Origin of the sequence: Paenibacillus sp. FSL P4-0113 (assembly GCF_038009305.1) — a bacterium.
Lineage (GTDB): Bacteria > Bacillota > Bacilli > Paenibacillales > Paenibacillaceae > Paenibacillus > Paenibacillus polymyxa_D.
This window is the reverse complement of record NZ_JBBPAZ010000001.1, coordinates 2,405,686-2,521,028: the sequence shown is the minus strand read 5'-3', so window position 1 is coordinate 2,521,028 and position 115,343 is coordinate 2,405,686. Positions and strand designations below refer to the sequence as shown.

Annotated in this window: 109 protein-coding genes, 5 pseudogenes and 2 riboswitches (2 of these 116 only partly in view); of the genes and pseudogenes, 83 read left to right on the top strand and 31 right to left on the bottom strand. The window is 45.4% G+C overall.

Annotation, left to right across the window (positions count from 1 at the left end; all coding sequences use genetic code 11):
- A protein-coding gene (locus tag MKX46_RS10660) for a sensor histidine kinase (RefSeq protein ID WP_165148441.1) crosses the window boundary here: on the top strand, positions 1-341 show its final stretch. The gene continues 739 nt to the left of window position 1, outside the view; the window shows 341 of its 1,080 coding nt (coding positions 740-1,080); its start codon lies off the left edge, out of view; the stop codon is at positions 339-341.
- Positions 319-969 (top strand): response regulator, encoded by a 651-nt coding sequence (locus MKX46_RS10655; RefSeq protein WP_013372995.1) that lies wholly within the window; start codon positions 319-321, stop codon positions 967-969. The genes MKX46_RS10660 and MKX46_RS10655 overlap by 23 nt, the downstream gene beginning before the upstream one ends.
- A 75-nt stretch (positions 970-1,044) precedes the next feature.
- Here the strand turns inward: MKX46_RS10655 and MKX46_RS10650 are convergent, their stop codons facing one another.
- The gene (locus MKX46_RS10650; protein ID WP_029518171.1) at positions 1,045-1,509 is read right to left on the bottom strand and encodes a hypothetical protein; all 465 of its coding nucleotides are present in this window, start codon (positions 1,507-1,509) and stop codon (positions 1,045-1,047) included.
- A 249-nt stretch (positions 1,510-1,758) separates the two neighbouring features.
- Between MKX46_RS10650 and MKX46_RS10645 the strand changes: the two genes are divergently transcribed.
- The 3 genes from MKX46_RS10645 to MKX46_RS10635 all read left to right on the top strand — a co-directional run bounded on the left by MKX46_RS10645 (position 1,759) and on the right by MKX46_RS10635 (position 6,146).
- Positions 1,759-2,523: a YwmB family TATA-box binding protein gene (locus MKX46_RS10645; RefSeq protein WP_029518172.1), complete on the top strand. Its 765-nt coding sequence runs from the start codon at positions 1,759-1,761 to the stop codon at positions 2,521-2,523.
- A gap of 187 nt (positions 2,524-2,710) precedes the next feature.
- Positions 2,711-4,267: a glucose-6-phosphate dehydrogenase gene (zwf, locus tag MKX46_RS10640; RefSeq protein ID WP_029518173.1), complete on the top strand. Its 1,557-nt coding sequence runs from the start codon at positions 2,711-2,713 to the stop codon at positions 4,265-4,267.
- A 298-nt stretch (positions 4,268-4,565) separates the two neighbouring features.
- A complete protein-coding gene (locus MKX46_RS10635) occupies positions 4,566-6,146 on the top strand; it encodes a peptide chain release factor 3 (RefSeq protein ID WP_029518174.1) in 1,581 nt (526 codons plus the stop codon).
- Between the two features lie 151 nt (positions 6,147-6,297).
- On the opposite strand, the gene MKX46_RS10630 is transcribed toward MKX46_RS10635, so the two are convergent.
- Positions 6,298-6,531 carry a small acid-soluble spore protein SspI gene (locus MKX46_RS10630; RefSeq protein ID WP_016819939.1) on the bottom strand — a complete coding sequence of 78 codons (234 nt, stop codon included), beginning with the start codon at positions 6,529-6,531 and terminating at the stop codon, positions 6,298-6,300.
- 160 nt (positions 6,532-6,691) lie between these two features.
- Between MKX46_RS10630 and MKX46_RS10625 the strand changes: the two are divergent.
- Positions 6,692-7,357, top strand: a pseudogene (locus MKX46_RS10625) (potassium channel family protein); the annotation flags it as partial.
- A 77-nt stretch (positions 7,358-7,434) separates the two neighbouring features.
- Positions 7,435-8,223, top strand: coding sequence for a TrmH family RNA methyltransferase (locus tag MKX46_RS10620; protein ID WP_029518175.1), 789 nt, complete (start codon positions 7,435-7,437; stop codon positions 8,221-8,223).
- 903 nt (positions 8,224-9,126) lie between these two features.
- On the opposite strand, the gene MKX46_RS10615 is transcribed toward MKX46_RS10620, so the two are convergent.
- Positions 9,127-10,068 (bottom strand): zinc-binding dehydrogenase, encoded by a 942-nt coding sequence (locus MKX46_RS10615; protein ID WP_029518176.1) that lies wholly within the window; start codon positions 10,066-10,068, stop codon positions 9,127-9,129.
- Between the two features lie 121 nt (positions 10,069-10,189).
- Between MKX46_RS10615 and MKX46_RS10610 the strand changes: the two genes are divergently transcribed.
- The 8 genes and pseudogenes from MKX46_RS10610 to MKX46_RS10580 all read left to right on the top strand — a co-directional run bounded on the left by MKX46_RS10610 (position 10,190) and on the right by MKX46_RS10580 (position 15,220).
- Positions 10,190-11,068 (top strand): hypothetical protein, encoded by an 879-nt coding sequence (locus MKX46_RS10610; protein WP_029518177.1) that lies wholly within the window; start codon positions 10,190-10,192, stop codon positions 11,066-11,068.
- A gap of 1,284 nt (positions 11,069-12,352) precedes the next feature.
- Positions 12,353-13,436 (top strand): annotated as a pseudogene (locus MKX46_RS10605) (IS3 family transposase).
- Complete coding sequence (locus MKX46_RS10600; protein ID WP_029518179.1) at positions 13,426-13,806, top strand: hypothetical protein; 381 nt, start codon at positions 13,426-13,428, stop codon at positions 13,804-13,806. The pseudogene MKX46_RS10605 and the gene MKX46_RS10600 overlap by 11 nt, the downstream one beginning before the upstream one ends.
- A gap of 209 nt (positions 13,807-14,015) precedes the next feature.
- Positions 14,016-14,189, top strand: coding sequence for a DUF2281 domain-containing protein (locus MKX46_RS10595; protein WP_080658656.1), 174 nt, complete (start codon positions 14,016-14,018; stop codon positions 14,187-14,189).
- Positions 14,186-14,374, top strand: a complete 189-nt coding sequence (locus MKX46_RS10590; protein ID WP_204366477.1) for a hypothetical protein — start codon at positions 14,186-14,188, stop codon at positions 14,372-14,374. The genes MKX46_RS10595 and MKX46_RS10590 overlap by 4 nt, the downstream gene beginning before the upstream one ends.
- Positions 14,353-14,403, top strand: a pseudogene (locus tag MKX46_RS25575) (hypothetical protein); the annotation flags it as partial. The gene MKX46_RS10590 and the pseudogene MKX46_RS25575, both read left to right, overlap by 22 nt.
- A 21-nt stretch (positions 14,404-14,424) precedes the next feature.
- Entirely contained in the window at positions 14,425-14,562 is a 138-nt protein-coding gene (locus MKX46_RS10585; RefSeq protein ID WP_239645226.1) for a hypothetical protein, read from the top strand.
- Positions 14,563-14,740: 178 nt separating this feature from the next.
- Positions 14,741-15,220: a DinB family protein gene (locus tag MKX46_RS10580; protein ID WP_029518180.1), complete on the top strand. Its 480-nt coding sequence runs from the start codon at positions 14,741-14,743 to the stop codon at positions 15,218-15,220.
- 172 nt (positions 15,221-15,392) lie between these two features.
- Here the strand turns inward: MKX46_RS10580 and MKX46_RS10575 are convergent, their stop codons facing one another.
- Complete coding sequence (locus MKX46_RS10575; protein ID WP_029518181.1) at positions 15,393-16,706, bottom strand: hypothetical protein; 1,314 nt, start codon at positions 16,704-16,706, stop codon at positions 15,393-15,395.
- A 224-nt stretch (positions 16,707-16,930) separates the two neighbouring features.
- Here MKX46_RS10575 and MKX46_RS10570 point away from each other — a divergent pair, with 224 nt between their 5' ends.
- The 19 genes and pseudogenes from MKX46_RS10570 (at position 16,931) to yunB (ending at position 39,619) form a co-directional block, all read left to right on the top strand.
- A complete protein-coding gene (locus MKX46_RS10570; RefSeq protein ID WP_069012662.1) occupies positions 16,931-18,157 on the top strand; it encodes a M20 metallopeptidase family protein in 1,227 nt (408 codons plus the stop codon).
- A gap of 28 nt (positions 18,158-18,185) precedes the next feature.
- The gene (locus MKX46_RS10565) at positions 18,186-19,025 is read left to right on the top strand and encodes an enoyl-CoA hydratase/isomerase family protein (RefSeq protein ID WP_029518183.1); all 840 of its coding nucleotides are present in this window, start codon (positions 18,186-18,188) and stop codon (positions 19,023-19,025) included.
- A 1,010-nt stretch (positions 19,026-20,035) separates the two neighbouring features.
- A pseudogene (locus MKX46_RS10560) lies at positions 20,036-20,134 on the top strand (transposase); the annotation flags it as partial.
- A gap of 843 nt (positions 20,135-20,977) precedes the next feature.
- Complete coding sequence (locus tag MKX46_RS10555; protein ID WP_029518184.1) at positions 20,978-22,417, top strand: 6-phospho-beta-glucosidase; 1,440 nt, start codon at positions 20,978-20,980, stop codon at positions 22,415-22,417.
- Positions 22,418-22,693: 276 nt separating this feature from the next.
- Positions 22,694-23,524, top strand: a complete 831-nt coding sequence (licT, locus tag MKX46_RS10550) for a BglG family transcription antiterminator LicT (protein WP_029518185.1) — start codon at positions 22,694-22,696, stop codon at positions 23,522-23,524.
- A 250-nt stretch (positions 23,525-23,774) separates the two neighbouring features.
- Positions 23,775-25,664 carry a beta-glucoside-specific PTS transporter subunit IIABC gene (locus tag MKX46_RS10545; RefSeq protein WP_341071234.1) on the top strand — a complete coding sequence of 630 codons (1,890 nt, stop codon included), beginning with the start codon at positions 23,775-23,777 and terminating at the stop codon, positions 25,662-25,664.
- A 220-nt stretch (positions 25,665-25,884) separates the two neighbouring features.
- Positions 25,885-27,375, top strand: a complete 1,491-nt coding sequence (locus MKX46_RS10540) for an alanine/glycine:cation symporter family protein (RefSeq protein ID WP_029518187.1) — start codon at positions 25,885-25,887, stop codon at positions 27,373-27,375.
- 184 nt (positions 27,376-27,559) lie between these two features.
- On the top strand, positions 27,560-28,129 hold the full coding sequence (locus tag MKX46_RS10535) for a bifunctional transcriptional activator/DNA repair enzyme AdaA (RefSeq protein ID WP_318628420.1): 570 nt from the start codon (positions 27,560-27,562) through the stop codon (positions 28,127-28,129).
- Positions 28,130-28,145: 16 nt separating this feature from the next.
- A complete protein-coding gene (locus MKX46_RS10530; RefSeq protein ID WP_029518188.1) occupies positions 28,146-28,688 on the top strand; it encodes a methylated-DNA--[protein]-cysteine S-methyltransferase in 543 nt (180 codons plus the stop codon).
- Positions 28,678-29,493, top strand: a complete 816-nt coding sequence (locus MKX46_RS10525; RefSeq protein ID WP_029518189.1) for an SPL family radical SAM protein — start codon at positions 28,678-28,680, stop codon at positions 29,491-29,493. Before MKX46_RS10530 ends, MKX46_RS10525 begins: the two co-directional genes overlap by 11 nt.
- Positions 29,494-29,556: 63 nt before the next feature.
- Positions 29,557-30,174 (top strand): DNA-3-methyladenine glycosylase family protein, encoded by a 618-nt coding sequence (locus tag MKX46_RS10520; RefSeq protein ID WP_341071233.1) that lies wholly within the window; start codon positions 29,557-29,559, stop codon positions 30,172-30,174.
- A 19-nt stretch (positions 30,175-30,193) separates the two neighbouring features.
- Entirely contained in the window at positions 30,194-30,883 is a 690-nt protein-coding gene (locus MKX46_RS10515) for a DNA alkylation repair protein (protein ID WP_318628419.1), read from the top strand.
- A gap of 70 nt (positions 30,884-30,953) precedes the next feature.
- A complete protein-coding gene (locus MKX46_RS10510) occupies positions 30,954-32,549 on the top strand; it encodes a response regulator transcription factor (RefSeq protein ID WP_341071232.1) in 1,596 nt (531 codons plus the stop codon).
- Between the two features lie 23 nt (positions 32,550-32,572).
- The gene (locus MKX46_RS10505; protein WP_341071231.1) at positions 32,573-34,429 is read left to right on the top strand and encodes a cache domain-containing sensor histidine kinase; all 1,857 of its coding nucleotides are present in this window, start codon (positions 32,573-32,575) and stop codon (positions 34,427-34,429) included.
- Positions 34,430-34,528: 99 nt separating this feature from the next.
- Positions 34,529-35,893, top strand: coding sequence for an ABC transporter substrate-binding protein (locus MKX46_RS10500; protein ID WP_340933135.1), 1,365 nt, complete (start codon positions 34,529-34,531; stop codon positions 35,891-35,893).
- 32 nt (positions 35,894-35,925) lie between these two features.
- A complete protein-coding gene (locus MKX46_RS10495; protein ID WP_250240304.1) occupies positions 35,926-36,828 on the top strand; it encodes a carbohydrate ABC transporter permease in 903 nt (300 codons plus the stop codon).
- A 2-nt stretch (positions 36,829-36,830) separates the two neighbouring features.
- Positions 36,831-37,667: a carbohydrate ABC transporter permease gene (locus tag MKX46_RS10490; RefSeq protein WP_340933131.1), complete on the top strand. Its 837-nt coding sequence runs from the start codon at positions 36,831-36,833 to the stop codon at positions 37,665-37,667.
- Positions 37,668-37,750: 83 nt separating this feature from the next.
- A complete protein-coding gene (locus MKX46_RS10485) occupies positions 37,751-38,683 on the top strand; it encodes an aldo/keto reductase (protein ID WP_029518192.1) in 933 nt (310 codons plus the stop codon).
- 126 nt (positions 38,684-38,809) lie between these two features.
- On the top strand, positions 38,810-39,619 hold the full coding sequence (gene yunB, locus MKX46_RS10480) for a sporulation protein YunB (RefSeq protein WP_165148474.1): 810 nt from the start codon (positions 38,810-38,812) through the stop codon (positions 39,617-39,619).
- 46 nt (positions 39,620-39,665) lie between these two features.
- On the opposite strand, the gene MKX46_RS10475 is transcribed toward yunB, so the two are convergent.
- Complete coding sequence (locus tag MKX46_RS10475; RefSeq protein ID WP_340933127.1) at positions 39,666-40,772, bottom strand: M23 family metallopeptidase; 1,107 nt, start codon at positions 40,770-40,772, stop codon at positions 39,666-39,668.
- A gap of 246 nt (positions 40,773-41,018) precedes the next feature.
- On the opposite strand from MKX46_RS10475, the gene lipA reads away from it, so the two are divergent.
- Positions 41,019-41,921: a lipoyl synthase gene (lipA, locus tag MKX46_RS10470; protein ID WP_029518195.1), complete on the top strand. Its 903-nt coding sequence runs from the start codon at positions 41,019-41,021 to the stop codon at positions 41,919-41,921.
- 24 nt (positions 41,922-41,945) lie between these two features.
- Complete coding sequence (locus MKX46_RS10465) at positions 41,946-42,860, top strand: YutD-like domain-containing protein (RefSeq protein WP_341071230.1); 915 nt, start codon at positions 41,946-41,948, stop codon at positions 42,858-42,860.
- A 58-nt stretch (positions 42,861-42,918) separates the two neighbouring features.
- Here MKX46_RS10465 and MKX46_RS10460 read toward each other — a convergent pair whose 3' ends face one another.
- Together MKX46_RS10460 and ylbJ are read right to left on the bottom strand one after the other, a co-directional pair.
- Positions 42,919-43,722: an NAD kinase gene (locus MKX46_RS10460; protein ID WP_013372943.1), complete on the bottom strand. Its 804-nt coding sequence runs from the start codon at positions 43,720-43,722 to the stop codon at positions 42,919-42,921.
- 66 nt (positions 43,723-43,788) lie between these two features.
- Complete coding sequence (ylbJ, locus tag MKX46_RS10455) at positions 43,789-45,084, bottom strand: sporulation integral membrane protein YlbJ (protein ID WP_341071229.1); 1,296 nt, start codon at positions 45,082-45,084, stop codon at positions 43,789-43,791.
- Between the two features lie 411 nt (positions 45,085-45,495).
- Here ylbJ and MKX46_RS10450 point away from each other — a divergent pair, with 411 nt between their 5' ends.
- Positions 45,496-45,873, top strand: coding sequence for a globin domain-containing protein (locus MKX46_RS10450; RefSeq protein ID WP_029518198.1), 378 nt, complete (start codon positions 45,496-45,498; stop codon positions 45,871-45,873).
- 21 nt (positions 45,874-45,894) lie between these two features.
- A complete protein-coding gene (locus tag MKX46_RS10445; protein ID WP_049817024.1) occupies positions 45,895-46,626 on the top strand; it encodes a DUF2225 domain-containing protein in 732 nt (243 codons plus the stop codon).
- Between the two features lie 88 nt (positions 46,627-46,714).
- On the opposite strand, the gene MKX46_RS10440 is transcribed toward MKX46_RS10445, so the two are convergent.
- Complete coding sequence (locus MKX46_RS10440; RefSeq protein ID WP_029518200.1) at positions 46,715-46,951, bottom strand: hypothetical protein; 237 nt, start codon at positions 46,949-46,951, stop codon at positions 46,715-46,717.
- Positions 46,948-47,118, bottom strand: coding sequence for a YycC family protein (locus MKX46_RS10435; protein ID WP_014277894.1), 171 nt, complete (start codon positions 47,116-47,118; stop codon positions 46,948-46,950). The genes MKX46_RS10440 and MKX46_RS10435 overlap by 4 nt, the downstream gene beginning before the upstream one ends.
- 97 nt (positions 47,119-47,215) lie before the next feature.
- Between MKX46_RS10435 and MKX46_RS10430 the strand changes: the two genes are divergently transcribed.
- Together MKX46_RS10430 and MKX46_RS10425 are read left to right on the top strand one after the other, a co-directional pair.
- Positions 47,216-49,003, top strand: coding sequence for a M3 family oligoendopeptidase (locus tag MKX46_RS10430; RefSeq protein WP_029518201.1), 1,788 nt, complete (start codon positions 47,216-47,218; stop codon positions 49,001-49,003).
- Between the two features lie 260 nt (positions 49,004-49,263).
- A complete protein-coding gene (locus tag MKX46_RS10425; protein WP_013311862.1) occupies positions 49,264-49,665 on the top strand; it encodes a hypothetical protein in 402 nt (133 codons plus the stop codon).
- Between the two features lie 143 nt (positions 49,666-49,808).
- Here the strand turns inward: MKX46_RS10425 and MKX46_RS10420 are convergent, their stop codons facing one another.
- A complete protein-coding gene (locus MKX46_RS10420; protein ID WP_013311861.1) occupies positions 49,809-50,045 on the bottom strand; it encodes an alpha/beta-type small acid-soluble spore protein in 237 nt (78 codons plus the stop codon).
- A 90-nt stretch (positions 50,046-50,135) separates the two neighbouring features.
- Positions 50,136-51,101, bottom strand: coding sequence for an aldose 1-epimerase (locus MKX46_RS10415; protein WP_029518203.1), 966 nt, complete (start codon positions 51,099-51,101; stop codon positions 50,136-50,138).
- Between the two features lie 454 nt (positions 51,102-51,555).
- Between MKX46_RS10415 and trpS the strand changes: the two genes are divergently transcribed.
- Positions 51,556-52,545: a tryptophan--tRNA ligase gene (gene trpS / locus MKX46_RS10410; RefSeq protein ID WP_029518204.1), complete on the top strand. Its 990-nt coding sequence runs from the start codon at positions 51,556-51,558 to the stop codon at positions 52,543-52,545.
- A 43-nt stretch (positions 52,546-52,588) separates the two neighbouring features.
- On the opposite strand, the gene MKX46_RS10405 is transcribed toward trpS, so the two are convergent.
- Complete coding sequence (locus MKX46_RS10405) at positions 52,589-52,756, bottom strand: hypothetical protein (protein ID WP_165179068.1); 168 nt, start codon at positions 52,754-52,756, stop codon at positions 52,589-52,591.
- A gap of 121 nt (positions 52,757-52,877) precedes the next feature.
- On the opposite strand from MKX46_RS10405, the gene MKX46_RS10400 reads away from it, so the two are divergent.
- Positions 52,878-53,099, top strand: a complete 222-nt coding sequence (locus tag MKX46_RS10400) for an alpha/beta-type small acid-soluble spore protein (RefSeq protein ID WP_013311857.1) — start codon at positions 52,878-52,880, stop codon at positions 53,097-53,099.
- A 255-nt stretch (positions 53,100-53,354) separates the two neighbouring features.
- On the opposite strand, the gene MKX46_RS10395 is transcribed toward MKX46_RS10400, so the two are convergent.
- Complete coding sequence (locus tag MKX46_RS10395) at positions 53,355-54,338, bottom strand: metal-dependent hydrolase (RefSeq protein ID WP_039272715.1); 984 nt, start codon at positions 54,336-54,338, stop codon at positions 53,355-53,357.
- A 203-nt stretch (positions 54,339-54,541) separates the two neighbouring features.
- Here MKX46_RS10395 and cyoE point away from each other — a divergent pair, with 203 nt between their 5' ends.
- Positions 54,542-55,486 carry a heme o synthase gene (gene cyoE, locus MKX46_RS10390; RefSeq protein WP_013311855.1) on the top strand — a complete coding sequence of 315 codons (945 nt, stop codon included), beginning with the start codon at positions 54,542-54,544 and terminating at the stop codon, positions 55,484-55,486.
- Between the two features lie 89 nt (positions 55,487-55,575).
- Here cyoE and MKX46_RS10385 read toward each other — a convergent pair whose 3' ends face one another.
- The 3 genes and pseudogenes from MKX46_RS10385 to MKX46_RS10375 all read right to left on the bottom strand — a co-directional run bounded on the left by MKX46_RS10385 (position 55,576) and on the right by MKX46_RS10375 (position 57,509).
- Positions 55,576-55,920 (bottom strand): toprim domain-containing protein, encoded by a 345-nt coding sequence (locus MKX46_RS10385; RefSeq protein ID WP_029518206.1) that lies wholly within the window; start codon positions 55,918-55,920, stop codon positions 55,576-55,578.
- Positions 55,921-56,086: 166 nt separating this feature from the next.
- Positions 56,087-56,155, bottom strand: a pseudogene (locus tag MKX46_RS10380) (YjcZ family sporulation protein); the annotation flags it as partial.
- A 184-nt stretch (positions 56,156-56,339) separates the two neighbouring features.
- Positions 56,340-57,509, bottom strand: coding sequence for an MFS transporter (locus MKX46_RS10375; protein WP_029518208.1), 1,170 nt, complete (start codon positions 57,507-57,509; stop codon positions 56,340-56,342).
- A gap of 223 nt (positions 57,510-57,732) precedes the next feature.
- On the opposite strand from MKX46_RS10375, the gene MKX46_RS10370 reads away from it, so the two are divergent.
- The 7 genes from MKX46_RS10370 (at position 57,733) to MKX46_RS10340 (ending at position 66,877) form a co-directional block, all read left to right on the top strand.
- Positions 57,733-58,215 carry a hypothetical protein gene (locus MKX46_RS10370; RefSeq protein WP_029518209.1) on the top strand — a complete coding sequence of 161 codons (483 nt, stop codon included), beginning with the start codon at positions 57,733-57,735 and terminating at the stop codon, positions 58,213-58,215.
- 16 nt (positions 58,216-58,231) lie between these two features.
- Positions 58,232-59,383 carry a transglutaminase domain-containing protein gene (locus MKX46_RS10365; RefSeq protein WP_318627989.1) on the top strand — a complete coding sequence of 384 codons (1,152 nt, stop codon included), beginning with the start codon at positions 58,232-58,234 and terminating at the stop codon, positions 59,381-59,383.
- Between the two features lie 20 nt (positions 59,384-59,403).
- Positions 59,404-61,485, top strand: a complete 2,082-nt coding sequence (locus tag MKX46_RS10360) for a peptidoglycan D,D-transpeptidase FtsI family protein (RefSeq protein ID WP_341071228.1) — start codon at positions 59,404-59,406, stop codon at positions 61,483-61,485.
- A gap of 177 nt (positions 61,486-61,662) precedes the next feature.
- Positions 61,663-63,741, top strand: a complete 2,079-nt coding sequence (locus MKX46_RS10355) for a peptidoglycan D,D-transpeptidase FtsI family protein (RefSeq protein ID WP_341071227.1) — start codon at positions 61,663-61,665, stop codon at positions 63,739-63,741.
- An 82-nt stretch (positions 63,742-63,823) separates the two neighbouring features.
- Positions 63,824-64,573 (top strand): Cof-type HAD-IIB family hydrolase, encoded by a 750-nt coding sequence (locus tag MKX46_RS10350; protein WP_061829851.1) that lies wholly within the window; start codon positions 63,824-63,826, stop codon positions 64,571-64,573.
- Between the two features lie 51 nt (positions 64,574-64,624).
- Positions 64,625-65,104, top strand: coding sequence for a DUF456 domain-containing protein (locus MKX46_RS10345; protein WP_061829850.1), 480 nt, complete (start codon positions 64,625-64,627; stop codon positions 65,102-65,104).
- Positions 65,105-65,242: 138 nt separating this feature from the next.
- On the top strand, positions 65,243-66,877 hold the full coding sequence (locus MKX46_RS10340) for a putative polysaccharide biosynthesis protein (RefSeq protein WP_341071226.1): 1,635 nt from the start codon (positions 65,243-65,245) through the stop codon (positions 66,875-66,877).
- A 17-nt stretch (positions 66,878-66,894) separates the two neighbouring features.
- Here the strand turns inward: MKX46_RS10340 and MKX46_RS10335 are convergent, their stop codons facing one another.
- On the bottom strand, positions 66,895-68,184 hold the full coding sequence (locus MKX46_RS10335; protein ID WP_341071225.1) for a DUF2515 family protein: 1,290 nt from the start codon (positions 68,182-68,184) through the stop codon (positions 66,895-66,897).
- Between the two features lie 239 nt (positions 68,185-68,423).
- Here MKX46_RS10335 and MKX46_RS10330 point away from each other — a divergent pair, with 239 nt between their 5' ends.
- The 8 genes from MKX46_RS10330 (at position 68,424) to MKX46_RS10295 (ending at position 76,503) form a co-directional block, all read left to right on the top strand.
- Positions 68,424-68,768 carry a thioredoxin family protein gene (locus MKX46_RS10330; protein ID WP_029518216.1) on the top strand — a complete coding sequence of 115 codons (345 nt, stop codon included), beginning with the start codon at positions 68,424-68,426 and terminating at the stop codon, positions 68,766-68,768.
- Between the two features lie 219 nt (positions 68,769-68,987).
- Positions 68,988-69,917: a COX15/CtaA family protein gene (locus MKX46_RS10325; protein WP_341071224.1), complete on the top strand. Its 930-nt coding sequence runs from the start codon at positions 68,988-68,990 to the stop codon at positions 69,915-69,917.
- Positions 69,918-70,046: 129 nt separating this feature from the next.
- Positions 70,047-71,813, top strand: a complete 1,767-nt coding sequence (locus tag MKX46_RS10320; RefSeq protein ID WP_208332629.1) for a UbiD family decarboxylase — start codon at positions 70,047-70,049, stop codon at positions 71,811-71,813.
- A gap of 51 nt (positions 71,814-71,864) precedes the next feature.
- Positions 71,865-72,590 (top strand): Cthe_2314 family HEPN domain-containing protein, encoded by a 726-nt coding sequence (locus MKX46_RS10315; RefSeq protein ID WP_029518219.1) that lies wholly within the window; start codon positions 71,865-71,867, stop codon positions 72,588-72,590.
- A 125-nt stretch (positions 72,591-72,715) separates the two neighbouring features.
- Positions 72,716-72,855, top strand: a riboswitch (SAM riboswitch).
- 136 nt (positions 72,856-72,991) lie between these two features.
- Positions 72,992-74,014: a methionine ABC transporter ATP-binding protein gene (locus tag MKX46_RS10310; protein WP_341071223.1), complete on the top strand. Its 1,023-nt coding sequence runs from the start codon at positions 72,992-72,994 to the stop codon at positions 74,012-74,014.
- A complete protein-coding gene (locus MKX46_RS10305; RefSeq protein WP_069012611.1) occupies positions 74,011-74,679 on the top strand; it encodes a methionine ABC transporter permease in 669 nt (222 codons plus the stop codon). Before MKX46_RS10310 ends, MKX46_RS10305 begins: the two co-directional genes overlap by 4 nt.
- Positions 74,680-74,753: 74 nt before the next feature.
- On the top strand, positions 74,754-75,596 hold the full coding sequence (locus tag MKX46_RS10300) for a MetQ/NlpA family ABC transporter substrate-binding protein (RefSeq protein WP_029518221.1): 843 nt from the start codon (positions 74,754-74,756) through the stop codon (positions 75,594-75,596).
- Between the two features lie 142 nt (positions 75,597-75,738).
- Positions 75,739-76,503, top strand: a complete 765-nt coding sequence (locus tag MKX46_RS10295) for an SDR family oxidoreductase (protein ID WP_029518222.1) — start codon at positions 75,739-75,741, stop codon at positions 76,501-76,503.
- Between the two features lie 91 nt (positions 76,504-76,594).
- Here MKX46_RS10295 and MKX46_RS10290 read toward each other — a convergent pair whose 3' ends face one another.
- Positions 76,595-76,840 (bottom strand): NifU family protein, encoded by a 246-nt coding sequence (locus MKX46_RS10290; RefSeq protein ID WP_013311836.1) that lies wholly within the window; start codon positions 76,838-76,840, stop codon positions 76,595-76,597.
- A gap of 87 nt (positions 76,841-76,927) precedes the next feature.
- Here MKX46_RS10290 and MKX46_RS10285 point away from each other — a divergent pair, with 87 nt between their 5' ends.
- Complete coding sequence (locus tag MKX46_RS10285; RefSeq protein ID WP_023990179.1) at positions 76,928-77,185, top strand: YuzB family protein; 258 nt, start codon at positions 76,928-76,930, stop codon at positions 77,183-77,185.
- An 83-nt stretch (positions 77,186-77,268) separates the two neighbouring features.
- Here the strand turns inward: MKX46_RS10285 and MKX46_RS10280 are convergent, their stop codons facing one another.
- Together MKX46_RS10280 and mqnE are read right to left on the bottom strand one after the other, a co-directional pair.
- The gene (locus tag MKX46_RS10280; RefSeq protein ID WP_029518224.1) at positions 77,269-78,336 is read right to left on the bottom strand and encodes an NAD(P)/FAD-dependent oxidoreductase; all 1,068 of its coding nucleotides are present in this window, start codon (positions 78,334-78,336) and stop codon (positions 77,269-77,271) included.
- 204 nt (positions 78,337-78,540) lie between these two features.
- The gene (gene mqnE / locus MKX46_RS10275; protein WP_029518225.1) at positions 78,541-79,647 is read right to left on the bottom strand and encodes an aminofutalosine synthase MqnE; all 1,107 of its coding nucleotides are present in this window, start codon (positions 79,645-79,647) and stop codon (positions 78,541-78,543) included.
- A gap of 371 nt (positions 79,648-80,018) precedes the next feature.
- On the opposite strand from mqnE, the gene MKX46_RS10270 reads away from it, so the two are divergent.
- On the top strand, positions 80,019-80,378 hold the full coding sequence (locus MKX46_RS10270) for a HesB/IscA family protein (RefSeq protein WP_013311832.1): 360 nt from the start codon (positions 80,019-80,021) through the stop codon (positions 80,376-80,378).
- Positions 80,379-80,527: 149 nt separating this feature from the next.
- Here MKX46_RS10270 and MKX46_RS10265 read toward each other — a convergent pair whose 3' ends face one another.
- Positions 80,528-80,728 (bottom strand): hypothetical protein, encoded by a 201-nt coding sequence (locus tag MKX46_RS10265; RefSeq protein WP_029518226.1) that lies wholly within the window; start codon positions 80,726-80,728, stop codon positions 80,528-80,530.
- Positions 80,729-80,989: 261 nt separating this feature from the next.
- Here MKX46_RS10265 and MKX46_RS10260 point away from each other — a divergent pair, with 261 nt between their 5' ends.
- The 3 genes from MKX46_RS10260 to MKX46_RS10250 all read left to right on the top strand — a co-directional run bounded on the left by MKX46_RS10260 (position 80,990) and on the right by MKX46_RS10250 (position 83,601).
- Entirely contained in the window at positions 80,990-81,355 is a 366-nt protein-coding gene (locus MKX46_RS10260; RefSeq protein WP_340886337.1) for a hypothetical protein, read from the top strand.
- Positions 81,356-81,448: 93 nt separating this feature from the next.
- On the top strand, positions 81,449-83,023 hold the full coding sequence (locus MKX46_RS10255) for a sigma-70 family RNA polymerase sigma factor (RefSeq protein WP_341071222.1): 1,575 nt from the start codon (positions 81,449-81,451) through the stop codon (positions 83,021-83,023).
- A gap of 134 nt (positions 83,024-83,157) precedes the next feature.
- Positions 83,158-83,601, top strand: a complete 444-nt coding sequence (locus tag MKX46_RS10250) for a ferritin-like domain-containing protein (protein WP_069012664.1) — start codon at positions 83,158-83,160, stop codon at positions 83,599-83,601.
- A 20-nt stretch (positions 83,602-83,621) separates the two neighbouring features.
- Here MKX46_RS10250 and MKX46_RS10245 read toward each other — a convergent pair whose 3' ends face one another.
- Positions 83,622-84,329: a DUF421 domain-containing protein gene (locus tag MKX46_RS10245; protein ID WP_069012613.1), complete on the bottom strand. Its 708-nt coding sequence runs from the start codon at positions 84,327-84,329 to the stop codon at positions 83,622-83,624.
- A 193-nt stretch (positions 84,330-84,522) separates the two neighbouring features.
- Positions 84,523-85,401: a LysR family transcriptional regulator gene (locus MKX46_RS10240; RefSeq protein ID WP_029518230.1), complete on the bottom strand. Its 879-nt coding sequence runs from the start codon at positions 85,399-85,401 to the stop codon at positions 84,523-84,525.
- A 149-nt stretch (positions 85,402-85,550) separates the two neighbouring features.
- Between MKX46_RS10240 and MKX46_RS10235 the strand changes: the two genes are divergently transcribed.
- From MKX46_RS10235 to MKX46_RS10215, 5 genes are all read left to right on the top strand, one after another.
- On the top strand, positions 85,551-86,480 hold the full coding sequence (locus MKX46_RS10235; protein WP_069012614.1) for a DMT family transporter: 930 nt from the start codon (positions 85,551-85,553) through the stop codon (positions 86,478-86,480).
- Between the two features lie 84 nt (positions 86,481-86,564).
- Entirely contained in the window at positions 86,565-87,179 is a 615-nt protein-coding gene (locus MKX46_RS10230) for a hypothetical protein (protein WP_341071221.1), read from the top strand.
- Between the two features lie 57 nt (positions 87,180-87,236).
- Entirely contained in the window at positions 87,237-87,563 is a 327-nt protein-coding gene (locus tag MKX46_RS10225; protein WP_039272696.1) for a hypothetical protein, read from the top strand.
- Positions 87,564-87,581: 18 nt separating this feature from the next.
- Positions 87,582-87,872: a hypothetical protein gene (locus tag MKX46_RS10220; protein WP_069012616.1), complete on the top strand. Its 291-nt coding sequence runs from the start codon at positions 87,582-87,584 to the stop codon at positions 87,870-87,872.
- Between the two features lie 313 nt (positions 87,873-88,185).
- On the top strand, positions 88,186-88,506 hold the full coding sequence (locus MKX46_RS10215) for a hypothetical protein (RefSeq protein ID WP_023990165.1): 321 nt from the start codon (positions 88,186-88,188) through the stop codon (positions 88,504-88,506).
- A 157-nt stretch (positions 88,507-88,663) separates the two neighbouring features.
- On the opposite strand, the gene MKX46_RS10210 is transcribed toward MKX46_RS10215, so the two are convergent.
- The 3 genes from MKX46_RS10210 to MKX46_RS10200 all read right to left on the bottom strand — a co-directional run bounded on the left by MKX46_RS10210 (position 88,664) and on the right by MKX46_RS10200 (position 90,631).
- A complete protein-coding gene (locus MKX46_RS10210; RefSeq protein ID WP_341071220.1) occupies positions 88,664-89,521 on the bottom strand; it encodes a 1,4-dihydroxy-6-naphthoate synthase in 858 nt (285 codons plus the stop codon).
- Positions 89,522-90,184: a futalosine hydrolase gene (locus tag MKX46_RS10205; RefSeq protein ID WP_341071219.1), complete on the bottom strand. Its 663-nt coding sequence runs from the start codon at positions 90,182-90,184 to the stop codon at positions 89,522-89,524.
- A 201-nt stretch (positions 90,185-90,385) separates the two neighbouring features.
- Positions 90,386-90,631, bottom strand: coding sequence for a hypothetical protein (locus MKX46_RS10200; RefSeq protein ID WP_029518236.1), 246 nt, complete (start codon positions 90,629-90,631; stop codon positions 90,386-90,388).
- A 305-nt stretch (positions 90,632-90,936) separates the two neighbouring features.
- Here MKX46_RS10200 and ppk1 point away from each other — a divergent pair, with 305 nt between their 5' ends.
- Positions 90,937-93,045, top strand: coding sequence for a polyphosphate kinase 1 (ppk1, locus tag MKX46_RS10195; protein WP_029518237.1), 2,109 nt, complete (start codon positions 90,937-90,939; stop codon positions 93,043-93,045).
- Here the strand turns inward: ppk1 and MKX46_RS10190 are convergent.
- Positions 93,005-94,540: a Ppx/GppA phosphatase family protein gene (locus tag MKX46_RS10190; RefSeq protein WP_029518238.1), complete on the bottom strand. Its 1,536-nt coding sequence runs from the start codon at positions 94,538-94,540 to the stop codon at positions 93,005-93,007. The two genes, ppk1 and MKX46_RS10190, sit on opposite strands and share 41 nt — an antisense overlap.
- Before the next feature lie 216 nt (positions 94,541-94,756).
- On the opposite strand from MKX46_RS10190, the gene MKX46_RS10185 reads away from it, so the two are divergent.
- Positions 94,757-95,413 carry a YheC/YheD family protein gene (locus MKX46_RS10185; RefSeq protein WP_165148519.1) on the top strand — a complete coding sequence of 219 codons (657 nt, stop codon included), beginning with the start codon at positions 94,757-94,759 and terminating at the stop codon, positions 95,411-95,413.
- 282 nt (positions 95,414-95,695) lie between these two features.
- Positions 95,696-95,839 carry a sporulation histidine kinase inhibitor Sda gene (locus MKX46_RS10180; protein ID WP_007431918.1) on the top strand — a complete coding sequence of 48 codons (144 nt, stop codon included), beginning with the start codon at positions 95,696-95,698 and terminating at the stop codon, positions 95,837-95,839.
- Positions 95,840-95,999: 160 nt separating this feature from the next.
- On the opposite strand, the gene MKX46_RS10175 is transcribed toward MKX46_RS10180, so the two are convergent.
- The gene (locus MKX46_RS10175; RefSeq protein WP_340933088.1) at positions 96,000-97,004 is read right to left on the bottom strand and encodes an NAD(P)/FAD-dependent oxidoreductase; all 1,005 of its coding nucleotides are present in this window, start codon (positions 97,002-97,004) and stop codon (positions 96,000-96,002) included.
- Positions 97,005-97,235: 231 nt separating this feature from the next.
- Between MKX46_RS10175 and MKX46_RS10170 the strand changes: the two genes are divergently transcribed.
- The 4 genes from MKX46_RS10170 to MKX46_RS10155 all read left to right on the top strand — a co-directional run bounded on the left by MKX46_RS10170 (position 97,236) and on the right by MKX46_RS10155 (position 101,673).
- Entirely contained in the window at positions 97,236-98,426 is a 1,191-nt protein-coding gene (locus MKX46_RS10170; RefSeq protein WP_318628001.1) for an NAD(P)/FAD-dependent oxidoreductase, read from the top strand.
- A 134-nt stretch (positions 98,427-98,560) separates the two neighbouring features.
- Complete coding sequence (locus MKX46_RS10165) at positions 98,561-99,067, top strand: MarR family winged helix-turn-helix transcriptional regulator (RefSeq protein ID WP_318628002.1); 507 nt, start codon at positions 98,561-98,563, stop codon at positions 99,065-99,067.
- A gap of 114 nt (positions 99,068-99,181) precedes the next feature.
- Positions 99,182-100,519 (top strand): HlyD family secretion protein, encoded by a 1,338-nt coding sequence (locus MKX46_RS10160; RefSeq protein WP_039272689.1) that lies wholly within the window; start codon positions 99,182-99,184, stop codon positions 100,517-100,519.
- On the top strand, positions 100,516-101,673 hold the full coding sequence (locus MKX46_RS10155) for an ABC transporter permease (RefSeq protein WP_341071218.1): 1,158 nt from the start codon (positions 100,516-100,518) through the stop codon (positions 101,671-101,673). Before MKX46_RS10160 ends, MKX46_RS10155 begins: the two co-directional genes overlap by 4 nt.
- A gap of 89 nt (positions 101,674-101,762) precedes the next feature.
- Here the strand turns inward: MKX46_RS10155 and hemQ are convergent, their stop codons facing one another.
- The gene (gene hemQ / locus MKX46_RS10150; protein ID WP_023990152.1) at positions 101,763-102,542 is read right to left on the bottom strand and encodes a hydrogen peroxide-dependent heme synthase; all 780 of its coding nucleotides are present in this window, start codon (positions 102,540-102,542) and stop codon (positions 101,763-101,765) included.
- Positions 102,543-102,887: 345 nt separating this feature from the next.
- Here hemQ and MKX46_RS10145 point away from each other — a divergent pair, with 345 nt between their 5' ends.
- The 4 genes from MKX46_RS10145 to uvrC all read left to right on the top strand — a co-directional run bounded on the left by MKX46_RS10145 (position 102,888) and on the right by uvrC (position 108,094).
- Complete coding sequence (locus tag MKX46_RS10145) at positions 102,888-104,405, top strand: DnaD domain protein (protein WP_069012623.1); 1,518 nt, start codon at positions 102,888-102,890, stop codon at positions 104,403-104,405.
- Positions 104,406-104,458: 53 nt separating this feature from the next.
- The gene (gene dnaI / locus MKX46_RS10140) at positions 104,459-105,406 is read left to right on the top strand and encodes a primosomal protein DnaI (protein ID WP_029518246.1); all 948 of its coding nucleotides are present in this window, start codon (positions 104,459-104,461) and stop codon (positions 105,404-105,406) included.
- Positions 105,407-105,531: 125 nt separating this feature from the next.
- The gene (trxA, locus tag MKX46_RS10135; protein WP_010347861.1) at positions 105,532-105,849 is read left to right on the top strand and encodes a thioredoxin; all 318 of its coding nucleotides are present in this window, start codon (positions 105,532-105,534) and stop codon (positions 105,847-105,849) included.
- Positions 105,850-106,009: 160 nt separating this feature from the next.
- Positions 106,010-108,094, top strand: coding sequence for an excinuclease ABC subunit UvrC (uvrC, locus tag MKX46_RS10130; RefSeq protein WP_069012624.1), 2,085 nt, complete (start codon positions 106,010-106,012; stop codon positions 108,092-108,094).
- Here the strand turns inward: uvrC and MKX46_RS10125 are convergent.
- On the bottom strand, positions 108,063-109,793 hold the full coding sequence (locus MKX46_RS10125) for a CPBP family intramembrane glutamic endopeptidase (protein WP_069012625.1): 1,731 nt from the start codon (positions 109,791-109,793) through the stop codon (positions 108,063-108,065). The two genes, uvrC and MKX46_RS10125, sit on opposite strands and share 32 nt — an antisense overlap.
- Positions 109,794-110,054: 261 nt before the next feature.
- Positions 110,055-110,208: riboswitch (cyclic di-AMP (ydaO/yuaA leader) on the top strand.
- Positions 110,209-110,621: 413 nt separating this feature from the next.
- On the opposite strand from MKX46_RS10125, the gene MKX46_RS10120 reads away from it, so the two are divergent.
- Together MKX46_RS10120 and MKX46_RS10115 are read left to right on the top strand one after the other, a co-directional pair.
- The gene (locus MKX46_RS10120; RefSeq protein WP_029518249.1) at positions 110,622-111,962 is read left to right on the top strand and encodes a TrkH family potassium uptake protein; all 1,341 of its coding nucleotides are present in this window, start codon (positions 110,622-110,624) and stop codon (positions 111,960-111,962) included.
- An 18-nt stretch (positions 111,963-111,980) separates the two neighbouring features.
- Positions 111,981-112,658, top strand: coding sequence for a potassium channel family protein (locus tag MKX46_RS10115; protein WP_023990146.1), 678 nt, complete (start codon positions 111,981-111,983; stop codon positions 112,656-112,658).
- A 5-nt stretch (positions 112,659-112,663) separates the two neighbouring features.
- Here MKX46_RS10115 and MKX46_RS10110 read toward each other — a convergent pair whose 3' ends face one another.
- A complete protein-coding gene (locus tag MKX46_RS10110; protein ID WP_069012626.1) occupies positions 112,664-113,569 on the bottom strand; it encodes a LysR family transcriptional regulator in 906 nt (301 codons plus the stop codon).
- A 226-nt stretch (positions 113,570-113,795) separates the two neighbouring features.
- On the opposite strand from MKX46_RS10110, the gene MKX46_RS10105 reads away from it, so the two are divergent.
- Both MKX46_RS10105 and sdhA read left to right on the top strand, forming a co-directional pair.
- Positions 113,796-114,470, top strand: a complete 675-nt coding sequence (locus MKX46_RS10105; protein ID WP_069012627.1) for a succinate dehydrogenase cytochrome b558 subunit — start codon at positions 113,796-113,798, stop codon at positions 114,468-114,470.
- A gap of 94 nt (positions 114,471-114,564) precedes the next feature.
- Positions 114,565-115,343 carry the 5' end (the start) of a succinate dehydrogenase flavoprotein subunit gene (gene sdhA, locus MKX46_RS10100; protein WP_039272682.1) on the top strand. 967 nt of this gene lie beyond the right edge of the window, so only the first 779 of its 1,746 coding nucleotides appear in the window; the start codon lies at positions 114,565-114,567; its stop codon lies off the right edge, out of view.

Here is a 115,343-nt window from a genome sequence, read left to right as displayed (position 1 = left end):
AGTTGGTTAAAGGCATTGAGAACCACTTGTTTCGTATTGTGCAGGAAGCGATGTCTAATACGTTGCGCCATGCCAAAGCAACCCGCATGGAAATTCGTATCGTGCAACGCCCAGATTCCATCAGGCTGACGATTCGGGATAACGGTATTGGTTTTGAGCTGGATGAGAAAAAGCAGACTTCATATGGATTATCCACGATGCAGGAGCGGGTCAGTGAAATTGGGGGAGCGATTCAGTATATAACGGCTCCAGGAAAAGGGACACGGATTGAGGTGTCCGTGCCAGTTATTAATGATGAAAGCGGAAGGAACGATGATCATGGAAACGGAATTACCGATTAGCGTACTGCTGGTAGACGACCATGAAATGGTACGAATTGGTCTTGCGGCGGTGCTGGGGACGGAAGAAGGTATTGAAGTGGTCGGCGAGGCCGGAAGCGGAGAAGAAGGCATACGGTTGGCTTCCGAATACAAGCCAAATGTGATTTTGATGGATCTGGTCATGGATGGCATGGATGGCATCGAAACGACACGCCAAGTAACTCGTCTGCTTCCAGAGACAAAGGTGATTGTGCTGACGAGTTATTTGGACGATGAGAAAATGTATCCGGTCATTGAGGCAGGGGCATTCAGCTATTTGCTTAAAACGTCTCGCGCTTCCGAAATAGCGGATGCGATCCGTGCAGCTGCACGTGGACAGTCCGTACTAGAGTCACAGGTGGCCTCCAAGATGATGAATCGATTCCGCCAGCCACAGGCTGAAGCGCCCGCCCATACGGAGCTGACTGATCGTGAGATGGAGGTACTTCGCCTGTTGGCACAAGGGAAGTCTAATCAGGATATCGCAGACGAGCTGATTATCGGGATTAAGACGGTAAAATTCCATGTCACGAACCTTCTCGCTAAATTAGGAGTGGAAGACCGTACACAGGCGGCGATCTATGCCTATAAGAACGGATTAGCAGAGTAGAATGTAGAATAAACGAATACAAAGAACCGGAGACGATAATAGTTCTCCGGTTTTTTGTGTTCTATAACAAGGTGTTTAGATCAGGAGGAATAAAAAGGCGATTAAAGCCAGATCTAGTGCAAGCCCTGCACCGTATCCATATCCGCCGTACCCACCGCGATAGCCTGCTCTGCCATTTCCATAACTACTATAGCCATTTCCAGCAAATCCGCCTGCGTCATAAGGAAAGGATGGACTCAGAGGTGCATTGGGCGGCTTAATTAAGGCATTTAGTTTGGCAGAGGTACGAACTTTGTTTTTAGGATTCCTTTTTTTCTTTTTAGAGGAAATCTTTTTAGGGGTTTGTTTTCCTTTGTTACTGTAGCTCCCGGCATAGAGACTGCCAGGAAAGGAGGGTGGATATCCGTTCAACATCAGCTTGCCTTTGCTACACCCACTTAAGATGCCGATGTGTCGTGTACCATCACGCATAACGGCACAGACCAGACGTCCACCATGAGGTGCCACACTGGCTTCATTTACAGGATAAATCGGAAACATGATTTCACCTCTTTTGGTGTAAGATGCATTGTGATCATAGTCTATTCTTATGGTGCCTACGATGTATGGTCGAACACCCAGTAGGCAGATGAATATTTTAGAAGGGCTTTGCCGTATTGCTGTGTGTATAAAACCTCTGACAACGGGAATGCTATTGATAGATTCATAGATTTCAAACCAGCCGAAAAAGAAAGTATCCAGAGCGTAGGTGTGGGAATCGGATGGTTGTGTGGAGCGGGAGGAACGATAATGCTAAAAGCAGAGTTGATTAGAAAAGGGATTATTACGATTTTGGTATTAGGAACGGTGCTGGTACTGGCTGGCTGGCGTTACGGAACCCTTCAGACAAACCGATATGATTCCCGCGAGGCAGAAACGGCTTTACGCTCATTGTTAACCATCTCGGACCAGGCCCCGGGTACGCTGGATAAGCTGGTTGTGAAGTGGCAAGGCGATTGGATTTCTAACCATGAAGAGCCGGCAGATGTAGCGGCACAGATAGCTGATCAGCTGAATATACCCACAGTAAACAAACTCGTGGAAAATGGACACACGGTTTATCGTTCTGTTCGTAATAGTGAGGATCTAAAAATCCGCTTAAATGTAATGGAACGTCAAACTGGGCAATGGTATGTAGTCGTTCAACTGGAGAGCAACGATGCAGGACGTGAGCAGTTGATTCAGCTTCATAAACTCTGTGCTGAGCAATTAAAGTCTATGGGGATTCAAGCGCAGTGGAACACGGCCCTTCAGCGTTCGCTGCATACAAAGGAATCCAAAGATCAACTGTTGAAACTGACAGAAGCGAGCTTAACAGGGAACATCTCCATGCAGGCCAAAGAAAGATATACGGATGCGACTACTGTGGCTATATCCTATGAAGCTCCAGAGCTGCCGCTAATGATTCAAAGCGGTGAGCATCAGGTCCAGATGCAGATGGCTGTACATGAAGATAAGGAGCAACAGGATACACGTATAACGCTCGGTTTTCCGCTCATCACGATTGAATACTGACTTATAAGGTAAATTGATGATTCATCGGATAGCTTATCCATGTAGGATATGCTAAAATATCATCAAATCTTTAGTTCCATGTTTTTCGAAAATCAAGTATGATCTTGTATAAATATACACAATACTACATGCGGATTTCGGGGATTGTGGATTGCGGAATCTTGACATGGGAAGAATGAGGTACTACATGGCTGACATACCTGCTAAAGAATCTGTTGTGACGCAAGGCGCAGTTCTGTTTATTTTTGGCGCTACGGGCGATTTGGCTCGTCGCAAGCTTTTTCCTGCTATTTACAGCTTGTACCGCGAAGGCAAGCTTGCTGAGGATTTTGCCGTTATTGGTGTAGCAAGGCGTCCTCGCACAGAGGAAGAATTCCGTAATGACCTGTACGCTTCCATACAGGAGTTTAGTCGCTACAAAGCAGAAAATGATCAAGATTGGCAGGCATTTGCCGAGCATTTTGAATATAAATCGCTTGATATCAACAATGTCGAAGGGTTCCATGAGTTGAGACAGCAGACGGAGTCTATAGAAAGCAAGTTTAACATACCGGGAAATCGGTTGTTTTATTTGGCCTTGGCTCCTGAATTATTCGGAAGCGTGTCTAAGAGTTTGAAAGATGGCGGCATGATGGATGGCAAAGGGTGGAATCGTCTTGTCATTGAGAAGCCATTCGGTTATAACCTCGAATCTGCACAAGAATTGAACGTTGAAATACGAGAAGTATTTGCCGAAGAAGAAATTTATCGGATTGATCACTATCTTGGCAAGGAAATGGTACAAAATATTGAGGTGATCCGCTTCGCGAACGCCTTCTTTGAACCACTGTGGAATAATAAGCATATTGCCAATGTGCAAATTACGCTTAGTGAAACGGTAGGGGTGGAGGAACGCGGAGGTTACTACGATCATTCCGGCGCCTTGCGGGATATGGGACAGAACCATATGCTGCAAATGCTAACGATGATTGCGATGGAGCCACCTAGTCGTTTGTTGCCTGAGGATATCCGTGATGAAAAGGTGAAAGTGCTGCGTTCGCTGCGCCCTTTTGAAACGTCTGACGATGTGAAAACCAATGTGGTGCGTGGTCAATACATCGAAGGCAGTTATCGCGGTCAGCAGTTGCCAGGATATCGCCAAGAAGACAAGGTTGATCCACAGTCAAACACAGAGACTTATTTTGCTTCACGCGTGTTTGTTGATAATTTCCGTTGGGCTGGCGTACCGTTCTATATTCGTACGGGCAAACGTCTCCCTGTAAAAACAACGGAGATTGTTGTGGAATTTAAGAGCATGCCAACGAACGTGTACCTCGGTCAAAAGCATAAGCTGGAACCGAACTTGCTCGTCATTCGGGTCAATCCAATGGAGGGCATTTACATTAAAATTAATGCCAAGAAACCTGGCTCGGAATCAGATATTGAGCCATTGGCTATGGATTTTTGCCAAAGCTGTATGGTGGGTATCAACTCACCGGAGGCTTATGAACGGTTGCTGATGGATGCCATTGAGGGTGATTCGACGTACTTCACGCGTTGGGATGAGGTTGCCACGGCATGGGGATTCGTCGATCGAATCGCCAAAGCATGGCAGCAGACCCCGGATACGCTGGAAACCTATGCTGCAGGCTCATGGGGACCGGAAGGTGCACACAAGCTATTGGAGCAGGATGGCTTCAAGTGGTGGCCGGTTAGCGGTCAGGATGAAGATAATGTCATCTGGCGAGTAGGCGGCGTTCAGTAATCCCGTTTTGTCCTGCATCCCCCTATGTCCTGTTTAGGACGTAAGGGGATGCTTTGCGTTCGGAGTGTGCTATAATAGCTTAGTCTCAGGTTTTCAGTTTGCAACTGATTATAGGTTAAAGGCAGGCTAAAACATGTAAATAGATCGTATTTATAATGAATATGGTAACGGGGTACGCCGAATAATGGGGCTAACGGCAATGAGCCGATGATTTTATGAAAACAGGCGTGCATCATGGCCTTTTTATGAATAGCTTGAGCAGGAATGCAATGGATTTGATCATGAAGGGATATGTGAAATGAGTAAAACAACAGATATACTTCAACAGGAAGTCGACAAACGGCGTACGTTTGCGATTATTTCTCACCCGGATGCGGGTAAAACGACACTGACGGAAAAGCTGCTGCTGTTCGGGGGCGCGATTCGTCTTGCTGGTTCAGTTAAAGCGCGTAAAGCAAGCAAACACGCCACGAGTGACTGGATGGAGATTGAAAAACAGCGGGGGATCTCTGTAACATCCTCAGTGATGCAATTTGATTATAATGGTCACCGCATCAACATTCTGGACACGCCAGGTCACCAGGATTTCAGTGAAGACACGTATCGTACATTAACAGCAGCAGATAGTGCAGTCATGCTGATTGACGTAGCGAAAGGTGTGGAAGCGCAAACGATTAAGCTGTTTCAAGTTTGTGCGAAGCGTGGAATTCCGATTTTCACCTTCATTAACAAACTGGATCGTGAGGGACGCAGTCCTTTTGATTTGATGGAGGAGTTGGAGCAGGTACTTGGCATCCGTTCGGTGCCTATGAATTGGCCGATTGGTACAGGACGCGAGCTGTGCGGTGTCTATGACCGTGTCAAAAATCAGGTCGAGCTGTTTCAGGGAGATGACCATTCCACGATTAAAGTACAAAAAGTGGAAGATTACAATGATCCGATCATTCGTGAGATGGCGGGCGAATATTTGCATGACCAATTATGCCAAGACTTGGAGTTGCTTGATGTCGCGGGTGACCCTTTTGACATGGAGAAAGTACAGCGCGGAGAATTAACACCGGTATTCTTCGGCAGTGCGATTAATAATTTTGGTGTACAAACATTTTTGGAAAACTTCCTTCAGCTTGCTCCTAAACCGGAGCCACGCCGTAGTACAGCTGGGGAAATTGAACCAACAAACGAAAAGTTTACTGGCTATGTATTTAAAATTCAAGCGAACATGAACCCGGCTCACCGTGACCGTATTGCATTTTTGCGTATTGTGTCTGGTAAGTTTCAACGCGGGATGAGTGTTAAGCATGTACGGATGGGCAAGGAGATAAAGCTGTCTCAGCCACAGCAGTTCCTGGCACAGGACCGTGATATTGTTGAGGAGGCTTTTCCTGGCGATATTATTGGATTGTTTGACCCGGGTATTTTCCGTATTGGTGATTCACTCAGCCAAGGTAGCGAGGTTGTGTTTGATGAATTGCCGACCTTCTCGCCTGAGATTTTTGCCAAGGTAACGGTGAAAAATGCCTTGAAGCACAAACAGTATCTGAAGGGTATTGACCAGTTGACCGAGGAAGGTATGATTCAGGTTTTCCGTACGGTAAGCTTTGACGATACGCTATTAGGTGTTGTCGGCCAACTGCAATTTGAAGTATTTGAGTACCGCATGAAGGGTGAGTATGGAGTTGATGTACAGCTTCAGCGTATGCCATTCCAATTTGCACGTTGGATTGTGGATGAGCAGATTGACCCGAGCAAGTTCCGTATTAACTCTACGCTGGTAAAGGATAAGAAGGGCAATTATGTCGCCTTGTTCGAAAACGAGTATGCCATGCGTACGGCTATGGAGAAAAACCCGACAGCTAAGTTTCTAGAAATGGCTCCGTAAGATTGAATAAGCAGAACAGTTTGATCTCAGTCATTTAGTGTATACAACGAATAGTCCACTCGATGTGAATGCGAGTGGACTATTTTCATTTTCGAATACGGGTAAAATAATGAGCACAATTAAATTGGAACAAAAAGTTAAATAGCTAGAGCTAGGTTAAAGGCACGGGTTTGATTTTATCGATTTGTTCATGTGCCAAATGGACGAAATCGTGCTGTTGATTTGGGCTCATATGCTTCCAAGCGATTTCAAGAATGACACCCAATCCAGGCAGAGCGGCTTCAGGTCCGTCCACTGACCCAATAATCATATCCGTAAGATCAGCTTCTGATTTGCCGTGTACTTTGTGAACAATTGCTTGTCGTAAATCCATTGTAATGGGCATGTGTACCTCCCGTATGTTGTAGTAGTGATCGAATGTATTATGGCTTGGGCTGTTGTCCAGTATACATGGAGAAGCATTTGGCATAAGTATGTCAAAATTTATGTTTGTAGCATGATATGCTATACTATGACGGACAGTATGGTGATCGGGAGGTAAAGAAGGAATGGCAAAAAAACAGTATGCGGTTATTGGCATGGGACGTTTTGGTTCCAGTGTTGCCAGTGCGCTGAGTGAGATGGGTTTTGATGTGCTGGCTATTGACTCGGACGAGCAGCGTACACAGGAAATGTCGAATATTGTGACGCATGCGGTGTCTGCCGACTCGACGGATGAGGAAGCGCTGCGAGCGCTGGGTATCCGTAATTTTGACGTAATCGTAGTTGCGATTGGCGAAGATATACAGGCCAGTATTCTGACGACATTGATTCTCAAGGACATGGGCGTACCAGCTCTTGTGGTCAAGGCACAAAATGAGCTGCATGGAAAAGTGTTGCAAAAGATAGGTGCAGATAAAGTCGTTTATCCTGAACGGGATATGGGGTTACGGGTAGCCCATCATTTGACATCCCCCAACATTTTGGATTATATCGAGCTGTCCAAGGACTACAGTATTTTGGAGATGAGAGCCGCCGATTCCATGATTGGAAAAAACCTGAAAGAGTTAGACATACGTGCACGCTTCGGCTGCAATGTGATGGCGATTCGCAGAAATCAGGAAATGAACATTTCACCTTATGCCGAGGATCGTCTGGAGCCGGGTGATGTACTGGTCATTGTGGGCCACAAGGATGACCTGACCAAGCTGGAGCTGGCATTTGCAGCCTAATGAGGGCTTGTGTTCAAGTGCAAGTGATACATCATTTATTTTTATTGAAACGGACAAAGAAACGGAAGGTTAAACGAATGGAAATCATTTCACCGAATAATGCGCGTGTAAAAGAGTGGGCGCAACTGCTGGAGAAAAAGCATCGCACACGGCAGCATAAATATATTGTCGAGGGTATTCATCTGGTGCAGGAAGCGCTGCGTTCGGACGCGGCTGTCGAAACCGTCGCCTATGATTTGGACAAGGGCATTCCCGCCGAGCTGAATGGCCTGGATCCAGCCGACCAGCCGGTGGAATGGGTTCCCGTGTCAGCGGCGGTCATTGCAAAATGCACCGATACGAAGACGCCGCAGTCGGTTTTTGCCATCGTGCGTAAGGAGGAGCGCAGCGCATTCCCGGCATTGCTGGAGCAGCCGGATGCACTGGTAATGGTGCTGGACGGGGTGCAGGACCCCGGCAATGTAGGCACCATCATCCGCAGCGCGGACGCTGCTGGAGCCGCAGGCGTAATATTGGGTCATGGCTGCGCCGACCTGTACAATCCCAAAACGATTCGCTCCACGATGGGATCGTTGTTTCATCTGCCGGTGATTGAAGGCAGTCTGGAGGAGCTTTTGCCGCAGGCCAAAAGTAAAGGTGCCCGCTTGCTCAGCACCTCGTTGGATGCGAGCTTATCATGCTATGCCATAGATTTACGTGTTTCCACTTGGCTTGTGATTGGGAATGAAGGCCAAGGTATTTCTGATGCTACTGCGCGCATGGTGGATGAGTCGATATTCATTCCGATGCAGGGGCAAGCGGAATCACTGAACGCGGCGATGGCTTCTACGGTGCTGTTATTTGAGGCCATGAGACAACGAAACTAAGAGAGTGAACATGGGGCTGTGGTTTATAACATCAATTGAGACTGTTTATACCATCTAAATGAGACAGTCAATGTCCCCGAAAACCCAATAAAACCGGTAATTAAGGCTAACCAAATACAAAATTATCTGTTAATGATTAATCTAAGTTTTCTTATTTTATGGTGAAAAAGGACAGAAAATTTTTTATAACAAGAAGTAAGACAAACATTATCTAAAGGGAAAATAACCTCTTCTCGGCTACAATAAAATTTTGTTATATATATTCTTACCTACAGGACCTTTTAATATCTAACCTAAACAGTCCCGATGAAAAGCTTTCTATTTCGGGGCTGTTCTTACGTTATAGATGGTAGGTGAAATGATAACCCGTTTTTGGGAAATTGCTATTCCCATTCAAATCTCTTTCTGCTTTTTGGAGGATTACATCCGTCGATACTCAGGCAAAGTTTGTCTTTAGCTTTCGAGGATATTTAGATAATTAGCAAACCTGTTTTTAGATTGTATTGTTAAGCTGAGGCGAAACGGTACCCATCATTTATCTCATTTGTTGATTAATTCTGAGAAATATTAAATTGATATTGTCCGAAGAAAATAAAGTGTTAGACTGAAAAATAAAGTACTAGACTTAGAAAATAAAGTATTAGACTGGTGAGCATTTCATTAAGCCAACTGGCAGAATAGTGAGAGAAAATGAACATTCTTAAAGCGGTGCCACTGAGGGCAGAGGAATAACTGTGTTGATATTAAAGCTGGATGGATTACTATACGAAATATAAAGGTCAAATAGCCGGGTTCATTGAAAGGCAGCGGTACTCCCACTCAAACGAGTAAGGGTGTACTACTGCCGTTTCTTTTTCAGATTCGTTTTTAGATTCCTGGGATTATAGTTGCAAACTTATATAATCAATCTAAGTGAAGCACGGCTTTGCCCGAGAATTTCCGTTCCATAAGATTACGGGCAACGGTGTCAATTTCGGTCCAAGGCGCCTCCACTTGGATTCGTGGGATTAACCGCTCATCTGTGACCAGCCGGGCCAGCAAACTCAGATCGTCCGCGGCTGATTGACGAGTGAGTTCCTCACCTAAAAAGAAGCTGTACAAGGTTCTTCCTCCGCTGGTCACCATATTCTTCATATCGATCATTACGGTATTTGAAGAGGAAAATCCTACCGCAACGCAAATCCCTTGGGGCGCTAGCTGCGGCAGCAACGCCGCCAGTGCATTGCCGCCTACTGAATCGATGATCAGATCGTACGGCCCAAATTTGCTGGCTGATGAAATTGCGGAATATCCAATGATCACTTCGTCGGATCCGACCTCCCGAACAAGCTCAGCCTTCTCTTCCGTGCTTGCCGTACCTACAACGTATGCGCCGGATTGGACTGCAAGCTGATGGGCGAATAACCCAACTCCGCCGCTAGAGCCTGTAATGAAAATCCGTTTGCCAAGCAGCATGCCGCCTTTTCGAAGTGCATAAAGAGCCGTGAGCCCTGCTACGGGGAGGGTAGCCGCCTCCGTAAAAGTGAGTTTGTCTGGGATTTCGGCCAACAACGATACGGGAGCAGCCACTTGCTCGCTCCAGGCTCCCATCGGGAGCAAACCAACAACCCTGGCCCCTTTTTGCGGTCCTGCGCCGTTCTCTGCCGGCTCGATGACAATCCCGGCGAAATCCCAGCCAGGACGGCTAGAAATTTCCTGATTTTTAGCGTCACTCACTTCACCGCGGTTGAGTGAGACGGCCTTCACTTGCACAAGCGCTTCCCATGGCTTAGGCTGCGGGGCGTCAACTTCCTTGAAGGCCAAAAGAGACGGGGCATGCGGATCAATAACAATAGTACGAATCATATCGGTTTTCCTCCATGTTGGTTATGGTCATTAGATGACCTTCATTTCAATGAGGAGTATACTTTAAATAAAGGTTCGGCCCAAGTGCAGAACTACACTTCATAAGAGAAGGGAAGAGAAGATGGATATAGATACGGAGAATTCCAGACATAGAATCGTAATGGGAGAAATTGAAGCCCTGCGGATAAAACGCCAGCAAAAGCTTGTCGATCAACCTCAACCGTCCTTGAAACGATTTACTCAACAAGAGCTAAACGACGAGGCTTTTCCTTCGTATAAAAATTTGCTGGTTGGACGTACCCGCCGCATACCGACCCGCCAGACGATAATAAATATTGCAGAATATCTTGAGTGTACATCCAACGAGCGTAACGATTTGCTTTTGGCAGCCGGTTTTCTTCCAATTCAGACCGAATTGTATGGACGGTCGTTGGAGCGTGCATTAGAGTGGGCTCAGCAAACGATGAGGAGTATTCCTTTTCCCGCCATGGTCGTAACACATACTCAGGACATCAAGGGATTAAATGAGCCGTTTCATCAATTGTTCGAAATCCCTCTCGACCGTTCATATGACGGTTTAATGAATAGGGTCGATTTACATTTTAATTCTGGTTTTCCTATCCGGTCCCGCTCCACGTTTGACAAGGCGTCGTTTAAGCAGTGGGAGGAGCACATCATAAACGGAATACAAGCCTTTAAGAGTGAGCACATGCTCTCGCGTTATGATGCGTGGTATCAAAAATTGCTGGATAGAGTTCAGAAATATAACGCGTGCGAATATCTGAGTGTGCCGGATGTAGGGGGAAATGTTGATCAAATACAAACAATTCTAGCCAGAATGGAAAGCTCCGGAGACCTTATTCCCGTACGCTACAGACAGGTTTCGATTTCCGCAGGCGGCCGCTTATATCCGCAAATTGAGGTTTTCCTGCCAGTAGATTCTGCTGCGCGCACAGTTTTCGAGAACCTGGGATGTCCAGCTGATTGTGCATTTGTCTAATCCGACACTTACAAGAGGATGGAATCGAAAAGTTATTGGTAGCTGATAATTCAGAATAGGTGGTTGTTAGTTGAATGACAACAGCGGCAGTCTAAGGCTTTATTTATCAAGTCTTGGTCTGCCGCTGCTTTATATTAATTGTTCAGTCGAAAACCTATTTTTCAAAAGCTGACGATTCTTCAGTTCAAAAACCTCGCTAAATCAACAACTCTAGTCTAATACTTTATTTTCACCGAACAGATATCATATGTCTATTTCGTTTGCTATATGGCTATGCTGGTTATAAAATAAAAAGGGAGGAGATTAAGATTAATTATAAAGATATATATAATTTACATATTCAGCTTCTTAATGTATATGAGAGGAACCAAAAGGATCGCCATCCTTATATGGATTCATACTTTGATTTATCTCTTGTTTCACGAGTAAACCCTAACTAAAATAATGAATTAACAGCTTCATTATCTAGAATAATGTTCGAATATGGGGACTGTTATAGAAATTCACAACAAAAATTACCGCTAGCAGCAGGCAAAATTGCTGCCTAAGAGCCTGTTTCAGTAAGCACTCACCATAGTTTAGACCTGCGGGAGAAGTTTCTCGTATGCAAAAAGATTGGATCGGATCCACAACTATCTAGAAGGGTGATAGATCAATTCATCGCTTATAAATGGGCGAAAGATTTGGCTCTTCAACAACACACTGCGAGTGCGAAAAAAAGTACTCTAATTTAGAGTGGGATTTGACAGCCAAGGAAACAGTTTGTTTCTGTTCCACTATTTGATGTACCTGTTTGTGCTGTTTCCCCAATTCCTGGATATTGAAGATCGAAAAGCATTTGATTTCCTTGTTGCCACTTTTTCAAACTTGGATATATTCTAGCTCTTCTCCCATCTGATTTATAGATAGGGGCTATTTGGCGTTTTTACGTATCCCGAAACTCAAGGAAAACTCGTTTATTAGTGCAATTCTTAGGAGAAGAAATGTTTAAAAAGAAATTGATACTGAAAAGAATGAATAAATGTTTAATTTCCTGGTAAGGATGATAATAAATCTATCATTTTTATGAGTTTTTTTACTCTGTTTTATCCTTAGGTAGTTATAAACATGGAGATTTAATATTCGGCATTGGCGTGCTTTTTTAGGGGGGCTAATGAAGAAGGAAGAAATAATCAGCTATCTATTAGATGATTTTTCCCAAGGGTGGATCGGCTACACTTAGTTGGGCAATAAAAATGAGGGCTTGTAGAATAAACCTATTATCCTAAGGAGCGGATTTCTACAATGCCAAAACAACAACGACGTACCTTTACAGCAGAGTTCAAGAAGCAAATGGTGCTATTATATGAGAACGGAAAGTCCAGAGCGGATCTGGTGGAGGAATATGACCTCACCGCCTCGGCTTTGGATCGCTGGATTAAACAAGGCCAAACGACAGGCTCTTTCTCAGAGAAGGACAATCGCTCGCCAGAAGAGAATGAGCTAATCACTTTACGCAAAGAAGTTCAACGCCTCAAAATGGAAAATGATATTTTAAAGCAAGCCGCGCTGATCATGGGACGAAAGTAGCTATCATTCAGAATAATCGGGATAAATACTCGGTATCAGCATTGTGTGACGTCCTGCAAATCGCAAGAAGTACGTTTTACTATGAAGCCAACGAAGAGTCGCCAGAAGACGAAGTGACCACAGCCATTGTGGACATTTTTCACAAAAATCGAAAAGCGTATGGCACTCGAAAGATTAAAGTTAAGCTTCACGAGCGAGGGCTCGTGGTTTCCAGACGTCGAATCGGTCGGATCATGAAAGAACAGGGACTGGTTTCGACATACACTGTGGCACAATATAAGCCCATAAAGCCGCTTGTAATGAAGCGGCTATAGCCAATACACTGAACTGCAAGTTCAACCAAACGGAAAGCAAACGTGTGGTGGTCAGTGATCTAACCTATGTGAAAGTCCAGAACGAGTGGCACTATATTTGTGTGCTTATCGATCTGTTCAATCGAGAAATGATCGGTCATAGTGCTGGCCCTAATAAGGATGCAGCACTGATTTCTCGCGCCTTTGCGACCGTGAAAGGCGATCTGCATCAGATTCAGTGGTTTCATACCGACCGTGGCAGCGAGTTCAAAAATCAAAAGATGAATGAGCTTTTAGAGACGTTTGAAATCGGTCGATCGCTGAGTGCGAAAGGGTGTCCGTATGACAACGCCGTGGCCGAAGCCACCTATAAGATCATGAAAACGGAGTTCGTGAACCAGATGAACTTTCAAAATCTTCGTCATTTGAAGTTGGAATTATACGATTATGTTCATTGGTTCAACCAGCATCGAACTGATAGAAGATCCATTTTCATTGAGCGATAAATTTACATTTAACAATCTGATTACCTATTTAGAAAAACAAAAAGTTTATAATAAAGATGTAATTGATAATTTGAAGAAAGTTAAAAATCTTAGGAATAAAGTTACGCATGGAACTCTCCCATTAATAACAGAATGGGATCCAGATGATCCAAGAAGTAGAGAGGAGAAATTGAATCTGCTAAGAGGAGTAAGTGAAATCCCAGAAGCAAACAAGATTAGTTTGAGAAGTGGTTCTGTGTATTTTGATTGTAGGGAATACGATCTGTCATTAAGATCACTCGATCCTGCAAGCAAGATTGCAGTTATTCAATTAGTATATATTCGAGAAATTTTGATGAGTATATTCAGTGATGAAATGCCCATCGTATAACATAATATTCACGCGGCGGGCATGCCCCTGGGCCCGGCAGAGGGGTTTTATGGGAGTGGGAGCTGCCAGACACCCAGCATACGCTGGGTCGTAAATACAGAAATGTTATCTGAAATACCAGCAACACCAAACAACATAGGAAGCAGATGTTAGTTCCCTTCAGACTTTAGTGTATAATAAAGAACAAAGAAGTGCAGGAGGTATGCATAGTGAGCATTGAAGAGAAACTTATTCAAGACTTTTTGGCATTGCCTGATGACAAGAAAATTGAAGTGATTGATTTCGTTGAATTCCTAAAGAATCGTAGCAATAAGCAAATGGAGTCGATCATGGACGATATTGTGAATGAAAATATTGAGGCACTTAGGGAGTTAGCTAAATGAAGAGTCTTAGTCTGGGACAAATTCTTGAATTCCATACTAAGATTATTAAGGCAACTAGTGGCTCCGATGGAGTTAGAGATCTTGGACTAATTGAAAGTGCTCTAAAGAAAGCAGAAGCAGCTTTCGATGGACAGGAACTTTACGAAGGAAGTATAAAGGAAATATCTGTCATTACATTTGCTTAATAAAGAATCATGGATTTATTGATGGGAATAAACGAATAGGGGTAGCAACAATGCTGCTTTTACTACGTTTAAATGAGATTTCTGTAAAGTACGAGCAAGAAGAATTAGTTGAATTGGGATTGAAGACTGCAGAAGGTGAATTCACAGAAGAGAACATACAAAAATGGATAGAAGAGCATCAAGTGTAGAAGTGGCTTGGTGTTCTTTTTTTGTAAGAACGACTGAAGGTAATTCAAAGTAGGCCGTTACATCTAACATAATATTCATGCTGCGGACTTTCGTCCTGGGTCCGGCATTCGCTGAGTCGTGAATATAGGAACGTTATCCGAAAGAACCCTAAATCGATTAAGAGATGAGGAGCATTTGATGACCTATAAATCAATTTTAATAGATCAATTAACTGCATGTTATAACGATAAGAGTTGGTTCATTCCTCTTGCGGATATACTGGATGATCTAACAGCAACGGAAGCAGTTACTGAGAATGACAATAAACAAACCATATGGTCTATAGTGAATCATCTTATTTATTGGAATGAAACATGGCTTGAGCGTTTTAAGGCAGGAGAATTTATATTAAATAATGCTATTAACAATGATGAGACATTTTCTTTGACTCAAGATCAATTGAATGATTTAGGCTGGAAGGAAACATTAAATAGACTTGAGAATGTATTTAGCAATTGGAGAGTTATTTTAGAAGAAACAGATGAATCAAAGCTCACAAAACAACTTTCAGAATATTTTAATGCTCCTTGGTGGGGAGTTGTTTCTAATTTAAGTATTCATAATGCATATCATATCGGACAAATCATGTTGTTAAAGAAACAAATTCGAGTTAAATAATGTTTTTAGGCTGTTCGCAGATGAGGGGGCAGCATATGCAGAGCTGGTCGTCCGGCCAGGAAGTGATTTGGCTTGGTAAATCAAGCTCAAAAAAAAGGCACGTTTTCAGTTTTGAAAATGTGCCTTTTTTTCCATTAATTTAAAGTCGAAATGGCAAGCGTAACAATGAGTGTCATCTGCTTAATTTGCGCCCTTCTTTGTCAAGAAACAACAGTTCGTAGTATTTTTTGGGTCGCCCTTTACTGTTGTCTCGTTTTTCAAATACCGTTTGTACGTATTTACTTTCTTCAATTTTGTTAAGGATACGGTTTGCACCTCTGACGGTCATGGACAGGCAGCCAGCAACATCCTCAGAGGATAATTTATTTGTTCTCATGATTTCTGCATAGGACATGATTTTTTGCAAGTTGATGTTGTTTATTCCGATAGTTTTGGCTAACGCGATGATTTCCGGGTCCCCCTGTTCAGAGAACTGTATGACATTCATGCTCCGCATTGGGCCGATAACCTTCTGATCCTCGTTTATAAAAAAGCTGCAGCTGCCCGTAAAGGCTTCCGCCTGTCTGTGAGCTTTGGTGGCGTTAATGTTAGCTTGAAAATATTCATGTCCCGAGCCCCACCCGATCTTCACCTTGTCGCTTATGCGCTCTTCCAGATACTCCAGTAGGGTGCAGTTATGCGCGTTAGTGGTGATTTTCATGAAATTTCCGTAGGTGGTGTATAGTCTGACAAAGCCTTCCGAAATTTGGGCCGTGTCTGCCAGATTCACGCTGCGCAGAAACCTGCCGACAAGGACCTTTAGCTCATGAAGCTGCTCTTCAGATAGCGGATCCGCCGTTCTGGTCGATAAGCATGCGACAACTGCCCTCTGACTCTTAAGCTTGAGGATAGTAATCTCGTTGATGATCTCTCTTATGGTCTCTTTAACGTTTTCCAAAGTGGGCCGGATTAAGATATATCTGACTCCGTGCTTTTTGAGTTCTGGAACAAAGTGGCCGAACGCGGTGATGGACAAGTCTATTTTCTTGTCTTCCCATAGAGTGATATGGTTCTCCAGCATTGTCTCCACCCGTTCGAGCAGATCACCGCTGTCAATGGGCTTTCCCTCATGAGTCAGGTATTGCTGGAATTCGCTGAAAGACTTGATTATATACGCATAATCCACATAGATCCGGGATATATCAAGCCCAGGTTCTGTAACCAGCAGCCGGAAAAGTTCCCTGTAAAGCAGGTTTTCATCATCCTGCAAAATGTGAACAGGTACTTTTTCATCCAGGCATTCCTTATCGATTGACTCGTAAAGCATCCTGCCACTGATCACAAATCCATCCACCGAATCTAAGTTTTTGAGATAGATGTCTGTTGTTTCCCGGAAGTTACTGATTGTAAGAAACCTGAACTGACATAAGGGCCGCATTTCTTCTTCAATGGCGCGGAAATAGTCCATATGGGTCTCAGGCGTGATAATACCCAGCTTGATTTTCATGATAGATTCCTTTCATAAACAGTTCAATCAAAAGAGTTATATCATAATAAATGTGATATTTCAATGTTCCGGCAGCCTCTAAAATAATGTTCTTAAAATGTCTTATTTTCTCTTGACAGCGAATGGATTTAAAAGTACGATAAAAGTGTTCTTAAAAAGTCTTAAAATATGAAGGGGGGAATGTTTACCCTGTTCTTACGTTCATTCAATTTGTGCTTTGGGAGATGTTTATTGTGATTGAAGAAGCTGGAGATTTTTTGAGTATGGCCCATCAGCTGCAGGACAAATTGGTCAAGCACAGGCATCATCTTCATGCGGTTCCGGAACTTGATTTAAGTTTGCCGAGGACAACTGCCTACGTAAAAGAGGTGTTGGAGTCGATGGGGCTTGAGCCTACTCCCGTAGGAGAGTCAGGTCTAATGGTTACGATCGGCGGACAACATGCCGGGAAGGTGATTCTTATCCGTGCGGATATGGATGGGCTGCCCATTCAAGAAGAAACGGAGCTTTCTTTTGCGTCGTTGAACGGAAACATGCATGCATGCGGTCATGACTTGCATACTTCCATGCTGCTCGGAGCTGCGGAGATCCTGAAGGCCAACGAAGAGCAGCTTCGCGGGACGGTTAAGCTTATGTTTCAGCCGGGTGAAGAGACTCTGCACGGGGCAAAGATGATGCTTAAGAATGGGATTCTTGACAATCCTAAGGTGGATGCATCCATGATGCTTCATGTGTTGACCGGAATGCCAATTCCTATCGGGCAATTTGTAGTGCCTGAGGCCGGTGGAGCTATCTCAGCTTCCTCTGATTGGTTCGAAATCATCATCCGCGGAAGGGGTGCACATGGAGCAATGCCGAGTGCCGCGGTCGATCCGTTAAATGTGGCTGCTCATCTTCATTTGGCGCTGCAGGGTATTCTCAGCCGTGAAATTCCGCCAGTTGAGAGTGCCGTCCTTACCATTGGCGTGATGGAAGGCGGAAGTACAAACAACGTGATTCCCGATACGGCCAGAATGAAAGGAAGCGTACGCACATTTAACGCCGCATTGCGGGACAAAATGGAAACCCGTATCCACGACATTTCTGCAGGTATCGGAGAAACTTTTCAGGCAAAGGTGGATGTGATCTATACCAGGGGATGTCCTGAGGTGAAAACGGACAGCGGGCTTAACCGTCAAATGAGAACTACGATTGCAAACACTTTTGGCGCCAGTTCCTTAATCGGTATAACCCAATTGATACCCGGCGGGAAATTAATGGGATCGGAAGACTTCGCATTTGTCTCACAAGCGGTGCCAAGTACCTCAGTATTTCTTAACGCAGGCAATACCGAGGAAGGCTATGGTTACCCTGTGCACCATCCAAAGACGATGTTCTCGGATGAGGTGCTGTACAAAGGGGCTGCGGCTTACGCTGCTTTCGCCAGAGATTGGCTTGAAAGTAATAGATAATATCTCAACAAAACCAGGAGGAATTGAAATGACAGAGAGACGTATGATTGGACCAACCAAATTTGAAGAGTACTCGGAGAAATACAAGGAATTTCTATTAATGACCCGCCGTGACGGAATCATCGAAGTACGGTTGCATACCGACGGAGGGCCGTACAAGCATTCTTGGGAAGCCCATACGGCATGGTCCCATGCATGGTCAGATATTGGCCGCGACCCTGAGAACGAGGTAATGATTATTTCAGGAACAGGGGATAAATGGGTAATAGGGGACCCTGAGGTCTGGAATACAAAATTTATGGACTGGCCGAAGCAAAAGAAGCTCGAACAGTATCATGAATCGCTGAGACTGCTTGAAAATTTGATATTCTGCATTGACATCCCCACCATCGGGGCGATCAACGGGCCGGGAACGCACTGTGAACTCGCAACTCTCTGCGATATTACCATTTGTACTGAAGACGCGGACTTTTTTGATCCTCATTATCTGGGAGGCACACCTCCCGGAGATGGAATGCTGCTCACACTGCAGAACATGATCGGTTTCAAGAAAGCAGCATATTACGCATACACCGGCAAGAATATCAATGGTCAAACCGCCTTGGACCTGGGCATCGTTAGTGAAGTCCTGCCCCGGGAAAAGCTTCTTCCTCGCGCATGGGAGCTTGCGGAGATGATCATGCAGGCACCGCGTTCAACGAGACATCTGTCCCACTCCATTATATCCCGTCCATGGAAACAAGCCCTGGTCAGTGATCAAGGGTTCCAGCTTGCCCACCAAATGTACGACATGGCCATTGATGAAGAAGGAGCTCTGGAGCGGCTGAAAAAAATGCAAGGACGTCTAATGGGCAAAGAAGTTCATTAGAGCTATGGCGGGACCTACACGATTCGAAGAATACTCGGAGAAGTACAAGGACTTGTTCTTCATGACAGAAATTGATAATACCGCGAAGCTAAAAATATATCTACCGGATACATTTACACTGTGCTCTATAAGAAAATAAAAGGCATGAATTATTAAAAGATAAGAAAGATTATTGTCTGAATTGAATCCGTATCGTTAAATTACTTTAGATATTCTGAGGACGTGTTTAATTCAAGCTATATGTGGTTAATAACTGCCATAAGACACTTTGAAACAACAATTAAAAATAACACTAACGAGACGACGCTGCAGAAAATATGTAGTGTCGTTTTTTTAGAGGTTACATGTGAAAATCTCTATTCATAATTTTATTTATGAAAAGATAAAAACTAGATCAGCTAATTAATTTGTTACCCGAAAGGAGAAGGGGATATATTCCTAAAGAGGAAAACCGCATTTTCAGCACGGTGTTTCTTGTCGAGCAACCATATCTGATAACGGACTGTGGGCCAGAAGTCAAACTTAGCATTGCATTATAGCCGAGTTATTTACACTTTGGAGGTTGGTAATATTGATTACCAGGAAGGGAGGTTTTCTACATGGAATCTTTAATGTAGAATAATAAAAACTGGCTACAAGAAGACCAAGAATTCTCACCAAAACGGAGAGTAGATAATAAAATCAGCTGGCAAAGGCCTCACATCATCGGAAGTTTTCACAGTAGAAAGATGAAGCGTACTGTCGAGTACCACTCATTGAATGAGTGTTTATTTTATTATTTTCTAGAGATGGATGTTTCAACATTATATTACTATGTTCAACCCGTTGAAGTCCCCATCCCATATAAAACAAAAAAATTAGAGAAAAAATTTTGGTTACATGTGCCTGATGTTCTGGTATTTCGAAATGGTTATCCTCCTTTGTTATATCAGATAAAAGAGGCACCAGATGTGGTTCATAACATTAAATGAGACTAATTATATTGTCAAATGAGATAGGAACATCTACACCTGCACCTGGTCTTTCTTCCGCCCTATAGTCCCAACCTAAATCCAGTAGAGGGGCTATGGCTGTGGCTTAAATCCAATGTGGCGAATAACGTGTTTTTTTAGAGGTTTTATAAGACTAAGCTTCATGTCGGCCAGTTTATGAAACGGATTAACAACTGGAAACAATTCGAGTTTTGAATATTTCGGAAGATACTCTTTAAAATGTTATTTCATTTGAACATCCAAATAGAAGGGTATTTGATTTATGATATTCATTAACAAAAAAACTATTAATAAGCTAACTGAATCGCATAGAGAACCTAACATGCTTATCTGCTATTCAACTCCTCAAAGCCTTTCGGCTTGGACAAGTCGAGCTATATTACTCCTAAATAATGATAAAATTATTATCCTTTTCCTCAATCTATTTCCCACTAAAGTAGTATAGAAAGTTGAATTTGAAGTAGCTGATTTACAAGAACAAAAATATCATTCCATATATCTGTCTTCTGCAATATGGTCATTTAACAGTAAAGGACAGCATTGGAGGTTCAAGATAATCAAAAAAATTATTCCTCTTGGCTCTATGCAAAGGGATTTCCTAAATTTCTTGCAACAAAATATTTTAAATTAGCGACTGAGTAGATCACCGATTTCTTCGTTCTTCCTGTCGATCGCCACCTTGGGTTTGGTCCTTCTATTCACTCACTACCCAATAGGCGATTGAAGTAATGCTGTTGGTTTGTTAATTGCGTGTTATTATATCAAATGAATTTGACAGGTTCCCAAATCTTTGTTAGAGTTTCAAACAAATACGTATAACCTTTTCATGGGATGTTACCGATAGGGCATAACCTGAATTGGCTTGTTTACACGGTAAGTGTATACAGGCTGGTTTGGGTTTTTTTATTGTCTGTCACCCTTCGCTACCCCTTTTATTACACATTTGGAAGGAGAATGTTTATGTCCAGTTATATTTTTCCTAAAGACTTTTTATGGGGCGGTGCTCTTGCTGCCAATCAGGCTGAGGGCGCTTATTTGGAAGATGGTAAAGGATTGAGTCTGGTGGATCTGCTGCCTACCGGAGAGAAGAGAAGAAGCATAATGAAAGGGAATGTTCCTTCACTGACTCCACTTGAAAGCGAATTCTATCCTTCCCACCAAGCCATTGATTTCTATCATCACTATCGTGAGGATATCGCGCTATTTGCAGAAATGGGATTTAAGGCGCTGCGTGTTTCCATTGCCTGGGCTCGTATTTTTCCAACAGGAGAAGACGCTACTCCCAATGAAGCAGGTTTGCAATTCTACGATGATTTGTTCGACGAGTTGCATAAACATGGCATTCAGCCAGTCGTTACTCTCGCTCATTTTGACGTGCCAGTGGATCTGGTCGAGAAGTATGGAAGCTGGCGGAGCCGGAAGCTGGTAGGTCTGTTTGAAACCTATGCCAAAACAGTATTCACCCGCTATAAGGATAAAGTGAAGTACTGGATGACATTTAACGAGATTAACATGCTTCTCCATTTGCCGTTTCTCGGCGCCGGTCTTGTTTTTCAAGAAGGTGAAAACGTTAAACAAATTCAGTACCAGGCTGCACATCATCAGCTTGTTGCAAGTGCGCTGGCTGTAAAAGCGTGTCACGAGATTATCCCAGATGCGAAGATTGGCTGTATGCTTGCTGCCGGCAGCTTCTATCCGTATACGTGTAATCCCGAAGATGTATATCAGGGCATGGAAAAAGACCGCGAGTCCTACTTCTTCATTGATGTTCAGTCACGCGGCGAATATCCTGGTTATGCGAAGCGCTTCTTTAAGGATCATGGATTAAACATTGAGATGGAATCAGGCGACGCAGCCATTCTGAAAGATCACACCGTTGACTATATCGGATTCAGCTATTATTCAAGCCGGACGACCAGCACAGACCCGGAAATCGTCAAGAATATGACCAGTGGTAATGTATTCGGCTCCGTAGCCAATCCATATTTGGATAAGTCCGAATGGGGCTGGACGATCGATCCCAAAGGATTCCGCATCACAGCCAACCAATTGCATGATCGTTACCAAAAGCCTCTGTTCGTAGTGGAAAACGGTTTTGGTGCCAATGATGTGGTTTCGCCTGAAGGAGAAGTTAACGACGATTACCGGATCGACTATCTCAAGCGGCATATTGCCGAAATGGGTGAGGCTCTTCAAGACGGAGTCGAAATTATCGGTTACACAAGTTGGGGACCTATTGACATTGTCAGCGCTTCCTCAGGAGAGATGAAAAAACGTTACGGTTATATTTATGTGGACCGCGACAACGAAGGCGAAGGTTCGTTGAAACGGATTAAAAAGAAAAGCTTCCACTGGTACAAAAACGTAATTCATTCCGACGGAGAAAATCTGGGCGAATAATCGTACCACAAGTAAATAGGATCGGACATCCCGGGCCCACGGGGATTTCCGATCTTCGTTTCTTCATTGAAAGCGTTGACAATCGTTCCTCTTCGGGCTATACTTGACGCAATTCCATCATTTTTAGGATTGTTACTGCGTAGCAGGCAAAACCTAAGCCACAAATAAGAAGATGTTACAGTCTTGTTTATTTGGCGTGCTTCGGTTTTTTTCTGTTTACAATAAATAGGATGGAGCAAGTGTGGCTCTTGCTGGCATATGGAACGGGGGATCAAGATGAATATAGCAAAGGTCATCAACAACAATGTAATCAGCGTCTACCAGACGGACGGTACCGAACTCGTGGTGATGGGGCGGGGGATTGCTTTTAAGAAAAAGCCTGGAGACAAAGTAGACGAAACCAGAATTCAGAAGGTATTTGCTCTGAAAAACAAACAGACGTCCGATAACTTTAAAATGCTGTTACGTGAGGTACCGCTTGATTTGATCATGATTGTAGAGGAAGTCATAAATGACGCCAAGCATAATCTGAATAGAAAGCTGAACGAAAATATTTATGTTTCGCTGACCGATCATATCAATTTCGCTGTTGAAAGATACCGGGAAGGATTGGAAATCAAAAACGCGTTGTTGTGGGAAATCAAACAGCTATACAAAGAAGAATTTGCGATAGGTCTGAAAACGCTGGAACAAATCAAACAAAAGCTCGATATTGAACTGCCTGTAGATGAAGCAGCTTATATTGCCCTTCACATCGTAAATGCTGAAATGAACGAGGAAGTCATTACAACCATGAGTATCACGAAGTTTATCCAGCAAATTATCAATATCGCAAAGTACCATTTTAAGGTTGATTTTGACGAGGATTCTTTGAGTTATTTCCGCTTTATTACGCATCTGAAATTTTTTGCCCAGCGCGTATTTAAGGGAAATCACTATGAAAATAACTATGACCATTTGTATGACATGATTAAGGAAAAGCACAAGGAAGCAGCTGCTTGTACTGAGAAAATCGGAACCTTTGTAAAAAAAGAATACAATCACGAATTGACGAACGAAGAAAAGCTGTATTTGACTGTGCATATTGAACGAGTGGTGAACAGATAAGTTGAACTTTTTTAGTAAAAAAGAATCAAAAATATATTTAAAATGTTTCTGTTGACAAATATGGTATATTAAATGTATTATGTGAGTAACAGGAATTTAATAATTTTTAACTGGGATTGTTACTGGTTATGCAGGCAAAACCTAAGTCATGAAAAATTGCGGGACTCAAGTGCCCACCATTTTTCAAGGCTTAGGTTTTTTGTGTGCCTAAATATGGTAAAAAGCCCCTTAGAACATGGAGGTGTCCATCATGAGTTATGAACAACTGGCTAAAGAAATTGTGCACCTGGTAGGCGGCGAAAAAAATGTAGTATCGCTCGTACACTGCGCCACGCGCCTGCGTTTTGTACTAAAAGATGAGGCAAAAGCAGACAAGGCAAAGCTGGAGAAAACTGATGGAATTATTACGGTCAAGCAGAGCGGTGGCCAGTTCCAGGTTGTGGTCGGCAACAAAGTACCAGAAGTGTATAATGCCATCGGCCAAGTATCCAACATTTTAAATGAAACTGGAAAAGAAGATCATTCAGCTAAAGGCAAGAAAGGGTTTGGCGCTGTAATCGACGTAATTTCCAGTATTTTTGCACCGTTGCTCGGAGTTATGGCGGGGTCCGGTATTTTGAAAGGTCTACTGCTGATTGCGAGTAACCTCGGCTGGTTGGTTTCGAAAGACACTACTTATATGATTTTGTATGCTGCGGCTGACAGCTTGTTTTATTTCCTGCCGCTCTTGTTAGCGGTTACAACGGCACGGAAATTTGGAGGTAATATCTTCGTTGCTCTGACCATCGCCGGAGGGCTGCTTTACCCGACCATTGTCACGTTGAAAACAGAAGGTACACCTACAGACTTTTTCGGTATTCCTATTGTGATGATGAGTTATTCATCTACCGTTATTCCGATAATTTTAGCCGTTATCGTCATGAGTAAGCTGGAAAAATGGTGCAATCGCGTGATCCATGAGAGTGTCAAAAACTTTATTACACCTTTGATTCTACTTGTAATTATGCTTCCTCTGACCCTGATGGTTTTTGGTCCAGTCGGGGTGTATGTGGGCAACGCAATCGCTACCGCGCTCGTTGCTGCGTTCAGCTTTAGTCCGCTGCTGGCTGGAGCAATTCTTGGTGCTTGCTGGCAGTTGCTCGTTATTTTCGGTGTTCACTGGGGTCTTGTACCTGTATTCATTAATAATATTGCTGTTAATGGCAGAGACGGGATCAAACCTTCCGCTGCGGCATCCATCTTTGCTCAAACCGGCGCTTCGTTCGGTGTTATGCTGAAAACGAAAAATAAAAAGCTGAAAACACTAGCGGGTTCCGCTACACTTACCGCTTTATTCGGCATCACGGAGCCAGCAGTTTATGGGGTTACGCTGCCGTTGAAACGTCCGTTTATTGCAGGTATTATCGGTGGTGCTGTCGGTGGTGCCATTATCGGTCAAGCGGGAACGCAAGCATTTGCCTCCGGCGCACCTGGATTGCTGACCTTGCCGATCTTTTACGGTCCTGGCGGACAAGGCTTCCCAGGATTGATTTTAGGGATTACCGTTTCATTCCTGGTGTCGGCCATTTTGACTTATATTTTAGGTTTTGAAGATCCAGTTGAAGAAGAGGAAACTACTAACAATTCGGCTAAAGAATCGACATCTACAGTTGCAGTTTCTAATGAAGAGGTACTAAGCCCGATTGAAGGAACGGTGGTCGCTCTGTCGGAGGTTCCCGATCCAGCATTTGCTTCGGAAGCTATGGGTAAAGGTATCGCCATCCAACCGACAACGGGCAGAGTCGTAGCCCCGTTCGATGGAACCATCACCGTGGCGTTCAAGAAAAAACATGCGCTTGCAGTTGTTTCGCATCATGGCGCAGAAGTTCTGATTCACGTCGGAGTAGATACGGTCAAGCTGGACGGTAAACATTTTACGTCCCATATCAAAGAAGGCGATCAGGTGAAAGCTGGGGACCTACTGCTTGAGTTTGATGTTGAGCAAATCAGGGCAGAGGGTTATCCTACGATTACGCCAGTTATCATTACGAATTCTTCCGAATATACTGAAGTCCTTCCAATCGCTCAAGGAGAGGTAACGGAGCAGGCCCCGCTGTTGAAACTGTCTAGCGCTCTGAATGAGAAAGAAAGCATTGCCTAAATGTCTTAAGGACAAGGCTCTGATGATCCATATTCCCGGATCATCAGAGCTTTTTTGTCGTCCTTTCAGGTAGCAGATAAGTCGATTTGTAATTGACAATATGTCAATTAAATTAGCTTGTACGGTTGTAAAAACTATTCTATAATTTCTTGTAAATATGAAAAATTTTCTGAAAACATTAACTGAATATGAATTGATGGATCAGGGGGAAATGCAAGGAATGTTAGAGAAGTGGGCAGAGGCAGTAAATGGCGTCATTTGGAGCAATCCTGTGGTATATGTCTGTTTGAGCGTGGGGCTATTATTTTCAATTATGACCCGATTTCTGCAAATCAGACATTTCAAAGAGATGATTCGCCTTGTCTTTAAAGGGAAAAGTTCTGAGGCAGGTGTATCCTCATTTCAGGCCTTTACGATGGCGTTATCAGGACGTGTAGGAACGGGGAATATTGCGGGGATTGCACTGGCAGTCGGTATGGGAGGACCCGGGGCAATATTTTGGATGTGGGTCATGGCTTTTATCGGATCGGCCACTGCGTTTGTTGAATCTACACTGGCTCAGATCTATAAGGTAAAGCGTGATGGTCAGTATCGAGGCGGCCCGGCCTTTTATATTGAAAAAGGGACAGGCTTAAAATGGTTTGCGGTTATTTTCGCAGTTGTAGCGTTGGTCGCTATGTGTTTACTGTTGCCGGGAACTCAATCGAATTCGATTGCGGTAGCTTTTCATAGTTCGTTTGGTATGGATATGAAGGTTTCCGGGATAGTAGTTGTGGTGTTGCTGGCGCTTATCATATTTGGTGGTGTAAAAAGAATTGCCAATGTGGCACAGGTAGTCATACCCTTTATGGCACTTGGCTACATCCTTGTCTCTTTCTATATTATGATGACGAACATTACTGCGCTTCCCGATGTATTTGCCCTTATTTTTCGCAGTGCCTTCGGTATCGATTCAGTGTTCGGTGGTATAGCAGGGACAGCCATTGCCTGGGGGGTAAAACGAGGCATTTATTCGAATGAAGCAGGACAAGGCTCTGGTGCCCATCCAGCCGCCGCCGCAGAAGTGTCTCATCCGGCAAAGCAAGGACTGGTTCAAGCATTTTCTGTATATGTAGATACCTTTTTAGTCTGTACGTCTACGGCTTTCATGGTCTTGTTTACAGGGATGTACAATGTGAAGGGACCAGGTGGGGGCTATATTGTGCAGCATCTTCCGGGTGTTGAAGAAGGAACTCAATATACACAATCTGCCATCGAATCGGTATTTCCGGGTTTTGGGTCGAGTCTTTTGTCCATTACATTGTTCTTTTTCGCCTTTACCACCATTATCGCCTATTATTATATCGCTGAAACGAATATGGCCTACCTGATTGCCGATCGTAAAGCCAAATGGCCTATGTTCCTGTTAAAGCTGGTTATTCTGGGTTCGACATTCTATGGAACGGTTGTCAAGGAATCTGCGTTGGCGTGGACACTGGGGGATGTGGGGGTCGGTATTATGATGTGGGTGAATCTGATTGCTATGATCCTCCTGGCCAAGCCTGCGCTTCTGGTGCTTAAGGATTACGAACGGCAACGGAGGCAAGGGATAGACCCGGTATTTGATCCGAAGAAGGCAGGGATTTCAAATGCCGATTACTGGTCAAAGGAATATCAGCCTCCTTCAGATGAGTTGACGATCACCGCTAAACCAAGCAAGCTTCAAGCCTAATAAGATAGAGAAGTAAGATCAAAGGTGGCTCCGCGGGGAGTCATCTTTTTTTCGTTATCTTGCCTTTACATTCCAAGAAGGGTACATATGTTCACTATTTAGTTTATAATTTAGACAGAGGGATTTTGAATAATCCTGCCATAGATATGTGGGAGGTCACATTTGCATCAGAGAGGTGATTTGAATGAGTACATCCGATTTATCCATAACTGACGACAAGTGGAGAGCTATCGTAGAAAACGACAAGTCTTATGACGGGATATTTTTGTACGCCGTGAAGACAACGGGAATATTTTGTCGCCCCTCCTGCAAATCCCGACCTCCCAAAAGAGAGAACATCCGTATATTTAAAACAGCGGAACAGGCATTGGCTGAGCATTTCCGTCCATGCAAAAGGTGTAAACCGACAGGACAACGATTGCCTGATCATGAATGGATCGCACGGGTTACAGAATACGTGAATTCTAACTATATGAAGGACTTAACATTGCACATCCTAGCTGAGATAAGTCATGGAAGTCCGTATCATTTACATCGTACCTTCAAGCGGGTCATGCATCTAACCCCGATGGAATATATACAGCAGACCAGGTTGGAACAAGCGAAGGAGCTGCTCATCTGCTCAGATATATCTGTTGCGGAAGTGGGGAAGAACGTAGGTCTGTCCAATGCACCTTACTTTATTACGTTATTTAAAAAGAATACAGGCTACACCCCATTGCAATATCGCCAACTCAAATCGAAAGCAACATAAAATGGAGGTACACAGCATGGCACATCAAATAAATAAAACGATCTATTGGTCATTGTTGACACATGAGGATTGGAATTTATATATTGCAGCTACATCGGAAGGATTATGTTATGTGGGCTCGCCCAATCATCCTGTAGAGGAATTGTTTTCATGGGCAGGAAGTCGATTTCCCGGTAGCCCTTTAGTTGAAGAGGATGCCGCTTTACAGCCCTATGCCAAGGAGCTGATTGAATATTTCCAAGGGGAGCGCACCCAATTTACATTGCCCTTTGACTTTCAGGGGACTGCATTCCAGCTGGCGGTTTGGAATGCGTTGTGTGATATTCCGTATGGGGAAACACTATCCTATTCAGATATTGCCAACGCTATTCAAAAACCAGCCTCTGTTCGTGCGGTGGGGGCCGCCATCGGTGCTAATCCGATTTTGGTTACGGTCCCTTGTCATCGGGTCATTGGTAAAAATGGAGCTATGACCGGATATCGTGGTGGTTTGGACATGAAGGTTAAGCTTTTGCAGCTCGAAAAGGAAAGAGTGGCGTTGGTTCAGTATGAAAAATGAGTATTACAAATCCCCAAAGACACTTCTGAATAAAGGGACCGGCTTCTTGTCAGGGTATACACACTCGTTGAACCCGTATACAGGTTGTACCTTTGGTTGCTCGTATTGCTATGTACGCCAATTGCCAGTCTCCACATTTCGGAAGGAAGCGTGGGGGACATGGGTTGATATTAAAAATCAGGCGGCAGATATTCTTCGCAAGGAACTTCGTAGAGCCAAATCCAAAGGTAAAGTCACGATTTTCATGTCGTCAAGCACAGATCCTTATCAGCCTGCTGAGTACAAGGAAGAGGTGACCCGGTCTCTGCTGGAGGTGATGGTGGATGAGCCACCAGATTTTCTCTTTTTACAGACGCGCAGTCCACTGGTACGGCGGGATACCGATTTACTGCTCCGATTGGGGGATCGTGTTCGTGTAAGTATGACTGTAGAAACAGATCGAGAAGATATACGCAAACATTTTACCCCGGAAGCTCCTCCCATCCAGGCTCGTCTCCAAACGCTGCATCTCTTAAAGGAGGCAGGTGTACCAACGCAAGCTACGATTGCTCCGATGCTTCCAAGCAGTGAACATTTTGCAGACAAGCTTTTGCCTCTGGTCAACCGTGTCTGTATTGATGATTATTTTATGGGAGATGGCAGTGGGGGGAGACGAACGCGTAGCTTAAAAATAGGTGCGCTGTACGAGTCATTGGGGCTGGAAGAATGGTATCATCCTGCTGCCTATAAGACGGTTTATGAACGTTTTCTCCATGTTTTCCCGAAAGAACAGCTCTACGTGAGCAAAGAAGGATTCGAACCTTGATGCAACAGCAGTCTATGCCATTGAATCAAGAGTGAAACATATAAGGGGGCAACGGGAGAACGAATGCAAACTGTAATGACCAAAAACTTTGACTATGGGGAAAAGGAAATCAATTATCTAAAAAACGTAGATACCGTACTTGGTGCAGCGATGACGCAAATGGGCAAGGTAGAGCGGGTGATCATTCCCGACCTGTTTGCTGCGCTCGTTCATGCGATTGTGGGACAGCTTATATCGGCCAAGGCGGTTCAAACCATATGGGCAAGGATGCAGGAGAAGTTAGGCGTGATCACTCCACAAAATATAGCTGTTCAGACGGCTTTAGATATTCAAAGCTGTGGCATCACCATGAAAAAGGCCACATGTATCCTTAATATAGCCCAGTCGATCGAGCAGGGCCTGTTGGATTTACAGAAATTATATGAGCTTTCCGATGCACAGGTGATCGAGAAATTGTCCTCGCTGCAAGGGATAGGACCTTGGACGGCTGAAATGATGCTGATGAATTGCATGGAGCGTCCAGATGTCGTCAGTTGGGGTGATATGGCTATTCGACGGGGAATGATGAAGTTGTACCATCTGGATACATTGACCAAGCAGCAATTCGAGGAGTACCGCCGAGTCTATTCGCCTTATGGTTCGGTGGCCTCCATTTATTTGTGGAGTATTTCATTTCGTTAAAAATCAGGGAGTGGAAACGATGGAGAAAACAATCAGAGAACAAATACTGTCATATGTGGATGCGGATTTTCAGAAATTCACGGCTGCATTGCTTCCGACGATTAATAATGTGCTGGGTGTACGTCTGCCAATGCTGCGTAAGCTAGCTCAAAATATCGCCAAAGGGGATTGGCGTCTCTATCTGGAGACTGCTGAAAGTGATCACTTCGAAGAAGTCATGCTGCAAGGCATGGTGATTGGTTCTGTAAAAACGGATATAGAGGAAGTTTTGAGTTATACCGCCAAGTTTGTTCCTAAAATTGATAATTGGTCCGTATGTGATAGTTTCTGTGCCGGATTGAAAATCACCAAACATCATAAAGAACGGGTGTGGGAGTTTATTCAACCCTACTTGCTCTCCAAGAAAGAATATGAAATTCGGTTTGGTGTAGTTATGCTTCTGAATTTTTATATTGAGGAACAGTATATGAACCGGGTGTTTGCTCTGCTAGATCAGACCCATCGTGAGGATTATTATGTACAAATGGCGGTAGCATGGGCGATATCGATCTGTTATATCAAGCTGCCTGAGGCAACGATGGCGTATTTAAGTCATAATACATTGGATGATTTTACTTTCAATAAAGCTCTGCAGAAAATTACAGAATCATACCGGGTGGATCAGGCAACGAAAACGACCATTCGTAGTATGAAGCGAAAAAGAAAATAGGATCGGCTCCCACCTGTAAGTGTTATACTGAAAAAAACATACGTGTATAAGATCGACAGGAGGGGAGTCAGTGAATTCGATCCCGCTGGGAGTGCTTGTTGTAGATGATGAAACTAGACAGCGTCGAGGGTTGGCTGCCATGGTCAGGGATTTACGTCCAGAATACGAGGTATGGGAAGCCAAGAACGGGAAAGATGCTCTGACCATTTCTTTATCCAAACCGATCCAGATCGTTTTTATAGATATTCAAATGCCGATCATGAATGGACTTGAATATCTTCAACAATTGAGAACATCCGGTCAGCATGAGACCAAAGTTATTTTAGTGACAGTCTACCAGGAATTTAGCTATGCACAGCAGGCGGTGCGGTATGGGGCGAATGATTATTTGGTGAAACCGGTGCAATCACAGCAGCTTATTGAAGTGATTGAACATATAGAGAAGGTAATTGTAGAGGAACAAGAAGCATTCAGTGGGAATCAAACAGCGTTGAATCAAATTGAGCAGAGTATGCCTGCATTTGTGGAGCATTTGTTTAGCAGATGCGTGACAGACAAGTTACGGCCTAACGAGAAAAGTCTATTAAAAAGTCACTTTGGATGGCATGGGGTAGGAGAAGTTCTCGCGTTGGGAGTATCCGCAGCCCACCCGGAGGATATACATATGTGGGATTCCCGTCTGCGTGATACGGTTGTTGAAATATTGCAGCCTTGGGTGTCTTCAGTCGTATTTCCACTCGAATTTCATAAAGACCATATGGTCGCAGTGGTGAACTGGAAGGATAGATCTGAAGGCAAGGAGGCCAAAAGCGCACTTCAAGCTGGGCTGAAAAAGATGGAGCAACAGCAAGCGATTTCAATCTGGTTTGCTTGGGGTCAGCCTTTTGATTTTAATGAAATGCAAATAAGCCAATCTCACGAAAAGGCCGTCGGCCTAATCTCCATGCGCTTTTATACACCTCACATCAGATGTTTGAACCTTGTCGTTTCAGATGATGAGCAGCCAGTACAGGAAATGAGCGCACACGAACAGATGGCCTTTTTTAAATTTATTGAAAGCGCTATCTCTAATGGAGAGCCCGATCAGCTATTGGATCGGGTGCAGAATTTCATTGGACAAATGACGCAAGGGTATCCTGCACCTGAAGCGCTTAAAGCAAAAGTGGTACACCTTCTGTTGGTTAGTTTACAACGGTTAAATATAGGGTGGAGTGAGGAAGTCTACTCACGTTTTTCGGAACGGTTGAACAAACCTGTCGAAGAGGCCACCTGTCTTCAGAACCTTGAGGATGGTGTTGCAACATGGTTAAAAGAGCTGATTCTTGAGCTTCATAGCGCCTCCAAAGGCGAACCCATTATGAAAAAGTGCAAGGAATTTCTAGATGCACATCTACATGAAGACCTTAGTCTGGAGATTGTGGCCCGGCGCTTCCACTATAATGCGTCCTATTTTAGCATTCTGTTCAAAAATTATTTTGGGCTCTCGTTCACGGAATATATGGTGAAGCTCAGAATGCAAAAAGCTCAGCACTTACTGCTGCATACAGACGCCAAGGTCGCAGAAATTAGTAGACAGGTTGGTTATAAAGATATCAAATACTTTTTTAAAGTGTTCAAAAAAAACGTAATGCACACACCGGAAGAATTTCGCAGGAAATTCAACTGATTGTTAGGTGAAAGGAAGATACGATGCGCCAAGTTAAATATATGTGTCAAAAATTTTTGGACAGTAGCTTTCGTACGAAATTGATGCTGTCCTATTTTTTGTTGTCTGGTTTTATCGTTTTGATCCTAGGTTTCGTTTACTTTGAAACGAGCGCACGAAATATTACTACAAATGTAACAGATAGCGTTACAAGCGTTCTGCGTAGTAATAACCAGCTGCTGGATAACAAGCTGACAGCTATTCAAAAAACCGTAGATATGATTCCGATCGACCATGACCTTCTTCAAACTATTACGGACGTGGACACTACGGATTCTTCATCGCTGTTACGAGCTGATCGCAGCATTACAAAAATTTTGTACAGATACTTTGGCAATATGGAGGAAGTATACGCTTCCCAAATTATGACGCAAAATTATGCATATGGAAGCACTGAGCGGATGTATATTCCTGTTCAGCCGTTCTATTCTTCTCCGTTGGCAACAACGGCGGTGGAAGCAGAGGGGGCTACCCAATGGATTCCCGCTTATTCGTATGCCGATACATTCCATCAGCAGGATTTAAAACGAGGCTCTTATGAGTTTAGTTCTTTATTTGCTGTAGTAAAGCAGCTCCATTTGACTGCATTAGATGATGCAGGAACCTTCCATACGCTTCCGGAGGGAAAGGAAAAACCTATACTTATATTGAATTTTCGTCCTGACTTGTTAAACGAGGGTTTTGAAGATTACGCAGCCCGTAGCGGATTTGCACATCTATCCTATGGCATGATTCAAGATAAAAACGGGATGGTCATGAGTTCAGATAGACAGCAACAAGTAGGGGAACCCGTGGCGGATTGGCTTAAGGATGCCATTACTTCGGAACAAGGGATGAAAATGGTAAACGTTAAAGGTCAAAGCATATTACTGGTTTACGAAGCCATGAAAACGACGGGCTGGGTATCCTATATAGCCATTCCTATGGAAGATGTATTGGGACATCTGTCAACGATTCGTACCTACACGGTGTTTTTTTTAGGCTTTATGATGCTCGTTGCTGTTATTCTTGCTTATTTACTGTCTGTTTATATCAGTAAGCCCATCACGGATATGAAACAGGCGATGAAAGTAATGGAGAAGGGACATTTTGATATTCGAATTCCTGTACGTGGCTATGATGAATTGGGAGATCTGGTGATTCGATTTAATCAAATGAATGAAAAAATTAAAGATTTAATCGAGGAAAATTACAAGTCGCGTCTGCGAGCCAAAGAGTCGGAGTTAATGGCACTTAATCTGCAGTTAAATCCTCATTTTTTGTATAATACCTTAACGACAATGTATTGGATTGCGTTAGAACATAAACAGCAGGAGCTGGGTCAATTGATCATTAATCTGGCGGAAATGCTGCAAATTACTACCCGAAACAAAAACGATACATGGAGCTTGGAAACCGATCTGAATTGGCTGGAAAAATACATTTACATTATGCAGAATCGCTTTCAGGACAAGTTTACGGTGGAATATGATATTGATCCTATTTTGCTTCAGATGGAGGTTCCCAAACTTTTCTTGCAGCCTTTTGTGGAAAATTCAATTATTCACGGCTTCGCGGAAATGGAATCAGGAGGTCTGATAAGGATCACAGCCTGGATTGAGAAGCAATTGGTGTGTTTTAAAGTGGAGGATAACGGATTAGGAATTCAAGAAGATCATATACGCCGAATTCAAGCTGGAGAAATCAGATCAACGGGTATTAAAAATGTAGACAGAAGAGTACGGCTATTATATGGAATGGATTATGGCGTTACGCTCCACTCGCCAGCAGGTAAAGGGACATTCGTCCTGATTCGCATCGGAGAAATTCATAGATCTAATCAAATGACACCAATCCAATGAGAGTACGACTTTTAAAAATGTAAGCGTTTGCTAAAATAAATTTAGTGACGAAGCAACAAACGAAAAGATAAAAAAATAACCGGTTTGGGGGCGTTACTCATGTTAAAACGAAAATTATGGATCGTCTGCATGTGCTTGATCGTTGGGCTTATGTCAGCCTGTAGTTCAAATGAGAGCAGCAGCAAACCAGTTGATTTGCAGGGTCACGAGCAAGTGACACTGACCTATGCCAGTTGGGGTAGCACCAATGAAAAGAAGGTTCAGCAGGAAATCGCTAAAAAATTTACAGAGAAATATCCGTGGATCAAAATCAACTATATGCATATCCCCGGGGATTACGTTACCAAATTAACGACGATGTTTGCTGCCAATCAGGCACCCGATGTATTTCCCATTTATAAAGCACAGGCTCTGCAATGGGCTGAACAAGGCAAACTATATAATTTAAATGAATTTTTGAAGGAGGATAAGGAGCTAACGAAGGAAAGTCTTATTCCTAATTCAGTCATCTATTGGGATAAGGACAAAGTGGCAGGGGTCAAGGTAACTGAGGAAGCTTTTGCCCTCTATTACAATAAAGATTTGTTTGATGAAGCTGGTGTTGCTTTGCCACCGGTAAAAGCTGAGGACGCTTGGACATGGGAGCAGTTTTTAGAGACAGCACATAAGCTCACCATTGATAAAGCGGGAAATAATGCGCTCAGCCCCAATTTCGATGCAAGTAACATTAAACAGTATGGAGTTCGGTTTGATACATGGATGTGGCATTTGCTTGTGCCTTCCAATAACGCAAGTGTCATTTCAGACAAAGGGGATTCGCTTAATCTTGAGAGCCCTGATGTGATTGAAGCTGTTCAGAAAATGGCTGATCTGATCAACGTTTATCATGTGGCACCGTCGCCGACGCAGTCCAAAAATATACCTTCCCCGGCCGTAGCACTGCAAAGTAAGCGAGTAGCGATGGATCTGGATGGACAGTGGGTTCAATTGGATCTTGGAGAATCGAAAGTGAATTTTGGTGTAGGCGTGTTACCCAAGCTGAAGAGCAGCAAAACGATCCTGTTTGGCGAACCGGAAGTGATTTCTGCCAAAACCAAACATCCTAAAGAAGCATGGATGTTTTATAAATTCTTGCTGGATGCTGAAAGCGGACTTGACATGCATTCCAGCGGATTGTGGATGCCTGTCATGAAAAAGTGGTACACCGAACCAGACTTGATTAGCAAATGGGCCGATGTCAAACCAGGTCATGCCGATGGTTACCGTGATGCTGTAATGAACCAAACGCTGCATAACGGTGTCAATTCTTACGACTATTATCTGAAAAACTCGGAAAAAATCAATGCCATCATTAACCCGGCGCTGGATCAGGTATGGCTAGGCAAGAAAACGGTGGAGCAAGCATTTAAGGAGGTTTCCGCCAAGGCCAACGCGGAATTTAAGGGGACGTATCCAAAAGAATAGGATGAGTGTTTTGACAGAAAGAGAGGGATAGAATGCAATCATTATCTTCTATTCGTAAGCAGGAAAGTTGGTTGGGGTGGCTTTTTGCCGCCCCTGCTATTCTCGGCTTTGTCATTTTTGTTCTGGGACCGATGATCGCTAGTCTCTGGTTCAGTCTTACCGATTACAAGGTAGCTTCACAGGCTAATTTTATCGGTCTGGATAATTACGTCCACTTATTTGACGGTACGGATCAATTTTTTTATAAATCACTCGGGGTTACGTTTTATTATGTGTTTCTAAGTGTGCCCCTGCAAATTATTGTAGCTTTCTTTTTGGCGATATTACTTAATCAAAAGGTAAAAGGTCTGGCTTTTTTCAGGACTGTTTTCTATCTCCCTACCATTGTGCCCCTCATAGCATCGTCTATGATCTGGATGTGGCTGTTTGATCCGGATCTTGGGTTGCTAAATGTGGTGCTGCGTGCGCTGCATTTGCCCGAAAGTCAGTGGATCTATAGCGAAGGCTCGGTAGTCCCTACTCTGGTTTTAATGAGTTTGTGGACCGTTGGAGGAACCATGATTATTTTTCTGGCAGGCTTGCAAGATATACCTAGACATTATTATGAAGCCATTGAAATTGACGGTGGAAACGCTCTTCATAAGCTTATGTATATTACAATTCCATTGACATCGCCCACTATTTTTTTTAATACGATTATGGGCTTCATCGGTGGGTTTCAGGTGTTTGTTCAGCCTTACGTCATGACTCAGGGCGGACCCAATAACTCCAGCTTGTTTTATACCTTTTATTTGTTCCGCGAGGCATTTACTTTTTCAAATATGGGTTATGCCTGTGCTATTGCTTGGGTGCTCTTTATTGTCGTTTTGGTATTCACCGCCTTTCTGTTCAAGACGGCCCGAAAATGGGTGTATTACGAAGGCGGGGGGGCATGAAGATGAAAAAACGCGGTTGGAGTTGGAGCAGGAATTTACTCTACACAGTTCTCATAGTGGGCTCCCTGTTTTGTATGTTTCCTTTTTACTGGCTGGTGCGAAGCTCCATGATGGATTTAAGTCAGATTTTTTTGATCCCGCCAAAATGGATTCCAGAGCCTTTTGTATTCGAGAATTTTTTACAGCCGTTTGAAGAGTTATCCTTTGGGCGCTATTTTGTGAATACATTTATCGTCGTTGCGGGTACTTTGGCAGGTGTACTTCTGTCGAGTACCATTTCTGCCTATAGCTTTGCACGAATGAGATGGAAGGGAAGAGATAAGGTATTTGCTCTATTATTAAGTAGCATGATGCTTCCGTTTGCAGTCACGCTGATTCCGTCGTTTATTGGTTGGCAGGCATTAGGCATGGTTAATTCGTACGTTCCATTGGTATTACCTTCGTTTTTTGGTGGAGGCGTTTTTAATATTTTTTTGCTAAGACAATTTTACATGACTCTACCACGAGAACTGGATGAAGCTGTATTTGTGGATGGAGGCAATCATTTTACGATTTTTACCCGTATTATTTTGCCTTTGTCGAGGTCGGCGATTTTGGTCATTGGATTATTTACGTTTCTGAACACATGGAATGATTTTATGGGGCCGCTGGTTTACCTTAATGATGAGAGCAAATTTACGTTGGCGATTGGGCTGCAGCAGTTTCAGGGAATATATTCAGCTCAATGGGGCGTTTTGATGGCCGCTTCTTTAATTGTTGTCTTGCCTGCTATTATTCTGTTTGCCATAGGACAGAAGTATTTTATGGAAGGGATTGCCTTGACGGGGATTAAAGGATAAGAGCAACTGCTAGGTACGCACTTTGCTTTTTTTGGAATTTAATATTAAAATGGAAGTAACTTTCGAAAAGGAGATGACGTGAATTGGCAGAGCAAGTGCGTCTTGGTAAAACAGATTTATATGTAAAACCAATCGGTTTGGGTGCAAATAAGGTGGGAGGACATAATCTCTTTTCCGATTTGAACAATGAAACGGGCAAAGAAGTCGTTCGCACAGCTTTGGACAATGGCATCAACTTTCTGGATACGGCTTTTATTTATGGACCTGAGCACTCGGAACGATTAATTGGTGAGGTATTGAAAGAGCGTGGTCAGCGTGATAAAGCTGTTATTGCCACGAAGGGTGCACACAAATTTGTGAACGGAGAGATTGTTTTTGACAACTCGCCTGCTTTTTTACGAGAATCCGTCGAATCTAGTCTGAAAAGATTGCAGACCGATTATATCGATCTGTTCTATATCCATTTCCCCGATGAAGCTACGCCGAAGGCAGAAGCAGTCGGAGAACTGAAGAAGCTTAAGGACGAAGGCAAAATCAAGGCTATTGGCGTATCTAACTTTTCCATTGAACAACTTAAGGATGCGAATAGCGACGGTTATGTAGATGTGCTCCAATCCCAATATAATTTGTTTCAACGGGAAGCTGAGAAGGATCTGCTGCCTTATACCAAGGAAAATGGCATTTCGTTTGTGCCTTATTTCCCGCTAGCTTCAGGATTGCTGGGTGGTAAGTATACGAAAGACATGACCTTCACGGACATCAGAGCGAATAATCCACTGTTTCAGGGAGATACATTTGCTCGTAATTTGGACAAAGTGGAGCAGGTACGGGAGATTGCCAATGCGTTGAATGCAGAGGTTGCTCACGTAGTGCTCGCATGGTATTTGACACGCGATTCAATTGATGCCCTCATTCCAGGTGCGAAGGGGCCGGAGCAGGTGCTGGCGAATCTGAAAACGCTAAATGTCCAATTGAGTCAGGCTGATATCGAAAAGATTGACCACATTTTTAAATAATGAGTGCACCTGAAATTTGCAATTGTATATGTATTCCATCTAGAGAAGCTGCCGGACGGGCAGCTTCTTTTTCGTCCCTTCCTTGCATATCCTTGTAGGGTAAGTTCAACGCTGCGGGGGGATCGGATGATGAGAAGACCGCAATGGCACAGCGCGCCCAACAGAAGGCGACGCGGCAGACGTAGAGTATTTTTGATTGTGGTACTGGCGCTGCTGGTAGGAATCATACAGGTGGCTGCTTATGTGGAGCAGCATTTGAAGCCGCCTATGATGCATCTGGCAAAAGTGCGGGTCAAACAAATGGCGACGGAGGCTATTAATTCAGCAATTACAGCACAGGTAGAGCAGGGGAAGACAGCTGATAATTTGATCGAATGGAGAACGGATGCACAAGGAAGAACCTCCGGCTTTGTTCTGAATTATGCAGAGCATATGAAAATTACGTCAGACACGCTCAAAGCAGTTAAGGCAACGATGGACAGCATGAGCCATTTTGATGAAAGCGTTCCGATTGGTCAGGCATTGGGCAGTCCATTGTTGGCAGCTTATGGCCCCAAGATTCCTCTAAAGGTGGAGCCGCATGGAGCGATCAAGGTGGATTTAAATACGCGGCAACAGGATGCGGGCATAAACATGATCTTGGTTGAAGTGTATATTCGGATTACGACGGAAGTGTCTGTGGTTATACCGTTTGAGATGCAACCTCAGATTGTGGAGACGGAAATCCCCGTTTCTTATTTGCTGGTGGTGGGCAACGTTCCGATGTACTACTATGACAATCAGGGAAAACCAGTAGGTAAAAATGGTGCAGCCGCTCCGCAGTTGGCGTTGCCTCCCCATTCCATAGAGAGTAGCGGCGCTATAGATTCCAGCATAGTAAGTGTTCCAGAGGTACAGGAAGACCCAAACTCCTCTAGTCAGCCCCCAACGCCATAGAGCAGAATGGAGTGACGTGAGTTGCTCTGGAAAAATAAAAGGGACCCTATGAGGAGGTCCCTTTTGTCTTTCCTTTTTTGAGCGCTTTGCGTTCGGACTGCTCCCACTGTCTTAATAACGGATACGGGTCAAAGGACCAATCTGCCCAGCCATTGTCCCGATATATACCATAGTGCAGATGCGGTGGAAACTTGCCTTGGGTACCAGGTTTTCCATAGCCCGAGCTTCCGACCCAGCCAACCGTCTGGCCAGGTGTAACGACGTCTCCGTTGTGAACGGTTTTGTCAAAGCCGGAAAGGTGCGCATAGTAGTGATAGCGGTTGTTGAGATCTCGGATTCCGATGCGCCATCCTCCAAAGGGATTCCAGCCCTTCATTTCAACTACACCGTAGCAGGTACTGCGAACTGGAACTCCGTAGCCAGCAAACAGGTCAGTTCCTTCATGTATACGGTAGCCCCCCCAGCTGCGACGGCTTCCCCATGTGCTGCGGTAGCTATAAATGCTGCCTAAGGGAAGGGGGAAAGCTTGGCTGACCAGATCCAGCTTGCCATACGTCCGATACAGCTTGGCAAACTGCTGAACTCTTTGAACTGCGCGGCTGTTATGGTAATATTCCCAAACGGCAATACCAAATTCATCCTCGTTGTTTCCATACTTTCCGAGATAAGATGCGATGCTGAACAGCAGATCCTTGTCATTATTGCGGTCAGCAATTCCATCACCCGAACCGTCTTGTCCCAGCCCGGAAAATAGTTCTATGGAACGTGGATTTTGATCCTCCGAATCAGGGTTCATCAAGCCGGACCAGATCGGTCCCGTAACGAAAATACCTATGGTTCGTTCTGCATGCTTGCGATCTTTGGGATGGGCCACCGTAAGTGTACGTTCATACTGATCGATGGCGGCCAGCCTGTACCAAGGGACTCCTGTCAGGGCTTCGATGGAACGATATAAAGCAAGCCTGGAAATATACATTGAAGACTGTGCATGTTCAGCATCTACATTAACTGTCAGGCTGCTTCCGGCGGACGAGGATTGTAAGTGATTGGCAAAGGCATGGGCAGGAAGCGGACAGGCCGTTGTCAGTGTAGCAGCGCATATCAGCAGCGATAACAGACGAACAGCGCGGGCTGTCCGCGTAGGGTAAGGCACGTGAACCGACCTCCTTTAGAAGGGCTTAACCGCCCAGTAAATTCTAGACCCTATTCAATAGCGTGAATAGGGCGCTTTTGTTTAGATTGAGCCATATCCGCCGCTTTTATCCATATAAAAAGTTTACTTTTTTCGGCATCAATGTCATATCAAAAAGGGAACAATGAATGGAGGTTTTTCCATGGCTTTCATGTTATAATGTATGACAATGACAGCTTAAGCTTATCAGAAAGAAGGTCTATGCCATTGTCTAGAAAAGAGAAGGAAGCTAAGCCCGACTGGATTCGTATTAAACTTACGACAGGCGATAACTATCAAGAAATCAAGAGCATGATGCGTTCCAAGACATTACATACCGTATGTGAGGAGGCACGATGCCCTAATATATATGAATGCTGGGCCAATAGGACAGCTACATTTATGATTTTGGGTGATATTTGTACGCGTGCGTGTCGTTTTTGCGCAGTAAATACGGGATTGCCTACGGAACTTGACTTGCAGGAGCCTGATCGCGTCGCGGAAGCGGCTGGGAACATGAATTTGAAGCACTGTGTCGTAACCAGTGTGGCTCGCGACGATTTAAAAGATGGGGGCGCTACTATATTTGCAGAAACGGTTCGTGCGATTCGCGGCCGGTTACCTTTGTGCAGTGTAGAAGTATTGATTCCCGATTTTATGGGCGATATTGAATCGCTGCGAATCGTCATGGATGCCAAACCAGATATTCTGAATCATAATATTGAAACGGTGGAGCGCATGTCCGACAAGGTTCGGGCTAAAGCGAAATACCGTCGCTCTCTGGAGCTGCTTCAACGTGCGAAGCAATTAAATCCGGCTATTCCAACGAAATCAAGCATCATGCTAGGTGTCGGAGAAGAGTGGGACGAGATCTTACAAGCCATGGATGATCTGCGTAAAGTCGATTGTGACATTCTGACAATTGGTCAATATTTGCAGCCGTCCGAGAAACATTTATATGTGCAAAAATATTATCCACCGGAAGATTTTGCGAAGTTAAAGGAAGAGGGATTACAGCGGGGATTCAGCCACGTTGAATCTGGACCGTTGGTCCGCAGCTCCTACCAAGCGCATGAGCAGGTGAAGTCAGCCGCTCAGCATAAGGAAGAAAGCGCCCTTTCGCAGGCTTGATCCGGGAAAGGCGGTCAGAATAGCTTGTTTCAAATCGGTGGTAAAAACTATGAATTGTTGCAGGATCACAAGAACGGATGGAATCCCGAAGCGTTTCGTGATCGGTATAGTGAAGTGCTGGATCGCTATGATTACATTATTGGTGATTGGGGTTACAATCAGCTGCGTCTGAAGGGCTTTTATCGAGACGGTCATCCCAAAGCAAATAAGGATACATCTATAGGGGTACTGGACGATTACATTAATGAATACTGCAATTTTGGCTGTGCCTATTTTGTGCTGCAAAAAAGCCGTGAAGTGGTTAATAAAAACGGCGTCAATGATGAAATCGTTGCTCCAGATATTCAGCAGTTGGTAGATGCTCAAAGGGAACAAGCGGGAACGTTAGAAACCGAAGAGCAGCAAGAAGTATTGCAACATACAGCTGGAGAACAGGAGTGGCCGCAACCACAACAGGATTCCACAGCTACGGAGGAATCGCGAGTGGAGCAGCCTCGAGAATTCCGAGAACCACGCGAGTTGCAACGTCGGGAACCGAAGGATGCCCAGGAAGTACGTGAGCGACAGCCGCGTGAAGCTCGTGAAAGTCGTTCATCCAGAGAAGGACGTGAAGGAAATCGGCAACGTGAGCCACGTGAAGCACGTGATTCGCGCCAGCCAAGAGAACCACGTGAAGCAAAGGATGGACGCAATCCCGGTGAAGGGCAGCAAACCCGCGAACCGCGTAGACAGCGCAATCAGCAAGGAAATTTCGATAAAAAGGAATCACGTGGACCACGCTATGAGCGTCAACCAAAGGAAAACCGGGAGGGACGGCAAGTTCGTGTCTCACGTGAACCTGAGGGCCAGCGTCAGACCCATCCAGCTGCTAAAGCCGAAAAAACTGAGGGTAGTAAAAAGAATAAAACATTTACTGCTCCACAACAAAACGGTTCCTGAATTTTCAGGAACCGTTTTGTTTGTAAAAAAAGAGCCAGAGTCGGCTCTTTTACAGGTTCTAATTAAGAAAGGCGTTGCGTACTCGATCCCAAAATGGGAAAGGACGGTAACGAGCGAAGCTGATCTTCTGACTTGCGACCTGACATCGAACAGAGATTAAGTCATCCACAGGAAAGTTCAGGTGATCTACTGTCAATAAAAGGCGCTGATCTTTCCGTGAAAAAATATCACAATGATGATGTTTGGGCAGTAGCAATGGCGATCCCAGTGTCCGATATACGCGGTTATTAATGGAAGCGATCTCAGTCAATTGCAATGCTTCAATGGTGGGGTGAACCATAGCTCCGCCAAGTGCTTTATTATAGGCGGTCGTCCCTGAGGGGGTAGAAACACATATACCGTCACCGCGAAACATTTCAAAGGTGATATCGTTAATATCTACTTGGGCAACGACAGTGCCATCCACCCCTTTTAACGTAAACTCATTCAAGGCAATAAAAGAAGCATTGCCTGATTTCTTGTGAATTTCCAACTCAATCAGTGGATACTTAACGATTCTCGGGTTAAGCGGTCCCTCAGATCCGCTTTGGCTCATCAGGTGGATTAGCTCCTCCAGCTCGTCCGCACGCCAATCGGCGTAAAAGCCTAGATGACCGGTATGTACACCAACAAAGGCAATATCCGGAATGCGGTCGATGAAGGTATGAAACGCATGAAGCATTGTACCATCGCCTCCAATAGACACGACGATTTCCGGCGATTCGGCATCCAGCTTGAAATTCTTTTCTTGGGCAAGACGGTGAAATTGCTGACTCAAGTCCATGGAGTGCTGATCCCCGCGATCCAGAACATAATATCTCAAGATGAAAAGCTCCTTTGTCATGGGTATATATCGATCATAATCAATTATGAGCAAGAACACAATCGTTCATTGCCTGTGTGTTCTTCTCAAACGTACGTATAAGCGACGGGTACCCACACTCAACCATGAGAGACTAAGCATTCCAGCCAGTATAAAGCCAAGAAACAGCAGACTTTGCAACAGCATGGCGGACGAGAAGCCAGGGGACCATACGATGTCGTATATTGGAAAAAAGACTGGAAAGCTTCCCTGTCCCATCAGAGGCTGCCATAACACGAGAGCGAGCAGTGCCGAGATGAAGCCGTGCGCAGCCCGGGCCAACAAAAATGGCATATAACGAAGATCCGTCATATTTAAAATACTTGCAACCTGCGCATGAACCGATAGCCCGCCCCAGGAGAGCACAAAAGCGGCTGCGGCTACCTTGAATGGTATCGCTGCCGTGGCTTTACCTGCGGCCTGCGCTCCTAAAGTGACTTCGAAAATACCACCCACGATGGACTCCGTTAACGTAGGAGGAAGACCACATGCAGTCAAGAGGTTTGCCGTAAGCAGATGAAGCCCGCTCATTAAACCGGAGTTCGTCAAAGCTTCTAAAATGACGCAGAAGAATACAACTAGCCCTCCTACGACAATAATAAGGCGTAGGGAGGAAGTAATCGCCTCACGGAGTAACTCACCCAATGGACGACCATCTTCCAAACGAGCTGTATGCATGGCATATAATGCTTGGCGTAGGGGTCCAGGCTGTCTATTGCGACCAGCAGCTTTTGTATTTGTGGACTTCGACCAGGCTTTTGGAGTAGGTTGAGGGCGGTCGCTGCGAGTATCTGTTTCCCCTGAACGGGAACCGTGGAAGCGCATAAGTAGCCCGATGATGAGCACACCACCATAATGAGCCGCGCCCAGTACGAGTGCAATTTCTGGTTGATGGAAGAAGCCAACGGAAACCGCACCGATCAAGAATATCGGATCAGAGGAAGTCGTAAATGCGACCAAACGCTCTCCTTCAATGCGTGTGATCCATTTTTGCTCCCACAGCTTGGCTGTTAGTTTAGCTCCAATCGGGTAACCGGATGCACAGCTGACCGCAGCGACAAAACCTCCACAGCCAGGTACACGGAATAGAGGCTGCATCAGCGGATCCAACAGCGCACCTATGAAATGAACAATTCCGAAACCGAGGAGAAGCTCGGAAATAACGAAAAACGGGAATAAAGACGGAAACAGCACGTCCCACCAGATGGCAAGCCCCCGAAGCCCGGCATTCAGAGAAGATTGCGGGTATACAGCCATAAGTATAAATAGGAATAGCAGTGAAAGGATGAGCAGAGGAAGCGAGTAACGACGGTATAGCGACATAGAGGCCCCTCCTTTGGAGTTGTACTATTATACCTATGTCGGGGATGGACAAAGAGTACAAAAAAATAAAGAAAACGGTTACATTTGTTGCTGTATTTTTGTAAAGAGTATGTTAAAATAGGAAAACAACGATCCATAACCTTAAGGATGGAGTGATCAGGATGAGTATCGTTGCCGGTCTGTTCGTATGTGCTTTTGTGTATGTTATTCGTGCCTCTCTCGTCCATTCCGGTGAAGAGGATTGGCGGAGTTATTAATTGTATTTATAGAATGACGAAGCTATGTGCAACGAAGCACATCCTCTTCATATGTTAAATTGATAAAATGACGCTTATTTTTAGCGTCATTTTTTGTTTTTTGTTATAATACGGGTGTATATTTATTACCATAGCACAGAAAGTTGGAGGAAAAGTGAACCCTAGCCTGAGCATTTATGACAACCTTGGGGGCGCGGAGGGTATTCGTGCTATTATTGAGGCCTTCTACCCGAGAGTTTATAAAGATCCGTTGTTAAGTCCCCTGTTTCCTAAAGACATGGAACCGGTTAAGGAAAAGCAGTTTATGTTCCTGAGCCAGTTTTTTGGAGGACCGTCCCTTTTTTCTGATGCATATGGTCATCCAATGTTACGTGCGAGACATATGAAGTTTCCCGTAACGGAGGAGCGAGCAGAGGCATGGTTGTCTTGTATGGCAGGTGCGTTAACGGATACGGGCATTGAGGAGCCGCTTCGTTCCATCATACTTAACCGTTTGTCTGGTCCTGCGCATCATTTTGTAAATACCCCGTAAGCTTGCGGGGATTGCCGAATTTTGGAGAGGGTTGTAAAAACATTGGAACTTGAACCGTTATATCAGATTAAAATCACCTGCACACATTGCGAAGAAGAATTTCAGACATCCCGTGTCAGACCAAGCCTAAAGAAGGCCATTCGTACGGATTCAGATTTTTGTGCTTATTATAAGAATGAAAATCCGGATTTTTATGTCGTAAGGGTCTGTCCTCATTGTGGGTTTACCTCGACAGAGCACTCTACCGTTCAGTTAAGCGATCAGCAAACCAAGATTTTTAGAGATAAAATCGGTAATCGCTGGCAGTCTCGCGAATATGGCGGGCATCGTAGCTGGGAAGAGGCATTAGAAACGTATAAACTGGGTTTACTCTGTGCCCAGGTCATCGGAGAAAAGGAACGCGTAGTAGCCAGTCTATTACAGCATATCGCATGGATGTACAGATACCAGGGAAATGAGGAGCAGGAGCTTCGCTTTCTCAAATTTAGTCTGGATTCTTACGTTCGGGTTTATGAGCTGGAGGGTGTCGGGGCGAATAATGCCAAACTGCTGTATCTGATTGGTGAATTGCATCGACGTACAGGGAACTTTAACGAAGCGGTACGCTGGTTTTCGCGTGTCATTAATGACAAAAAGATTATGGATGCAGCCATGATCCGGGCTTCCCGCGAACAGTGGTCTGTACTGCGAGAACAAATGATGGCTAAAAATTTCCAACTGCCGGAGGAAATGCAAGACGCAAGCTCCTCCTGAAGAAATAAAGGTGTGCACTATGGCCGATTTAGGCTCATGGTTCACACCTTGTTTGTAAAACGGGTTATATTCTCTTACAACTCATGAATTAATGATGACGCAATGTGGTATCTGACAGCAAATAATCGTCATCACAATCCACTAAAGTAACCTTGTTATGGCAACATGGAAACACAAGCAGCTTTTTCATACCTTCGTGTATGAGCTTAAGTTCTTTAGGCTTCAGGGGCAGCAATACATTATCCTGGTCGCAAAACGGACAAGACTGTACATAAACGTCTCCCATGACGATGTCATAAGGCCAGGTTTTATGAAAAGGGATCATGATTTGTCCGATTCTCCGCCGTTCGGGTCAGCGGTTTCTTCTTTAGCCAGTTCGGCCAGCTTTTGCATCAAAATGTGCTGGGGTGTATGCATAAGGTGTTCCAGCGGAATACCGAGCTTTTCGGATAATTTCACAGCCGTTTCCGGCGAAATTTGTAAGGGTCTCATTCTGTTTTCCTCCCAATTGTAGTGATTTACTATCACGATGTAGCTTTATTGTATACGAAACCACATGAATTCGCCAAAAAAGAAAGGTGGAACTATTATGAAAACACCGTTAAAGCAAACATGGGATCTGGAATCTATTTTTAGCGGAGGGTCTTCCTCTGCCTCATTCCATGCATTTTTGGAAGAATTGGAAAGCAAGGTCCAACAGCTGCAGTCCCAGCTTAAAGCAGCTAAAGTACCACAAACGGTATTGGATACCGAGCGTCTGGATAGTGTATTGAGTAGCATCCAGGAGCTGTTTAATGGCGCGTCGCAGGCGGGTTCCTTTGTCTCTTGTCTAACTGCTCAAAACCAGCACGACAAGCTGGCTGTTCAACTGGGGGCGCGTGTCAACACGCTGTATGCCCAAGGGAAAAGTGCTTTAGTATCTTTCCAGAACTTGCTGGCACAAACCAGTGAAGACATTTGGCAGAAATGGATGGAGCGCGAAGCTATCCAGCCGATTTCTTTTGTCCTGAACGAATATCGGAACGAAGCACGTGAAAAAATGGCTCCTGAGCTGGAAAGCCTTGCATTGGATCTGGCAGTGGATGGCTACCATGGATGGGGCGACTTCTATGATACCATTGTCAAAAATATGACGATCCCTGTACCAGAAAATGGCGAGATCGTAAACCTGTCTGTAGGTCAGGCAGCTAATAAGCTGGATGAAGCAGATCGCAGCGTACGTAAAGATGTGTTTGCACGTTGGGAAGAGGCATGGGCTCAGGTAGAGGACTATTGCGCGGATACATTGAATCATTTGGCAGGCTTCCGTCTGAAGCTATATGAAAAACGAGGCTGGACAGATGTGCTTAAAGAACCGCTGGAAATCAGCCGTATGTCCGCACAAACGCTGGATACGATGTGGCAGGTTATTAATGAAACAAAGCCTATTGTAGTTAAATACTTGGAGCGGAAAGCAAAGCTGCTGGGCTTAGAGAAGCTGTCCTGGCATGACGTTGAAGCTCCGCTGGGAACATCAACCACTAAAATCCCATACGACGATGCTGCTGTAACGATTGTTGAGCAATTTGGTAAATTTAGCTCGAGAATGGCTGACTTTGCCCAAATGGCTTTTGAGAAAAGTTGGATTGAAGCAGAGGATCGTCCTGGCAAACGTCCGGGTGGTTTCTGTACATCTCTGCGTCTAAGCAAAGAGACCCGTATTTTTATGACCTATGCCGGATCACCATCCAACGTTTCGACACTGGCCCATGAGCTCGGACACGGTTATCACCAGCATGTGATGAATGAATTGCACCCATTGAATCAAAATTATGCCATGAACGTAGCTGAGACGGCGTCGACGCTGGCAGAACTTATTGTATCAGATGCTTTGCTGGAAGCTGCCGAGGGTCAGGAGAAGGTAGCTTTGCTGGAGGATAAAATTCAGCGTGGTGTAGCCTTCTTTATGAACATTCATGCCCGTTTCCTATTTGAAACCCGTTTTTACGAGTTGCGGAAAAAAGGAGTCGTAGGAGCACAACAATTAAGCGAGTTGATGGAACAAGCGCAGCGTGAAGCGTTTAGTGGTATCCTGGATGAGGCTCATCCTCATTTTTGGGCATCCAAGCTGCATTTCTATATTACGGACACTCCTTTCTACAACTTCCCGTACACATTCGGGTATATGTTCAGTGCAGGAATTTACGCTTTTGCGAAGGAAAACCCTGACGGCTTCGCCGACCAATATGATGCCTTGCTGCGTGATACAGGTCGCATGACAGTCGAAGAATTGGCTTCCAAGCACTTAGGTACCGATTTAACACAGGCTGACTTCTGGCGTAATGCTGCGCAAGTTACTGTTCAGGATATTGAGCAATTTTTACAAATGACAAAATAACGGATTTACACTTTTGAAAGGTCTCCTATAAGGGAGGCCTTTTTTGTAATTTTTACAGAAGATGATGAACAAAGTCGCAAAATGTCGAAGTGTAATTAACATTACCTGTTGGCGAAATTTAAAATGATGGATATACTTAGAAAATAGTTATAAATACCCAATTATGTTGGTTTTGATTGTAAGGTTAAAAATCTTCGCATATAATTGAGCCGTAAGACCTATTAATTATTTTGGACAAGGTATATAGGAGGGTTTTTGTAATGGATGAAGTAGGTCAATTGTCGTTGGCAAGGCAGATGGATATCGTTTTAAAAGAACTGGATAATGAACTGGCGGGTTTGTCGTCAGGCATCGTATTTGTACAAATACGTAACAATGTAGTTGGGAAGTTTGGGATTCGCCATAATCCGCTTGCAGGTAAGGGTGGCACGTTTGCAGCAGTAGAACCGGGGTTATCAGCAAAGCATCGGGAGGATTTTCGGCGTATGGCCCTAGAAACGCTAAATCATAAGCGTAGCTGGACTCATGGTGAGATTGCTTTCGATTTTGCTATCAGACAAGGAACGATTTTGGTAGATGCAACACTGGAGTCCAACTACAACATGGCGAATCTCATGATCCGCTACAACAAGCCTACATACCGAGCGGCTAATTCGGAATAATCATCAATATGAGGATTTTGCAAAATCCTAATTTAAAAAAGAGAAAAGGCGGCCTTCCTAGGGAAGACCGCCTATGTTATATGCCCGTTATAACGCATTTTGGTAAATTACGATGAACGGATGCTCATGTGGAATAATGACGCTTATTGACCTGAACGTCCTGATAATTGCTGTTCGGCCAGCTGTACCAAGCGTTTAGTGATATAGCCTCCCAGAGAACCAGCTTCACGGGATGGCATGTCACCGTAGTAACCGTCTGCCGGAATGGTGATGCCCAGCTCTTGTGCAGCTTCATATTTCAATTGTTGCAGTGCGTTGTTGGCTTGAGGAACAACAAGGTTGTTACTGCGACGACTTCTGCCTTGATTAGCTTCATTCATGTGTAGTCACCTCCTTCGGCTGTGATGAGGTTAGTATGCGACAGAGTTATGAAAATATGCGCCGAAGGAAGGAAAGTGACTAGAGGGAAATTACGGATATATGATATGAATCTGAGTTTTGAGATCGATGGATTGCTTAGGCTCCAGACGGATCAGCCCGCCTCCTTCAACAGGATCAGGTAAATTAGGAGCATCTGACAGCCAGGTATAAGGCTCAATGCAAAGATACTGATCGCATTCACCTTTGGTGTATAACACCCAATACTTAAAGTATTGCTCATCTGCTGTGTAGCGGATTTGATAACCATCATCACGAGTCAAAAGAGCTACAGCAGGGCCTTCCGTTGCCCGCAGCAACGTATCTAGATTCGTTCCTTTCAGAGAAAGACCCGAAGAGAGCTGTTCCAAGTCATTCAACGAAGTAATGATACCTGTAGGTAGCTGTTCAGCATCCTGTTCATATACGCCGTTTACAGGTAGCTTTAGGCGCCAGCGCTCAGGTTCTCCGTCCACCATAAACCAAGTGTGATATCCCAAGCCAAATGGGGCTGCTTTTTCACCCAAATTGGTTACGCGCAGTGTTTGACTTAATATAGCACCCTGCAAGCGATACGTCATCTCCAGACGCAAAGGAATGGGGAATTGTTCCATCCAGTGCGGATCACTTTCTGTCAAAAGCTCGGTAGTGACACTGCAACCTTCTTCATCCTCTTCAATATCACTGCAGCGCCAGGATTGATTACGATGCAGACCGTGTATATGGTTGTCATTGGCTGTATTTCGGTCGAACTGGTAAGGAACACCGTCAAACTCAAATTGTCCTTTGCGAATTCGGCCAGGAGGAATCAAAATGGGCAAGCCAAAATGATAAGGCTTTTGTAAATAAAAAGCCAATTCTTCCTCACCGGGCCGACGTACGATATCCCTGTCGAGCTTCAGATCACGCACTGAGATAATATTATTCCCGAGGCGAGGGATCATCGTAACTTCCAGTTCACCACTATGTAAAACATACGTGTCGTAACCGTTCCAGTGTTCTTTGGTCACTTGTTTCATATCCATGCTCCTTTGTCCACTATAATCGGTTGAAGCTTCGTGTCATTATGATAACAGATTTTTGATCGTAGGGCACAATCGTCATTTGACAATAACATTATGCGGAATTATCATTAATGTAGTTTAGAAAGTAATGACATGGATAACGCGATGATGAGGACAAGTAAGCTTTCGCATAAGCTCTTCAGAAAGCCGGTGGTGGATGGGAACCGGTGAGCCTGCATTGCTGAATGGACCTTGGAGTGCCGCACAGAACAGGATTTTACAGTCCTCAGTATGACGGCCGATTGCTCCCCGTTAACGGAGCTTTAAGATTGCAATCAGTCATGGCGCATAGCTCCGATAAGCAAAGGCTGACGGCAATGAATAAGGGTGGTACCACGGTCTCGCGTCCCTTGAGGATGCGGGGCCTTTTTGCGTTCTGAAATATTGAAATAATCGGAGGAGGAAGAATATGAAAACTGTACTTTCAGGTATTCAGCCTAGCGGACAACTTACTTTGGGCAACTACATTGGTGCAATGAAAAACTTTGTCAAATTGCAAGAGGATCACCAATGTTACTTTATGGTTCCAGATCTTCATGCGATTACCGTACCGCAGGAACCAGCTCAATTACGCGAGCAGTCGGAGGCGGTAGCGGCATTATTTATTGCAGCGGGTATTAACCCAGAGAAATCCAACGTCTTTTTACAATCCCATGTTCCTCAGCATGCTGAGCTGGGATGGTTGATGACAACACTGACGAATATGGGCGAGCTGGAACGTATGACTCAGTTTAAGGACAAGGCTGCTGGCAAGGATTCCGTAGGAGCAGGGTTGTTCGTATATCCGTCGTTGATGGCAGCTGACATTTTGCTCTACAACGCGGATCTCGTCCCGGTGGGCGAAGATCAGAAACAGCATCTGGAGCTGACACGGGACTTGGCTGGCCGCTTTAATCATCGTTATGGAGATTATTTTACAATTCCCGAGCCGTATATCCCTGAAGTAGGGGCGAGAATTATGTCCCTGGATGATGCATCCAAAAAAATGAGCAAGAGTAATCCGAATGCAGGCAGTTTTATTGCGCTACTGGACGAACCGAAAGTCATACGCAAGAAAATCAGCCGCGCTACGACCGATTCTGGCAGTGAGGTTAGATATGATCTGGCCAATAAACCTGAAATTAGTAATCTAATGAGCATTTACAGCCAGTGTTCCGGTTTGTCGCTCCAAGAAGTGCAGGATCGTTATGAAGGCCAAATGTACGGGACATTTAAAAAAGAACTGGCAGAGACGGTTGTGGCTATGCTTGAACCGATTCAGCAACGCTATCGCGATATCCGGGAATCTGGTGAAATTGGACATATTTTGGCCCAATCCGCAGAGCGTGCACAAGAAGCTGCTGAAGTCACGCTGTCTGCGGTCAAAGAGCGCATGGGCTTTCTGCCACGTCTACGCTAAAGCATATTGAGGCGAAACGAATTAGGCCTTTTATAGGATTGGATTAGGAGCGGCGTTGTCGGGCTTTGACCACGAAACCCCAGCCGATATTGCCGACAGATAATAGCCCCAGTAGAATGGCAAGCCATGCGGAATAACTGATGGCTATAGCGGCTGCCGTCAGCAGGACAATGGATGAAACGGCGAACCATAGGGATAAACCTTTGCTCATTGGTAAAAACCTCCAGTGTTCGAATGTTGAATTTCAGGAATAAGTAGTTGTAAGCGAGCCATAATAATCTTGCAAGCTTGCAATGAACCTCACTCACAAAGAACTGAAAGGAGATTCAAATATGAGCAGACGTCGTTCAAACAACCTGCAAGTACCGCAGGCCAACGCCGCTTTACAACAATTAAAATATGAGGCAGCTCAAGAACTTGGCATCACCATCCCTCAGGACGGTTACTTCGGTAATGTTGTTTCCCGCGAAACAGGTTCTCTTGGGGGATATATTACGAAAAAGTTAGTCCAACAAGCAGAACAATCCTTGTCGGGCAGCAGCCGTTTGCAGTAATACACATAAACACTCCATCTTGGAAGCTGTATTATGAGCAACTGTCATGAAGAAAATCCGGAGCGATCATGCTCCGGATTTTTTTTACGCATGGCTTATGACCATTGTGAATCACGCAAGTCCGCTTCGTCAAGAGGGCGCTTTCATGAGATGTGATTTTTGGCGCGAATGGCCAAAAAAACAGCAAGCTCCCAGATTAAGGGGGAACTTGCTGTTTCTTGTTCATACGGCTGGTTGTTAGCTTGTAAGCAGATTTTAATTCGTATGCAGGGAAAGGCGTTTTTGCATCTTTTCGTCACTGAGCCATCCGATATAACTGTTGATCAGCCCGAACTGCTTATCCATCGCGACCACAGCCACGAATGGATATTGCCTCCGGTGTCGATACCTCACGTCTCCCCATCGCACAATGTAGCCCCATTCCAGTTCTTCCACCTCGGCAACAGCAAAGGAGGAGAAATAGCGAAATGCCTGCACATCGCGATAGGATTTGGATGCTTCTACGGCAGGATGTGTGGATGGAATTGCGTGTTTCGTCCAAAATAAGTGCGAGCCATTTAATCCGCCAATGTCATAACTTCCATTCTGATGAGCTTTTACCACATGCCACCGGTTCCATGATACGGTGGGAATGATATAATAATTATCGCCCTCCTGACGCTCGTTGTCCATATTACGTACCGCTTTTCTGGTTATAAAATGACTCCAGGTTCGCCAAATGTAATACAGGCCAATAATGACGTACAGCGTAATAAATAAGGGAGCGGGTGGAATCAATCCGGTGATCCACAGCATAATCGCAGCAACATGGGTGCCAAAAATAAAGGGATCAAAAATATGGATGATATTCCAAGATATCCACTTGTTTGTAAACGGCCGGAATGCCTGTGTTCCGTACGTATTAAATAAATCTGTGAATACATGCAGGCAGACGGCAATCGTTACCCATAATGCTACATGACCTGGGGGCACATCTCTGAAGATCAGGCAAATTAGCCCTGTTATGGACAAGATCCATATCAACCAGAAGGGAATTGAATGCGACAGTCCACGGTGATTGCGAATGTAGGCTGCATTATTTTTCAACCGAAGCAAAGTGTCAAAATCCGGAGCTTGTGACCCTACAACTGTAGCGAGCAGCACCACTGCGGCCAACTTTGGATCTCCGGCGACGACAGGGTCAGTGTAGGCTAGACCGGCCAATCCGATTCCCATGACAAAGTGTGTGGCTGTATCCATATCTGTCGCTCCTTTTGTATTGTTTCCTGTACTTATTACTACCCAAATTTACTGTAAACGATCAGCAGGGGCGATTTGCCATCGGAATTGTGAACGTTTTGTGCGTTTTCTGTCAAACTTTTTGGGGTAGGTATATGATAAAATTTATATCGGAGTTCAACTTACTCCCGAATTCATACATCTCTAAGGGGGAGTTACTCACAATGGATAATATAAGTTATAAGACTTCTTCGGATGCGGCTACCTATTCTGTAAAATCTAAACCACCCGGCAAAGCGGGCACTTGGAAAGATTTTATTACAGTTACCAAGCCAGGCATCCTTCGTACCAATCTGGTTGCAGCCTTTGGTGGTTTTTGGTTAGCATCGCAATGGGACGTTGACTATATAAAGCTAATTCTTACACTTTTAGGTACAATGCTGGTTATGGCATCTTCGTGTGTTTTTAACAACTATTTTGACCGTGAGCTGGATTTGAAAATGGAACGTACACGTAATCGCTCACTGCCAACAGGGCGTCTGACCCCTACAACGGTGTTGTCATACGCTATTATTTTGGGTGTTGTCGGGTTAGCTGTTCTATTCTTCTTCTCTGGTGTAAAGGCAGGATTACTGGGATTACTTGGTATGTTCGTCTACGTCGGTATTTATACACTTTGGTTAAAACGTTCATCTACATGGAGTACATCCATCGGCGGTATTTCTGGTGCAATGCCTCCTGTAATTGGTTATGTGGCCGCTTCGGGTCGTATTGATATGGGCGCTTGGCTTTTATTCGCTCTCCTGTTCTTATGGCAGCCGCCTCACTTCTGGGCACTTGCTATTCGCAGAGTTGAGGAATATCGCGCAGCAGGATTTCCGTTGTTGCCAGTCGTAAAAGGTATCCATCGGACCAAAATTCAGATGATTCCTTATATTGTATTGCTGATTCCGGTACCCATCCTTATGTATGCTTATGGATATGCCGGTATGATTTTTATGATCGTGTCCGTGTTACTGTCCGTGCTGTGGGCATTCTATGCCTTTAAAGGTTTTACGATTAAGGAAGAAGAAACGGATTCCTGGGCCAAAAAAGTATTTTTCTTTTCCATTAACCATCTGACACTCAGCTTCTTGCTGATGATCGTCGATACGGTTCATAAGTTCTAATGTCATTTTAGAGGCATTTTATAGTACACCATATAGCTGTCCAACAGGCATGAAAGCGGCCTGAGGACAGCCTTTTTTGTTATTCAAGACTAAAGAACAGGTGGCGGGTATATAATGTATTCTTCCAATCCTGCTTTTTCCAATTGAGCGATCACATATTCGTCTGGAGTCCCTTCTACGCCAGCGTATCCTTTGCGGGTATACATATGGTAGGCATCTGGAAAAGAGTCTGCAAGCACACCCCTTATTTTTTTCCCTGAGCTGTCATTGTCCATAAATAAATATATTTCGTCGTGCTTGGCTCGCTTGTGGAGGGATTCCAGTTTTATAGAGTTTAGTGTGCCGAAGGTGCATAAAATGTGAACCTCCGGGTCAAGTAATCGGCGAAGTTTGCTGCGGTCATTTTTCCCTTCGACGATCACGGTTATCGCCATTTAAGCTCACCCCTTGTCTGATACATATGCTCGAAATTCCCCGGGAAATGAAGAATATGAGTATAGTGTAGCTCCAAATAGGGTTCTCATGCAAAAAATAACAAAACAGCCTGCCAGAAGTGGCAGGCATGGGTACAAGGGGCAACATGTTAGGGCAATTTAGACATTAAAACCAGCAAGTACGGAGAATGATGACGAGCAGAATATAAAGAACAAGAATGGTGCCAGTTGAAGTTCCAAAAACAGGGCAAGGGCTTACAGGATGACAGTGGCTCACAGGCTGCACCTCCCTTTATTAGTGAATGTTCAGTCAAAATAGTCTATGTGGATAGGGGTATAGTGTACTGTGCATCTGCCCTCTGGAACGGCATTTTGGGCTTTAAAGATAGCATTTTAGCATACCCACTGCCTCAGACTAGCTAGGAATGATAAGGTCCTGTGGCAGACAGTGGCGGTGTCGGAGATATGCGCTTAACGGGAACGAATAGCAGGCCAGCCATCAGAATCAGAAATGCGATAAAAAAAGGGGATATGTGATCCGGAAGCTGACCCGCCAGTACAGGCCCGGCAAAGGAGCCGATTGACGTTGCAATGGATTGCAGGGCAAAGGTTTTGCCCAATCGAGCACCTCCAATTCGTATGAAGAGAGAGGCCAGCGCTGGAAAAATGATGCCTTTGGCTGTTCCCAAAATAAACAGGATGATGCCTATTGTCGCTTCGGGCGTGGTGGCGAGTGCATAGAAGCTTAAAGACATCAGAATAATGCCACAAAGTAGCCTGACCATCGGTGAATATTTGTTCAGAAAAAGCAAACTAAGCGTACAGAGTGCTCCCAAACTGATGATGGAAAAAAGCAATCCGGTGGACATCATGGACGCAGAACCGTTATTTCGTAATGGGATCTCATAAAATAAAATGCCTTGTGCGCACGCCAAAACAAAAGGTAAAAGCAGGTAACGCCAATTGAATGGTAACCGCGTCTGTGCTGCCGAGAGTGGAGCAGGTGTCGTATGACCATCAGATAATTGGGCCTGCGGAGCGGGTGCTTTTTTGGGTAAGGTGAAATAAGCCATAAGCCCCGTGATTACGAGAATGATGCCAAGGGAACTAAATGTCTCGCTAAAGCCAAAACTGGCTACGATAAATGCGCCTGCGGCTGGAGACAGAACAGAGGCCAACGTATGGACGACACCATGCCCCGACATATATTTACCCTGCGTAACCGGATGATCAGACAGTTGCGCCAGCATGGCCAGACAGGCTGGAGATAAAAAAGCCAACACATAGCCACTAATCGCACGCAGAAAAAGTAATTCCCACGGTGTATGGATGTACGATTGAATGATCAGGATCAGGCCTGCAGCTGTCAGGCTGAACATAATATATCGGCGACTGCCGTGTTTGTCGACTTTGGGACCTGCCATCAAATTGCCAGGCAGGTGAGTCAGAGAGTAAATCCCCATCATCCAACCGATAAAGGTAGGAGCTGCCCCCAGAGAGATGGCGAATGGCGTCAAAATAGGATATTGCGCATGCAGATCAAAAAAGGCAATGAATAAAAAGAGATACAGCCAGAGGGCTGTTTTCATGTGAATGACCCCCTTTCCCTAATGTAAACTTTCATGTTACTTCGTATTGGCCCTTCCTAAGTTGTACGCTGGATTGGACGAACATAGACCACTTTGTATGGACAAGAATTGAAAGACAAGGTATGTATAAGACCTAAGCTGACAGGACATTGCGTAATCATGTATAATTACAGAGACAATTTTGCAATTCGAATCATGTAGTTGAAAACGGGAGTGTAGCGAAATGGATAAGGGCGTCTGGAGAGAGTTTTTGGAACATAATTGGCAGATTGTTCAAGATAATTGGCTGTATATATTAATTGGGCTTGTCCTATTGTTAGTCATATTGAAGGTTGTAAGAACTCTCATAAAATGGCTGATTGTCATCGTCGTAATTGCAGGCTTGCTTATCTACAGTGGCATTTCCTTTGAACAGGTCGGCAAGGTCGTTACTCAGGCAAAGGATGATGCGATTAACAAGGTTCAGAGCGAGGCCTTGAACATGATGATCAAAGAGGGACGGGATGCCCAATACACATCCAACGCGGATGGTACGTTTTCGGTAACCAGCTCCAACTTGGAAGTGAAAGGTCCATTTGATGGTGACAAGGTCAAGGTATGGTTTCAGGGGATGTCGCTGGGCGAGTGGAGTATGGGCGATACCGTCAAGAAATATATCGAAGGTGCAAAAGGCTCGGCTGTAACACAGTCGCCACAGTCGCCGTAGAGACAGGAGGAACACAATGAAACCATCCTGGCTGGAGCCTATTCTTCATTGGAATGGCGTGACGGTGTTTTTAATTGTCATTGTACTGCTGTCGTTGATTCAGGGCTGGAGACGAGGAGCTTCCAGATCTGTAGGGGCGCTGTTTAGTCTTATTGTGGATGGCATACTGACTGTAGCGGGTATTTTGTGCTCGCTCGGATTAGCCATGTGGCTTTCACCGAAGGTGCAACAATGGCTGGCAGCTTACATGGAGCATTTGCCACAGCGAAAACTAAGCGGGATTGAGCAATTTTATTATACGCTTGTGGCGGGGATAGAAGGTTTTCCGCTGCTGCGATTCGCCGTATTGTTCATGCTCAGTTATGCTATTGCCCAGTTTATACTGCGTGCCATTTATGTGTTGATGGTAGGTGGAAAATCAGATTCCTCTCTCCATGAGCATCCCCAAAAATCGGGCTTTTTCAGCAGGGTGGCAGGGGCTGGAATAGGTACTCTTATTGGTGGAGCTCGCGCCATGATAATCATAGCCCTGCTGTTCATAGGCGTAAGTCTGTACCCAGACAGCGGGTTTAGCAGCTACGTACAAGCTTCACCGATTTATAAGCAAGGTGCGCAATCGGTCATTGAGCCGTTGTCGGGGACTCTGATTAAGGATAAGCTGCCCGTATTTACGCAGGCTGTTACCAAGGAATTGAATGGTATCATGCAGCGCAAATATGAAATAATCGACCGGGACATTCCAAGCGATATCGTTCAGGCAGCGGCCAAGATTACAGAAGGGGCTAGCGGTGACGAGCAAAAAGCTAGAGCGTTGTATGAATGGGTAGGCACCCGTATTAGCTATGATTACAGTAAGGTCGAAGCCTATGAGCAACGTGGTGACTGGCATGAACAGACTCCCAGAGATACGTTTGATACACGTAAAGGAGTGTGCATTGATTATGCCCGCCTTTACTCAATGATGGCTCGTTCGCAGGGGCTACAGGTCAAGGTTGTAACAGGCCTTGGGTACAACGGACAGGGAGGATACGGGTCCCATGCCTGGAATGAGGTATATTTGAGCGGACAGAATCAGTGGGTACCGCTAGACCCGACCTGGGCGCAAAGTGGGGACTGGTTTAATCCGCCTGGTTTTGCCCAAACACATATCAAGGATAAAGTGATTTAAGAAGGAGTGGAAAAGGGCACATGAGAAAGATGGACAACGAGCAAGGAAAAGACAATGAGACATCCGACCGAAAAAGATTTAGCTTCCGGATCAATCTGTTCTTTTTCAGCTCGTTCATTATATTTACAGTCATCATTGTAAGATTGGCGATACTTCAATTCGTGGATGGACCTCAGCTCAAGCAGCAGGAGGCCAGTAATGTTACCAAAAATGTACCACTTACGCCGATTCGCGGAACGATTTATGATTCAACCGGACAGAACAGGCTGGCATATTCTACACCAGTACAGTCGCTCTATATAACGCTCTCCAAGAATTACAGTGATGGTATGGAGCAGTTGCGTAAGCCTGATAAAAAGCTGTTGCCTGAGCTGGAAAACATGACACAAAAGCTGGCAAATCGATTTGCACAATATGGTAATAAAGATGAGCCGAAAATGACGGCAGAACAAATTATGGACGCTATGGATCGGAACTATCAGCGATTTAGCGGTTTTACGCCGCGTTTGATTAAAACGAATCTTAACAAAGATGAAGTGGCCTATTTTATGCAGCATAAGAGTGAGTTTCCGGGCGTAGATGTCGTTGAGGAAACGGTACGCCATTATGATCCTGATACGGTAGCTGTCCAAACGGTTGGCTACATTAAAAGCTATAAAAGTGCGCGTGAAACGTTGGCTAAATATAAAAACATCCAAAAATCCATGTCAGCTGAAAATGATCCGGGCCTCATTTATATGGATAATGAATCTGTTGGCTTTGATGGACTGGAATTTCAATATCAGGAACAGTTACGAGGGAAAAATGGTTATAAAACGGTCCCGATTGATCCGCGCAATATGCCTGAAGGCGTAGATTCTGTTACACCTCCGCAAAAAGGGGATAATGTCTATTCCACGATTAACAAAGAAATTCAGGTGAAGACTGAAAATGCTATTATGGATCAATTGAGATGGCTTCATACACACGCTGTATCTGGCAGGACTCATCCTTATGCTAAAACAGGCTTTGCTGTGGCTATGGAAGTGGATACAGGAAATGTGGTGGCGATGGCTAGTATGCCGGATTATGATGCGAATTATTGGCAAACGGGTACGATTTCAAAAGACAAATATGAAGAAATAAAACATGTGTATCAAAATGCTACAATTAAGAATGTTGGCTCAGGCCAATCTGGACAGCACCCAGATTCTACCGTGCTTCTCGGATCAACTATTAAACCGCTGTCTGTTCTTATTGGATTGGAAGAAGGACTGTTTACAACAAATACGTATTATCAAGACACAGGAGCAGCCTATTTCGGACGTAACAACTCTGCACGGGTGCGGAACTCATCTGGTCATGTGTACGGTTCAATGGACCCGGCTACCGCTATACGTCATTCCTCTAATGCTTTCATGGTCGATATGGTTGGCAAGCGCTTATATAATAAATACAGAAATAATGCTACAGAAGACCAGGGCGTTAACGTATGGGATCGTTATATGAAGGAGTTTGGATTAGGTGTTTCTACTGGAGTAGACTTGCCCGGTGAGTTCAAGGGGCTTTTAGAATATACGAAAAAAGACGAGTCAGCCCTCTCCAAACTGGCATATGCTTCCTTTGGTCAACAAGGTAAATATACACCTATGCAACTTGCCCAGTACACAACAATGATCGCTACCAAGGGTAAACGGATGGAGCCGCATTTGGTCAGTCAAATTAAAGATACCAACGGCAATGTAGTTCAAACAATTAAGCCGAAGGTGCTGAATGAAGTGAAATTTCCGGATGCATACTGGAATGAAGTCATACGCGGGATGGCAACAGATGTCAGCGCATTTAAAGGTTTCCCTTATGACTTTGCTCGCAAAACAGGGACATCGCAGCAAAGCGTGGGCAGAGAACTAAAAGATAACGGGGTATTTATTGCCTTTGCTCCACGTCAAAATCCCAAACTTGCAGTAGCGGTTGTTATTCCTGAAGGGGGCTTCGGGGCCTGGAGCGCCGGACCTGTGGCACGTAAAATCTTTGATGCCTACGACGAAGTTTATGGATTGGACGGGGTACCTAAGAAAAAGGATGCCACAGCAACCGATCCTAACGCAACCCAACAGCCATAATCATTTTATATGATATCATTTCATGAAAGCTTCTCTTAGCCTTTGGGCTGAGGGAAGCTTTTTTATGTTTTTTCTACGTTTTCTTACAAAATTGTCATCTCGGAATTCATCGTTTATGGCTTTGGATATGGTAGGATCAGGAATATGCCCTATTGGAAGGAGTAATGACAAGCTAATATGGACAGAGGAAGCTTGGATAAAAAGTTTTCATTCAAAAAGAAAAATGATGAAGAGAATGAAGAGTCACGAAAAAAACGGACGGTTTTACGAACCAACCTGCTGTTTTTTAGTGCTTTTGTGCTGTTTGCCCTGATCATTACCAGACTAGCTGTATTGCAGTTTGTACAATCGGAGGAGCTGAAAGGCCAGCAGCAATCCGTAAATACGAAAAATGTCCCGTTAGCCCCGAGTCGTGGCACGATTTATGACTCCACAGGTACGGTTAAGCTGGCGTATTCGACTTCAGTACAGTCCTTGTATGTAACTTTATCTAAGGATTATAGCAAACGTACGGAGAAAGATCGCAAGCCGGGGGAAAAGCTGCTCCCTGAGCTTAATGCTTTTGCTGCCAAGCTTGCTGCCAAATTAAACGAACTGGGTCGTACCGAAGGAGAGCAGCTTAATGCAGAGGAAATAAAAAAGAGGCTGGACCCGGACTATAATCAATATAGGGGATTTACCCCACGTTTGGTCAAATCCGACTTGAGTCGGGAGGAAATCGCTTATTTTCTGGAGCATCGGACAGAGTTCCCTGGTGTAGAGGTTGTAGAAGAAAGTGTACGCCATTATGACCCGGATCGGGTGGCGGTACAAACGATTGGATATATGTACAAGTTCAAAGGAGCTCGAACGAACCGGCCCAAATATAAAGAGCTCTATGAAGCGAATTCGGAGGTTTTAAAACCGGCACAGGTTTATTCGGAAAGTGAAACGGTCGGATATGATGGCTTGGAGCTTCAGTACCAGGACGAGCTGAGAGGAAAAAATGGCTATAAAACGGTAGAGGTCAATCCTCGCAGCATGCCGGAGGGCATTGAATCCATTACTCCTCCTGAAAAAGGACATCATTTATATTCCACCATCAACAGGGAAATTCAGCAGAAAACCGAACAGGCCATTATGGATCAGCTTCGCTGGCTTCATACTCATGCCGTATCGGGGAAGCTTCATCAAGACGCAACCACTGGCTTCGCTGTAGCGATGGAGGTAGAGACCGGAAATATCGTGGCAATGGCCAGTATGCCGGATTATGACTCTAATGTATGGAAAAGTGGAAGTACCTCACCTTCGGTATATGACGAAATTCAGCACAAAATGGGAAATGGAACCATTAAATCCGTCCCTAGCGGAAAAGCGGGTCCACATCCAGAATCCTCGGTGCTTCTGGGTTCAACCATTAAACCGCTGACCGTGCTGATCGGGTTGAAGGAAAACCTGTTTTCTCCCGGACAGACTTATCAGGATACGGGAAGTGCGTACTACGGCAAAAATCGCTCCAGCCGGGTTGGGAACTCTAGCGGACATGTGTATGGTTCTTTGACACCTAGCAGGGCAATTGAGGTCTCGTCAAATACGTTTATGGTGGATATGATCGGCAAGCCGCTATATGGCAAATACGGAAGTAATGCAGGGGTGCATCAGGGAATTGACGTATGGGACAAGTATATGAAGGAATTTGGATTAGGCGTACCGACTGAAGTTGATCTGCCGGGCGAGTGGGCAGGCAGACTCGAGTATACTAGCAAAAAGGAAAGTGCGTTGACACGTTTGGTACAGGCATCCTTTGGTCAGCAGGGAAAGTATACAGCCATGCAGCTGGCCCAGTATACGACTGTGCTGGCAACAAAGGGCAAGCGTATGCAGCCTCATTTGGTCAGCAAAATTGTAGATGATCAGGGGAATCTTGTACGTGAATTTAAGCCGAAGGTGCTGAATGAGGTCGTTTTTTCAGATACGCACTGGAATACAGTGATTCGAGGTATGGCTACAGATGTTAAAGCCTTTAATGGATTCCCTTATGATTATGCCCGTAAAACGGGGACTTCCGAGCAGGTGGTGGGACGTACGGTTAAAGATAACGGGGTGTTCATCGCCTTTGCTCCCCGTCAAAATCCGAAGCTGGCAGTAGCAGTCATCATTCCTGAAGGGGGCTTTGGTGCGACGAGCGCTGGACCGGTTGCACGTAAAATATTTGATGCGTATGACGAAGTATATGGGCTAGATGGTACTCCTAAAAAGCCTCTGGCAGCAAAGTGAGGACTTGAATTTTTTTGTGGGCTTCTCTTTTTCATGGTAAAATGTCGTTGGACATAAGGGACATACAGGAGGAAGAGAGACTATGGGAGAAAACCAATATAAATACAAACTGCTTGCGCTCGACATGGATGGAACCTTACTGAATGATAATCATGAAATTTCCTTGGAAACGATTAACTGGATTAACAAGGCGATTCAGGAAGGGATCCATGTATGCTTGTCTACTGGACGTGCAGCGATGCATGCTCTGCCTTACGGTCAGCAACTCGGCCTGGAGACGCCAATGGTAACTGTAAACGGCAGTGAGGTGTGGAAATCACCCCACGAGTTGTGGCGCCGTTATTTACTTGATAAGGAGCTCGTTCGTAAGATGCACCAGATTGCCGTAGAAACAGGCTCTTGGTTCTGGGCTTACTCAACGGAGGAATTATATAACAGAGATCGTTGGCCAGATACATTGGACACACAGGAATGGCTTAAATTCGGTTATAATACGGAAAATGATGAAATTCGCCACCAAATTTTGCTTAAGCTTCAGGACATGGGTGGACTTGAAATTTCCAATTCTTCGATGACAAATCTGGAAATTAACCCAGCTGGTATATCCAAAGCCAGTGGAATCGCTGAAGTGTGCGACTTGCTGGGCATTACTCTGGAGCAGGTGGTTGCTGTTGGCGACAGTCTGAATGACCTGGCTGTGATTCAAGCGGTTGGACTGGGCGTAGCCATGGGTAATGCTCAGGATACAGTTAAAGAAGCCGCTGATGTGGTCGTGGCTTCGAACAATGACGACGGCATTGTAGAAGTGATTCGTGATTATGTGCTTGTGTAATACAACGAATGATGCAGCAAGCAGGATGAATGGACGAGAAGGAGGAGGCCCATGGACGTTGTAGGTTGGATTGTTGTCATTGTGTTGTTCATTGTGGGCATGGCCGGGGCGGTATATCCCGTATTGCCGGGGGCGCTCGCCATCTATTTTGCATTTTTTGTATACGGCTGGTTTTTCTCGTTTGCTCCATACAATGCATTGTTTTGGATTATACAAACACTAATCGTCGTTGCCCTTTTTGTTGCCGATTATGCTGTGAATGCGTGGGGAGTCAAGCGATTTGGCGGCTCGCGTCTGTCAGCAATCCTCAGCACTGTCGGGATTATTATTGGCCCCTTCGTTATTCCGGCATTTGGCCTGATTTTGGGACCATTTATCGGCGCCGTACTGGGTGAGCTGATTGGCAAAGCCCCGCTGGATCGAGCTATAAAAGTGGGCTTTGGCTCTGTATTAGGTCTTTTTACCAGCACCGTGATGAAAGTGATTTTGCAGCTTGCCATGATTATTGTATTCTTGATTTGGGTGTTATGACCCGAGATTCGTTTTCGTTTATTATGATTTGCAGAGACAGAATCGACATGCGGCTCCGCACCGGTGATGGCTCAGGCCATGATTGTTTGTGCGGGGCTTTTGCATGCGTGTGAACAGCAAGAAAGAAGGGAACGCATTTTGTCCAATAAAGAAACATTCCTTAAAGGTACGCTTATTTTAGCTGCTGCCGCCTTGGTGGCCAGAGTGCTTGGTCTGGTACAGCGTGTTCCATTGGAGCATCTGCTAGGTTCCGTAGGGAACGCCTCGTTTACCATTGCGAACAACGCTTATTTGATGCTGCTCACAGTGGCTACGGCCGGTATTCCCAGCACACTGAGCAAAATGGTTTCAGAACGTTATGCACTGGATCGGCCTTCGGAAGCGCGACGTGTGTACCGTGCGGCTTTGATATTCGCAGCCGCGGCAGGCATTATCATTACAGCGCTGCTGTATTTTGGAGCGCCTTACTTTGCCGAGCATGTAGCAGGGGTTCCGCAATCCGCTTTGGCCATTCAGGCTTTGGCACCAGCATTACTACTGTTCCCTGCCATTGCTATGATGCGTGGATACTTCCAAGGGCGCGGTAATATGACCGCAGGCGGTATTTCACAAATTGTGGAGCAGGTTGCACGGGTAGCGACCGCTATAATACTCGCTTTTATTATTTTGAAGCTGGGTTATGGAGATCGCGAGGTTGCAGCCGGGGCCTCCTTTGGGGGGGTCATGGGAAGTCTTGGCGCTCTGGCGGTCATGTTGTACTATACGGTGAAATTGCGTCGTCAGGATCGCCAAGATCGTCAAGATCAATTCCAAGAGGAAAGCTCCGCGCTACCGATGATGCGCATCTACAAAGATATTTTCAAGCTTTCCATTCCTATTGTATTGTCGTCTCTGACGGTTCCGGCGGTCAACTTTATTGATACGTCGATTGTGGTGAGACTGCTGTCTGGTCAAGTGGGATTGGATCAGGCGACTACTCAGTTGGGTTATCTAGGCTCTCGGGCACAGAGTGTGGCGGGGATTCCGCCGATTTTGGCCATTGCGCTCAGCCAATCGCTTATTCCGATCATTTCAGCGGCATTTGCCCGTAAGGATGAGCAGCATTTACAAAACCAGATGACGCTGGCCCTGCGTATCTCTATTTTGACTGGAATGCCAATTGTGCTGGCTTTATGTGTGACCGCCTATTCTATTAATGGTTTACTGTTCAGCTCGCTTGGAGGCAGTGGTATCATCGCTGTTCTGACACTCGGAACGATATTCCAGATTACGATGATGACTTCTAATTCAATACTGATCGGTATGGGCAAGCCGCGTATTTCAATGGTTAATGTCATGGTTGGTATCGTCGTTAAGTTTGCAGCGAGCTGGCTGCTGGCTGGTTGGCTTGGAATTTACGGGATCATTGCCGCAACCGGATTATGTTTCCTCGTGATCACGTTGCTGAATTTGCGTGTGCTTAAAGGGATCGTCTCCTTTTCCATCATGGGCCGTCGCTGGGTAGGTTTCTTAACCGCAGTCGTCGTCTCGGGAGCTATCGGATACGGTGTAAATGAAGCCAGTATCCTGCTGGTGCATCTGATGCCTGCGCGTGTAGCCTTCTTCATCGCGTGCTGCATTGCCGGTGCGACTGTACTGGTATGCTATTTGGTGTTGCTGGTTGTACTGCGCGTATTGCGCAGGGACGAGCTGGGCAACTACCCACGTATGTTGCAAAAGGTACTGCGCCCGTTAATGCGTCTACAGCGTGAGTCCACAGGACAACGAGGCTAAAAGAGTCCTCCAGTCTTTCAGTGGAAAGGTTGCAAGCTGTTATGGGCAATGTGGGCCATTGCTGTTTTTTGGATGCCATGGCGATGCTCATGGCGCATGGCAAATAACAGCGGTCGCCTTGGTTCGCTGAGATGTCCAAGTGTGGAGCCGTCCTGAAACCAGTCATACCGGGGGATTGGATCATAGGCTGTATCGGACCAGACGGCGTTCAGCTCCGGGCTGTACAGACGTTGTCCTGGCGGTAGCCATTCATGTGCTAAAAGCGTTGCACTTTCATCTGGAGAGTGCAACGCTTTTTGTTCATTCGGTGTGAACAATCCGGGCCAATAGTCGCTGCGTGAACCCGTATGCGGCACACTGTTAGCGAATGCTGATACCTGATCCAGCACCTGCTGATGGCCGAAGAGCATAGCATAGAGACTTTTGCCAAAGCCGATCCGCTCGTCCAAATGGCCAAAACGCTCCATCACTAGTCCAGCAAGCCCACCGTTTAGCCCAAGTGGAAATATAACCTGATTAAGCTGGAGCCAGTCATGCAAATAAAAGCCCGGCTTGTGTGTCACAAATTTTTGAAAATACGGATCTTTTACTACACGTCCTTCAATATAGTTTTGTTCATTAATGATGAGCGCCACAGTCAACAGAGAGCTATCACGCCATGCCCAGAAACGTTCCCAAAAGGGCTTCATGAATGGCGAAACGTGAAAATAAGGCAACAAATGAAAGCAACTCCGACCTAAATGACGGCTGTGCATGTAAAGTTGCAACTGCGGATAAGCGTCTTGAAAAATAAGGGCGTTACAGCGCTCCAGTAGCCGATACAGCCATTCCTTTTCCTGCTCGCCGAATAGGTTGTCAATCAGTCCCCCTTTCAGATCGGTCATATGATAGCCGCCATTACGAGAAACCAGGTGAGCCAGTAATGCCCAGTGTAACTCCGGGTAGCCACGATAGCATTCAAGGTAAGCAGCAGTGCGGGTAACGTTGCTGCGATTCTCCTGTGCTGTATCGTTCTTGATCCGCTCCAGCAGCTCACAGTCTGTTTCGCATAAGGGCATATTCAGAGAAGAGGGACGCGTAGCGGGTCCGTTCACCAACATTAACGCTTCAGCTTCATTCATAACGGCCTGTGCCGTATGATAATCCCACGCTAGTTCACGCAAGGGGTAGCGTAATTTGCGGGATTCGGTCCAGGCTGCCCGTTTGCCTTCCCAAGCTTCCTCAGCAACACGGGGAACGGAACCCAGTAACTTTAGCCCTCCCTGAAGCTGTCGAGATGCCGTATGGAGCCATTCGGTAAGAGACATGACTAAATAACCTCCTTTCCAACTGCAAGCATCCCCGTATCCTGCCAAGTAAGTTGGGTATGCTGTTAGGATGTCGTCGTTTATGTGGTGGATTCTTAAGTATATATTTAGTATGCCTCAATGAGAGGGCTTCCAATCGGCATGTGAGCAGAATGGGGGAGTGTGCAAAAGCTTCACTTGGCGTTACAATAGAAAGTGCAATCTTTTCAGTATAAAAAGAATTTAAGGAGGAATCATCCATGCAAAAAATCGTCTCTCATGAAGACTTTAATAAGGCAATATCCACTCCGGGCGTAACGGTGGCTGTATTTAAGGCGGACTGGTGTGGGGATTGTCATTTCATTGATCCGTTCATGCCTGATGTGGAACAACAATATGCAGATAAGCTTACATTAATTGAGATTGATGTAGAACAGGCCGAAAGCGTCAGTCAAGAGCAGAATGTATTGGGGATTCCTAGCTTTATCGCTTACAGTGAAGGGCGAGAACTGGTACGTCTGGTGAACAGACTGCGCAAATCCCGCGAGGAGATTGAGCAATTTTTGGATCGGGCTGTTGAAGTCCATACGAGCTTGGCAAAATAATGAATGCTGTACATGCATACATGAAGGTTCCAAATTGAATTTTAAACATCAAGACATTCAGAAAGCCGCTTCCTTTCAAGGGGGCGGCTTTCTCACGAACACGTTCACATTTTGTCAACAAAGCTCGTATGTCAAGGAACGATATATCAGTTATAATTACTATAAGTGATCATTTCACAACATATAAAGTGAATAAATATTATATTTGGAAGGATACGGGTGAATTTGAATAACAAAATTAGAATATTAAAATGGCTGGCACTCGTAACATGTATTGTCATGTTTTTGGCTACCTTCGGTGGAGGTGTTGTGACGCGGACGGATTCGGGTCTGGGCTGTGGCCGGGAATTCCCGCTATGCAATGGTAAGCTGGTTCCGGCACATACGATCGCATCCCTTATTGAGTTCTCTCACCGCTCCGTCAGTGCCATGGCCGGGATTCTTTCTATCGCCTCATTTGTTGGCTTTTTGCTGTTTATGAAGCATCGAAAGGATTTACAGCTATTCTCGCTGCTCACGCTCTTGTTTGTGATCATACAAGGTGCAATGGGGGCGTTGGCTGTCATATTCCCCCAATCAGCTGCGGTCATGGGACTGCATTTTGGCTTTGCGCTTATCGCTTTTGCCAGTGCGACTATGATGACGCTGGGGGCCTGGCAGGAGCATGCGGACTCACGCCACACTCCGCGTCTGATTCCTGGGCCTGTCAGTCGGGGCTTTCGTAATTTTATATGGCTATCGACGATCTATACCTATATTGCTGTCTATTCAGGGGCGTTGCTTAGTCACTCGGTCATCCAGAAGGTTGTAAATATTGGAGGCTTCATATCTCCACTGTTGCTTCATCAGATTTCAGCCGGTCTGCTGTTCGTCATTATCTTGGCTGTGGGTCACTACGCATACCGTTATCACCCGAATCACCGGGACATCCGTATATTGGGTGTTGTATCGGTCTTGTTAATCCTGCTTCAAGTGGTGATTGGAATTATCTTGCTGTACGTCAACAGACCTGAAATCTACATGTTTATCGTGCTGGGGCATATGCTGGTGATTGCATCGTTGTTCTCCATCTTGGCTTATCTGAGCTATCGTGTATGGCAATTGTCACCGGATCGCAAGCTTGTTCCGACCCAAGCACAACGTACCTAAGCATTTCATAGATCATAGTGAAGCGGATTTTTGCCCAAGTGGCGTTTAAACACGTATAATAGCATATAAGAAACAAACCAGGCCCACGAGTTTCTCGAGGGCTTGATTTGCTTAGGAGGAATCGTCCAGTTGATCTACCAGAATTTGCGCCAATTTATTGAAGCACTGCGTAAAGAAAATCATCTTAAAATTATAGAGGCACCTGTCGATCCTTACTTGGAGCTGGCTGAGATTCATCGAAGAGTCATTGAGGAAGAAGGGCCGGCACTGCTGTTCACGAATGTAAAAGGAACTCCGTTTCCTGTAGCCAGTAATCTGTTTGGCACGAATCGCCGTGTGGACATGGCTTTTGGCCCGCGCCCAGAGCAACTGATGGATGCGATTGTAGGAGCAACCAAAACATTGTTTCCACCTACACCCAAAGCATTGTGGAATGAACGTGGCCTGATTAAGGACATGCTAAAAGTAGGCCTAAAAACAGTATCTCATAGCGAGGCTCCTGTATTGGGAGTTCGCCGTACAGAGGCTCCGCTGGCACCACTGCCTAAAGTGACCAGTTGGCATGAGGATGGAGGACCGTTTATTACCCTTCCACTCGTGTATACCGAGAAGCCAGGTCAGCCCAAGGATCATAATCTGGGGATGTACCGCATTCAGATTTATGATGATCAGACGACGGGCATTCACTGGCAAATTCATAAAGGCGGCGGTTTCCATTATCATGAAGCGGAGCTGCGTAATGAGCCGTTGCCTACGACGATTATCATCGGTGGCCCGCCTGCTCTGATTGCGTCTGCCATTGCTCCAGCACCGGAAAACTTGCCTGAGCTGTTGCTGGCTTCGCTTATTATGGGAGGCAAGCTGCCCATGACAGAGGACCCGCTTGGGGGTCATCGGATTCCAGCAGAAGCAGAATTTGCAATCAGCGGTTATGTGCCACCTCATGAACGCCGTCCGGAAGGCCCGTTTGGCGATCATTTTGGATATTATTCATTACAGCATGATTTCCCTGTATTTCATGTCAAACATATGCATCACCGCAAGGATGCCATTTATCCGGCAACCATTGTAGGTAAGCCTCGGCAAGAAGACTACTACCTCGGTGAGTTTTTGCAACGTCTGCTGTCGCCTGCCTATCCGCTTGTGATGCCTTCCGTCAAGTCCCTGTGGGCGTATGCGGAAACGGGCGTACATGCGCTGGCAGCGGCAGTCGTACGTGAAAGCTACTCCCGTGAAGCGCTTGTATCCGGTTTTACCATTTTGGGTCAAGGTCAATTGTCATTGACCAAGTTCCTGATGCTGACAGATCGAGTCATTGATTTATCTGACTTTAACCTGCTGTTAGAAACCATTCTGGAGCGATTTAATCCAGCAAGGGATTTATTTATTTTCAATCACACGTCACACGATACACTCGATTACACAGGCCGCAAGCTGAATCATGGCAGTAAGGCGATCCTGATGGGAATAGGTGAGCCTGTACGTGAATTGCCTCGTGCTTATGAGGGAGGCGATCTGCCGGGCATTCGTGAAATTGAGCCCTATTGCGGAGGGTGCCTCGTTGTGTCCGGCTCTTCCTTTGAGCAGGAGCCTGAACTCGCTGCGCGTGTATTGGAGCGATTAGCTGCGGGTGAGCAAGAGTGGCCGCTCGTTTTCATTGTGGACGATGCCAAGGAAGTCGTTCGCTCTCAAGCCTCGTTCCTGTGGACGGTATTCACTCGCTTTAACCCGGCTACGGATATGTACGCGGACAGCGAAGTGCGTTTGCATCATCTGAACTATAAGCTGCCGATTGTAGTGGATGCGCGTATGAAGCCGGGGTATCCGGATGAGGTGTTACCGCGTGAGGATATTGTTAAGCTTGTAGATCAACGATGGACAAGTTATTTCGCTTGACGCCCTAATTAAACCTACAGCCGGATTTTATATTTATAAGGAGGCGTAAGCATGATACGCAAGCTACTGGGTGAGCCGCCGCGTGTGAACAAGGGCATCCTGCTAGATGCCATGAATAGCATGTCAGATATGTTGAACCTGCTGGAACGGCAAATTCAGGCTGGTGGAGATCCGACCCACGATTTTCGGAAGGCGGATATTTTGACACGCGGTCTAATGTCATCTCTGGATGAACTGGAGCAGAGCCATCATGCTGCCGCCTTTTTCCGTATGAAAGTGAAAGCCGGATATGCTGAAGATATGAGTGAGGATGAAAAATCCGACTATGCATTGTATGTTTTCTTTTATAAAGATGGGTTTGTGAGGGTATTTTCCATTCTGGATAAGCTGGGCAACTGGCTGAATGATCTGTATGATTTAAAAACAGGACAGTATAAGGCGCATTATTCGTATTTTACCGTGTTGCGGCAGCTCAAGTATCTCAAAATGCATCCTGTATTGACCGATAATTTATATGATATCAAGGATACATACAACGATGCGATCAATCGGCTGCGTAAGCGGCGAAATACGGAGATACACTATATGAATACAGAAATGCAGGATGATCTCTGGCAACGACACCGAGCTTTGTATGGAAAAATCCAACTGGAGGACCTTGATCACCATTTGGAAGATTTGCAGCAGGGCTTGGAAATGGTGTGTCGGTCGTTGTCAATCGCCTTTACTTATACTGCGAAACAATGGAAGAACCGGGCAGTACGCCCAAAAATATGATAGAAAATATCCTTTGACAAAGCAATGTAAACTATCTATACTGAAACCTAGTTTCAGAAAAATGCTTGAATTATGTTTTTTTATATAAACTTAACGGACAGCTAAAGCTGGAGTTTAACATATTTTTCTTATCCAGAGAGGTGGAGGGACTGGCCCGATGAAGCCCGGCAACCCGTTTTTTCCCGGTGTAATACACTGGGAGGGAACATGATGGTGCTAATTCCTACAAAACCGCTAGAGTTATAGCGATTTTGGCAGATGAGAAAAGGATCGCAAGGTGGGGCCCTTTTCATTCTGTGAAAGGGGCTCTTTTTTGTATAAATAAATAGCGATTTTATACAATCCTGAGAGATGACAACTGGTAAAAAGGGTAAGGAAGAAGTGAAGGGGGTCGCAGCACGTTGATAGAGCTTAAGCAGTTAACCAAGCATTATGGCAAAGGCAACCGACGCGTAAATGCGCTGTCTGGGTTGAATCTTTCTATAAAGCGTGGAGAAATATTCGGAGTGATTGGTCACTCCGGGGCAGGGAAAAGTACATTGATCCGCTGTATTAATTTATTGGAACGCCCTACTTCAGGTGAAGTATGGGTAGACGGGGTAAACCTCACTACTGTGAGTCAATCCCAGTTACAAATGCAGCGCCGAAAAATCGGAATGATTTTTCAGCATTTTAATTTGTTGTCTTCGGCGACGGTATATGACAATATTGCATTTCCGTTGCGGCTGGTAAACACGCCCAAGCAGAAGTTGGACCAGAAGGTCCGTGAACTGCTGGAACTGGTGGGTCTCGAAGAGCACAGTGGAAAATATCCGTCACAGCTCTCAGGTGGACAGAAACAGCGGGTAGGAATTGCGCGGGCGTTGGCTAGTGATCCTCATGTATTGCTGTGTGACGAAGCGACTTCTGCGCTTGATCCGCAGACGACGGGGTCTATCCTGAAATTGCTGCTGGATATTAATCAGCGATTTAATTTAACCATCGTGCTGATTACACATGAAATGCATGTCATTCAAAGCATCTGTGATAAAGTTGGCGTCATTCATCAGGGTGACATCGTGGAGCAAGGTCCGGTGGCGGAAGTATTTTTGAAGCCACAGCACCAGGTAACCAAGGACTTTATCCAGCGGGAGTCAGAACATCCCGAGGAGTTGCAAGCAGCGATTGCGGCAGCAGGTGGCGGCGAGTCGGCACAGGTGGTGCGTATCTCCTTTTTGGGCAGCAAAACATATGATGCGATTCTGTCGCGTACGGCTCGAAGCACTGGGGTTGATTTTGCGATCTTGCAGGGAACCATATCTACGATTAAAAATGTACCCTATGGTCAGCTAATCGTTCGTTTTGAAGGAAATCATGAGGATATAGAGCGTACGCTGCGCGAAGTGTCTGGGCAAGGACTTGATGTGGAGGTGATCGGACAATGAGCGAACTTGATTTTTCACAAGTGAGTTGGGAAGAGCTAGGGAATTCTACTATGGAAACCCTTCAGATGCTCGGTGCATCCGCATTGTTCACCCTCATTATTGGTTTGCCGCTCGGCATATTATTGTTTCTGGCGAGCCGCTCCTCGTTGACTCTGATGAAGGTGATATACATTGTATTATCATTCATCGTTAACATTTTACGTTCCGTGCCATTTATCATTTTGATCGTTGCACTTATTCCTTTTACACGATCGCTGGTAGGTACCTCGACCGGGGTGTTGGGAACCATCCCACCATTGGTTATAGGGGCTGCTCCATTCTTCGCACGTCTTGTCGAAACGTCTCTGCGTGAAGTGGACAAGGGTGTCATTGAAGCCGCACAAGCAATGGGGGCCTCGACAGGACAAATTATCCGGCGTGTGCTGTTACGTGAGGCACTTCCGGGACTGCTAGCCGCATTAACCATTACCGTCGTTACACTCGTATCCTACACGGCAATGTCCGGGATGATCGGGGGCGGTGGACTGGGTACACTGGCTATCAACTACGGCTATTATCGTTATGAAACGGCTGTAATGATCGTTGCGGTCGTGCTGATGGTCGTATTGGTTCAATTGCTGCAAATGGCGGGAGACCGTCTCGTGCGGCATTATACTCGAAAATAGGGAAAACATATAGATATCCTTATTGATCAGGACGTCTGCTCCTGAATATTACAAATTATTGGAGGGGTAATAACATGAAGAAATGGGTATTGGCTGTATTAAGCTTGACATTAATTGCGGTGCTGGCTGCTTGCGGCACAAAGAGCACAACATCGGATACAAACAATGCGGCCGAAAATACAGGCGGATCACCACGTGAAGTGGAGCTGAAAGTTGGAGCTTCTCCTGTGCCGCATGCGGAAATTTTGGAAGCAATCAAACCTCAGTTGGAAAAAGAAGGGGTTCGTCTCCAAGTCGTTCAGTTTAACGACTATGTACAGCCGAACGTTCAATTGTTTGACAAGCAGTTGGATGCTAACTTCTATCAACATGTACCTTACTTGAATGTTATGAACAAAGAGCGCAAAATGAATTTGGTTTCTGTGGGCGCGGTTCACCTGGAGCCTTTCGGCATCTACTCCCAAAAATATAAAAAGCTTGATGAACTCCCAGATGGCGCAACGGTAGCCATTCCGAACGATGCAACAAACGGAGGCCGTGCATTGTTGTTGTTGGAAAAACAAGGTCTGATCAAGCTGAAAGACGCAAGCAACATTGAAGCTACGGTAAAAGATATTACTGAAAATAAGAAAAACCTGAAATTCAAGGAGCTGGAAGCGGCTATGCTGCCACGTCAGTTGCCTGAAGTGGACATTGCGTTGATCAACACGAACTACGCTCTGGAAGCTAAGCTGAACCCGACGAAGGATGCACTGGCACTGGAAGATAAAGATTCTCCATATGCTAACGTTCTGGTAGCTCGTCCTGATAATAAAGATTCTGAAGCGATTCAGAAGCTGCTTAAAGCTTTGCAATCCCCAGAAACTAAAAAATTCATTGAAGATAAATACCAAGGCGCAATTATCCCGGCATTTTAAGTAGGGAACGAGAACACATTGCACGCAAACCCCAGATTCTCTTGAACAAGAGGACTGGGGTTTCTTTTGGATAGAGTTGTAGGGGAAGCTTAAATATTTTATACTTGGGGGTGACCGTTCTCTGTGAACAGGAGGAAAATTGTTGAGAGATAAAGTCGCATTCATAACGGGTAGTGCCAAAGGTTTAGGTAAAACGACCGCTCTGCGTCTGGCGAATGAAGGCTGTAATATTGCGCTGAATTATGTGCATAGCCAAGCAGAAGCCGAAGCGCTTAAGCGGGTGATTGAGTCTAAGGGAGTACGCTGCCTGTCTTTACAAGGGGATATCACTGTTCAGAAAGATATCACGAGGCTGATTGGTGAAGTCCAGGATCGGCTAGGCGGAGTCGATATTATGGTGAACAATGCTGGACCGTTCATCCGGGAACGCCGCCTGTTTGCGGATTACAGTGTAGCTGAGATTCATACCATGATACAAGGGAATCTGGTCGGTACCATGTTGCTGGATCATTTGGTATTGCCTCACATGCGTAGCCAGCAATGGGGACGTATTATTCATTTTGGCTTTGGTCATGCTGGAGAAGCGAGGGCTTGGCCGCATCGCGCCGTCTACGCAGCCGCCAAGGTGGGGCTGGTGTCTTTTACGAAGTCACTGGCTGTGGAGGAGGCTCCTTATGGCATCACGGTCAATATGATCTGTCCAGGGGATATTCGAGGAGCAAATAAGGAAATGTCAATCGCCGATGTCATCGGCATGCAGGATAAAGAGACACCGCGTGGGCGTCCGGGGAGCGGAGAGGACATTGCGCGAGTGATCGCCTATTTGTGTGAGGAGCATTCGGATTTTATAACAGGCAATATTATGGATGTATCGGGAGGATTGGACCCCATTCGGCCAACCATATAAGCTTGAGTGATCCCTCAGACGCTGTAACACAAAAAAGAGTCTTGAGCTTCGTTACCGAAGTCAAGACTCTCATGATCTTATGCATCAAGCATTAGAATACTTGTACCACTTCTTGGACGCCGTCGACTTCTTCGAGAAGAGCGCGTTCAATCCCTGCTTTCAGCGTGATTGTGGAACTTGGGCAACTGCCGCAAGCGCCTACCAGCTTCAGCTTAACGATGCCGTCTTCTACGTCAACCAGCTCAACGTCGCCGCCATCGCGTTGCAGGAACGGACGGAGCTTATCCAGTACATCTGCTACTTCATCATACATTTGAACGCTTTGTGTTTCGCTCATTAGAATTCAACTCCTTTCCTATACCTTTATTATTATATTACAAAGCGGGCCAAATTAAAATGCCCGTCATCCAAAGCAGGTGAAAAAATGTTAAGACCTATTATTGAGTTTTGCACCAGTAATATGCATTGGGGCACTGATGAAATCATGTCCAAGCTGGAACAGAATCCAGATTATGATGTGATTGAATACGGCTGCCTAAGCAATTGCGGTCAGTGTAACGCGGAACCCTATGCGATGGTCAATGGTGAGATTGTATCCGCAGATTCAGCAGAGCTTCTGTACGAAGTGATTATGAACAAAATTAAGGAAGCTGAAGCATGGGATAACCTAGACTTGGATTGAAATATAATGTCTGTTAGCCCATACACGCAATATACAAAGAAGACCTGCTTTGGGAGCGGGTCTTCTTTGTTTGTTTAGCATGATCAGCCAAAATGGCGTTTGGACTTCCAGAGCACACCGCTTTTAAGCAGGCGTGGTACACGGCCGCGCAATGAAGTGCTGCCCATAAAGCCATAGCCGAACCCGGCCTTCTTGCCAAGTGCGCCTAATGTACCGCGCAGCTTTAAAGGATGCGGGTGAGGCGTTTGACCTTTCCATAGATCACGTACAATATGTGCGATTTGTTCCCCTTGCACCTCTGCTGCCTGAGCGCTTGGAGAGTAGGGAAGGCTCGCACAGTCTCCGACCACATATACCTCTGGATGATCTGGTATTTGGTAGTAATCGTTGAGCACGATACGACCCTGAGGGTCTTTAGGGACAGCTAAATCCTGCACGATTTTTACTGGCTGAATCCCGGCCGTCCATACCACTGCATCCGTTACAATTTGCTCGTCACGGTTATAAATAGCCCCCGGCTCAATACGAGAAACCGCAACATGGTTCAGGGCATTAACCTGATGCTCCTTGAACCAAGCATGTACATAGGCAGACAAACGTTGCGGGAATGCTGACAGCACCCGCTCGCCCCGATCCATAATGGTAATATTCAAATCCGTGCGGCTTTCACGTAACTCCGCTGCAATCTCAACACCGCTAAGACCGCCGCCTACAATATGGACATGTCCATATGGCTTGATTTCGTTCAAGCGCAGATAGGTTTGGCGGGTATGGTTAAACGACTGGATCGTACAGCTGTGTTCTTCAGCCCCCGGTGTATTGTGAAAGCGGTCGGTACAACCCAACGCAATGACAAGCTGATCATAGGGCAAGGGTTCACCGTCTTGAAAATGGACCATTTTATTCTCCAGATCCATCGAGGTGACCTCTCCGTATTTGCGAATAAGACGTTGCTCATCTGGAAAATGCACCCGCAAATCAAAATCAGAAACCGTACCTGCTGCGAGGGCATAGTACTCTGTTTTCAAGCCCTGAAAGGGCATTCGATCCACTAAAATAACTTGAACATCGTCGGGAATGTGTTTATCCAGCAATTCTTTGGCAATGGTAAGGCCGCCATAGCCGCCCCCCAGAATAACGAAATTTTTCATCAAAATCTGCCTTCCTTTCGCTACCGTGTCCCCGGCAAATGGTCTGGTGTCTCGTCGATCTAACACAAGTTTTTGTTGTTATAAAACCCGAGAATCGGGCCTGCCTGTGGCAGACAGACCAGCGTATTCCGGGGCAGCATGATGCTGCATGATGTGAGTAATGGGGATGATATGCTCGCGGGAAATCTGAATCCGATATTACATTTATTCGAAAACTTCGATTTCGTTATAGAAGGTGTCTCGTTCTACAGGTATGCGTCCTGCACCTTTGACCAGCCAGATCAGCTCTTTACGGGTCAATCCGGCAGGGGTCAACGCACCTGCGGCATGGCTGATCTGCTCGCGCACAATCGTGCCATGGACGTCTGATGCGCCAAAGGTGAGAGCGACCTGCGTCAATTGCGGGCCAATATTAATGAAGTAAGCTTTGACATGGTCGATATTGTCCAGCATCAGGCGGCTGATCGCAATGGTTTTGAGATCTTCGTAAGCGGAGTTACGACGCATAATGTTGGCGTTTTTGCTTTTCGGCTGCATGGACAGTGGAATAAATACCATAAATCCGTTCGTTTCGTCCTGCAATTCGCGAATTTGCAGCATATGTTCAATACGATCCTGATACGATTCGACCGAACCGTACAGCATAGTCGTATGAGTTTTCATGCCGAGATTGTGGGCCGTGCGATGTACTTCGAGATAGCGGTCCACGTTGGCTTTGGTAACACGCATCTTCTTGCGATATTCGTCGGACAAGATTTCTGCGCCACCACCAGTCAGGGATTGAAGTCCAGCCTTTTGCAGCTCCTCAAGCACTTCTTTAATACTCAAGCCGCTTATGCGTGTGAAAAAGTCAATTTCCGCTGCTGTGTAGGCTTTCAGTGTAACGTGGGGATATTTTTCATTCAGCGCCTTCAATGAGTCTACATAGTATTGGAAAGGCACATGATTATTATGACCACCGACGATATGAAATTCTCTTACCCCCGGATGGATGTGTTGCTCTACATAATCAATCATTTCCTGCCCGGACAACGTATAAGAGCCGTCCTCCCCCTGATCCTTGCGGAAATTGCAGAACGCGCAGCGCGCTTCGCATACATTGGTGAAGTACAGGCTCATGTTTTCGATAAAATAAACCTTTTTTCCGTTCTTGCGTAAATTAGCTTCGTTAGCCAACTGACCCAGTGTGAGGATATCGTCAGTTTCATACAAATATATACCATCTTCGAGGTTCAAACGAATCCCGTTCTGTACCTTTTCTACAATTTCCGCCATTCTGCGGTCTGTAAAAGGTGTAACTAATGTGGACATGCCTATTCCTCCTTCAAGTTGCTCTGTGCGAGGCTGTCCGCCAAATCAGCGGCACAAGCGCTTGATGCGCACAGGATGTCCCGTTCCGTCGGTAAAATCCGGCAGCGCGGATATACGATATGTGAAAAATGTTACAATGCCAGGCTACAATGATGAATATCTCAAAATATCGCCTTTGAAATGACAAATTTCCGACAGTTTCTTTTACACACTCTTCACCTATTATAAACCTCACACCACCGGTGTTCAATACAAACGAATAGAAAAACAGGTCTTGAAGCCTGTAAGGGAAGGACATTCCATGACTTGAGCACCTGCAAATAGTGGAGTATACTGAAGGAGAACATGAAGTAAAAGAGGAGGATGGAGCTATGATTAACATCACCGATTCCGCTGCTGAGCGTTTGAAGGATATGCTGGAGCAGCAGGAAACGCCGAATATGTTTTTACGTCTGGGTGTTACGCCAGGTGGTTGCACCGGATTCTCGTATGCAATGGGTTTTGACGACAACGAGACGGATCAGGATATATATATGAACGTACAGGATATGAAGATTGTAGTGGAAAAGGAAAGCATCCGCTACCTGGACGGTCTGGAAATCGACTTTGAAGAGTCTGGAATGTCAGGCGGCTTCACGATTCATAACCCGAATGCCGTAGCTACATGCGGCTGCGGTTCAAGCTTCCGTACAGCTACAGATGCCGGGAAACCGAACGAAGAGCCTTGTTAAGGTAGTTTAAAAGGGTACAATGAAATGAATTGTCTGCAAACCTGCATGATGGGGTGTTAACAATTCGAAAATGTAAATCAAGACCTCCAGAACGGTATAGTCACGTACTATATTCGTCCTGGAGGTCTTTTTTAATATGTAGAGATTACTTACTTAGGATCATTATCACTACGTGTGGATTGGACAAATTTACTCAGGGCATTAAAAAAGGCAAATGCAACTGTAAAAAGCAAAAGAGCTACGGGTTTAATTTCAATCTTAGAAAAAACACTATATAAAACTAAAAATGCAAAAAAGAGTACTGAGCTATTTACGTTTTGTTTTGTATAAATAGATTTTATAAAATTCATTGTATCACTCTCCAATTTGATTATAAGAATTCAAAACATATAGTATAAGTACCTCATTAACAAAATAGAAGTTAACTTGGTATATATACCATATTGCGAATGTATTTAATGAACGACTTCTTATACATAAATTACAGTATTGCATACAAACATTCAGGACTTATCAAATAAAAAATTCACATTATTTTAATTAGAGTTTTACTTCACTAGAATTTCAGTATAGGAACTTACAATTTAAATTCTGAGGGAGTGAAAGAATATATGAACAATCCAGTTAGTTTAAAAAGGGCTACCATGACATATGGACCTGATGATGATCCTCATATGTATGAATTAATTGAGGGAGTTCTGTATGATCGTAGTTATTTCTTTTATCTTGAACATGGGATACTGTGTCTGCGACATGTAAGAAAGGTAGAACAACCGGACCATCCACATCTTTATGTGGATGGGGAAAGTGGGGGCCTCCAACTAGCGAAGAATGTACAGCGTGGGATTATGGAAGTCGTTACAGAACTGATCGAGCGTTTGCGTAGTAAGGATGGATTGACGTTTTTACTGGATGAACTGCTATGGCTACATGGTCGAAGTCATATTGAACTTAACCTCGTAAAAAATAAAGGATGATATATTTCTGTTGGAAACTAGCTGGTTTGTAACCTTCCTCCACGGAGTTGGCACTTAAGAATAAGAACACGAAAGAAAAGAGGCTAGGGACGTATGAGGGAGTGGGTTGAAAAGGCACGGCAGGGGGATGAAGAAGCGTTCGGGCAGCTAATGCTGCATTTTCGCGGGATGGCCTATGCGGTGTCCTATGACATGCTGAAGGATGTTCATCTCGCGGAAGATGCCGTGCAGGATGCGCTCATAGAAGCTTATCAGAATCTGGAGAAGCTGCAGAACGCGTCCGCTTTTCCAGGCTGGTTCAAGACCATTGTCGTAAGACAGTGCCAGCGAATGCTGCGGCGCAAGCATCATTCGATGCTTCCTCTGGATGAGGCTATGCAGATATCGGGAGGAGTACCGGGTGTAGCAGAAATTGCGGAGCGTAGGGAGGAGAGCCAAGTTCTGCAACAATCGGTGAAGGCACTGTCTGCCAAGCTGCGCGTGCCTCTGCGGCTGTTTTATTTTTACGGCTATTCTCTTCAGGAAATTTCCGATTATCTGGGCACTCCGATCCCGACGCTTAAGAAGCGGTTGCACGATGCTCGCCGAAAGCTGAAAGGTACACTCCCGGTAGCTGATCTCGTTTCTGTGTTCAATCATTTGTATGAGGGAGGGCAAAACATGCTACATATTGTTAACGGTGATGTTGTAGGCGAGATGTTGAAGCAGGGTGTTGTACAGGGTGATGTGCTTGTATGGAGAGAGGTATATCCGGCAGGACCGATATTTTTAAATCCAGCGGGGGCGGAAGAACGGGCATTGCGGGCCAGGGTCCTAGAAGAATCGATGGGTATTCCGACCAGCGAATATATTACGGGTTGTGAGGAACAGGAGCAGAAACTTCGTGAGTTTATTAAGTATGATGAAGTCGTATTGTGGTTTGAGCATGACCTGTTTGATCAGAGCATGCTCGCCTATCTGCTCCACTGGTTCAAAAGACAGAAACTGGGCCGCACGAAGCTGAGCCTGCTCTGCATTGGGGAGTTTCCGGGAATCGAACGCTTTCATGGCTTGGGACAGCTCACTCCAGCACAGCTTCAGACATTATCTGGGACCTGGCGGACTATTGGGCGGCAAGAAATGGAACTCGGAAGCGAGCTTTGGCAGGCGTATGCTTCTCCTGATCCTGTACAAATGGCTAATCTGCTGGAAAACAAGAAGACAGAATTGGCAGCATCCGGCCTGACTTTTGCCTATGAAGCTTTCACAGCGCATCTCAAGCGGCTGCCCTCGGAGCAGAATGGTCTTGGCATTGTGGAACAGACCACGCTTCAGGCCGTTCATAATGAAGTGAATACGGCATTGGAATTGTTTCGTCAGGTAACTGACGTTCTGCATGTGCTTGGCATGGGTGATCTCGAATACTGGAAATTTATTCGTGCTTTGGCGCAAGGCGAACATCCTTTGCTGATCATTGACGGGATTGAGGCGGGCTTGGATTTCAGACAAATTCCGGATTTTCTGAACCGAAAGGTAATTCTGACAGAGTTGGGTAAAGAGGTACTGAATGGATCAGAGGACCGCATTGCAGTTCAAGGGATCGATGAGTGGTTTGGGGGGCTGCATCTCCATGGACATGAGGTTTCTTGGCGCTGGGATGATATAGCTGGAGGTTTGATCCGACATTGAAGGATAGCTATCATCAGTATATTCTCCTAATGTTAGGAACCGACATGGGCAGATGCGCATATACTTTCTAAAAACTAACATTAGGAGGAATAAACTTGTATCAAGTACCTTCTTACTGGGGAAATTCATACTATATGCGGGCCGATTTTGTACCGATCTGGAACACAGGATTTCCGAAAGCAGTACAAATGATAAAGGAAGCGGTACAAGGGGAGCGTAACGATGAGTTGTTCTACGATGAATTGATCAATTTGGCACCCTCACAAGAGCAGGTGGCTATTATTGAAAGCATCCGTAATGATGAGCGCGGTCACAATAAAATGTTCAGAGAGATGTATCGGGCTTTGACAGGACAGGAAATTGCAGGCATCAGTAGTGAGCAATATGAGAGGGTGCAATCTTATACAGAAGGTCTACAGCGCGCCTTGATGGGAGAGTTGGGTGCGGTGGAACGATATCGCAACATCTGGTTTGGTTTGCCTGCTGGTATCTATAAGGACACGGTGTATGGGATCATTTTGGATGAGCTTAAGCACGCTGCCAAATACAATTATCTGATTACGTTGAATCTCAGGTAACTATTGACCGAAAATCAATACTACTCCACATCAATTGGATGCTGGATTTTATCCTTATATTCATCCACATAGAGTTGGCCGTTGCTGCCTTTAACGGCATAGAATACGTCCTCTAACTTTTTGTCGCGGGCCTTCAGTTGAGACAGCAGCCATGATTCGGGAATATGATTGGAGTTTAAATTGCCATGCAAAAGCTGTCCGTCGATTACAAGCTCAATTGGGAACTGTGTGGCATTACCTGCATTCAACTGCAGGTCTTTTAATGTCACGGCTTGCAGTTCCTTTTTCTTTTGAACAGATAGTTTTCCGTTAATCTCAAGGAGGGCGTACTGCACTTCTTCTATATTAAAAATTTCTTTCTGGCGAAGTTGTTGGTTTAAAGAATCCAATGTCATATTATTTTTTTTTAGGTTATCTTCGAGAATGAACCCTCCTTCTATGAGAACGGTGGGTGCTCCCTCTGTCCACATCTTAAAGTTTCTGAATTTCAAAAAAAACTTGGATAAAACATAAGAAGTAATTGTAAAAACAGACAGGGCTATTAATAGGTGGACAACTTCTATTTTTTGGTTAAATGCAAAATTAGCAGCCATAGCTCCTAATATAACTGCCGTTACGAATTCGTGAAAGTTCATATTGGAAAGGGTTTGCTTCCCCAATATTCTCCCAATTAGCATGAGGATAACGAATGCAGAAAAACTTCTGATCAAAATAACGAGATGATCCATGCAAAACCCTCCTAGTTTGAAAATTGCAGGTATTCAGCATATAGGTTACCCGCTGGGATGGGATAATATACCAATGTAATTAATGCATTATATGTGATGTATAAGCTTATAGGTTAGAAATTTAGCTATTTGGTCGAATGATTTGATTTCTCTGCATATGAATAGACCTCCTTATGTTCATAATCCAATGCTTCTACTGCTTCATATCCGTAAACAGCTCCTGCGCAGTACGCACAAATAACTGTACAGCCAGAGAAGCATTGTGCAGGGATGGTACAGCGATACCGATTTGACGTGTGATCAGAGGTGAAGTCTCCTTGACGGTCAGATCATGGGGGAACGTGGACAAGGCGAGTGAAGAAACAATGCCCATACCCAGTCCTTGTCGAACCATGCTGACCAAGGTGCTGACATTGTGAGTAATGAATTGTGCCTGCAACTGACTTTGTTCGCGTTCAAAACCTTCCATAATGGCGACCTCATGTCCACCTTTACAAAAGATCATATCCTGCTCATTCAAGTCACGGATGGCAATTTTATTGTGCGATTGTAGAGGGTGACCGTCTGGCAGGAGAATAACCATGTCATCCTGACATAATGGGATGATATCTACCTGAGGGTCTGGTAACAGGATGATACCGACTTCGATTTCTCTGGTATGCACCCACTCCTTGACTTCATTCGTGGAGCCTTCATGTAGATCGAAAACAAGGTTCGGATAATGCTGACGAATATGATGAATAATCGGGGGCAGAAAATAGGCTGAGGCAGAAGGAAAGGCACCGATCGTGATCGTGCCCACGTCTAGACCTTTTTCAGCAGCCACCTGCTGCTGTACCTTTTCCATGCTTTGCAGCATCATACGGAATTGCAGCAGTACCTTGTGCCCGATATTTGTCAGCAGCACTCCTTTTTTTCGGTCGCGCAGCAATAGCTGGACACCCAGCTCGTTTTCGATGCTGGCGATGGCATGGCTGACCGCGGGCTGCGTCATATGCAGCTCATGGGCAGTTTGGGTGAAGTTTAGCGTTTCAGCTACACGAACGAAGATCATAATCTGAGTAATGGTCATAAGTGAAAAGTTATCTCCCTTATTGAAAACATTCATTTTATTTATTAGTGACCACAGTATACGCTAGTAAAGCAAAACTTTGCAAACGGCTATTCAGATTTTAGTCGGTAGCAATGAGCGATGAAAAATCTAAGGGAGAGAAGACATCTATGAAAAAATTAACACCTAAAGCTACGTTGTGGCTTGTCTTGATATTAGTGATGGTATGGGGGATCAACTGGCCGTTGACCAAGCTGGCTTTGCCAGATACGCCGCCGATATTTTTTTCAGGAATCCGTACCCTGCTGGGTGGTGTGATTCTGCTATTGTTCGCTATACGTCACCGGGAAACCTTGCGTTTTAGACAGAATGCGTGGACTTATCTTGTGCTGTCCATATTTAATATTGCAGGCTACTATGGCTTGCAGACGGTAGGGCTGCGTTATTTGCCTGCTGGGTTATTTTCCACTTTAGTATTCCTTCAGCCGATCCTGTTGGGATTATTCTCCTGGATGTGGTTAGGGGAGCGCATGTTTCCCCTGAAGGTCATTGGACTGGTACTGGGTTTTGGCGGGGTGATCGTGATTAGCTCTGGTGGAATGGCAGGGCATTTATCGGTACTGGGTATTGTGTTGGGGCTAGCTTCAGGATTGTGCTGGGCGCTCGGAACGATTTATATGAAGAAAAAAAGTCAGCAGCTGGACTCCATTTGGGCGGTGACGATGCAGCTCGTATTGGGAGGGATTATACTCAATGGGATTGGATTTACGACCGAGAAATGGAGCGATATTCACTGGACGACCTCCTTTATCGCAATTCTATTGTTTATTTCGATATTCGTGATTGCGATGGGCTGGATAATTTATTTTAAACTGATCGACAATGGAGATGCAGGAACCGTCGGCTCATATACGTTTATGATTCCGGTGTTGTCCACAGTCTTTAGTATGGTAATGCTCAAGGAATCGCTTACTTTGACGTTTGTTGTGGGGCTGGTGCTGATTGCAGGCAGTGTGTATCTGGTAAATACAGCATCTCCTAGAAAACGAAAGAACCGAAACTCCAGGGCTGATGAAACGAATTCCTGTACAAATGCATAGAAATATGGAATTAGGAAAAATATACTAGATTATCAGAGGAGGGAATAGTAAAATATGACTATATAAGTAGAGAGGAAGTTTGGTATGGGAGAATTAAGCAGTCATGCTCAGTCTGTGGAGCCGCAAGCACATTCTGTTCGTAAGCTCGCAGTTGTAGCAACAGTCATTTCAGGAGTAGCTGTACTAGGATGTATAGCCTTGGCGGTGTGGAATTATAATCTGAATACGAAGGTCAATACTTTAACTAGTGCGAACGCTTCACTAAATAAAACAACACAAGCGTTAACGAAGCAACACAACGATACAGAGGCGCTACTGGGACGAGTTAGATTAACAGCTAACCTGTCAGCCATAACGCATATGTTAGAGCAGACATCTGTCGTTACCGATGATTTTGTATTGGAAAAAGTGACTTTTGATGTAACAGAGGATGGCACGTTGAAGGGTGTGCTACTGAATGTGAACAATCAACCTAATCTTGGTTTTGGCGGTGCTTATCAAGGTTATGGTAAATATAATATGTCCTCAGCTGCATTGACGAAGAAGGCGGAGGAAGTCATAAACATAGCTATGAAAGAGTACGGTACATCTGACAAGCTTCCGATATGGGATAAGAATACGAGGGTGGAAATGACGGTTCAAAATTATCCGCTTGGGAAGCGGGAAGGCGGCACTTTTAAACTCACCGGTCAGCAGTAGGAGGAACCTAATGTATTCCGATGTTGGGTTTTGCAGATGAAGCGGGGGAGTTAAGGAATGGACAGATATACACCTACAGCGAGGGAACGTTGGCAGATGAAACAGAGCGAGCCGCAGCAGCAGGGATGGCTGCTCGCTTTCTTTGGCTGGATTTTTGCAGGTTTGGGGTTCATATTTAGTTTTTTTGTCTTTGGAGGATTGTTGGGTGTCTTAGGTTTGGTTTTTGGAATTTTGACGAAACGAATGGAACAAAGAAACACGCAGGGCATCTTCATTATTGTAATCAGCTCCGTTGCTATTGGCATCGGTCTATTGATTTTTATGATTTTTTTTACGCAAGGTTTTGTAGAGGGTCTGAGAGAAGGGTATAATGAGCATTATTAGGTCAGGGAGGTAACAGCATTGAGCGTCATTATTTCACAGCAAATCTCGGCAACGGGCGTGAAGGAATATACGAAGGTGATGAAAACATTTGATTCTCCGTTTACACCTTTAGTTGGACAGAAGATCAGGGACACGGCATTTGGCGATATGCAATATTACGATGTCGAGGACGTATTTATTGATCTAGCGGAGAATGAATATTGGGTTATTCTACCTGCCGTTTTGCTGCATACTGATGATATTGAGGATATACGAGACGCTGTGCGTGAGTATCGTTCACATGGTTGGGAATGTACGAAACCTCTGTAAATGCATACCACTTAGGCATCTATACGGAAACGTCTTTCTTTTGCGAGATAGGCGTTTTTTTGTGTATTTGTGTAGGTGATATTCCTAATGATTGGCATGAAAAGAAAGAATTTATGCTGAAAATGCGCAAATTTTATCATTTTTTATCATAAAACGACAAGTTGGGAAATGAAAACGGCCTTAATGTGTTATACTTAGTATATCAAAGGACAAGAGTCTAAAACGACCGGTAAGGCCCTTTCTTTGAAGAGCCTCTGAAAGGTTCAACGTTTATCCAAAATAAATGGTCAAAAGGAAAAGGGGAAATGCTAACGTGAGAGTGAATTTGAAATTTACCAACAAAGGGCAAGTTGCAGTTGAGAAGTTCAACAATGAGGAGCTTATCGAAATCTTTACCCGCTACATTAAAACGTTAAGCAAGAAGTATGATATCTCGGTTACCGTACCGGAGGATCTGAATGAGCAGATCTTGGAAGAGGGTACCGTGAAGGTCGTGTTGGATAAGATTAATTGTGACATGGACGCTTTTTTCAAGGAGCTGAGCCGGGATATCAAGGTGCCGCTGGTCAAAAGATTGGGTACCAAACTGGATAACGTATTTAAGACCGAGGTTGTCGAGCAGGAACAGAACTAAGGATAGGGATCAAGCGAGTCCGAATGAGGATTCGCCATATGAAATGATAAAACCTCCCGAATGGGGCGCATGGCTAGGCCATGTGCTCGTTCGGGAGGTTTTATATGTTTAAACTACTCTTTTCAGTAGGAAAACATGCAAGGCATGTCTATCCCTTTTAACGTGTTGTTGTGGATGTAGGACGCAGTTGGGCTAAATCAAACGAAGGTACCAGCCCTTCCTGCGCGGCACGACCGAGCAAAGCTTCGATGGCGGCATATCCGCTGTCGCCCAGATTGGCGGTAAAATCGTTAACGTACAGGTCGATATGCGATTGGGCAACATCGGGTGAAAGCTCCTGTGCATGAGACAATACATATTCACGCGAAGCTTCGGGATGCTGCCAAGCGTATTCGACAGAGGCGCGTATCCAGTTTGTGATCGCATCCAGATTCAGCGTACGGCGGGCAATAATAGCTCCGAGCGGGATCGGCAGCCCTGTATCTTCTTCCCACCAGTTCCCCAGATCGACTTGCTTACTAAGCCCGTAGGACGGATACGTGAACCGTGCTTCATGAATAACTAGTCCGGCATCTATCTCCCCGTCACGGACAGCAGGCATGATTTGGTCGAACGGCATCACGACGATCTCGCCGACACCCCCAGGCACATGCTTGGCTGCCCACAGGCGGAACAGCAGATAGGCAGTGGAACGTTCACTCGGAACGGCTACACGCTTGCCGGACAGGGCTTCCGGGCCTTCGACGGTGGAACCTTCCTTGGTCAGCACGAGTGGCCCACAACCCCGGCCCAGTGCGCCCCCGCAAGGCAGCAGGGCATATTCATCCAGTACCCAAGGGAGTGCAGCATACGAAATTTTCATGATATCCAGTCCGTCTGGTGTGATCGCCAGATTGTTGGTGATGTCGATATCGGCGAATGTAATGTCCAGCGCGGGTGCGCCCGGAATCAAACCATGCGCCAGGGCATGGAAGACAAAAGTGTCGTTGGGACAAGGTGAAAAAGCAATTTGCATCTATATAACCTCCGTTAATGTAGAAAATGCGGCTTCCAACGCTTGCAAAGCCTCTTTGATTCGCCAGGCTGCACGGTCACGTGGACCGACAGCATTGGAAATCGTGCGGATTTCCATCGTCGGCAGTTCTAGCCTATTTGCCGCCACGGCCACGCCGTAGCCTTCCATCGCTTCGGCAGCAGCTCCAGGAACGCGTTTGGCCAGCCGTTCCGCTGTTGCCGCCGTACCGGTGGCCGTAGAGACGGTCAGGATCGGCCCCGCGACAGCCATCTGTCCAGCGGCACGCAACGCCTGAACGAATCGCTGCGCGATGGCAACGTTCACGGCAATTCGGCTTGAGCCGAACCCCAGCTCGTCCACGCTGCTGAAGCCCTCTGCCGTCTCGGCCCCCAGGTCGGCGGCAATGATCGCGTCAGCAACAACGACGCTCCCCAATGCAGCGACCTCCGCGAAGCCGCCACCAATTCCGGCGCTGATGACCAGACGGTAGTCACCAGCCGCCGCCAGTGCTAGCGCGGTTGAAGCCGCCGCGGACGGTGCGCCCACGCCAGCTAGCTCGACCACAAAACGGGTGTCGCCTTTCAGGCCCCGCAGTACAGCTTCCCGTTCGCCTTCAACCGCGGTCATAACCAGGATGCGCTCATCTGATGTTGTATGCTCCATCGGTTGATTCCCCTTTAAATTTAGGTAATATGCTCCCTTATCATACTGCTTTTCGAAACGATGTTCAAAAAAGGTCGACAAAAAAAGCGCTCTGAGGCGCTTTTTGAAAAAACTGCAAGATTCAGCAGATATGAAAATCGGTAGTTGTAAACATAAAGCAATTCTAATCTGGAAGAACAGCGCAGGCATAGCATATAATAATTATATCGGCTGATCCTTTGTGATTAGCTGAAACATGGTAATATTGCGGTCATAATGGCTTGGGGTTCCATCTTGATTGCGCACCCGAATCATCTCGCTACTGAATAACTCGATATATCCACAGCCAATCTCACAGTATACACCTGTAGGGTCCTCTTGCCAGACCGTAACGAGGTGTTGAGACAGCGCTGCGGTGAAAAATTCGATGTTTTTTTGCAGTACGCGTGGCGTTTTCTTGGGTTCCATAACGTAAATCCTCCCTATATCATGCCATTTGAAAATCAGCAATTGAATGTGGCTTCTAAGTGGTTACTACACATCATAACGAACATAAACAACTGAAAAAGAAACGGTTCTTCAATCTACTCTATGAAACAGACGTAAACACTGTACCGCTTAATGCTATTTTTGTAAAGCATCCGAATGACCTTTTCAAATATCCAGTTTGTGTTTACACACATTTTACATTTCGTTTACACTACTGTGATGCTAGTGCGTTTCATCTAATAGTACAATAAAGTAACTATACTGCATGAATTGATGGAGGCCATATGTTGATAGAGAGTCAGAATAAGGATAAAGCCGGGTCAGAACGTTACTTTAACCGAGATTTAAGCTGGATTGAATTTAATCGCCGTGTGCTTCAGGAAGCTCAGGATGCAGATACACCGTTGCTGGAGAGAGCCAAATTTTTGGCGATTGTATCTAGCAATTTGGATGAGTTTATGGCTGTTCGTGTTGCAGAGACGCGCGAGAAAATCAAGGCGGGTTTTATGCAAAAGGATTTTACGGGATATACCCCCTCCGGTTTGTACAAACGCCTGATCAAGCGTACTGTCTCGATGGTATCGGAACAATACCGGACCTATCGTGATATTTCTCGCCTCTTGACGAAAAAAGGTCTTTTACTGCTCGAATATGAAGACTTAAATACGACACAGCGCAAGTCGCTGGATGCATATTTTCATGAAATTATATTTCCGGTGCTCACGCCGATGGCGGTCGATCAGAGCCGTCCTTTTCCACTCGTTCACAATAAATACGTATATTTAGCGGTCGTTTTGAGACGTCCGGGGGATACGGAGGAGGATAAACCGCTTTTTGCCATTGTGCAGGTGCCTTCGAATATTCCACGTGTGGTTACAGTGCCGTTACGTTCCAATAGCAAGAAGAAATCATTTATTTTAATTGAGGAACTGATCAAGCATCATATCCAAACGCTGTTCACTGGGTATATCCCAGAGGCCGTTCATGCTTTTCGTGTGACACGTAACTCCGATTTATCCATTAATGAAGAAGAAATCGAAGATTTGCTCGAAGAGATTGAAAAAGAGCTGCGTCGAAGACGACGGGGCGCGCCAGTAAGATTGGAAGTAGAAAAAGGGATTCATCCCTATGCCCTGATGGAGCTTCAACGCGAATTCAAGCTGTTCGACCATGTTTTTGAGGTGGACGGGCCGTTGGATCTGACATTTTTATCGTCTTTTGCCGATCATTTGGAAGGGTATTCGCATTTGAAATTCCCGGCAATCAAACCACTGTATCCGGAAGAACTGCCCCCGCAGGAGGATATTTTCAACGTACTTCGCAAACGGGACGTGCTCGTGTATCATCCGTATGAATCATTCGATGCGGTAACTGATTTTATCATTGAGGCATCAGAGGACCCGGATGTGATGGCAATCAAAATGACCCTGTACCGTGTCAACGGGGAATCGAAGCTGATTCCGGCATTGGCACGTGCGGCCGAATCGGGCAAGCAGGTAACAGTGGTGGTGGAGCTGAAAGCCCGTTTTGACGAGGAACGTAATATTGCCTGGGCGCGTACGCTTGAAAAAGCAGGCTGTCACGTAGTGTATGGGTTGGTTGGCTTGAAGACGCACGCCAAAATCATTCTTGTCATACGCCATGAGCGCAACGCACTCAAACGATATGTGCATGTAGGTACAGGCAATTATAATGAAAGCACGGCGCGTGTGTATACGGATATCGGATTGTTTACGTCGGATCCAGTACTTGGTGAGGATGCCTCCGAACTGTTTAATGAAATCACGGGATTCTCTGCGCTCAAGACTTTGCAAGCTTTTACGGTGGCTCCAACGGGAATGAAGAACAAGCTGTTTGAACTCATCCGTAGGGAAGCAGAGCAAGCATTGGCAGGTAAGCCCGCCCGGATTATTGCCAAGATCAACTCCTTATCCAATCAGGAGATGATCGATGAACTATATGCGGCTTCCCAAGCAGGTGTGAAGATTGATCTTATCATCAGAGGGGTCTGCTGTTTGCGTCCCGGTGTGGAAGGATTCAGCGAGAATATACGTGTCATCAGTATTGTAGACCGCTTTCTGGAGCATTCCAGATTGTTTTATTTTGAAAATGGAGGGAAATCCGAGTTATTTCTGTCCAGTGCGGATTGGATGACGCGCAATTTGACCCGCCGAATTGAACTGATGTGCCCGATTTATGATGACGGGATCAAAGAAATGCTGGCAGATATTCTGCATTTATCGTTAAGGGATAATGTGAAGGCGCGCCAGCTTTTGCCTAATGGCAGCTATCAATTTGTGTCCAGAAACGACAAAGAGGCTCCCATCAGGAGCCAATCTGAAGCGATGAAGGTTAGAAATTGGAAGAAGGTAGAATGGACCACGACAATGTGAGGTTCCACGCCTTTTGGAAATCTTTCGCAACGGATTCTAGTTCTCGTTGTTCTAATATGGGTTCACTCTTGCTTTCCAAACGAAGATGCATTGCGTCATCCCCTGTAGTAGGATTGATGCTGGTAATCATTCCGGACTCACTCCGATCCATGCCAATCGCGAGCTGGAGCAGCGAGCCGAGCCGATGTACACGTTCCTCGTCGGAAGGCTCCAAAATATCCGCATGTGTGCGTAGCAAACGGGGGGTCCGGTTCTTGGGATGGTAATCCGCGATCAACGCGGCTAGTACCGTTTCCCTATGGGATAGACCGCCAATGCCTGCATGTAAGATCCAGAACACGGAATTCTGGCGAAAATGATAGTAATTCAAGGCAGCTCCCGTTTTGTAAAGAGTTGCTGCGGTCAGTAACAAACGTTTGTCCATAGCAGCTGAGGTTCCGCTAGCTAATGTGTCATAGAGCCGGACGGCGTACTCGTTAACCCGCTTGACATGCGCTTCGCTAACCGGGACAGCAAACGAAAGGATATTGCGAATGGATGTGATAAGCGGATTAGCTACCACGGGCTGTTCAGCGTTGACCAGCTCATGAAATAGGCCGTCTCGCAGACCCGCTCCACTGACCAGATACGCGGAGCCTTGAGCAGCTTCAAATATCGTTTTCAATATAATAAGACCCGGTACAATGATGTCGGCTCTGTCCTTGGACAGGCCGGCTGTTTTTTTGCGTTTTTCATAGGGAAGATGGGGCAGACTGCCATAGAAGTAATCGACATCTTCTATCGTCATTTCGTAATGGTGCGTCACAGGAAGTGAGTAATCCTGCCGCTTCTGATTGATTTTAGCCAAAGTACGCAGGGTCCCACCTAGCCCGATGAATGGCAGATCCGGATTGGAGAAGATCCAATCATGATTTTGCAGTGAAGAACGGACAAAGCTCTCCATTTCCTCAATCTGCTGAGGAGACCATTCGCCATTCTTGACCTCACGTCCAAAGCGCCAGTTCATATTGACGGCGCCAAAGGGAAATGACACCGTATGCAGTCGCTTTCGATCGCGGAACAGCGTAATTTCGGTACTGCCACCCCCGATGTCAATGATGATTCCATCACTCACATTCATAGTGTTCACTACACCCAGAAAACCGGCATAGCCTTCTTGCTCTCCGCTCAGTATTTCCAGTGTTAAATTTGTCTCCTCCGCAATCCATTGGACGATTTCGTCCGAATTCGTGGCATTGCGGATGGCTGCTGTTGCTGCTGCACGCATACGGACAACCCCGTGCATATGGCATACCGCCATAAATTGGCGCAACAATGGAGCGATGCTTCGAATCGCCTCCCGTTCCATACGGCCGTTGGCCCCAACCTTTTCGCTCAGTCGGGCAGCTTCTTTGCATTCCTGCACAATGCGATAGGCTCCTGTCTCTGTCATTTCATAGATCACCAGACGTATGGAGTTTGAGCCAATGTCCATGATGCCAATTTTGCTATTCATGAGTTGACCTCCTTGTTGAAAAACGATTTGGCGGTAAATTCCGCTGTTCCGTGCAAATGGTAGTAGATTATTGTCATTGTACCAGTGATATTCGGTGCATGCTACCGTTCGCCATGATCTTGTCGAAATAGACACATGCCGCGGACAATCATCCAAGAATAGAACATTCCTGTTGAGTATGTATAAGTATACCTGACGGCGAAAGGAGAGGGTTAGATGAGACAACTTGCAAGCAAATGGCTAAAGACGAAGGCGCTGCTCCACCATCCACATACCGCCGTTTATATACCGGAAACCTGTCTATATAGTGAAGATCAATTGCGCATGATGCTGCGGCGGCATGCTTTTGTGTTTATAAAACCTGTAAAAGGAGGCGGAGGAATCGGAGTCATGCGTGTGGCAAAGGAGCGTAGGGGATACACCTGCACGCGTATGGAGCACACGCACCGGTTCAGTCATTTTAGAGCACTTGTAATCGGAATCCATAAGCTCCGAATCCAACGCCCATATCTCATTCAACAAGGGATCCAACTGGCAAGTATTCAAGGTAGACCTGTCGACTATCGAGTCAAAGTTGTGAAGGAAGGGCAGAGATGGGATTTTCGTGCGGTAGTTGCACGTCATGCTCGTCCCGGACTGGTCATTACGAATCTGTGCAGAGGGGGAACTTTGCTGAAGGGAACAGATGCGCTTCGAATGATATATCCCCGGCGGCTTGCTACGCGAAAGCGGCGAGAGATCATTGAACTTACACAGCGCTGTATTCCTGTGCTGGAAAAAAGGTTTCCTGGGATTGGACAACTAGGATTTGATTACGGGCTTGATCAGAATGGAAGGGTATGGATTTTAGAGGTTAATACAAGACCTCAATAAATTTCTGTTTTCTTCAATAAAATCCCAATTTAATCTATTAACAAGACGCTAAATATAATATATTTGTATAAATAATAAAAATATTTTTTTTGTGTTCAAGCTTCAAAATTCTGTGTATAAATATTGTCCACATTATCCCCTGTCACATATAAGGGTTAACGACACTTACCAACAATTTATACACAGGATTTCCACAATTGGCTGTGGATAACAGAACGCTTGTTCCGTTTTTGGTATTTTGATAGAATAGATTTTGAAATAAAAGGAAAGGTTGTGTCGAGGATGGCTATGCTGACGGATGAGATGCTTTTGGATTCCTATCAGATGGCAATCGAGCTTAAACTTGAATGTGACTTCATTGCACTGTTGCTGGCTGAAATTCACAAAAGAAATCTAGAGATGAATACAGCCGTAGTCCTTCATTAGACCGGACAAGCTCTCGTACTGCGACTGTAAAGTCATTCAGGGTTCGAATGGCTTTACAGACAATCACTGCAACGAATAGGCACACCGTAAAAAAGGGTATTTCACTCCAAACATTCAAATTTGGAGTAAAATACCCTTTTTTGTCATAGTCTAAACTAGACTACAATTTCATGTTACTGCTGTGACCAGGAGACAACTTGGCATCTGGATCTACATAGACCTTGGCGTTGTTGACTGCCGTAGGGGCTTCACCAAAGCCGACCGCAATCAGCTTGAGCTTGCCTGGATAGGTTGTAATATCTCCTGCGGCGAAAATGCCGGGAATATTGGTTTCCTGGCGAGAATCGACCACGATGGAATTACTTTCGATTTCAATTCCCCATTCAGCAATCGGGCCAAGTGTGGATACAAATCCAAAGTTAACGATCACATCGTCCACTTCGATTTCCTGTGTTTCTTTGGTTTTTACATGAGCAAGAGTGACTTTCGTAATCGTGTCTTCTCCATGCAATTCTGTAATTTCCGTTGGTGTAATAACATTTACTTTGGATGCCAGGAGGTTTTCGACACTGTGTTCATGCGCACGGAATTTGTCGCGGCGGTGAATCAATGTAACCTGTTCTGCAATTGGTTCCAGCATGAGTGCCCAGTCTACGGCAGAGTCACCGCCACCACTGATTAGCACTTTTCGGCCTGCAAATTTGCTCAGGTCGCTAACAAAGTAATGCAGGTTCGTTTTTTCAAAATGTTCGGCACCTGGAAGCTCCAGTCTGCGCGGCTCGAAAGCACCAACACCAGCGGTAATAATAACCGCCTTACCATGATACTCGCCACCTTTGTCTGTTTTTACAATGAAGTGGCGTTCTTCTTTTTTCTCTAACGATACGACTTTCTCTTCTAGCTGCACTTCTGGATTAAAGTGGTTCATTTGTTGAACCAAATTGTTGACCAGTTCCTGTGCAGTTACTTTAGGAAAGCCAGCAACGTCATAAATATATTTTTCAGGATAAAGGGCTGCAAGCTGGCCGCCCAGTTGGGGCATACTTTCAATTAAGGTGACGGATGCCTGACGCATTCCTCCGTAAAAAGCGGCGAAAATACCGGCTGGACCGCCTCCAATAATGATCAGATCGCGGATCTCCGCGCCTGTGGATTGAGTTGTCACTCTAAAAACACCTCCGAAAGGGATAGTATGGAATTTGTAATTATTGAATCAGCCGCATAGAGGTTCAGATAGCCGCCGAACGCATGATTCACTGTTTATCATTATAAACTGCCAGGTTCCGCTTGCAAAGTTAAAGCTATTAATATTTGATGAAGACTTTTTTGTGAGTGTAAATTAACCGTTTTGAGAGAACAGCTTCGAATAATTATGTATATCGGAAGGGGTAAAAGCATGAGCAGTATTCCCAAAATTGTCATTGTGGGCGCCGGATATGGCGGTATATTGACGGCTCAGCAATTGCAAAAGGAGCTCAAGCACAATGAGGCGGATGTCACGCTGATCAACCGTCATGATTACCACTATATTACGACACATCTTCATATGCCTGCGGCAGGTACGGATACGATTGAGCATTCAAGGATTCCGATTGCCCAACTGATCGATGAGTTCAAGGTGGATTTAGTCAAAGGAACGGTTAAGGAAATCATACCGAAGGAGAAAAAAATCTTGCTGGAGGATGGCTCGCTTTCCTATGATTATTTGGTCATTGGACTAGGCGGGGAGCCAGAAACATTCGGTATTCCGGGAATGGATAAGTTCGCGCTGACGATTCGCAGTATTAACTCGGTTCGCCTGATTCGTGAGCATATTGAATACCAGCTGGCCTTGTATAAAAACGACGGTAAACCAGGTCGCCTCAATTTCGTCGTAGGGGGCGCTGGTTTTAGCGGTATTGAGTTTGTAGCGGAGTTAGCGGATCGTTTGCCACAGCTGGCTAGAGCGTATGACATCGATTTTAACCGAATTCAAATCATTAACGTCGAGGCGGCTCCAACGGCACTGCCAGGGTTCGATCCTGAGCTGGTGGAGTATGCGATGGATGTCCTTAAGCGAAAAGGGGTCACCTTCCGCATTGGAATTCCGATTAAGGAATGCTTGCAGGATGGTGTAATCGTTGGTGAGGGTGAGAAAATCGAAGCCTGCACGGTGGTCTGGACGGGAGGGATTCGTGGAAACGGATTAATTGAGAAAGCTGGATTCGAAGTGATGCGTGGAAGGGTGAAAATCGACGATTTTCTGCGTGCACCGGGCCACGATGATATTTTTATTATCGGGGACAGCTCCTTGATGTTTAATCCCGAAGGACGCCCTTATCCACCGACTGCCCAAATTGCGATGCAGCAAGGGGTGCTCTGTGCCAAGAATCTAGCCGCTACTCTCCGCAAAAAGGAGTTGCACAAGTTCGTATTTTCCAACAAAGGGACGGTTGCTTCTCTTGGAAAAGGCGAAGCCGTCGCCGTGGTGGGCAAGCGCAAAATAAAAGGTTGGGTGGCCGCACAATTGAAAAAAATTGTCGATCTCCGCTATCTGTTCATCATAGGCGGAATTCCACTGGTACTGAAAAAAGGACGGTTTTTCTAAGGCCAGAAGGTTTCCATGACTCCTTGAAAGGAGCTTGGAGGCCTTTTTTATTTCAATGAACAAAAAAAGATATTGACTCATAACTATTTGACGTCGTATAGTATGATTACTAATTACAGAGGGGGAGCTTCACATTGAATTCTGATTTTAAAATCAATGCCGATCCCAAGAGAATACATTTATTGACTGAAAAGTTTCCAAATGTGGACTCCCAATCGTTGAATACGTGGGTACTTTTCGTGCAGGCAGCACATGAAGTGTACAATGGAGTGTCTTCCAGACTCTCGGAATATGGGCTATCTGTAGGCAACCTGAAAATTTTAATGCCATTGTTTTTACATGAACGTGCATTGACTCCATCAGAGCTGGCTGAATATTCAGGGGTTACTCGTTCAACAGTAACCAGCGTAATTGATAAGCTGGAACGGGACGGCATCATCCGAAGAAGTACGCTGACGGATCGACGTATGACCGCGATCTCCTTGACTGATGAAGGAAAACAGTTAATGACGGAAAAAATTCCGATGTTCATCCAGCTTTTTTCGGATTTAATGAATGAATTTACAAAGGAAGATCATATTCTATTTGCTACGTTATTAAATAAGTTTTCCTCAGGACTTGAACGGATAAAACGGGAGTAATCAAATTTCCCGGCTTAAATAGTTAGACGTCGTACTATCAGATTCCTTATTTGTTTTTGACTATTATTTTTTAACTATCATTGGCTAAATCATCATGAAGGAGAGTTTATTGCAATGAATAAAAAGATCATTGTGTACGTGCTACTTGTTGTTGCATTAGGTACCGGAGGTACGCTGATGGCAATGAGCGGCAAGGATGCTGTGAGTATGGCAGCCCAACAAAAAAACACACTGCTTACGGCAGATACCGTAAATGTTGCTTTTCAGGGCGTAGGGGGAAGAGTAAACACGATTGAGGTGAAGGAAGAACAACAGGTGAAAAAAGGGGATGTGCTCATGACCCTCGATCCTGTAGACCTTGATTTGCAAATTGAGAAATTAAAAACGGATATCGCACAGGCTGATGTGAAAATAAAACAGGCTAAAGACGGGCTGCAAAATCAGTCGGAGAAAATTTCAACTTCAGAAAAACAGGGACAATTGGACATTCAAGCCGCGCAAGCAGGAGAGTCCTTATTAAATCAAGGAACACGTGCGGAGGATATTCTAAGACAAAAGCTGGCTATTGAAGCAGCACAGCAATCGTTGGACGCAGCTCTGACAGGAGTAGAGACAGCCAAAAGGAATGCGGAAATCGCGCAAAAAACAGTATCATCCAGACAACAGGCTCTGGACTTGGCTAATGTGAATTACAACCGTATCAAAGCGTTATATGATGCTGGAGCTGGAACTAAAGCAGAACTGGATAACGCCAAAAACCAACTGGATAATGCCCAAATCGCGTTAGATACAGCTACAGATCAGGTTGAAATTGCCAAAAACCAGATTATAGCGGCTAGCAAACAATCGGACATTGCTAAAAATGGGATCGCTCAGCAGCAAACCGCTTTGGATAAAATGGAGGCAGGCGCAACTGCTGAGGAACGCCAGCAGGCTCGTATCAAAACAGAAAAAGCCAAGGAAGCCTTGACTCAAACCTCGCAAACACGAAAAGATGTTAAGAATAGCGAATACAATGTGGATCTTCTGGCTCAACAAAAGCAGGCATTAAGTGTTCAACTCAAAACTTTGGAATTGCAGCGCGGACGTATGGTGCTGAAGGCATCCGCAGATGGTAAGGTGTCGCGTATTGTACCTAAAATGGGAGAGATCGTTTCTACGGGGGCAACGGGCGTCGTTATTGAAACCAATCAGCTATACTACGATATTTATGTGGGCGAGGATTCCATGTCACAGTTTAAAGCTGGGGGAAATGTGAATACGCACGTCGTAGCTTTAGATAAAGATGTCCAAGGCAAGGTGAGGTACATTACTTCTGCCCCTCAGTATACCAACATGAGAATGAGTCGGGACAAAGGTCTGTCGGATATAAGCTCCTTCCAAGTGCGGGTGGATGTCCAGCGAACATCTGAATTATTACCTGGAATGACGGTAGAGGTTGTGACGAAATGAAGGCGTTTATAGAAGAATGGAAGCTGATGATCAGTGGTAAGATGGTTTTTATCATGCTGCTCGTTCCTATCGTAGTAGCTGTAGCCTTTGGATTTGTTTTTAAAAATAATCAGCTTAACGATGCCTCTGTAGCTGTAGTCGATTTAGATCATAGCAGTTATAGCCGACAGCTTATTAATAAATTGGATGCATCGCAGTATATTGATGTACGCCATGTGCAAGAGAATGAAGCCGATCCGAATTTACTTTTATATAATGAAAAGTTTTTTGCGGTGATTTACCTTCCAGCTGGGTTGGAGGAAAATAGGATCAAAGGAGTTCAGAGCAACATCGGTTTCTATGTAGATAATACGGTAGGTCAGGCTACTGGAAATCTACGCTCGGCAGTCACAGAGATCATGGCGACGGAAAATGCGATGCTGGCTGGTGGTGGATTAAAGGGTATGGGAATGAGTGACAGCCAGGTTACAGGGCTTACTTCCAATATGCTGCTTCAGCAGCGCCTGTTATATAATCCTACCAATGCTACTTTGATGACCTCAGTTATGGGGTTCATTAATACGGTCATGATTTCACTGATTGGTGCTACTGTACTGACAATTGTCCCGCGATTGCGGGAGCAAGGAAGATTAAAAGAGGAGCTTCAGTTTTCGTATGGTTTGATTCTTAGGGTGTTGCCGTATGCGTTAGTAGGATGTGTTTCCTTTTACCTGTCCATTGGTTTACTTAAGCAAATTGGCGGACTGCGCTTTGAAGCGAATGTATGGCAGCTCAGTATCCCATTTCTCCTGTACACGATTACGTTGAGTTTGTTTGCGATGGCTTTAGGGTGGAATGCGGCGAATCCGGGAAAAGCTTCCCCACGCCTCATGCTAATTATACTGCCTTCGTTTTTACTGAGCGGCGCTCAATTGCCAGTAGCTATGCTGCCTACATCGCTGCAATATATTAGTAATATTCTTCCATTGACCTGGCATTTCAAGTTTTTGAGAGGGATGGGCTTCAAAGGTGGGAGCCTGAAGTATTTTATTCCTGAGCTTGGCGGCTTTTTGATCCTATTAAGTGGTCTGCTGCTTGTTATCTTTATTCAGATCGCTTTGGAGAAAAGAAAGCTGGCGAAAAGTGAGGATTCGTCCGTCGTGGTGAGCCTGTGATGCAATAAAAAAAGGATTCCGTCGTCCCGAAAGTGGGAGTTCGCGGAATCCTTAATTGTATGCTGCGATATGGTACTAACGGTTGTGCTTTACAGCTTCAACATGTCTTCAAATGTCTCTTCATTCAACACGCTGCCGACATAGAAGGAGCCGAATTCACCGTAACGGGCACTGACTTCATCAAAACGCATTTCGTAGATTAGCTTCTTGAACTGAAGTGCGTCATCGGAGAACAGTGTTACGCCCCATTCCCAATCGTCAAAGCCGACAGAACCGGAAATGATTTGCTTTACTTTGCCAGCATAGCTGCGTCCAATTAAACCGTGGCTGCGCATCAAGGTGCGACGCTCGTCCATTGAAAGCATGTACCAGTTGTCATCTAGATCACGTTTTTTGTTCATTGGATAGAAACAAATATAACGGGCCTTGTTTAATACAGGCTTCAAGCGTGCGACAATTTGTGGATTTTGCATAGGATCTTCATCTTTGCTCAAATAATTGCTCAGTTCCACTACACTCACATAAGAGTAGGTTTTAGTTGTATATTTGGCGAAGGTTGTTTTGTTAAAATCATTTTCCAGTTTATTGAGGTCTTCCAGCGTTTCGCGCAGGTGCATCATGACAAAATCAGCCTTTTGTCCGACTACAGTATAGACAGCTGAGCTGCCCAGACCCGCTTCCTCGGTAACGTTCCATTCCTTCATAAACTCTTGAAGCTCGTCCAGTGCTCCGGCGCGCTCTTCATCGTCTGCTGTCTTCCATGCTGTCCAGTTGATGGACCGAAAATCGTGAAGCGCATACCAGCCTTCCAGTGTGGAGGCTACTTCGTTAGGTGTTGCTGGGGTTTGTTGAGGTTGATGTTGACTCACGATCTACACTCCTTTACGATCTGTAAATGGTAATCGGCTTAGCCGAAATATGTGTACTTCCTAATATCATTCCTGTATCCAATACGTGATACTTAACCATTACATTGTAGCTCAAAGTAAAGCTTTTCACCAATGAAAGAAGTGTGAAGAATTTTATTTTTACCATGATGCAGGTCACAAAGTCATAAAATAGTTAGTATTCTCGAAAAAAGTAGAACTCAGACGAATACGGCTGCCAAAAAGGAGAACAATTGCCCTTATTTTGTTGGTCCCACCAGAAGGCAAGTATGATAGAATAGAAAAACATCTTGGAGACCGTTATGTCAGGAAAGGAAGAATGTTGGAATGCGGATGAAAAACCTGCTGCACTATACTGAGAACCACCGCTACTGCGTTTATCGGGAATTTGGCTTGAGCGCACTGGATGAATTGATGCTGGGAAGCGTCTATCAGCCGATGGTAGGCGCATTTGCGGTCAGTCTGTATCGACTGTTGTTCCAGCATGTGCCAGTCGGACAAATCGGTTATTCGCCGTTGGAACAGCAGCGTCGCCTTTTTCTGACACTGGGACTGGAGCCGAGTGAGAAGGGACGCAAGTATTTGATTGAACAGACCTCCAAACTGGAGGCCGTCGGTCTGTTACAGACGTCCAGGCTGTATGCACCCGAAACGGACGACTATATGTATGAATATGAGATGCAGCCGCCGCTCGCACCTGCTGAATTTTTCAGAACACAGCATCTCACCCTTTTGTTGAGAGACAAAATCGGTAAGTTTGCAGTGCTTTCTCTGAGAGAATCATTGTGGAGCAGAGAATCTAGCGAATGGTCGCAATCTTCCTATAATAAAGAGAATATTTCGATTCCATTTTATGAGTTATTTGAACTGAATACCCATGTTATAGATTATGAATTGGAGCAGGCGTTGTCCGAGGTGTCTACTAGCCGTCAGACTGGACCACTTGCGTCAGAATCGGAGGAAGCATTGAATTATGCAGATATTATTCTCCGTTTTCCGCGTGAATCTGCCAATCGTAAGCACGTGGAGCGTCTTCGGTTTGAGCACGAGCAGTTAGGCATGGTCAATTACGTTGTTCGCAAATTTGATCTTTCTGTACAGGATATTAGCCGCTTGCTGGATGAGGACGGTATTTTTACCGAAGCAGGCGACTTGTTGCTCGACGAGCTTCAGCTTCGGGCTAGCCAGCACTCCAGACAGGATCGCAAGCGTCAGGAGGAGCAGCAGGTTCAAGCCGCCAAGGTAGTTGCTTTGCGCCAAAGGGAAGCTTCCACATCTGAAGAGCCGCCTGCAGAGCAAGCTGTGGAAATGGAATTTTATGTGGAGGTTCCCCCACAATTCACAGCCAAGTGTGACATTCACCAATATAATATGATGTTGCGCAACGAGCCTTATCGCCGTTTGCTGCAAACCTTTTTCCCCGGCACGGTTCCCGGTAACCTGCTGGATATATTCGAGAAAATTGATATCAGCTATAAGCTGCCAGGCGAAGTCATCAACGTGCTGATCCATTATTTGATGTCACTGCTCGTATCCGGGAGCGATCAGCGGATTAACCGCAACTTTGTCGAGGCCGTTGCTTCCAATATGCTGCTTAAGCAGGTAAACACTTACGAGAAAGCCGTTCAATATATAAGGGATCAAGCTAAGGTAAAAGGAAAACAGTCCTCTGCTTCTCCTTCCGGCGGTCGATCCCGCGCGTATGCCAAAAATAACGGGCCAGCCAAGCCATCCATTCCAATCGTTCAAGATCAACCTTCCGAGGAGTCTGTATCTGAGGAAGAATTGGATGAACTGCTGCGTCTGGCCGAACGAATGCAATCCGGTAAACAGAAAAAGGTGTAGGTAGATTTTAAGGTATCCATAACTCTGCACTTTTTAAGAAAGGAGGAGCGTTCTTGGAATCACTGGGCGATTTGCTGCAGCAGATGCAGAACCCTTCGTTTCGCCAGCGCACTCGCAATGTAGCCGATCAGGTTCTAAATGATCCGCTCGTGCAGGAGTTTTGTGCTGCGCATCCTGATGTGGACGAAACACAATTGCGACTCAACATGAGCATGCTCTTTCAGTATGCCCGAGATCGTCGAAATTGCGACAATTGTCCGGGACTGGAACGGTGTCCTAACGATTTTCAGGGCCACTTTTGCAAGCTGGGCGTGGAATATCCGAATGGAACTGCTGAAATTGTAGACATTCGGACCCCATGTGCGAAGCAGATTGCTTCCCAACATGAGCAACGGGTGCGTGAGCGAATTAAAAGCTTCTATGTGGATGAACGCGCACTTCTGGAGGGATATAACGCCCTTGAAATTGCGCGTAAAGATTCACAACGCATGCCTGCCGTCACACAGCTATTCCGTTACATTGAAGAAACGAAAAGTCAGGGTCTATCCAAAAAAGGACTGTATCTGGAAGGTACGTTTGGTACGGGTAAAACTTTTTTGATGGGCTATTTATTGCACGAGTTGGCCCTGTCGGGTCTGAACGGTGTGATCGTGTATATGCCTGATTTTGTGGAGGACTTAAAGTCCATGATCCAGGATGGGCAGAAGCTTAAGGAAACGACCGAAATGCTCAAAAATTGTGATCTGCTTGTATTTGACGATATTGGTGCCGAAAATTTAAGCCCGTGGGTACGGGACCACGTGATGGGCTCTATTTTGAATTACCGAATGAACCGCAAACCTACTTTTTATACTTCCAATTATTCTTTGCAGGGACTGGAGAAGCATCTCAGCTTTACGAGCAAGGATGGAGAGGAAATGTATAAAGGACAACGCTTGATGGACCGGATTCGTCCTTTTGTAGATGTCATTACCGTAAAGGGAAAAAATCAGCGGGGGTAAGCGTTTATCCGTCTGCTATTTCGATATCTTACAATTAAAAGACTATTGTGATATAATTAAAAGGTGTCGAAATAGACATTACAGGTTATAATAATCTTGACTTTTCTATAAAGGAGGAACATACAATGGCAATTGTTAACGTGTCCGATCAATCCTTCAACGCAGAAGTCGAAGGCACAGGAACCGTTTTGGTTGATTTTTGGGCGCCATGGTGCGGTCCTTGCAAAATGATCGCTCCTATTCTGGAGGATCTGTCCACAGAAGTTGGCGACAGCGTCAAAATCGCGAAGGTGAACGTGGATGAAAATCCAGAGTCTGCTTCCCGTTTCGGCGTGATGAGTATTCCGACCCTGATCGTTTTCAAAGACGGACAGCCTGTTGATAAAGTGGTAGGTCTGAACTCCAAAGAAGCGCTGAAAAGCATGCTTACTAAGCACCAATAATCATCGCATGTGACCCATGCTCCCGCGGGGGCTTGGTGGAGCGGCCATGAAAGGTCAATGCCTCCGGTTGTAAATACCGGGGGCGTTTTTGTGTATTATTCCTATATATTATAAGTAGTTAGTTGAGTAGTCATTAAGAATGGAAGGAGGAACCGGGCAAATGAAACCTTATGCGGAGGACTTGCAGAATCAGGAAAAGGCGCTGGAGAACATACGGCACAAATTAGCGTTACTGCCGGATGCATCAGGCTGTTATCTGATGAAGAATAGCGAAGGCACCATTATTTATGTCGGCAAGGCAAAAGTGTTGAAAAACCGGGTCCGTTCCTATTTTACAGGTAGCCATAACGGCAAGACGCAGCGACTGGTTTCCGATATTCGTGATTTTGAATATATCGTTACAGGCAGTAATATGGAGGCACTCATTTTGGAGTGCAACCTCATTAAAAAGTACCAGCCACGCTATAACGTGCTATTGAAGGATGATAAAACCTTTCCGTATTTGAAAATTACGAACGAGGCACACCCCAAGCTGGAGGTGACCCGTCGCGTTCTGAAAGATAAAGCAAAATATTTTGGACCGTACCCCAATTCCTACGCGGCACATCAGACGAAGAAGTTGCTGGACCGTATGTATCCGTTACGCAAGTGTGGTGTGATGCCCAAGGAAGTGTGTCTGTATTATCACATGCATCAATGTTTGGGGCCTTGTGTGAAAGAGGTCGAAAAGGAAACGTATGACCAGATTGGTCAGGAAATTGGTTCCTTTTTGAGCGGGGGACATGAGGAAATTAAAAAGGATCTTCAGCGTAAAATGCAGGAGGCCGCAGAGGAATTGTACTTTGAGCGGGCCAAGGAGTTGCGAGATCAGATTATCAGCATCGACGCGATGATGGAAAAGCAGAAAATCACCACATCGGATGCGAAAGATCGAGATGTATTCGGTTTTTCAGTAGATAAGGGCTGGATGTGTGTACAGATCCTATATGTCCGCAAAGGTAAAATGATCGAGCGCCATATGTCGACTTTTCCTTTCTACGGTGAGGCTTACAGTGATTTTATGTCCTATGTGACGCAATATTATAGTGACAACCCAGCAGTGCCGCAGGAAATATTGCTGCCGGATTCTCCTAAGCTGATGCAGGCGAAACAGGTCAATGTCGATCAACCGGTTGCGGCAGAAACTGCACTCTACAGTGCACCTACAGCCGATGTTACCGGACAGACAGATGAGAATGCGATACAAACGGAGACAGAGCATTCTGCTGACTCACTGCTGGTGGCTGAAGAACGGGCAACTTATGCAGCGGCAACGAATCAAGATCAAGCTGGTGACCAAGATGCCGAGATAAAGGAAATAGAAACTCAACTATCCGGTGGACTGGAGGACCCGAGTACGGCGGCTCTCGCTCTGGCTGAATGGTTGGATGTAAAGGTACTTGTACCGCAGCGTGGACTGAAAAAGCAAATGACAGGCATGGCGACGGAAAATGCACGTGTAGCTTTGGATGAGAAGTTTAAGCTGATCGAGCGGGATGAGGAACGAACATCCAAAGCTGCAAGCAATCTCGGACGTGCCATTGGGCTGGATAGCTTGCACCGGGTGGAGGCATTTGATAACTCCAACATCCAGGGTTCCGATCCAGTCTCAGCCATGATCGTGTTTATTGATGGCAAGCCTGCCAAGAAGGAGTATCGAAAATATAAAATCCGTTCTGTGCAGGGACCCGATGATTATGAAACAATGCGTGAGGTTATCCGGCGTCGATATGAACGTGTGCTTAAGGAAAATTTGGAACGTCCCGACTTGATCGTTGTCGATGGTGGACGTGGACAAATTAAGGCGGCGACCGATGTATTGCAAAATGAGCTGGGTTTGTTCATTCCTGTATGTGGTTTGGTGAAGGATGCCAAACATAGAACATCCCAACTATTGGTGGGAGAATCCTCTGAGGCCGTGACACTTGCACGTAATAGCGAAGAATTTTACCTGCTGCAACGGATTCAGGACGAGGTTCACCGTTTCGCCATCACGTTCCACCGCGAGCAACGCGGCAAATCTATGGTAACTTCCCGGCTGGACTCTATTCCAGGCATTGGCGAGAAACGGCGTAAGTTACTGCTTAAGCATTTTGGATCGCTCAAAAAAATAAGAGAGGCCAGTGTCGAAGACTTCCGGCCTCTCTCTATTGGGGATAAGCTTGCGCGTCAGATTATAGCTGCCCTTCGGGAGGAGGAGTCGTAGAATGCGACTCCTCTTTTTGTATAGGTTCAAACATCATTCGATTTGGCTTTTTAGGACTAAACCAATAAATGATGTAACCCACAATGGCTGGAAGTAAGATCCAGAATAGGCCCGCGCTCACGTTCACAGTATCTCCCAGACTCATCACACTAAGTCCCATTAGAATGCTGTCAAAAATAACGTGGCTGAACATGGCGGCAATAAAGCCGTAACGCAGGAACACAAAACTGAACAGCAAACCAAGAAAAGTCAGCTCAATAGGTCTGGAAATCACTGGATAGATCGGATAAAGTGTATGTCCCAGTGCCCAAATCAGCGTGGTGATCAGACAAGCAACAAAAGTATTTTTCACTATTTTTTTGACCATCGGAATACCAAACAGACGGTAGACAGTCTCTTCACCAATACCTGCCATCCAGGCCATAATCGGCAGTAGCCATGGATAAGCCATATTGTAAGGGGATTGCGTGGCATCTGTGGTGGAGAATGTATTAAATGTGCGCTCCAGTATAAAGAATAAAATGGATTGTACCCCGAGCAAAATAAAGGCCCACAAGTAGCCAACATACATACTGCGAAGCACATACAGCCCGTAGCCCGGCTCTTTCGCACGTGGCCATGCATTCAGTCCAACCTGACGCATAAGTCCGTCACCGCCGACCAAGGAGAAGTAGAGCGCTACAGCCATGACGAAGGTAACACCAATCTGGAAAACCATAAGAAATAGAAGCATGCCCTTACCGCCTGCTTCTGCTTGCAATAAAGGCAGCATGTTCATGGTCCCAGCTATACTAGCAATAAAGTATATAACGGATAGAACAATGCCGCGTACAAATGAAGTATGTCGTCGGGTGAGTGACGCATACACAATGGCAAGTACACCCAGCACAAAGCTAAATAGGGCATAACCCGCATAGGTCATCCAATTCGCCCAAAATGTTTGCTTTTCGATATAATCGGTATAGGATGACGGGGCCGAAAAGCTTTGAGTGAAGGAGCGAACATCACCGTCTTCAAAAGTAAAAGCCAGTGTAAGTACCGAGGCGCCAATTTTTTTATCGTCTACGGTATACTTTAATCCGCCTTCTTGTTCAGTGGTCGCGAGCTTCAAGTCCGACGGCTTAAAGCCAAAGCGCTTCACCCATACAGCGGCCGCCTGCTCCTTGGCTTCAAGCGTCATGCCGTCCTCAGCCACACGTACAAGCCTGTTACGTGCTTGTTCATCCGTAGAAATATCAGCCTGCGTGTAATTGGTGCTGGAGGTGATCCGTTTAAAACTAACGACCTTCCCAGTGGATAAATCTACATGAATTTGCAGCTTGCTCTTCGCTGAGGATTCAGGCAGATCGACCCGAAAGGTTTCGTAAGGGTAATTTTTCTTCCATGTACGGTCGTACTGTTGAAGCAGTTTTTCTCTAGATAAATAACCGTACAAATCTGTTTCGGCCTGATAGGTCACCAGAGGCTCCTCTGGCTGTGATTCAGTATATCCCAGCTCGGAGCGGGCGAAGTCCAATGCGTGTATGACCGCTTCTTGTTTGCTGATGACCTTTGCATTCATTACTGATTCTGGACTCGGATTGCTAAGCGAGGGAATAAGCAATTGAAAGATAAAAAAGCAAATCAGGCCAATCCCGCCCAGCAAGCCTAATTTTTTGAAGTTGGCCGTGAGCACGACCGGTTTCCCGATAGGATTCATGAGTTTCCTCCTTAATCTGTAAATAAGAACATCCATTAAAGATATCATACTGCACAGGTTCCCGCCAACAGACCAGCGATATTCATGAAAATAGAGTGAAAGCACTTTAAAGTTCCAATAAAATAAGATAAGCTGCGATTAAACGATGCCCATTCGCAAAATAAAGCCAATTTCACGTTTTTTCGACGAAATCGGTTTTGTGATCTGGATATAGAAGGATTATAATCTTGAGGCAATGCCTATAAAATACATAGGTAATGATATACAGTTGAGCCGAATTTCTATGGGAAAACGGGGGAACCATGTTACTGGGGTGAATTTTACAGCCGATCACTGGTGGATCGGAAGTGTAAATAGGGCATACTGTGCTGCCCGAATCCGTCAGCTAACCTCGTAGGCTATGAGCAGGAACCAAGTCAGGCACTCGGTTTTCCGGTGTCTTTTTTTGTGCGTATAAAAGTGTTTGGATTGGTTAGATAGACCGCTGCGGGTGCAGATTATTCTTCCGATTGCTGTTATCCCCGGATTTTTTGATTGTATACCCCCTTTAATGGTTAAAATCCGGAGATAAAGGCAAACGCTTCGCTTCTTCAGAACAATTCTGCCCCCTTCGCTACTGCCCGCCAATAGCACAGGGGGCCGAGTAGTGCTTGACATGCATTCTTCCTGTATTCAGGGAATGCTAATTATAGTTAACTAAGGTTTGGAAAAATCAAAAAATTCAGGGGCAACGACGATCGGAAGATCAAATGGAACGCGTAGCGAGCTTACACCGTATTAAATCACTGTTTTTATAGTTTTAAGGATTAGGAGAGAAGTGATGAATAGATGAATCCCAATGCAAGCTGGCTCCGGCTTTCTCCACCGCAGATATTCGTTGCGGGCTTTGCCATTATCATTCTAATAGGTAGTTTATTGTTAATGCTGCCGATCTCCAATACAACAGGAAAGCCACTTGCGTTTATAGACGCTTTGTTTACTGCCGCTTCCGCGACCTGTGTTACAGGGCTTGTCGTAAAGGATACGGGGACCTTTTTTACAACCTTTGGTCAAGTTGTTATCGTGGCGCTCATTCAGATCGGCGGCCTAGGCTTTATGACCATGGCTACCTTGATTGCACTGGTGTTCAAGCGTCGGATTTCCCTGCGGGAGCGTCTCATTTTGCAGGAAGCGATGAATCAGACTTCTGTAGAGGGAATTGTCGGGTTAATCCGTAAGGTATTACTGTACTCACTGGTTATTGAAGGCGTATGCGCTACGATATTCTCGGTTCGCTGGTCCTTTGATATGCCCGTAGGCAGGGCGATTTATTTTGGAATCTGGCATGCCATCTCCATGTTTAACAATGCTGGTTTTGATTTATTCGGTGAATTTCGCAGCTTGACAGGTTATGTATATGATCCGATTGTTAATTTTACAGCCATGTTTTTGATTATTTCAGGCGGCATTGGTTTTGTAGTGATGTCAGACCTGGCAGAATATCGCAAGCGCAAGAGACTGTCCTTGCATACCAAGGTGGTACTCAGCATGACGGGCGCTATGATTGTAGTCGGCACGCTCGTGATTTTTGTATTTGAGTTTACGAATCCGAAGACTCTCGGCTCGCTTGATTGGGGTGGTAAGCTATTGGGATCTTTATTCCAGTCCGTTACTCCCCGTACCGCAGGTGCCAATACCTTGGACATTGCAGGCTTGCGGCAGGCTACGCAGTTTTTTATCATCATACTCATGTTTATCGGGGCTTCTCCTGGCTCTACTGGAGGCGGGATTAAGACCACAACATTCGCCCTGCTCATTGGAGCGGTGATTTCGATGCTGCGGGGGCGGGAAGATATTGTACTGTTCAAGTACCGACTTGCGCAGGGACGAATTTACAAGGCTTTGACCATTACACTGCTGGGGTTGCTGTTCGTGATCGGGGTGACGATGATTTTGTCGGCAACCGAAGATCATCATTTTCTGATGATCTTGTTCGAGACGGTATCTGCGTTTGGTACGGTGGGGCTGTCGATGGGGCTTACACCTGATTTGACAGTCATAGGCAAGCTGGTGATTACCCTGACGATGTTTGCAGGTAGACTGGGGCCACTCACGCTAGCTTATGCACTGGGGCCGAAAAAGGGTAAAGAATTATATCGTCATCCGGAAGGTAAAATGATTATAGGATAAGGGAGTTTTCGAGTAGATATGAAGACGCAGCAGTTTGTAGTTATTGGCTTGGGGCGGTTTGGCTCAAGCCTGGCTTTGCAATTGGTGGATATGGGGTGCGAGGTGCTAGGCATTGACCGGAATGAGGATGTTGTGGACAGTATGAGTGAGATGTTGACACATACTGTCGTGGCGGACGCTACCGATGAAGACTCGTTGCGATCACTGGGCATCCGTAATTTCGATTGTGGCATTGTTGCTATTGGTGATGACATTCAGGTAAGCATCCTCACCGCCATTTTGCTGAAGGAGCTGGGTGTGAAAAAAGTCGTAGCCAAAGCCATATCTGTGCTGCACGGGCGTGCGTTAGAAAAGCTCGGTGTGGACCGGATTATTTATCCAGAACGGGATATGGGTATCCGGGTGGCTCACCAGCTAGTCACGCCTAATTTGCTCGATTATTTGGAGTTGTCTAAGGAATATAGTATTGTGGAACTCAATGTACCTGCATGTCTGAATGGCAAAACGCTAGCAGAGCTAAATGCCCGTACCCGCTTTGGTTGTAGCGTCGTGGCGCTTCATACGGCGAATGGTATCCTGATCGCACCGACGGCTATGGATCGATTAAAAGCCGACGATATTATGGTCATCATCGGCTCGAATGATAATATCGGCCGCTTTGAGGATGAGGTTGTTAATGTTAATGAAGAGGGCTAAACCCTTTACACCATACGGTAGCCTGCAAACGACGCACGTGTCTCGCTAATCCAGCGTCGTGCTGTCGGACCGAGATCGGTCGTCTCCGAGTAAATGAGGGAGGTCGTTCGGCGTGTCTCCTTCAAATCGGGCAAGTACAGTGCAGTGAGTCCATTATCCCGTAATAGTTCGCTGCGCAAATAGGATTTGGGTAGCAAGGCAGAAGCCTTACAGGTTGGAAGCAGGCGTACAATTGCCTCGAAGGAGTCGATTTCCATGCGGATATCCGGCATGATGCCGCTGCGCTGGAACAAGTCATCCGTCAGACTGCGATACCAGGTTCCTTTGGAGAAAATAATCATCGGCAGTCCTTGCAGATCTTTCATCGAGGCCGTTCCTGTCTTGACGGTTAATTCATGTCCAATGGAAACAACGAGCTCCAAATGATCATCAAATAGCGGAATGCAACGCAGTCCGACTTCATGAATGGCAGATCCGACAATACCGGCGTCTGCTTTTTTGTCACGTACAAAGGCGACGATTTCATGGGTTTTACCGGTGAGCAGCTTCAGCTCGGTTTGAGGATGCTTGCTCATAAAAGCTTCGACAAGGGTAGGCAGCGTTGTCTGGAGTGTCGTGAGACTTGCGCCGAGTGTAAGCATACTCTGGGCTTCATTTTTGTGCTGGGAGAGCTTTTGTAAGAAGCGAAGCTGTCGTTGCCGTTGCTCTAGTGCGAATGTATAAACAAATCGGCCAGTGGACGTAATTTCGAGCCGTTTGCCCCGACGATCAAAGAGATTCACACCCAGCTCGTCCTCCAGCTTGGCAATTTTGCGGGACAGGGCGGGTTGGGACAGATTCAGCAGTTTGGAGGCTTTATTCAGGCTGGACTGCTCGACAATGACGGCAAAAGCGTTCAAATCCTCAAACAAATCATCCACTTCCTCTCTATATGCAAAAAAGACATAATAATTAATACGTATATTGCAATTCCATTATAAGCCGAAAAGGAGTAACATGAAAGCGACACAAGATGTTCACACTTTTGTTTTTCCTAATAAGGGACACCTTGTTGGACATTTCCTGTCGGGAACTGTCATTTTATATGTTATATTACTATTGAAAACGCTATTATTGGGAGAAGGGAGCATGACCTAGATGAGAGGATTTTATTCCAGAAAGCTGCATTCGCTTCTTGGCGTCATTCCGTTGGCTCTATTTTTTGTTGAGCATTTGGTGACGAACTTCACAGCGGTGGAGGGCGGCAAGGAAGGATTTAATCGCAGCGTGGCCTTCCTGAATGGTTTGCCGCTGGTTATTGTGCTAGAAACTTTATTCATCTACTTGCCATTACTGTTCCACGGAATTTATGGCTTGTATATCGCTTATCAGGCTGACCCGAATGTAAAAAGGTTCGGCTATTCACGTAACTGGCGCTTTCTGTTCCAGCGTATTTCCGGCGTCATTACGTTTGTATTTATTATCTGGCACGTATACGACACACGCTTTCAGGTCGCTCTGGGTAATGTAACCCATGAGGAGCTAGGCGGCGTCATGCATGGCATCGTGACAAACCCGGTTTATTTTATTTTGTATTTAATCAGTGTCGTTTCGGCATCCTTTCACTTTGCTAACGGACTGTGGGCATTTATGGTCAGTTGGGGGATTACTGTGGGACCACGTGCGCAAAAAGTATCTTCTTATATCTGTATGACCCTATTCGTGGTGGTGTCTATCGGCTTCATCGCTTCCCTGCTTGCATTCCGCAGCGCGGAATTTCAGGAAACAGCAACTGCCTTGGTGCAATGCAGTACTTTTAAACAACTACTGTAAATGAGTCATATCCATTATACATTGTGTTGAAATTCTATTTTCAAACGTAAAAGGGGATTTGGTTAAAAATCCTGAAAAAAAGGAGTGAGCAGAAATGGCAGCATCCAACATTATTGTCGTGGGCGGCGGTCTGGCAGGTCTAATGGCTACGATCAAGGCGGCAGAGGCGGGAGTTCACGTTCATTTATTTTCTTTGGTTCCGGTCAAAAGGTCCCACTCCGTTTGTGCTCAAGGTGGCATCAATGGTGCGGTAAATACCAAGGGTGAGGGAGACTCCCCCTGGATTCACTTTGATGATTCGGTCTATGGCGGGGATTTTCTGGCCAACCAGCCTCCGGTAAAAGCGATGTGCGAAGCGGCTCCGGGGATCATTCATCTCATGGACCGCATGGGCGTCATGTTTAACCGGACACCGGAAGGACTGCTGGACTTCCGCCGCTTCGGCGGTACCCAGCATCATCGGACCGCCTTTGCTGGTGCGACGACAGGACAGCAGCTTCTGTACGCTCTCGATGAGCAGGTACGGCGCTGGGAATCTGCGGGTTTGGTGACCAAGTATGAAAACTGGGAGTTTTTACAGGCTGTACTGGATGATGAAGGCATCTGTCGAGGGATTTGCGGGCAGGATTTGCGTACGATGGAAGTGAAGACTTTTGCGGCGGATGCAGTTATTTTGGCATCTGGTGGGCCCGGGATTATTTTCGGTAAAACCACGAATTCCGTCATTAATACGGGCACAGCTGCCGGTGCGGTGTATCAGCAAGGCGTACGCTATGCGAACGGTGAGTTTATCCAGATTCATCCGACGGCTATACCAGGTGATGACAAGCTGCGTCTCATGTCCGAGTCGGCACGGGGAGAGGGCGGTCGTAT

What these genes read in the sequence shown, in the direction of transcription:
- MKX46_RS10655 (WP_013372995.1), top strand. Translation starts at nt 319, where the DNA reads ATGGAAACGGAATTACCGATTAGCGTACTGCTGGTAGACGACCATGAA.
- MKX46_RS10650 (WP_029518171.1), bottom strand. Translation starts at nt 1,509, where the DNA reads ATGTTTCCGATTTATCCTGTAAATGAAGCCAGTGTGGCACCTCATGGT.
- MKX46_RS10645 (WP_029518172.1), top strand. Translation starts at nt 1,759, where the DNA reads ATGCTAAAAGCAGAGTTGATTAGAAAAGGGATTATTACGATTTTGGTA.
- zwf (WP_029518173.1), top strand. Translation starts at nt 2,711, where the DNA reads ATGGCTGACATACCTGCTAAAGAATCTGTTGTGACGCAAGGCGCAGTT.
- MKX46_RS10635 (WP_029518174.1), top strand. Translation starts at nt 4,566, where the DNA reads ATGAGTAAAACAACAGATATACTTCAACAGGAAGTCGACAAACGGCGT.
- MKX46_RS10630 (WP_016819939.1), bottom strand. Translation starts at nt 6,531, where the DNA reads ATGCCCATTACAATGGATTTACGACAAGCAATTGTTCACAAAGTACAC.
- MKX46_RS10620 (WP_029518175.1), top strand. Translation starts at nt 7,435, where the DNA reads ATGGAAATCATTTCACCGAATAATGCGCGTGTAAAAGAGTGGGCGCAA.
- MKX46_RS10615 (WP_029518176.1), bottom strand. Translation starts at nt 10,068, where the DNA reads ATGATTCGTACTATTGTTATTGATCCGCATGCCCCGTCTCTTTTGGCC.
- MKX46_RS10610 (WP_029518177.1), top strand. Translation starts at nt 10,190, where the DNA reads ATGGATATAGATACGGAGAATTCCAGACATAGAATCGTAATGGGAGAA.
- MKX46_RS10590 (WP_204366477.1), top strand. Translation starts at nt 14,186, where the DNA reads ATGAAGAGTCTTAGTCTGGGACAAATTCTTGAATTCCATACTAAGATT.
- MKX46_RS10585 (WP_239645226.1), top strand. Translation starts at nt 14,425, where the DNA reads ATGCTGCTTTTACTACGTTTAAATGAGATTTCTGTAAAGTACGAGCAA.
- MKX46_RS10580 (WP_029518180.1), top strand. Translation starts at nt 14,741, where the DNA reads ATGACCTATAAATCAATTTTAATAGATCAATTAACTGCATGTTATAAC.
- MKX46_RS10575 (WP_029518181.1), bottom strand. Translation starts at nt 16,706, where the DNA reads ATGAAAATCAAGCTGGGTATTATCACGCCTGAGACCCATATGGACTAT.
- MKX46_RS10570 (WP_069012662.1), top strand. Translation starts at nt 16,931, where the DNA reads ATGTTTATTGTGATTGAAGAAGCTGGAGATTTTTTGAGTATGGCCCAT.
- MKX46_RS10565 (WP_029518183.1), top strand. Translation starts at nt 18,186, where the DNA reads ATGACAGAGAGACGTATGATTGGACCAACCAAATTTGAAGAGTACTCG.
- MKX46_RS10555 (WP_029518184.1), top strand. Translation starts at nt 20,978, where the DNA reads ATGTCCAGTTATATTTTTCCTAAAGACTTTTTATGGGGCGGTGCTCTT.
- licT (WP_029518185.1), top strand. Translation starts at nt 22,694, where the DNA reads ATGAATATAGCAAAGGTCATCAACAACAATGTAATCAGCGTCTACCAG.
- MKX46_RS10545 (WP_341071234.1), top strand. Translation starts at nt 23,775, where the DNA reads ATGAGTTATGAACAACTGGCTAAAGAAATTGTGCACCTGGTAGGCGGC.
- MKX46_RS10540 (WP_029518187.1), top strand. Translation starts at nt 25,885, where the DNA reads ATGTTAGAGAAGTGGGCAGAGGCAGTAAATGGCGTCATTTGGAGCAAT.
- MKX46_RS10535 (WP_318628420.1), top strand. Translation starts at nt 27,560, where the DNA reads ATGAGTACATCCGATTTATCCATAACTGACGACAAGTGGAGAGCTATC.
- MKX46_RS10530 (WP_029518188.1), top strand. Translation starts at nt 28,146, where the DNA reads ATGGCACATCAAATAAATAAAACGATCTATTGGTCATTGTTGACACAT.
- MKX46_RS10525 (WP_029518189.1), top strand. Translation starts at nt 28,678, where the DNA reads ATGAAAAATGAGTATTACAAATCCCCAAAGACACTTCTGAATAAAGGG.
- MKX46_RS10520 (WP_341071233.1), top strand. Translation starts at nt 29,557, where the DNA reads ATGCAAACTGTAATGACCAAAAACTTTGACTATGGGGAAAAGGAAATC.
- MKX46_RS10515 (WP_318628419.1), top strand. Translation starts at nt 30,194, where the DNA reads ATGGAGAAAACAATCAGAGAACAAATACTGTCATATGTGGATGCGGAT.
- MKX46_RS10505 (WP_341071231.1), top strand. Translation starts at nt 32,573, where the DNA reads ATGCGCCAAGTTAAATATATGTGTCAAAAATTTTTGGACAGTAGCTTT.
- MKX46_RS10500 (WP_340933135.1), top strand. Translation starts at nt 34,529, where the DNA reads ATGTTAAAACGAAAATTATGGATCGTCTGCATGTGCTTGATCGTTGGG.
- MKX46_RS10495 (WP_250240304.1), top strand. Translation starts at nt 35,926, where the DNA reads ATGCAATCATTATCTTCTATTCGTAAGCAGGAAAGTTGGTTGGGGTGG.
- MKX46_RS10490 (WP_340933131.1), top strand. Translation starts at nt 36,831, where the DNA reads ATGAAAAAACGCGGTTGGAGTTGGAGCAGGAATTTACTCTACACAGTT.
- yunB (WP_165148474.1), top strand. Translation starts at nt 38,810, where the DNA reads ATGATGAGAAGACCGCAATGGCACAGCGCGCCCAACAGAAGGCGACGC.
- ylbJ (WP_341071229.1), bottom strand. Translation starts at nt 45,084, where the DNA reads ATGTCGCTATACCGTCGTTACTCGCTTCCTCTGCTCATCCTTTCACTG.
- MKX46_RS10440 (WP_029518200.1), bottom strand. Translation starts at nt 46,951, where the DNA reads ATGATCCCTTTTCATAAAACCTGGCCTTATGACATCGTCATGGGAGAC.
- MKX46_RS10435 (WP_014277894.1), bottom strand. Translation starts at nt 47,118, where the DNA reads ATGAGACCCTTACAAATTTCGCCGGAAACGGCTGTGAAATTATCCGAA.
- MKX46_RS10430 (WP_029518201.1), top strand. Translation starts at nt 47,216, where the DNA reads ATGAAAACACCGTTAAAGCAAACATGGGATCTGGAATCTATTTTTAGC.
- MKX46_RS10425 (WP_013311862.1), top strand. Translation starts at nt 49,264, where the DNA reads ATGGATGAAGTAGGTCAATTGTCGTTGGCAAGGCAGATGGATATCGTT.
- MKX46_RS10420 (WP_013311861.1), bottom strand. Translation starts at nt 50,045, where the DNA reads ATGAATGAAGCTAATCAAGGCAGAAGTCGTCGCAGTAACAACCTTGTT.
- MKX46_RS10415 (WP_029518203.1), bottom strand. Translation starts at nt 51,101, where the DNA reads ATGAAACAAGTGACCAAAGAACACTGGAACGGTTACGACACGTATGTT.
- trpS (WP_029518204.1), top strand. Translation starts at nt 51,556, where the DNA reads ATGAAAACTGTACTTTCAGGTATTCAGCCTAGCGGACAACTTACTTTG.
- MKX46_RS10405 (WP_165179068.1), bottom strand. Translation starts at nt 52,756, where the DNA reads ATGAGCAAAGGTTTATCCCTATGGTTCGCCGTTTCATCCATTGTCCTG.
- MKX46_RS10400 (WP_013311857.1), top strand. Translation starts at nt 52,878, where the DNA reads ATGAGCAGACGTCGTTCAAACAACCTGCAAGTACCGCAGGCCAACGCC.
- MKX46_RS10395 (WP_039272715.1), bottom strand. Translation starts at nt 54,338, where the DNA reads ATGGATACAGCCACACACTTTGTCATGGGAATCGGATTGGCCGGTCTA.
- cyoE (WP_013311855.1), top strand. Translation starts at nt 54,542, where the DNA reads ATGGATAATATAAGTTATAAGACTTCTTCGGATGCGGCTACCTATTCT.
- MKX46_RS10385 (WP_029518206.1), bottom strand. Translation starts at nt 55,920, where the DNA reads ATGGCGATAACCGTGATCGTCGAAGGGAAAAATGACCGCAGCAAACTT.
- MKX46_RS10375 (WP_029518208.1), bottom strand. Translation starts at nt 57,509, where the DNA reads ATGAAAACAGCCCTCTGGCTGTATCTCTTTTTATTCATTGCCTTTTTT.
- MKX46_RS10370 (WP_029518209.1), top strand. Translation starts at nt 57,733, where the DNA reads ATGGATAAGGGCGTCTGGAGAGAGTTTTTGGAACATAATTGGCAGATT.
- MKX46_RS10365 (WP_318627989.1), top strand. Translation starts at nt 58,232, where the DNA reads ATGAAACCATCCTGGCTGGAGCCTATTCTTCATTGGAATGGCGTGACG.
- MKX46_RS10360 (WP_341071228.1), top strand. Translation starts at nt 59,404, where the DNA reads ATGAGAAAGATGGACAACGAGCAAGGAAAAGACAATGAGACATCCGAC.
- MKX46_RS10355 (WP_341071227.1), top strand. Translation starts at nt 61,663, where the DNA reads ATGGACAGAGGAAGCTTGGATAAAAAGTTTTCATTCAAAAAGAAAAAT.
- MKX46_RS10350 (WP_061829851.1), top strand. Translation starts at nt 63,824, where the DNA reads ATGGGAGAAAACCAATATAAATACAAACTGCTTGCGCTCGACATGGAT.
- MKX46_RS10345 (WP_061829850.1), top strand. Translation starts at nt 64,625, where the DNA reads ATGGACGTTGTAGGTTGGATTGTTGTCATTGTGTTGTTCATTGTGGGC.
- MKX46_RS10335 (WP_341071225.1), bottom strand. Translation starts at nt 68,184, where the DNA reads ATGTCTCTTACCGAATGGCTCCATACGGCATCTCGACAGCTTCAGGGA.
- MKX46_RS10330 (WP_029518216.1), top strand. Translation starts at nt 68,424, where the DNA reads ATGCAAAAAATCGTCTCTCATGAAGACTTTAATAAGGCAATATCCACT.
- MKX46_RS10315 (WP_029518219.1), top strand. Translation starts at nt 71,865, where the DNA reads ATGATACGCAAGCTACTGGGTGAGCCGCCGCGTGTGAACAAGGGCATC.
- MKX46_RS10305 (WP_069012611.1), top strand. Translation starts at nt 74,011, where the DNA reads ATGAGCGAACTTGATTTTTCACAAGTGAGTTGGGAAGAGCTAGGGAAT.
- MKX46_RS10300 (WP_029518221.1), top strand. Translation starts at nt 74,754, where the DNA reads ATGAAGAAATGGGTATTGGCTGTATTAAGCTTGACATTAATTGCGGTG.
- MKX46_RS10290 (WP_013311836.1), bottom strand. Translation starts at nt 76,840, where the DNA reads ATGAGCGAAACACAAAGCGTTCAAATGTATGATGAAGTAGCAGATGTA.
- MKX46_RS10285 (WP_023990179.1), top strand. Translation starts at nt 76,928, where the DNA reads ATGTTAAGACCTATTATTGAGTTTTGCACCAGTAATATGCATTGGGGC.
- MKX46_RS10280 (WP_029518224.1), bottom strand. Translation starts at nt 78,336, where the DNA reads ATGAAAAATTTCGTTATTCTGGGGGGCGGCTATGGCGGCCTTACCATT.
- mqnE (WP_029518225.1), bottom strand. Translation starts at nt 79,647, where the DNA reads ATGTCCACATTAGTTACACCTTTTACAGACCGCAGAATGGCGGAAATT.
- MKX46_RS10270 (WP_013311832.1), top strand. Translation starts at nt 80,019, where the DNA reads ATGATTAACATCACCGATTCCGCTGCTGAGCGTTTGAAGGATATGCTG.
- MKX46_RS10265 (WP_029518226.1), bottom strand. Translation starts at nt 80,728, where the DNA reads ATGAATTTTATAAAATCTATTTATACAAAACAAAACGTAAATAGCTCA.
- MKX46_RS10260 (WP_340886337.1), top strand. Translation starts at nt 80,990, where the DNA reads ATGAACAATCCAGTTAGTTTAAAAAGGGCTACCATGACATATGGACCT.
- MKX46_RS10255 (WP_341071222.1), top strand. Translation starts at nt 81,449, where the DNA reads ATGAGGGAGTGGGTTGAAAAGGCACGGCAGGGGGATGAAGAAGCGTTC.
- MKX46_RS10250 (WP_069012664.1), top strand. Translation starts at nt 83,158, where the DNA reads ATGCGGGCCGATTTTGTACCGATCTGGAACACAGGATTTCCGAAAGCA.
- MKX46_RS10245 (WP_069012613.1), bottom strand. Translation starts at nt 84,329, where the DNA reads ATGGATCATCTCGTTATTTTGATCAGAAGTTTTTCTGCATTCGTTATC.
- MKX46_RS10240 (WP_029518230.1), bottom strand. Translation starts at nt 85,401, where the DNA reads ATGACCATTACTCAGATTATGATCTTCGTTCGTGTAGCTGAAACGCTA.
- MKX46_RS10235 (WP_069012614.1), top strand. Translation starts at nt 85,551, where the DNA reads ATGAAAAAATTAACACCTAAAGCTACGTTGTGGCTTGTCTTGATATTA.
- MKX46_RS10230 (WP_341071221.1), top strand. Translation starts at nt 86,565, where the DNA reads ATGGGAGAATTAAGCAGTCATGCTCAGTCTGTGGAGCCGCAAGCACAT.
- MKX46_RS10225 (WP_039272696.1), top strand. Translation starts at nt 87,237, where the DNA reads ATGGACAGATATACACCTACAGCGAGGGAACGTTGGCAGATGAAACAG.
- MKX46_RS10210 (WP_341071220.1), bottom strand. Translation starts at nt 89,521, where the DNA reads ATGCAAATTGCTTTTTCACCTTGTCCCAACGACACTTTTGTCTTCCAT.
- MKX46_RS10205 (WP_341071219.1), bottom strand. Translation starts at nt 90,184, where the DNA reads ATGGAGCATACAACATCAGATGAGCGCATCCTGGTTATGACCGCGGTT.
- MKX46_RS10200 (WP_029518236.1), bottom strand. Translation starts at nt 90,631, where the DNA reads ATGGAACCCAAGAAAACGCCACGCGTACTGCAAAAAAACATCGAATTT.
- ppk1 (WP_029518237.1), top strand. Translation starts at nt 90,937, where the DNA reads ATGTTGATAGAGAGTCAGAATAAGGATAAAGCCGGGTCAGAACGTTAC.
- MKX46_RS10190 (WP_029518238.1), bottom strand. Translation starts at nt 94,540, where the DNA reads ATGAATAGCAAAATTGGCATCATGGACATTGGCTCAAACTCCATACGT.
- MKX46_RS10185 (WP_165148519.1), top strand. Translation starts at nt 94,757, where the DNA reads ATGAGACAACTTGCAAGCAAATGGCTAAAGACGAAGGCGCTGCTCCAC.
- MKX46_RS10180 (WP_007431918.1), top strand. Translation starts at nt 95,696, where the DNA reads ATGGCTATGCTGACGGATGAGATGCTTTTGGATTCCTATCAGATGGCA.
- MKX46_RS10170 (WP_318628001.1), top strand. Translation starts at nt 97,236, where the DNA reads ATGAGCAGTATTCCCAAAATTGTCATTGTGGGCGCCGGATATGGCGGT.
- MKX46_RS10160 (WP_039272689.1), top strand. Translation starts at nt 99,182, where the DNA reads ATGAATAAAAAGATCATTGTGTACGTGCTACTTGTTGTTGCATTAGGT.
- MKX46_RS10155 (WP_341071218.1), top strand. Translation starts at nt 100,516, where the DNA reads ATGAAGGCGTTTATAGAAGAATGGAAGCTGATGATCAGTGGTAAGATG.
- MKX46_RS10145 (WP_069012623.1), top strand. Translation starts at nt 102,888, where the DNA reads ATGCGGATGAAAAACCTGCTGCACTATACTGAGAACCACCGCTACTGC.
- trxA (WP_010347861.1), top strand. Translation starts at nt 105,532, where the DNA reads ATGGCAATTGTTAACGTGTCCGATCAATCCTTCAACGCAGAAGTCGAA.
- uvrC (WP_069012624.1), top strand. Translation starts at nt 106,010, where the DNA reads ATGAAACCTTATGCGGAGGACTTGCAGAATCAGGAAAAGGCGCTGGAG.
- MKX46_RS10125 (WP_069012625.1), bottom strand. Translation starts at nt 109,793, where the DNA reads ATGAATCCTATCGGGAAACCGGTCGTGCTCACGGCCAACTTCAAAAAA.
- MKX46_RS10120 (WP_029518249.1), top strand. Translation starts at nt 110,622, where the DNA reads ATGAATCCCAATGCAAGCTGGCTCCGGCTTTCTCCACCGCAGATATTC.
- MKX46_RS10115 (WP_023990146.1), top strand. Translation starts at nt 111,981, where the DNA reads ATGAAGACGCAGCAGTTTGTAGTTATTGGCTTGGGGCGGTTTGGCTCA.
- MKX46_RS10105 (WP_069012627.1), top strand. Translation starts at nt 113,796, where the DNA reads ATGAGAGGATTTTATTCCAGAAAGCTGCATTCGCTTCTTGGCGTCATT.